The 109,945-nt window shown below is 70.3% G+C and carries 113 protein-coding genes, 1 tRNA gene and 2 riboswitches (2 of these 116 cut by a window edge); of the genes, 58 read left to right on the forward strand and 56 right to left on the reverse strand.

Annotation, left to right across the window (positions count from 1 at the left end; translation table 11 throughout):
* From QE412_RS16405 to QE412_RS16415, 3 genes are all read left to right on the forward strand, one after another.
* On the forward strand, positions 1-259 hold the 3' end of the coding sequence (locus QE412_RS16405; RefSeq protein ID WP_307486403.1) for a DUF805 domain-containing protein. The gene continues 923 nt to the left of window position 1, outside the view; the window shows 259 of its 1,182 coding nt (coding positions 924-1,182); its start codon lies beyond the left edge, outside the window; it ends in the stop codon at positions 257-259.
* A gap of 176 nt (positions 260-435) precedes the next feature.
* On the forward strand, positions 436-1,281 hold the full coding sequence (locus QE412_RS16410) for a MerR family transcriptional regulator (protein WP_307486406.1): 846 nt from the start codon (positions 436-438) through the stop codon (positions 1,279-1,281).
* 74 nt (positions 1,282-1,355) lie between these two features.
* Positions 1,356-1,709, forward strand: coding sequence for a VOC family protein (locus tag QE412_RS16415; protein ID WP_307486409.1), 354 nt, complete (start codon positions 1,356-1,358; stop codon positions 1,707-1,709).
* 191 nt (positions 1,710-1,900) lie between these two features.
* On the opposite strand, the gene cydC is transcribed toward QE412_RS16415, so the two are convergent.
* The 4 genes from cydC to QE412_RS16435 are packed head-to-tail and all read right to left on the reverse strand — an operon-like array spanning position 1,901 to position 7,736.
* Positions 1,901-3,598 carry a thiol reductant ABC exporter subunit CydC gene (gene cydC, locus QE412_RS16420; protein ID WP_307486411.1) on the reverse strand — a complete coding sequence of 566 codons (1,698 nt, stop codon included), beginning with the start codon at positions 3,596-3,598 and terminating at the stop codon, positions 1,901-1,903.
* Positions 3,595-5,250, reverse strand: coding sequence for a thiol reductant ABC exporter subunit CydD (gene cydD, locus QE412_RS16425; protein WP_307486415.1), 1,656 nt, complete (start codon positions 5,248-5,250; stop codon positions 3,595-3,597). Before cydD ends, cydC begins: the two co-directional genes overlap by 4 nt.
* Positions 5,251-5,253: 3 nt before the next feature.
* Positions 5,254-6,279, reverse strand: a complete 1,026-nt coding sequence (gene cydB, locus QE412_RS16430; protein WP_307486418.1) for a cytochrome d ubiquinol oxidase subunit II — start codon at positions 6,277-6,279, stop codon at positions 5,254-5,256.
* Positions 6,280-6,296: 17 nt separating this feature from the next.
* Positions 6,297-7,736, reverse strand: coding sequence for a cytochrome ubiquinol oxidase subunit I (locus tag QE412_RS16435; RefSeq protein WP_307486421.1), 1,440 nt, complete (start codon positions 7,734-7,736; stop codon positions 6,297-6,299).
* A gap of 132 nt (positions 7,737-7,868) precedes the next feature.
* Here QE412_RS16435 and QE412_RS16440 point away from each other — a divergent pair, with 132 nt between their 5' ends.
* Together QE412_RS16440 and QE412_RS16445 are read left to right on the forward strand one after the other, a co-directional pair.
* A complete protein-coding gene (locus QE412_RS16440) occupies positions 7,869-8,420 on the forward strand; it encodes a PadR family transcriptional regulator (protein ID WP_307486423.1) in 552 nt (183 codons plus the stop codon).
* A 98-nt stretch (positions 8,421-8,518) separates the two neighbouring features.
* The gene (locus tag QE412_RS16445) at positions 8,519-8,848 is read left to right on the forward strand and encodes a hypothetical protein (protein WP_307486425.1); all 330 of its coding nucleotides are present in this window, start codon (positions 8,519-8,521) and stop codon (positions 8,846-8,848) included.
* 16 nt (positions 8,849-8,864) lie between these two features.
* On the opposite strand, the gene QE412_RS16450 is transcribed toward QE412_RS16445, so the two are convergent.
* Together QE412_RS16450 and QE412_RS16455 are read right to left on the reverse strand one after the other, a co-directional pair.
* Positions 8,865-9,185 (reverse strand): heavy-metal-associated domain-containing protein, encoded by a 321-nt coding sequence (locus QE412_RS16450; protein ID WP_307486427.1) that lies wholly within the window; start codon positions 9,183-9,185, stop codon positions 8,865-8,867.
* A 53-nt stretch (positions 9,186-9,238) separates the two neighbouring features.
* On the reverse strand, positions 9,239-9,520 hold the full coding sequence (locus tag QE412_RS16455) for a metal-sensitive transcriptional regulator (protein WP_307486431.1): 282 nt from the start codon (positions 9,518-9,520) through the stop codon (positions 9,239-9,241).
* Between the two features lie 231 nt (positions 9,521-9,751).
* Here QE412_RS16455 and QE412_RS16460 point away from each other — a divergent pair, with 231 nt between their 5' ends.
* Positions 9,752-10,111, forward strand: coding sequence for a hypothetical protein (locus QE412_RS16460; protein ID WP_307486434.1), 360 nt, complete (start codon positions 9,752-9,754; stop codon positions 10,109-10,111).
* Here the strand turns inward: QE412_RS16460 and QE412_RS16465 are convergent.
* Both QE412_RS16465 and QE412_RS16470 read right to left on the reverse strand, forming a co-directional pair.
* A complete protein-coding gene (locus tag QE412_RS16465) occupies positions 10,092-10,787 on the reverse strand; it encodes an ABC transporter ATP-binding protein (RefSeq protein ID WP_307486437.1) in 696 nt (231 codons plus the stop codon). The two genes, QE412_RS16460 and QE412_RS16465, sit on opposite strands and share 20 nt — an antisense overlap.
* Positions 10,784-11,836: an ABC transporter permease gene (locus tag QE412_RS16470; RefSeq protein WP_307486438.1), complete on the reverse strand. Its 1,053-nt coding sequence runs from the start codon at positions 11,834-11,836 to the stop codon at positions 10,784-10,786. Before QE412_RS16470 ends, QE412_RS16465 begins: the two co-directional genes overlap by 4 nt.
* Before the next feature lie 145 nt (positions 11,837-11,981).
* Between QE412_RS16470 and QE412_RS16475 the strand changes: the two genes are divergently transcribed.
* The 4 genes from QE412_RS16475 to gnd all read left to right on the forward strand — a co-directional run bounded on the left by QE412_RS16475 (position 11,982) and on the right by gnd (position 15,448).
* The gene (locus QE412_RS16475) at positions 11,982-13,145 is read left to right on the forward strand and encodes a sensor histidine kinase (protein WP_307486442.1); all 1,164 of its coding nucleotides are present in this window, start codon (positions 11,982-11,984) and stop codon (positions 13,143-13,145) included.
* The gene (locus QE412_RS16480) at positions 13,142-13,762 is read left to right on the forward strand and encodes a response regulator (protein ID WP_307486445.1); all 621 of its coding nucleotides are present in this window, start codon (positions 13,142-13,144) and stop codon (positions 13,760-13,762) included. The genes QE412_RS16475 and QE412_RS16480 overlap by 4 nt, the downstream gene beginning before the upstream one ends.
* 38 nt (positions 13,763-13,800) lie before the next feature.
* Complete coding sequence (locus QE412_RS16485; protein WP_307486448.1) at positions 13,801-14,301, forward strand: bifunctional nuclease family protein; 501 nt, start codon at positions 13,801-13,803, stop codon at positions 14,299-14,301.
* Between the two features lie 85 nt (positions 14,302-14,386).
* Positions 14,387-15,448 (forward strand): phosphogluconate dehydrogenase (NAD(+)-dependent, decarboxylating), encoded by a 1,062-nt coding sequence (gnd, locus tag QE412_RS16490; protein ID WP_307486451.1) that lies wholly within the window; start codon positions 14,387-14,389, stop codon positions 15,446-15,448.
* 15 nt (positions 15,449-15,463) lie between these two features.
* Here gnd and QE412_RS16495 read toward each other — a convergent pair whose 3' ends face one another.
* Positions 15,464-15,994 (reverse strand): hypothetical protein, encoded by a 531-nt coding sequence (locus QE412_RS16495; RefSeq protein WP_307486453.1) that lies wholly within the window; start codon positions 15,992-15,994, stop codon positions 15,464-15,466.
* A 189-nt stretch (positions 15,995-16,183) separates the two neighbouring features.
* Between QE412_RS16495 and QE412_RS16500 the strand changes: the two genes are divergently transcribed.
* The 4 genes from QE412_RS16500 to QE412_RS16515 all read left to right on the forward strand — a co-directional run bounded on the left by QE412_RS16500 (position 16,184) and on the right by QE412_RS16515 (position 20,226).
* Positions 16,184-16,750, forward strand: a complete 567-nt coding sequence (locus tag QE412_RS16500) for a ribonuclease H family protein (RefSeq protein WP_307486456.1) — start codon at positions 16,184-16,186, stop codon at positions 16,748-16,750.
* A 103-nt stretch (positions 16,751-16,853) separates the two neighbouring features.
* Positions 16,854-17,651 (forward strand): IclR family transcriptional regulator, encoded by a 798-nt coding sequence (locus QE412_RS16505; protein WP_307486458.1) that lies wholly within the window; start codon positions 16,854-16,856, stop codon positions 17,649-17,651.
* A 221-nt stretch (positions 17,652-17,872) separates the two neighbouring features.
* Positions 17,873-19,150 carry an aromatic ring-hydroxylating oxygenase subunit alpha gene (locus QE412_RS16510; protein ID WP_307486461.1) on the forward strand — a complete coding sequence of 426 codons (1,278 nt, stop codon included), beginning with the start codon at positions 17,873-17,875 and terminating at the stop codon, positions 19,148-19,150.
* On the forward strand, positions 19,147-20,226 hold the full coding sequence (locus QE412_RS16515; RefSeq protein WP_307486464.1) for a hybrid-cluster NAD(P)-dependent oxidoreductase: 1,080 nt from the start codon (positions 19,147-19,149) through the stop codon (positions 20,224-20,226). Before QE412_RS16510 ends, QE412_RS16515 begins: the two co-directional genes overlap by 4 nt.
* 84 nt (positions 20,227-20,310) lie before the next feature.
* On the opposite strand, the gene QE412_RS16520 is transcribed toward QE412_RS16515, so the two are convergent.
* The 8 genes from QE412_RS16520 to betA all read right to left on the reverse strand — a co-directional run bounded on the left by QE412_RS16520 (position 20,311) and on the right by betA (position 32,132).
* Entirely contained in the window at positions 20,311-20,733 is a 423-nt protein-coding gene (locus QE412_RS16520) for a hypothetical protein (protein WP_307486466.1), read from the reverse strand.
* A gap of 195 nt (positions 20,734-20,928) precedes the next feature.
* Complete coding sequence (solA, locus tag QE412_RS16525; RefSeq protein WP_307486469.1) at positions 20,929-22,095, reverse strand: N-methyl-L-tryptophan oxidase; 1,167 nt, start codon at positions 22,093-22,095, stop codon at positions 20,929-20,931.
* Positions 22,096-22,132: 37 nt separating this feature from the next.
* Entirely contained in the window at positions 22,133-24,625 is a 2,493-nt protein-coding gene (locus QE412_RS16530) for a GcvT family protein (RefSeq protein ID WP_307486471.1), read from the reverse strand.
* A gap of 106 nt (positions 24,626-24,731) precedes the next feature.
* Entirely contained in the window at positions 24,732-25,706 is a 975-nt protein-coding gene (locus tag QE412_RS16535) for an ABC transporter substrate-binding protein (RefSeq protein ID WP_307486474.1), read from the reverse strand.
* A 53-nt stretch (positions 25,707-25,759) separates the two neighbouring features.
* Entirely contained in the window at positions 25,760-27,853 is a 2,094-nt protein-coding gene (locus QE412_RS16540) for an ABC transporter permease subunit (RefSeq protein WP_307486477.1), read from the reverse strand.
* The gene (locus tag QE412_RS16545; RefSeq protein ID WP_307486480.1) at positions 27,850-28,923 is read right to left on the reverse strand and encodes a quaternary amine ABC transporter ATP-binding protein; all 1,074 of its coding nucleotides are present in this window, start codon (positions 28,921-28,923) and stop codon (positions 27,850-27,852) included. Before QE412_RS16545 ends, QE412_RS16540 begins: the two co-directional genes overlap by 4 nt.
* Before the next feature lie 30 nt (positions 28,924-28,953).
* Positions 28,954-30,435: an aldehyde dehydrogenase family protein gene (locus QE412_RS16550; protein WP_307486483.1), complete on the reverse strand. Its 1,482-nt coding sequence runs from the start codon at positions 30,433-30,435 to the stop codon at positions 28,954-28,956.
* Positions 30,432-32,132 (reverse strand): choline dehydrogenase, encoded by a 1,701-nt coding sequence (betA, locus tag QE412_RS16555; protein ID WP_307486487.1) that lies wholly within the window; start codon positions 32,130-32,132, stop codon positions 30,432-30,434. The genes QE412_RS16550 and betA overlap by 4 nt, the downstream gene beginning before the upstream one ends.
* Before the next feature lie 232 nt (positions 32,133-32,364).
* A riboswitch (glycine riboswitch) is annotated at positions 32,365-32,462 on the forward strand.
* Position 32,463: 1 nt separating this feature from the next.
* Positions 32,464-32,552: riboswitch (glycine riboswitch) on the forward strand.
* Positions 32,553-32,600: 48 nt separating this feature from the next.
* On the opposite strand from betA, the gene glyA reads away from it, so the two are divergent.
* The 3 genes from glyA (at position 32,601) to yiaA (ending at position 35,866) form a co-directional block, all read left to right on the forward strand.
* A complete protein-coding gene (glyA, locus tag QE412_RS16560; protein ID WP_307486491.1) occupies positions 32,601-33,899 on the forward strand; it encodes a serine hydroxymethyltransferase in 1,299 nt (432 codons plus the stop codon).
* The gene (locus tag QE412_RS16565; protein WP_307486496.1) at positions 33,899-35,269 is read left to right on the forward strand and encodes an L-serine ammonia-lyase; all 1,371 of its coding nucleotides are present in this window, start codon (positions 33,899-33,901) and stop codon (positions 35,267-35,269) included. The genes glyA and QE412_RS16565 overlap by 1 nt, the downstream gene beginning before the upstream one ends.
* A 129-nt stretch (positions 35,270-35,398) precedes the next feature.
* Entirely contained in the window at positions 35,399-35,866 is a 468-nt protein-coding gene (gene yiaA / locus QE412_RS16570; RefSeq protein ID WP_307486499.1) for an inner membrane protein YiaA, read from the forward strand.
* A gap of 78 nt (positions 35,867-35,944) precedes the next feature.
* On the opposite strand, the gene QE412_RS16575 is transcribed toward yiaA, so the two are convergent.
* A complete protein-coding gene (locus QE412_RS16575) occupies positions 35,945-36,274 on the reverse strand; it encodes a GNAT family N-acetyltransferase (RefSeq protein WP_307486502.1) in 330 nt (109 codons plus the stop codon).
* 291 nt (positions 36,275-36,565) lie between these two features.
* On the opposite strand from QE412_RS16575, the gene QE412_RS16580 reads away from it, so the two are divergent.
* The 3 genes from QE412_RS16580 (at position 36,566) to QE412_RS16590 (ending at position 42,423) form a co-directional block, all read left to right on the forward strand.
* A complete protein-coding gene (locus QE412_RS16580; RefSeq protein ID WP_307486505.1) occupies positions 36,566-39,322 on the forward strand; it encodes a discoidin domain-containing protein in 2,757 nt (918 codons plus the stop codon).
* 177 nt (positions 39,323-39,499) lie between these two features.
* Positions 39,500-40,768: an RCC1 domain-containing protein gene (locus QE412_RS16585; RefSeq protein ID WP_307486509.1), complete on the forward strand. Its 1,269-nt coding sequence runs from the start codon at positions 39,500-39,502 to the stop codon at positions 40,766-40,768.
* On the forward strand, positions 40,765-42,423 hold the full coding sequence (locus tag QE412_RS16590; RefSeq protein ID WP_307486513.1) for an RCC1 domain-containing protein: 1,659 nt from the start codon (positions 40,765-40,767) through the stop codon (positions 42,421-42,423). Before QE412_RS16585 ends, QE412_RS16590 begins: the two co-directional genes overlap by 4 nt.
* Before the next feature lie 386 nt (positions 42,424-42,809).
* Here the strand turns inward: QE412_RS16590 and QE412_RS16595 are convergent, their stop codons facing one another.
* From QE412_RS16595 to QE412_RS16615, 5 genes are all read right to left on the reverse strand, one after another.
* Positions 42,810-43,583, reverse strand: a complete 774-nt coding sequence (locus tag QE412_RS16595) for a hypothetical protein (protein WP_307486515.1) — start codon at positions 43,581-43,583, stop codon at positions 42,810-42,812.
* Complete coding sequence (locus QE412_RS16600) at positions 43,580-44,170, reverse strand: RNA polymerase sigma factor (RefSeq protein ID WP_307486518.1); 591 nt, start codon at positions 44,168-44,170, stop codon at positions 43,580-43,582. Before QE412_RS16600 ends, QE412_RS16595 begins: the two co-directional genes overlap by 4 nt.
* A gap of 151 nt (positions 44,171-44,321) precedes the next feature.
* A complete protein-coding gene (locus QE412_RS16605; protein ID WP_307486521.1) occupies positions 44,322-45,380 on the reverse strand; it encodes a GNAT family N-acetyltransferase in 1,059 nt (352 codons plus the stop codon).
* Positions 45,381-45,409: 29 nt separating this feature from the next.
* Positions 45,410-46,663, reverse strand: a complete 1,254-nt coding sequence (locus QE412_RS16610) for a hypothetical protein (RefSeq protein ID WP_307486524.1) — start codon at positions 46,661-46,663, stop codon at positions 45,410-45,412.
* 812 nt (positions 46,664-47,475) lie between these two features.
* On the reverse strand, positions 47,476-48,516 hold the full coding sequence (locus tag QE412_RS16615) for an LLM class flavin-dependent oxidoreductase (protein WP_307486526.1): 1,041 nt from the start codon (positions 48,514-48,516) through the stop codon (positions 47,476-47,478).
* A gap of 89 nt (positions 48,517-48,605) precedes the next feature.
* Between QE412_RS16615 and QE412_RS16620 the strand changes: the two genes are divergently transcribed.
* The 3 genes from QE412_RS16620 (at position 48,606) to QE412_RS16630 (ending at position 52,457) form a co-directional block, all read left to right on the forward strand.
* Positions 48,606-49,382, forward strand: a complete 777-nt coding sequence (locus QE412_RS16620; RefSeq protein ID WP_307486529.1) for a hypothetical protein — start codon at positions 48,606-48,608, stop codon at positions 49,380-49,382.
* A 76-nt stretch (positions 49,383-49,458) separates the two neighbouring features.
* The gene (locus tag QE412_RS16625; RefSeq protein ID WP_307486533.1) at positions 49,459-51,990 is read left to right on the forward strand and encodes a DEAD/DEAH box helicase; all 2,532 of its coding nucleotides are present in this window, start codon (positions 49,459-49,461) and stop codon (positions 51,988-51,990) included.
* A 119-nt stretch (positions 51,991-52,109) separates the two neighbouring features.
* A complete protein-coding gene (locus tag QE412_RS16630; RefSeq protein ID WP_307486536.1) occupies positions 52,110-52,457 on the forward strand; it encodes a response regulator in 348 nt (115 codons plus the stop codon).
* A gap of 77 nt (positions 52,458-52,534) precedes the next feature.
* Here the strand turns inward: QE412_RS16630 and QE412_RS16635 are convergent, their stop codons facing one another.
* Positions 52,535-53,455 carry a hypothetical protein gene (locus QE412_RS16635; protein ID WP_307486540.1) on the reverse strand — a complete coding sequence of 307 codons (921 nt, stop codon included), beginning with the start codon at positions 53,453-53,455 and terminating at the stop codon, positions 52,535-52,537.
* Positions 53,456-53,566: 111 nt separating this feature from the next.
* Positions 53,567-54,127 carry a Dps family protein gene (locus QE412_RS16640; protein WP_307486542.1) on the reverse strand — a complete coding sequence of 187 codons (561 nt, stop codon included), beginning with the start codon at positions 54,125-54,127 and terminating at the stop codon, positions 53,567-53,569.
* 506 nt (positions 54,128-54,633) lie between these two features.
* Between QE412_RS16640 and QE412_RS16645 the strand changes: the two genes are divergently transcribed.
* The 7 genes from QE412_RS16645 (at position 54,634) to QE412_RS16675 (ending at position 62,912) form a co-directional block, all read left to right on the forward strand.
* The gene (locus QE412_RS16645; protein WP_307486544.1) at positions 54,634-55,359 is read left to right on the forward strand and encodes an aspartate/glutamate racemase family protein; all 726 of its coding nucleotides are present in this window, start codon (positions 54,634-54,636) and stop codon (positions 55,357-55,359) included.
* A 12-nt stretch (positions 55,360-55,371) separates the two neighbouring features.
* Complete coding sequence (locus QE412_RS16650; RefSeq protein ID WP_307486546.1) at positions 55,372-56,361, forward strand: isopenicillin N synthase family dioxygenase; 990 nt, start codon at positions 55,372-55,374, stop codon at positions 56,359-56,361.
* 47 nt (positions 56,362-56,408) lie between these two features.
* Entirely contained in the window at positions 56,409-57,392 is a 984-nt protein-coding gene (locus tag QE412_RS16655; RefSeq protein WP_307486548.1) for a sugar ABC transporter substrate-binding protein, read from the forward strand.
* A 27-nt stretch (positions 57,393-57,419) separates the two neighbouring features.
* Positions 57,420-58,925 (forward strand): sugar ABC transporter ATP-binding protein, encoded by a 1,506-nt coding sequence (locus tag QE412_RS16660; protein ID WP_307486550.1) that lies wholly within the window; start codon positions 57,420-57,422, stop codon positions 58,923-58,925.
* A gap of 13 nt (positions 58,926-58,938) precedes the next feature.
* A complete protein-coding gene (locus QE412_RS16665) occupies positions 58,939-60,036 on the forward strand; it encodes an ABC transporter permease (protein WP_307486551.1) in 1,098 nt (365 codons plus the stop codon).
* 118 nt (positions 60,037-60,154) lie between these two features.
* On the forward strand, positions 60,155-61,963 hold the full coding sequence (locus QE412_RS16670) for a glycoside hydrolase family 15 protein (protein WP_307486552.1): 1,809 nt from the start codon (positions 60,155-60,157) through the stop codon (positions 61,961-61,963).
* 55 nt (positions 61,964-62,018) lie between these two features.
* Entirely contained in the window at positions 62,019-62,912 is an 894-nt protein-coding gene (locus QE412_RS16675) for an SDR family oxidoreductase (protein ID WP_307486553.1), read from the forward strand.
* A 154-nt stretch (positions 62,913-63,066) separates the two neighbouring features.
* On the opposite strand, the gene QE412_RS16680 is transcribed toward QE412_RS16675, so the two are convergent.
* Entirely contained in the window at positions 63,067-63,528 is a 462-nt protein-coding gene (locus QE412_RS16680) for a GNAT family N-acetyltransferase (RefSeq protein ID WP_307486554.1), read from the reverse strand.
* A 61-nt stretch (positions 63,529-63,589) separates the two neighbouring features.
* Between QE412_RS16680 and QE412_RS16685 the strand changes: the two genes are divergently transcribed.
* Positions 63,590-64,519: a helix-turn-helix domain-containing protein gene (locus QE412_RS16685; RefSeq protein WP_307486556.1), complete on the forward strand. Its 930-nt coding sequence runs from the start codon at positions 63,590-63,592 to the stop codon at positions 64,517-64,519.
* 4 nt (positions 64,520-64,523) lie between these two features.
* Here QE412_RS16685 and QE412_RS16690 read toward each other — a convergent pair whose 3' ends face one another.
* The gene (locus QE412_RS16690) at positions 64,524-64,784 is read right to left on the reverse strand and encodes a hypothetical protein (RefSeq protein WP_307486558.1); all 261 of its coding nucleotides are present in this window, start codon (positions 64,782-64,784) and stop codon (positions 64,524-64,526) included.
* A gap of 248 nt (positions 64,785-65,032) precedes the next feature.
* Positions 65,033-66,037, reverse strand: coding sequence for an epimerase (locus QE412_RS16695; RefSeq protein ID WP_307486561.1), 1,005 nt, complete (start codon positions 66,035-66,037; stop codon positions 65,033-65,035).
* A 95-nt stretch (positions 66,038-66,132) separates the two neighbouring features.
* Here QE412_RS16695 and QE412_RS16700 point away from each other — a divergent pair, with 95 nt between their 5' ends.
* Positions 66,133-66,738 (forward strand): hypothetical protein, encoded by a 606-nt coding sequence (locus QE412_RS16700; RefSeq protein WP_307486563.1) that lies wholly within the window; start codon positions 66,133-66,135, stop codon positions 66,736-66,738.
* 196 nt (positions 66,739-66,934) lie between these two features.
* Positions 66,935-68,395, forward strand: a complete 1,461-nt coding sequence (locus QE412_RS16705) for a PepSY-associated TM helix domain-containing protein (protein ID WP_307486565.1) — start codon at positions 66,935-66,937, stop codon at positions 68,393-68,395.
* Positions 68,396-68,483: 88 nt separating this feature from the next.
* On the opposite strand, the gene QE412_RS16710 is transcribed toward QE412_RS16705, so the two are convergent.
* The gene (locus QE412_RS16710; RefSeq protein WP_307486568.1) at positions 68,484-68,939 is read right to left on the reverse strand and encodes a hypothetical protein; all 456 of its coding nucleotides are present in this window, start codon (positions 68,937-68,939) and stop codon (positions 68,484-68,486) included.
* Between the two features lie 316 nt (positions 68,940-69,255).
* Between QE412_RS16710 and QE412_RS16715 the strand changes: the two genes are divergently transcribed.
* The gene (locus QE412_RS16715) at positions 69,256-70,248 is read left to right on the forward strand and encodes an aldo/keto reductase (RefSeq protein WP_307486570.1); all 993 of its coding nucleotides are present in this window, start codon (positions 69,256-69,258) and stop codon (positions 70,246-70,248) included.
* 202 nt (positions 70,249-70,450) lie between these two features.
* Here QE412_RS16715 and QE412_RS16720 read toward each other — a convergent pair whose 3' ends face one another.
* The 4 genes from QE412_RS16720 to QE412_RS16735 all read right to left on the reverse strand — a co-directional run bounded on the left by QE412_RS16720 (position 70,451) and on the right by QE412_RS16735 (position 73,160).
* Complete coding sequence (locus tag QE412_RS16720) at positions 70,451-70,903, reverse strand: SRPBCC family protein (RefSeq protein ID WP_307486572.1); 453 nt, start codon at positions 70,901-70,903, stop codon at positions 70,451-70,453.
* Positions 70,904-71,123: 220 nt separating this feature from the next.
* Positions 71,124-72,344, reverse strand: coding sequence for an NAD(P)/FAD-dependent oxidoreductase (locus QE412_RS16725; protein ID WP_307486574.1), 1,221 nt, complete (start codon positions 72,342-72,344; stop codon positions 71,124-71,126).
* Between the two features lie 69 nt (positions 72,345-72,413).
* On the reverse strand, positions 72,414-72,740 hold the full coding sequence (locus QE412_RS16730; RefSeq protein WP_307486575.1) for a DUF7882 family protein: 327 nt from the start codon (positions 72,738-72,740) through the stop codon (positions 72,414-72,416).
* Positions 72,741-72,851: 111 nt separating this feature from the next.
* Positions 72,852-73,160: a helix-turn-helix transcriptional regulator gene (locus tag QE412_RS16735; RefSeq protein WP_307486576.1), complete on the reverse strand. Its 309-nt coding sequence runs from the start codon at positions 73,158-73,160 to the stop codon at positions 72,852-72,854.
* 823 nt (positions 73,161-73,983) lie between these two features.
* Here QE412_RS16735 and QE412_RS16740 point away from each other — a divergent pair.
* Positions 73,984-74,346 (forward strand): sugar ABC transporter ATPase, encoded by a 363-nt coding sequence (locus QE412_RS16740; protein ID WP_307486577.1) that lies wholly within the window; start codon positions 73,984-73,986, stop codon positions 74,344-74,346.
* Between the two features lie 4 nt (positions 74,347-74,350).
* On the opposite strand, the gene QE412_RS16745 is transcribed toward QE412_RS16740, so the two are convergent.
* The 4 genes from QE412_RS16745 to QE412_RS16760 form a co-directional block, all read right to left on the reverse strand.
* Entirely contained in the window at positions 74,351-75,304 is a 954-nt protein-coding gene (locus QE412_RS16745; protein WP_307486578.1) for a glycosyltransferase, read from the reverse strand.
* A gap of 3 nt (positions 75,305-75,307) precedes the next feature.
* Positions 75,308-75,508, reverse strand: a complete 201-nt coding sequence (locus tag QE412_RS16750; protein ID WP_307486579.1) for a CDGSH iron-sulfur domain-containing protein — start codon at positions 75,506-75,508, stop codon at positions 75,308-75,310.
* Positions 75,505-76,563 carry an iron-containing redox enzyme family protein gene (locus tag QE412_RS16755; RefSeq protein WP_373426583.1) on the reverse strand — a complete coding sequence of 353 codons (1,059 nt, stop codon included), beginning with the start codon at positions 76,561-76,563 and terminating at the stop codon, positions 75,505-75,507. Before QE412_RS16755 ends, QE412_RS16750 begins: the two co-directional genes overlap by 4 nt.
* A gap of 117 nt (positions 76,564-76,680) precedes the next feature.
* Positions 76,681-77,136 (reverse strand): Hsp20/alpha crystallin family protein, encoded by a 456-nt coding sequence (locus QE412_RS16760; RefSeq protein ID WP_307486580.1) that lies wholly within the window; start codon positions 77,134-77,136, stop codon positions 76,681-76,683.
* A gap of 254 nt (positions 77,137-77,390) precedes the next feature.
* Between QE412_RS16760 and QE412_RS16765 the strand changes: the two genes are divergently transcribed.
* Positions 77,391-78,272, forward strand: coding sequence for a manganese catalase family protein (locus QE412_RS16765; protein WP_307486581.1), 882 nt, complete (start codon positions 77,391-77,393; stop codon positions 78,270-78,272).
* A gap of 71 nt (positions 78,273-78,343) precedes the next feature.
* Complete coding sequence (locus QE412_RS16770; protein ID WP_307486582.1) at positions 78,344-78,835, forward strand: DUF2231 domain-containing protein; 492 nt, start codon at positions 78,344-78,346, stop codon at positions 78,833-78,835.
* Positions 78,836-78,962: 127 nt separating this feature from the next.
* Here QE412_RS16770 and QE412_RS16775 read toward each other — a convergent pair whose 3' ends face one another.
* Positions 78,963-79,853: an SDR family NAD(P)-dependent oxidoreductase gene (locus QE412_RS16775; protein WP_307486583.1), complete on the reverse strand. Its 891-nt coding sequence runs from the start codon at positions 79,851-79,853 to the stop codon at positions 78,963-78,965.
* 164 nt (positions 79,854-80,017) lie between these two features.
* Between QE412_RS16775 and QE412_RS16780 the strand changes: the two genes are divergently transcribed.
* The 4 genes from QE412_RS16780 to QE412_RS16795 all read left to right on the forward strand — a co-directional run bounded on the left by QE412_RS16780 (position 80,018) and on the right by QE412_RS16795 (position 83,590).
* Positions 80,018-80,794, forward strand: a complete 777-nt coding sequence (locus QE412_RS16780) for an MBL fold metallo-hydrolase (protein WP_307486584.1) — start codon at positions 80,018-80,020, stop codon at positions 80,792-80,794.
* Between the two features lie 42 nt (positions 80,795-80,836).
* Positions 80,837-81,985, forward strand: a complete 1,149-nt coding sequence (locus QE412_RS16785) for a zinc-dependent alcohol dehydrogenase (RefSeq protein WP_307486585.1) — start codon at positions 80,837-80,839, stop codon at positions 81,983-81,985.
* A 13-nt stretch (positions 81,986-81,998) separates the two neighbouring features.
* Positions 81,999-82,559 carry a hypothetical protein gene (locus tag QE412_RS16790; protein ID WP_307486586.1) on the forward strand — a complete coding sequence of 187 codons (561 nt, stop codon included), beginning with the start codon at positions 81,999-82,001 and terminating at the stop codon, positions 82,557-82,559.
* Between the two features lie 203 nt (positions 82,560-82,762).
* Complete coding sequence (locus QE412_RS16795) at positions 82,763-83,590, forward strand: UbiA family prenyltransferase (protein ID WP_307486587.1); 828 nt, start codon at positions 82,763-82,765, stop codon at positions 83,588-83,590.
* A 57-nt stretch (positions 83,591-83,647) separates the two neighbouring features.
* On the opposite strand, the gene QE412_RS16800 is transcribed toward QE412_RS16795, so the two are convergent.
* The 3 genes from QE412_RS16800 to QE412_RS16810 form a co-directional block, all read right to left on the reverse strand.
* The gene (locus tag QE412_RS16800) at positions 83,648-84,766 is read right to left on the reverse strand and encodes an FAD-dependent oxidoreductase (protein WP_307486588.1); all 1,119 of its coding nucleotides are present in this window, start codon (positions 84,764-84,766) and stop codon (positions 83,648-83,650) included.
* Entirely contained in the window at positions 84,759-85,421 is a 663-nt protein-coding gene (locus QE412_RS16805; protein WP_373426584.1) for a methyltransferase domain-containing protein, read from the reverse strand. Before QE412_RS16805 ends, QE412_RS16800 begins: the two co-directional genes overlap by 8 nt.
* Before the next feature lie 68 nt (positions 85,422-85,489).
* Positions 85,490-86,584, reverse strand: a complete 1,095-nt coding sequence (locus QE412_RS16810; RefSeq protein ID WP_307486590.1) for a type III polyketide synthase — start codon at positions 86,582-86,584, stop codon at positions 85,490-85,492.
* Positions 86,585-86,770: 186 nt separating this feature from the next.
* Here QE412_RS16810 and QE412_RS16815 point away from each other — a divergent pair, with 186 nt between their 5' ends.
* Positions 86,771-87,100 (forward strand): hypothetical protein, encoded by a 330-nt coding sequence (locus tag QE412_RS16815; protein WP_307486591.1) that lies wholly within the window; start codon positions 86,771-86,773, stop codon positions 87,098-87,100.
* A gap of 109 nt (positions 87,101-87,209) precedes the next feature.
* Here QE412_RS16815 and QE412_RS16820 read toward each other — a convergent pair whose 3' ends face one another.
* From QE412_RS16820 to QE412_RS16845, 6 genes are all read right to left on the reverse strand, one after another.
* Positions 87,210-88,049, reverse strand: coding sequence for an SDR family oxidoreductase (locus QE412_RS16820; protein ID WP_307486592.1), 840 nt, complete (start codon positions 88,047-88,049; stop codon positions 87,210-87,212).
* An 89-nt stretch (positions 88,050-88,138) separates the two neighbouring features.
* A complete protein-coding gene (locus QE412_RS16825; RefSeq protein WP_307486593.1) occupies positions 88,139-89,335 on the reverse strand; it encodes a glycosyltransferase in 1,197 nt (398 codons plus the stop codon).
* A 171-nt stretch (positions 89,336-89,506) separates the two neighbouring features.
* Entirely contained in the window at positions 89,507-89,707 is a 201-nt protein-coding gene (locus QE412_RS16830; protein ID WP_307486594.1) for a hypothetical protein, read from the reverse strand.
* A 182-nt stretch (positions 89,708-89,889) separates the two neighbouring features.
* The gene (locus tag QE412_RS16835; RefSeq protein WP_307486595.1) at positions 89,890-90,465 is read right to left on the reverse strand and encodes a DUF3618 domain-containing protein; all 576 of its coding nucleotides are present in this window, start codon (positions 90,463-90,465) and stop codon (positions 89,890-89,892) included.
* Entirely contained in the window at positions 90,462-90,875 is a 414-nt protein-coding gene (locus QE412_RS16840) for a phage holin family protein (RefSeq protein ID WP_307486596.1), read from the reverse strand. The genes QE412_RS16835 and QE412_RS16840 overlap by 4 nt, the downstream gene beginning before the upstream one ends.
* Entirely contained in the window at positions 90,853-91,632 is a 780-nt protein-coding gene (locus tag QE412_RS16845) for a hypothetical protein (protein WP_307486597.1), read from the reverse strand. The genes QE412_RS16840 and QE412_RS16845 overlap by 23 nt, the downstream gene beginning before the upstream one ends.
* Before the next feature lie 206 nt (positions 91,633-91,838).
* Here QE412_RS16845 and QE412_RS16850 point away from each other — a divergent pair, with 206 nt between their 5' ends.
* Entirely contained in the window at positions 91,839-92,303 is a 465-nt protein-coding gene (locus QE412_RS16850; RefSeq protein WP_307486599.1) for a MarR family transcriptional regulator, read from the forward strand.
* A gap of 3 nt (positions 92,304-92,306) precedes the next feature.
* Here QE412_RS16850 and QE412_RS16855 read toward each other — a convergent pair whose 3' ends face one another.
* Complete coding sequence (locus tag QE412_RS16855; protein ID WP_307486601.1) at positions 92,307-92,648, reverse strand: hypothetical protein; 342 nt, start codon at positions 92,646-92,648, stop codon at positions 92,307-92,309.
* A 447-nt stretch (positions 92,649-93,095) separates the two neighbouring features.
* Between QE412_RS16855 and QE412_RS16860 the strand changes: the two genes are divergently transcribed.
* The gene (locus QE412_RS16860; protein ID WP_307486603.1) at positions 93,096-94,031 is read left to right on the forward strand and encodes an AraC family transcriptional regulator; all 936 of its coding nucleotides are present in this window, start codon (positions 93,096-93,098) and stop codon (positions 94,029-94,031) included.
* A 5-nt stretch (positions 94,032-94,036) separates the two neighbouring features.
* Here the strand turns inward: QE412_RS16860 and QE412_RS16865 are convergent, their stop codons facing one another.
* Entirely contained in the window at positions 94,037-94,978 is a 942-nt protein-coding gene (locus QE412_RS16865; RefSeq protein WP_307486606.1) for a LysR family transcriptional regulator, read from the reverse strand.
* Between the two features lie 113 nt (positions 94,979-95,091).
* Between QE412_RS16865 and QE412_RS16870 the strand changes: the two genes are divergently transcribed.
* The 8 genes from QE412_RS16870 to QE412_RS16905 all read left to right on the forward strand — a co-directional run bounded on the left by QE412_RS16870 (position 95,092) and on the right by QE412_RS16905 (position 101,694).
* Positions 95,092-95,808: an SDR family NAD(P)-dependent oxidoreductase gene (locus QE412_RS16870; protein ID WP_307486608.1), complete on the forward strand. Its 717-nt coding sequence runs from the start codon at positions 95,092-95,094 to the stop codon at positions 95,806-95,808.
* Positions 95,805-96,524: an SDR family NAD(P)-dependent oxidoreductase gene (locus tag QE412_RS16875; RefSeq protein WP_307486610.1), complete on the forward strand. Its 720-nt coding sequence runs from the start codon at positions 95,805-95,807 to the stop codon at positions 96,522-96,524. The genes QE412_RS16870 and QE412_RS16875 overlap by 4 nt, the downstream gene beginning before the upstream one ends.
* An 86-nt stretch (positions 96,525-96,610) precedes the next feature.
* Entirely contained in the window at positions 96,611-97,483 is an 873-nt protein-coding gene (locus QE412_RS16880; protein WP_307486612.1) for a substrate-binding periplasmic protein, read from the forward strand.
* 52 nt (positions 97,484-97,535) lie between these two features.
* A complete protein-coding gene (locus tag QE412_RS16885) occupies positions 97,536-98,318 on the forward strand; it encodes an amino acid ABC transporter ATP-binding protein (RefSeq protein ID WP_307486614.1) in 783 nt (260 codons plus the stop codon).
* A gap of 1 nt (position 98,319) precedes the next feature.
* Positions 98,320-98,958: an amino acid ABC transporter permease gene (locus tag QE412_RS16890; protein ID WP_307486616.1), complete on the forward strand. Its 639-nt coding sequence runs from the start codon at positions 98,320-98,322 to the stop codon at positions 98,956-98,958.
* Positions 98,958-99,602 (forward strand): amino acid ABC transporter permease, encoded by a 645-nt coding sequence (locus QE412_RS16895; RefSeq protein ID WP_307486618.1) that lies wholly within the window; start codon positions 98,958-98,960, stop codon positions 99,600-99,602. The genes QE412_RS16890 and QE412_RS16895 overlap by 1 nt, the downstream gene beginning before the upstream one ends.
* Positions 99,599-100,402 carry an aspartate/glutamate racemase family protein gene (locus tag QE412_RS16900; RefSeq protein WP_307486620.1) on the forward strand — a complete coding sequence of 268 codons (804 nt, stop codon included), beginning with the start codon at positions 99,599-99,601 and terminating at the stop codon, positions 100,400-100,402. Before QE412_RS16895 ends, QE412_RS16900 begins: the two co-directional genes overlap by 4 nt.
* Positions 100,399-101,694 carry a flavin-containing monooxygenase gene (locus QE412_RS16905; protein WP_307486623.1) on the forward strand — a complete coding sequence of 432 codons (1,296 nt, stop codon included), beginning with the start codon at positions 100,399-100,401 and terminating at the stop codon, positions 101,692-101,694. The genes QE412_RS16900 and QE412_RS16905 overlap by 4 nt, the downstream gene beginning before the upstream one ends.
* A 13-nt stretch (positions 101,695-101,707) precedes the next feature.
* Here the strand turns inward: QE412_RS16905 and QE412_RS16910 are convergent, their stop codons facing one another.
* Complete coding sequence (locus tag QE412_RS16910; protein ID WP_307486625.1) at positions 101,708-103,195, reverse strand: SulP family inorganic anion transporter; 1,488 nt, start codon at positions 103,193-103,195, stop codon at positions 101,708-101,710.
* 102 nt (positions 103,196-103,297) lie between these two features.
* Between QE412_RS16910 and QE412_RS16915 the strand changes: the two genes are divergently transcribed.
* Together QE412_RS16915 and QE412_RS16920 are read left to right on the forward strand one after the other, a co-directional pair.
* Positions 103,298-103,681, forward strand: a complete 384-nt coding sequence (locus tag QE412_RS16915; RefSeq protein WP_307486627.1) for a MerR family transcriptional regulator — start codon at positions 103,298-103,300, stop codon at positions 103,679-103,681.
* Positions 103,678-104,253 carry a GNAT family N-acetyltransferase gene (locus QE412_RS16920; RefSeq protein WP_307486629.1) on the forward strand — a complete coding sequence of 192 codons (576 nt, stop codon included), beginning with the start codon at positions 103,678-103,680 and terminating at the stop codon, positions 104,251-104,253. Before QE412_RS16915 ends, QE412_RS16920 begins: the two co-directional genes overlap by 4 nt.
* A 31-nt stretch (positions 104,254-104,284) precedes the next feature.
* Here the strand turns inward: QE412_RS16920 and QE412_RS16925 are convergent, their stop codons facing one another.
* Positions 104,285-104,875, reverse strand: coding sequence for a YdcF family protein (locus QE412_RS16925; protein ID WP_307486631.1), 591 nt, complete (start codon positions 104,873-104,875; stop codon positions 104,285-104,287).
* Between the two features lie 104 nt (positions 104,876-104,979).
* Between QE412_RS16925 and QE412_RS16930 the strand changes: the two genes are divergently transcribed.
* The 3 genes from QE412_RS16930 to QE412_RS16940 all read left to right on the forward strand — a co-directional run bounded on the left by QE412_RS16930 (position 104,980) and on the right by QE412_RS16940 (position 106,288).
* On the forward strand, positions 104,980-105,447 hold the full coding sequence (locus tag QE412_RS16930) for an NUDIX hydrolase (protein WP_307486633.1): 468 nt from the start codon (positions 104,980-104,982) through the stop codon (positions 105,445-105,447).
* The gene (locus tag QE412_RS16935; protein ID WP_307486636.1) at positions 105,440-106,174 is read left to right on the forward strand and encodes an MgtC/SapB family protein; all 735 of its coding nucleotides are present in this window, start codon (positions 105,440-105,442) and stop codon (positions 106,172-106,174) included. The genes QE412_RS16930 and QE412_RS16935 overlap by 8 nt, the downstream gene beginning before the upstream one ends.
* A gap of 22 nt (positions 106,175-106,196) precedes the next feature.
* Positions 106,197-106,288, forward strand: a tRNA-Ser gene (locus QE412_RS16940).
* Positions 106,289-106,305: 17 nt separating this feature from the next.
* On the opposite strand, the gene QE412_RS16945 is transcribed toward QE412_RS16940, so the two are convergent.
* Positions 106,306-106,920: a Fic/DOC family protein gene (locus QE412_RS16945; protein WP_307486638.1), complete on the reverse strand. Its 615-nt coding sequence runs from the start codon at positions 106,918-106,920 to the stop codon at positions 106,306-106,308.
* Between the two features lie 67 nt (positions 106,921-106,987).
* Positions 106,988-107,161 (reverse strand): antitoxin VbhA family protein, encoded by a 174-nt coding sequence (locus QE412_RS16950; protein WP_307486640.1) that lies wholly within the window; start codon positions 107,159-107,161, stop codon positions 106,988-106,990.
* Between the two features lie 124 nt (positions 107,162-107,285).
* On the opposite strand from QE412_RS16950, the gene QE412_RS16955 reads away from it, so the two are divergent.
* Complete coding sequence (locus tag QE412_RS16955) at positions 107,286-107,651, forward strand: cupin domain-containing protein (RefSeq protein ID WP_307486643.1); 366 nt, start codon at positions 107,286-107,288, stop codon at positions 107,649-107,651.
* On the opposite strand, the gene QE412_RS16960 is transcribed toward QE412_RS16955, so the two are convergent.
* From QE412_RS16960 to QE412_RS16970, 3 genes are all read right to left on the reverse strand, one after another.
* Positions 107,648-108,313, reverse strand: a complete 666-nt coding sequence (locus QE412_RS16960; RefSeq protein WP_307486644.1) for an HAD family hydrolase — start codon at positions 108,311-108,313, stop codon at positions 107,648-107,650. The two genes, QE412_RS16955 and QE412_RS16960, sit on opposite strands and share 4 nt — an antisense overlap.
* Positions 108,314-108,388: 75 nt before the next feature.
* Positions 108,389-109,042: a LysE family translocator gene (locus tag QE412_RS16965; RefSeq protein ID WP_307486646.1), complete on the reverse strand. Its 654-nt coding sequence runs from the start codon at positions 109,040-109,042 to the stop codon at positions 108,389-108,391.
* 101 nt (positions 109,043-109,143) lie between these two features.
* Positions 109,144-109,945, reverse strand: the 3' portion of a protein-coding gene (locus QE412_RS16970) for a transglutaminase TgpA family protein (RefSeq protein ID WP_307486648.1). Its footprint extends 1,214 nt past the window's final position; only the last 802 of its 2,016 coding nucleotides appear in the window; the start codon falls outside the window, past its right edge; its stop codon occupies positions 109,144-109,146.

Consider the following 109,945-nt stretch of genomic DNA (forward strand, 5'->3'; position numbering starts at 1 on the left):
GGGTCGTGACCCGGTGAGCGAGCACGGCGGCATCCTCGTTCCGATCGACGACCCGGCCCGCTCGATGTCGAAGACGCACGCGCGTTTCGACCTCACGGCGGCTGGCATCACGGTCACCGACCTGCACTCCACCAACGGCACCCGCATCGACGGCGGATCCGCCCCGTCGGTGTCGGTCGCCCCGGGAGTCGCCACCGCGGTGCCCGAGGGAGCGACGGTGGTGCTCGGCGAGTACGCCGTGCGTCTGCAGCGCCGCTGATGTCGCCTTCCCGGACGCGGGAGGGGTCCTTCGGCTCGCGACGCGGTGGAGCACAGGGTCGCGTTCGTGCCTGCCGACGGCCCGATTCGGAGCGTGGTAGCGCATCTCTCTTCTCGACGTGGGCGGCGGGATCGCACGGTGACCGCGATGTCGGACCCCTCCGCCACAATCGACATATGAGCGACGCGAGCATCTCCCGAGCGACGGGCTCGCGCCTGCTGAGCATCGGTGAGTTCTCGCGGTACGCCGGCATCAGCGTCCGCATGCTGCGTCATTACGACGAGCGCGGACTGCTGACGCCCGCGTCGGTCGACCCGTTCACCGCATACCGGCGATACACGCCCGATCAGCTGCGCGTGGCGGGGCGCATCCGCACTCTTCGCGACGCGGGCTGCGGCATCGCCCTCATCGCGGAGCTGCTTCCCCTGTTCGCCGCCCCCGAAGCGCTCCGCGAACGGCTGGCCCGGCACGCGGCCTCGCTCGAGGCCGCGGTCGCCGAGCTCGAAGCGCAGAGACGTCTGGCGCTGTCACTCGCCGACGCGCTCGACGCCCCATGGGCAGAGGTCGGCGAGCGCATCTTCCCCGCCGTGCGCACGCTCTGGTTGCGCCGTACGGTGGCCTGCTATCCGGCCGAGGGCGAGCTGTGGGACGACCTCCGCGACCTCCTGGCCCACCCTGACGGCGTCGACCCCGCCCGCTTCGGCGACCTGGTCGGCGCGACGTACTTCGACGAGGAGTTCCGCGACGACGACGTCGAGATGGCGATCTGGCGCGACTACGACGGTCCGTTCACCGCTCGCGACGGGTTCGAGATCGTGGAGCTGCCCGAGCAGCGCGTCGCGTGGACCACCCACCGTGGTGACTTCGACACGATCTCGAATGCGACCGAGACGCTCGGGGCCTGGATCGCCGAGCGGGGTCTCACCCGGACGGGAGCCCCCTTCAACGTCTACGTCGTCGGACCCGGGCGCGAGCACGACCCGGCGAAGTGGATCACCGAGGTCAACGTGCCGATCGCTTGACCCTCTCACGGTGGCAGGTCCCACTCTCGAAACAGAGGGCGGACGGACCGCCCGGGACGAGAAAGGCCAGGCCCATGAGCGACACGAACACGGTGAACTACTTCGAGATCGGCACCACCGACCCCGAGGCGGCTCGTGCCTTCTACGGGGAGGTGTTCGGTTGGGCGTTCGGCGCCGCGAACCCCGGCGGCTACGCCACTGTCAACGAGAACGCGGGCGGGTTGTGGGATAGCTCCGACATCGGCGGCGGGTCGTGGGCCGTGTTCTACGTGGAGGTCGCCGACATCCACGCCACGCTCGCACACGCGACCGCTGCCGGTGCGGATACCGTGCGCCCGCTCGTCGACAACGGCGTGATCCTCTTCGCCCACCTCGCCGATCCGGCGGGCAACCGTTTCGGGGTCTGGCAGCGCAAGGTCGCCGCCTGACACGGCTCGGACGGGCGCCCCACGGCGCCCTCCGGTGAGTGTCCAGAACACCCGGACGTCTCGCGAATCCGTCCGGGTGTTTTGGACACTCGGCGTTCCGGCGTTCCGGCGTTCCGGCGTTCCGGCGTTCCGGCGTGACCCCGCGGCCGACGCCCGGCACGTACGGCCGCCGTCAACGCGCCGCGCCCCGACTACTCGGTCAGCGCGGAACCGGCGACCCGCCCGCCCTCCAGCCGCACCTCGCGGTCGACCAGCCCCTCCGGCACCTCGACGTGCGACACGAGCACCACCGCCTGATCGCGTCCGACCGCACCGAGCAGGTCGGTGAGCAGGGCATCGGATGCCGCGGGGTCGACGCCCGCGGTCGGCTCGTCGAGCACGAGCACCGGGAAACCCCGCAGGAGTGCCCGCGCGAGGGCGAGGCGCTGTGCCTGGCCGCCCGAGACGAGCACGCCCCGGTCGCCGACGGGGGTGTCGAGGCCGCCGCGCTCGGCCACCCACAGGTCGAGACCCACGCGGGCGAGCGCGTTCCAGAGGTCGGCGTCGGTCGCGTCGTCGCGCGCGAAGAGCAGGTTCTGCCGCACCGACTCGTCGAAGAGGTACGGCGACTGCTCGACCAGGCCGACCGTGCGGCGCACATCGTCGCCGGAGAGCTCGCGGGCTTCGGCGCCACCGATCGTGTACGAACCGCGATAGTCCAGAAAGCGCGCGAGCACGTGCGCGAGCGTCGTCTTGCCGGCGCCGCTGGGCCCGGTGACGAGCACCCGCTCGCCCGGGGCGACGCACAATTCGACGTCGTCGAGGCGCCCCGCGTCGCCGTCGGCGTCGCTGCGCGCGGGCCAGTGCGCACCGACGCCGCGCAGCACGAGTCCCGTACCGAGCGCCGGAGCGATGCCGCTCGGTGCGGGCTCGTCGTGCGGAAGGCCGTCGGGCACACGCTCGGGCACGGTCTCGGCGATGCGTTCGGCCGCCGCGCGTACCTGGCGCCACGAGGCCAGGGCGAGCGGCACCGGCCCGAACACCTCGAAGACGGCCATCGGCAGCAGGACGACGACGGCGAGACCTGGACCCGACAGCGCCTCGCCGGTGACCCCGGGCGCGGCGACGACGAGGGCTCCGAGCGAGGCGGCTCCCGCGAGCACCGACACGGCGGCCGAGGTGAGCCCCTGCGCCCCGCCACGGCGGACGACGGCCCGACGCAGCGCCCGATCGGCCTCACGGATGCGCACGGTCGCGGCATCCACTGCGCCGTAGGCGGTCAGCACGTCGAGGTTCGTCAGCAGGTCGTGCATCGCGTCGGCGACGGCGGCGCGCAGCGGGGCGATCGAGCGCTCCGCCCGCGCACCCGCCGCCCACCCGACCGCCACCGCGACGGCGAACGCGACGGCGAGGCATCCCAGCAGCACGAGTGCGGCCGACCACGAGACGAAGGCCGTGAACACGACCGCGGCGAGCGAGGTCACCGCCGCGACCGACAGTGGCAGCACGACCCGCAGCGGCAGGTTCTGCAGCTCTTCGACGTCGTCGACGACGCCCGAGAGCAGCCCACCGCGGCGCGACCGGCCCAAGCCGTCGGGGGCGAGGGGCACGATGTCGCGCACCAGTTCGGCGCGCACGCCGGCGAGCTGATGCAGGGCGGCGTCGTGTCCGCTGAGGCGTTCGAGGTAGCGGAACACCCCGCGCGACAACGCGAACGCCCGCACGCCCACCACGGCGACCGACAGGTACATCACGAGCGGCTGCTCGGCCGCCCGCGCGATGAGCCACGCACTCGCCCCGAGTAGCGCGATCGCGCTCGCCGCGGTGCCGAGGCCCGACAGCACGGCGGGTGCGAACCGACGACGCGACGGCATCGCCGCGCGCAGGATGCCGCGTACCCGGGCGTTCATGCGGTCACCCGCTCGGGGGCCCGCGCGTCGCCGGGAGTCGTCGCCGCCTCGCGCGGGTGCAGCTCGACCACGCGGTCGGCGATCGCACGCGCCGACCGGCGGTGCGAGACCAGCAGCACGCCGCGGCCGGCGTCGGCTTCGCGGCGCAGGGTGGCCCACAGGTGCGCCTCGGTATCGGCATCCAGGGCGCTCGAGGGCTCGTCGAGCACGAGCACCGGCACCCCCGTCACCCGCGCGCGGTACAGCGCCCGCGCGACGGCGACGCGCTGCGCCTGCCCGCCCGAGAGCCCCGAGCCACCGGCGCCGAGCGGGGTCGCCGGGTCGATGTCACCGGCGCCGGCGTCGGCGAGGGCGGTGACGATCCGGGCTGCGTTGGCCTCAGACCCCAGTGAGACGTTCTCGGCGACCGTGCCCGCCACGAGCCCCGGCCGCTGGCCCGCCCATGCCACCGACGTTCGTGCGTCCGCAACGATCGCGTCGTCGATCCGCACTGAACCCTCGTATGAGGCGTACCCGAGCAGTGCGGCGACGAGCGACGACTTGCCCACTCCGCTGGGCCCGGTGATGAGCGCCACCTCGCCCGGCGTGACCGTCAGCGACACCGCCGGCAGGGCGTGCCCCTCGCGGTGCACCCGCACGCCGTCGAGTGTCAGAACCGATCCGAGCACCGGGGAGGCGGCATTCGGAACCTCCGCTGACCGCGCCGCGTCGAGCGCGTCGAAGATCTCGTCCGTCGCCGCCACGCCCTCTGACGCGGCGTGGAACTGCACGCCCACCTGGCGCAGTGGCAGGTACGCCTCGGGTGCGAGCAGCAGCACGAACAGCCCGACGAGCAGCGACAGGTCGCCCGCGAGCAGGCGGAACCCGATCGTCACGGCGACGATCGCGACCGAGATGGAGGCCAGGAACTCCAGCGCGAAGCCCGAGAGGAACGACACGCGCAGCACCGTCATCGTCTCGCGCTTGTAGTCGTGCGTGATCGTCTCGATCGAGTCGGCGGCCCGGTGCTGTCGTCCGAACGCCTTCAGAGTGCCCAGACCCTCGACGGTGTCGGCGAAGCGCGCGGCGAGTCGCCCGAGTGTGGCGTACTGCCTCTGCTGCACGCCGCGGGTGGCGAGACCGATCAGCACCATGAACACGGGGATGAGCGGGATCGTCAGCGCGACGATCAGACCCGACAGCGGGTCGGCGAGGGCGATGGTGCCGATGAGGAGGGGCATCGTGATCGCCGTCGCGACCAGCTGCGGCAGGTACCGGCCGAAGTATGCGTCGAGTGCTTCGAGACCGTGGCCGGCGGTCAGCGCGAGCGCGGCGGTATTGCGGCCGTTCAGCCACCGCGGTCCGAGACGGGTCACCGCCGTCACCAGCGCCGCGCGCAGCTGCAGCGACGCGGCCGCGGCACCCCGTGCCGACACACGCTCCGACGCCGCGATCAGCAGACCGCGCAGCAGAACGAGGGATGCCGCGATGCCGACCGTGCCCCACAGCTCGCCGAGCGGCCGACCCTGGATCGCCCCGACCAGCGCGCTCGTGAGCGCCCACGCGAACCCGACGGTCACGCCGGTCTGCGCCAGCACGATCGCGGCCGTGATCGCGAAGAAGCTCCGCGAGGCGGTGGCGTAGCGGACGAGCCGCGGGTCGACGGGTTTCATGGCTCAGTGCGCGACGAGCGCCGCCTTCTCGATGCGGGCGCGGGTGACGCGCTTGCGGAACACCCAGTACGTCCACCCCTGGTACGCCAGGATCAACGGCAGGAAGATCAGCGCCGCCCAGCTCATGATCGTCAGCGTGTACGGCGTGCTCGACGCGTTCTCGATCGTGAGACTCGACCCCCCGGCGAGGGTCGAGGGCATCACGTTCGGGAACAGCGCGAAGAACAGTGCCGCGACGGCGGCGACGATCGTGATCGCGCCGAGGGTGAAGGCGGTGCCCTCGCGGTCGCGGGCGTTGGCGACCCACGAGCCGATCAGCGCGAGGGCGGCGGCACCCGACAGACCCACCACACCGAGGAACAGCGGTGCGTCAGCGGCATCCATCATCGTCCACACGAGGAACAGCGCGGCCAGCACGATCGTCACGAGCCCCACCCGGCCGGCCAAGCGCCGGGCGTCTGCGCGCACCTGCCCGTCGGTCTTGAGCGCGACGAAGTACAGCCCGTGCACGAAGAACAGCGCGAGCGTCGTGAGCCCGCCCAAGATGCCGTAGGGGTTCAGCAGCGTCAGCACGGAGCCGACGTACTCGTGGTCGGCATCCAGGGGCACCCCCTGCACGATGTTGGCGAAGGCGACGCCCCAGAGGAAGGCGGGGACCGCGGAGCCGAAGAAGATCATGCGGTCGAACGACCGCTTCCACCGGAGAGAGTCGCGCTGGTGCCGGTACTCGAACGACACGCCGCGGGCGATGAGGGCGATGAGGATCGCCAGCAGCGGCAGGTAGAACCCGCTGAACAGCGTCGCGTACCACTCCGGGAACGACGCGAACAGCGCGGCGCCGGCGACGATGACCCACGTCTCGTTGAGGTCCCACACGGGGCCGATGGTGTTGATGATCTGCCGGCGGGCGATGTCGTCCTTGCCGAGGAAGGGGATCGACATGCCGACGCCGAAGTCGAACCCGTCGAGCACGAAGTAGCCGACGAAGAGGAAGGCGACGATCCAGAACCAGAGGTGCGCGAGATCCATTTTGTGTCCCTGTGTGCTCAGTAGACCGTGGTCGGGGTGTTCTCGATGGCGTCGTCGTGGACGGCATCCGGATCAGGCAGCGGGTCGGGACCCTTCTGCGCGAACTTCTTGATGAGTCCGAACTCCACGACGGCGAGGGTGGCGTACACGAGGGTGAAGGCTATGAGCGAGATGAGCACGCTCCAGCCGGGCACGCTGGGGGAGACGCCGTCCTGCGTGAGCATGAGACCGAAGACGATCCAGGGCTGACGGCCCATCTCGGTGAAGACCCAGCCGACCAGGCTCGCGAGCATCGGGAGCGGTGCAGCCCAGATCGCGACGCGCCACATCCAGGGCGCCACCGGACGGGTCGCCTTCTTGCGCGTGACCCACAGGCCCACGACGCTCACCAGCGCCGCGATGCCGCCGAGCGCGATCATCCAGCGGAACGCCCAGTACGTCACCCACAGCACCGGGGCGAAGTTGCCGTCGACCTGGTCGGCGAACTGGGGGAACATCTGCTGGCTGTAGAGGGTGTTCAGGTCGTTGATGCCCTCGACGCAGCCGTCGAGCGAGTGCGTCGACAGGATGCTGAGCAGGAACGGCACGCGGATCGAGAACAGCTCGCTCGTGCCGTCGGGGGTGCCCAGCGTGAAGATCGAGAACGAGGCATCCTGACCGCACACCGTGTTGAAGGTCGCCTCGGCGGCGGCCATCTTCATGGGCTGGGTCGCGACCATGACGAGACTCAACTGGTCGCCGGCGATCGCGACGAGGATGAACGACACCAGCGTGGACCACAGACCGAAGCGGAGCGTCTTGCGCATCATCTCGATGTTGCGGCCCCGCGCCAGGTGCCAGGCCGAGATGGCCACGACGATCATGGCCGCGAACATCCAGCCCGCGAAGATCGTGTGCGGGAAGGCCGCGAGGGCGACCGGGTTGGTCAGCAGCGCCCAGAAGTCGACGAGTTCGGCGCGGTGACCTTCGGCCGACATCTGGTAGCCGACCGGGTTCTGCATGAAGGCGTTCGCCGCGATGATGAAGTACGCCGACAGAGTGGCGCCGATGGATGCCATCCAGATGCTCGCGAGGTGGGCCAGGCGTGGGAGCTTGTCCCAGCCGAAGATCCACAGGCCGATGAAGGTCGCCTCGAGGAAGAAGGCGAGCAGCCCCTCGAAGGCGAGCGGAGCGCCGAACACGTCGCCCACGAAACGCGAGTACGCCGACCAGTTCATGCCGAACTGGAACTCCTGCACGATGCCCGTCACCACGCCCATGGTGAAGTTGATGAGGAAGATCTTCCCGAAGAAGCGCGTGATGTGCAGCCACCGCACGTCGCCCGTGCGATACCAGACCGTCTGGAACACGGCCACGATCAGCGACATGCCGAGGGTGAGGGGCACGAAGAGGAAGTGGTACAGGGTCGTCAACCCGAACTGCCAGCGGGCGAGAGCCAGGGGGTCGAGCCACTCCATCTGGAGCCTCCGATCGAACCGTATTGTGTGGTCAGACCACATGGTACGCGCGCCCCCACGGCGCCGTGCGGCGATGATTCGGCGTCGAACCATATACTGAGGAAGTCATTTTCCCGCCGCCAGGAGGCCGCCATGTCCGTGCGTCAGAGCCTGCTCGCGATCCTCGATCGCGGTGCCTGCTACGGCTCGCAGCTGCGCGCGGAGTACCAGCGGCGCACGGGTGCCTCCGTCAACGTCGGCCAGGTGTACACGACCCTCGAACGCCTCGAGCGCGACGGGCTCGTCGTGGGCCGCGGTGTCGACGATGAGGGGCGCGTGTTGTGGGGCGTCACCGACGCCGGGCGCGCCGAGACGCGAGCCTGGATGACGTCGCCGTTGCTCGCCGAGGGGCGCGACGAGGTGGCGTTGAAGATCGCGCTCGCCGTCACCCTTCCCGGAGCCGACGTGCCCGCCATCCTGGCCGCCCAGCGCGAGGCCGCGCGGCAGGCGTTGGCGGCTCCCGTCGGCGGGGTCGAGGGGGCGGATGCCGTGTCGACGGCCATCGTCGCCGCGGCGCGCCGTGCGCGGCTCGAGGCCGATCTGCGATGGCTCGACGAGGTGGAGCGTGTGGCGCGCGACGCCGTGGCGTTCGGGCTCTCGGCCGAGCGGCCCCGGCGCGGCCGCCCCGCGCGCACCGCCGGTTGAAGCGCGAGTACCGTCGTTCGGGGCTTTCGTCAAGCCTGGAGCGCTTCTTCGGTGCGTGGCGCACTCTGTGATCACCCCGGACGATCAAGGAGTCGCACATGGTCATGGAAGCCCCGCCCGGCAGCTCCGGATCGAAGAAGGCGGCGCGGCGTGCCGACGCGCAGACCACCGCCGCGGCTCCGATCGTTGCCCCCGCCCCCGTCTCGGCCGTTCCGGCGCCTGCCGCCACCTTCACCGAGATCCCGTGGACGCGGATCGACCTCGATCTCTACGAGGTGGCACGCGACGGGTACATCGTCGGGTACGTCGAGGTGGTCGGCGCCGTGTTCGTCGCGCTCGGCGGCACGCGGTACGACCGTTCGGTCGAGCTCTCGCAGCACCTGACCTTCCACGCCGCCGTCGACGCGCTGTTGCGTCGCTCGGTCTGACGTTGCGTCGACTCGCTCAGCGCACGAGCGTGTAGCCCGCTTCGTCGATCGCCGCCGCGAGACGGGCGTCGTCGGCCCCGTCGGTCGTGGCGATCCGCACGATCGATGTGCCGCCCGCGTGGAGCTCGACGTCGACGACATCGACGCCGTCGAGGGCCGACAACTCCTCGGTGACCGCGCGGACGCAGTGCTCGCACGTCATGCCCTCGACGCGGAGCGTGTCGGTGGCGATCGCAGCCGACGCGGGGGTGGATGCCGCGTGCCCGCAGCCGCAGCCCGAGCCGCATCCGCCCGTGCCGGTCGAGGTGAGTCCGAGGTCGATGCGCTGTTCGGTCATGATGTCTCCTTCGTGCGACGCGCTGGTGCGCTGGGATCGAGCGGGGTGTGCGGTCACGAGCGCACCAGGCGGGCGATCGCCTGGTTGGCCTCGCGGAGCTTTTCTTCGGCGACGGGTCCACCCTGCGCCGCGGCCTCGGCGACGCAGTGCGACAGGTGGTCGTCGAGCAAGGACAGGGCGACGTTCTCGAGCGCCTTCGTCACCGCCGACACCTGGGTGAGGATGTCGATGCAGTACTGGTCGTCGTCGACCATGCGCGCGATGCCGCGCACCTGTCCCTCGGCGCGGCGGAGGCGTTTGAGCAACTCGTCTTTGTGTCCCACGTACCCGTGCATACCCATCATGATACCCCCGTGGGGTATGCATAGCACGGGTCGCGCACCTGTCAACCCCCTCGGCTCGTGTGCGGGCATGGCGCATCGTCGAGGAATCAGGAGGTCGACATGTTCTCACGTCGCACCGGTGGTGGTCAGCGATGACCGCCGACCCCTTCCCCACCGGCCCCCATCGTCCCGTGCGTATCCCGCACCTGCCCCCGCTGCGCTCCCAGCGGCGAGAATCGAAGGATGACGCGCACACTGGCGGCACTCCCGGGCGCCGCTCGGAGGCTGTGTCTCAGCCGAAGAAACGGCGAGATCTGCACCCGTGAGACCGGCCATCGCGGCCTGCACCACCGCCGCGGCGGCCGGCTGCTGTGGAGTGACCTGCAGGCCGACCCGCCGCAGTGCCCGGGGGTGGGAGCTCCCGCGCAGCCCGCGGCGACGTTGCCGGACGGCTACCCGGGCGGCCGCGCCCTCTGCCCCGTGTGCTGGGCCTTCGTGATCCCCGTCGACGGGGCCCTGGCGCCGCACGACACGTGGCGCGGTGACGACTCCCGCGCCGAGGCGGACCGTCGGCGCGACTGGTTCAACGCCTTCGGGTGGTGACGACGGCAGTGCGCCCGTCGACCACCTCGACGGTGTCGTCCAGCGCGTCGGCGTGCACGAGGTCGTGCGTGACGAGCAGTGTCGCGGTGCCGCGCTCGCGCGTGAGGCGCGCGATGAGGGCCATGATCTCCGCCCCGCGGGCGGTGTCGAGAGCGCTCGTCGGCTCATCGACGAGCAGCACGCGCGGCGCGTGCACGAGCGCCCGGGCGATCGCCACGCGCTGCCGCTGACCGCCCGACAGCTGAGCGGGGCGGCGATCGCCGTGGGCGCCGAGTCCGACGGCATCCAGGAGCCCCTCCACCCGCTCGCGGATCGCCGCCCGGCGCTCCCGCCGGCCGCGCCCGCCCAGCTCGGCCATCACGCGCAGCTGTTCGCGCGCGGTGAGGGCGGGCAGCAGTTGCGGCTGCTGGAACACGATGCCGATGCGCTCGCGGCGCAGCGCCGTGCACTCGGCCGTACGCAGACCGGTGACGTCCACACCGTCGACGATGACCCGGCCCGAGTCGGGGCGCACGAGGGTCGCGGCGAGGGCGAGCAGACTGGATTTTCCCGAGCCCGAGGGCCCGGTGATGCCCGTCACTCTGCCCCGTCCCGCCTCCAGCGTGACGTGGTCGACCGCGGTGACACGCGCGTCGCCGTCGGGGTAGGTCAGAGTGACGTCGTCGAGAAGGATCATCGTGTGCTCCCGAGTGCGGTGAGGGGGTCGGATGCCGTGACGATGCGCAGCGACACGGCGGCGCCCAGCACGCCCAGCGCGATCATCACGAGGGCGGGCGCGAGGGTGGTGAGCGGGCTCAGCACGAAGGGCAGCGCGCCATCCGCCAGGGCGCCGAGCCCGGCGGTCAGGGCGATGCCCACCCCGACGCCGGCGGCGAGCACGACCAGCGCTTGACCGAGCGCGTCGCGCAGCAGCGCGGGCGTGCTCGCCCCGAGCGCCTTGAGCACGGCGACATCCCCGGCGCGCTGCATCGTCCAGACGGTGAAGAACGCCCCCACCACGAGCGCCGACACCGCGAAGAGCATCGCGATCATCAGCGCCAGCGAGCCGATCTCCGAGCGGAACGTGGGCAGCGCCGTCAGGCTCGACAGGGGAGTGGATGCCGTGGTGCCGGTCTCGGTGGCCACGGCGCTCCAGTCGGCGTCGCCCGACACCGCCAGGACCGTCGGCAGCCCCGCCCCGCCCAGCCGCCGGTCGATCCCGGCCCACGCCGACGCGGTCATCGACACGACGGGCGTGTGGCTGTACCACGCGTCGCCGCCGACGCCCGCGACGCGGTAGCGCGACCCGGCGATCGTCACGTCGTCGCCCGCCGCGGCGCCCAGCGCCGTCGCCGCTCCGGCAGACAGCGTCACCTCGTCGTCGCGCGGTGGAGCGCTCGCCGTGTCCGCCCCGAAGAGCGCGACGCCACCCCCGCTGCCGGGGCCCTCGGCGCGGGTCTGGGCGATGCCGACCGGGGTGACCGCGCGCACGCCGTCGGCGCTGCGCCACGCCGCGACCGTCGCGTCGTCGATGCGCGAGTCGGCGAAGGTCGCCGTCGCGCCGCCCACCGGCTGCAGCACGAGCGTGTCGCCGGGCAGCGCCAACACGGCCGAGACGTTCTGCGCGGCGAGACCGCCGGTGAGACCCGACAGGAATCCCACGAGCAGGGTGATGAGCGCGACGACCGCTCCGATGAGGGCGAACCGCCCGCGGGCGAACCGCAGATCGCGCCATGCGACGTACACGTCGCCTCCTTCCGCCGGCGGACCTCACCGGCATCCCCTACCCTTCCCGGCACCCGGCGGCGGGTCATCGGCGGGGCGGGCGAACTCCTTTTCCACATTTCGGATGATCCGCCGGTCGCCCGGCATCCGTAGCCTGGACCTCGACATGCCGCATCGCACCCTCGCTCCCGTCTTCGCGGGCCTGCGTGCAGGACTCCACGCCCTCTTCGGCGGCCTGCTCGCCCTCGTCGTCGTGCGCGTGCTGCTGACCGGGGGATCGGCGACCGCCCTCGTGCTGGCGGGGTTGCTGGCAGTCGCGTATCTCGCGGGACTCTGGCTCGCCCGCGGCGGGCGCTCGCGCGCGGGCGTCGTGTGGCTGGCGGCGCTGACGCTCGTGTGGGCCCTGCTGATGTGGGCCGTGCCCGAGGCGGCGTACCTCGTGTTCCCGCTGTTCTTCCTGTACCTGCACCTGCTGCCCGGAATCGGCGGCCCGCTCGCCGTCGTGGGCACGACGGCGGTGACCGTCGTCGCCCTCGCCGTGCACGGCGGGCTCACCGTGGGCGGCGTCGTCGGCCCCGTGGTCGGTGCCGGCGTCGCGCTGCTGATCGGTCTGGGGTACTCCGCGCTCGAGCGCCGCGCCGTCGAGCGCGAGGCGCTCATGGCCGAGCTCATCGCGACCCGTGACCGGCTGGCCGCCGCCGAGCGCGAGCAGGGCACGCTCGCCGAACGCGCGCGCCTCGCGCGCGAGCTGCACGACACGGTCGCCCAGGGGCTGTCGAGCATCCAGATGCTGCTGCACGCGGCGGAGCGGGCCGATCCCGAGGGACCCGGTGTCGCGCACGTGCGCCTCGCCCGGCAGACGGCGGCCGACGGCCTCGCCGAGACCCGGCGCTTCATCCGCGAGCTCGCCCCGCCCAGCCTCGACCGCGGGCTCGGCGAGGCGCTCGAGCGCCTCGCCGCCACGTGGAGCGCGAGGGAGGGCATCGGCGTCGACGTGCACGTGGATGCCGCGGTGTCGCTGCCGATGGACGCGCAGACGGCTCTGCTGCGCATCGCCCAGGGGGCTCTCGCCAACGTCGCGCAGCACGCGAGCGCGACCCGCGTCACCGTCCGCCTGAGCGGCGACGGCGATGCCGCGCGTCTCACGATGGTCGACGACGGCGTCGGGTTCGACGCGCGCGCCGCGGCCGCCGTGGCATCGGCCACCGACTCCTTCGGATTGCGCGCGATGCGTGAGCGTGTCGAGCAGCTCGACGGCGACATCGTCGTCGACACCGCCCCCGGCGCCGGCACCGCGATCACCGTCACCCTCACGGGGGAGGCCCCGTGATCCGCGTCGTCATCGCCGACGACCACCCGGTCGTGCGCGCCGGGGTGCGGGCGCTCCTCGATGCCGAGTCCGACATCGACGTGGTGGGCGAGGCCGCGACCCCCGACGAGGCCGTCGCCCTCGCCGAGCAACGGTCTCCCGAGCTCGTGCTCATGGACCTGCAGTTCGGCGAGCGTGCGGCCGGAGCCGCGGCGACGCGGCGCATCCGGGCGCTGGCCGCACCGCCCTACGTGCTCGTGCTCACCAACTACGACACCGACGGCGACATCCTCGGCGCCGTCGAGGCGGGCGCGAGCGGCTACCTCCTCAAAGACGCCCCTCCCCACGAGCTGCTCGCGGGCGTCCGCGCCGCCGCCGCGGGGCAGAGCGCCCTCGCCCCCGCGATCGCGGGACGGCTGCTGGCGCGTCTGCGCGAGCCCCGTGTCACGCTCTCGGGGCGCGAGATCGAGGTCTTGCGTCTCGTCGCGCGCGGCGCGTCGAACGCCGACGTCGCCGCGCGCCTGCACATCACCGACGCCACGGTGAAGTCGCACCTGGCCCACGTCTTCTCCAAGCTCGGCGTCTCGTCGCGCACCGCCGCCGTCTCGGCCGCCCGGGCTCTCGGCATCCTGCGCTGACGGGTCCCGCCGCGTGGAGGGCACGTACGATGGGCGACATGATCCGGGTGCGCGTGGTCGGTGTCGCCCTCGACCCGGCCCAGCAGCACGTCATCCTGTTGAAACCCGTCGACACCTCCGTCAGCGGCGACCTGGTGCTGCCGGTGTGGATCGGCGGGCAGGAGGCGATGTCGATCCTCGTCGCGATCGAGGGCACGGGCAGCCCCCGCCCGCTCGCTCACGACCTGACGACGGCGATGCTGGGCGAACTGTCGGCATCCGTCGAGCGCGTCGAGGTGACGCATCTCGACGCGGGAACGTTCCACGCTCGCGTGCACCTGGACACCCCCGCCGGTCCGCGGATCTTCGACGCCCGCCCCTCCGACGCGATCGCGCTCGCCGCGCGCTCCGGCGGGTCGATCTGGGTGGCCGAGGCCGTTTTCGATGAGGCCGGGGTGCCCGACGAGGCGGTGGAGATCGAGGCTCCCGCCGACGACGACCGGGTCGAGGAGTTCCGCCGCTTCCTCGACGACGTCGATCCCGACGACTTCCTGAGCTGACGCGTCGACTCGACCGCCCCCGGCGCTTCTAGACTCGCGGGGAGGGCCGCCGCAGCGGCCGCGATCCACGATGAACGGGGAACCAATGCAACTCGCCATGGTCGGGCTCGGACGAATGGGCGCCAACATCGTCCGCAGGCTCATGAAAGACGGTCACGACTGCGTCGTCTTCGACGTGAACCAGGATGCTGTCGCCACGCTCGTCGCCGAGGGAGCGACCGGTGCCACGAGCATCGCCGACCTCGCGTCGAAGCTCACCAAGCCCCGCGCGGTCTGGCTGATGATCCCGGCGGGGCTCACCGGCTCGGTTGTCGATCAGGTCGCCGAGGTGTTCGAACCCGGTGACATCATCATCGACGGCGGAAACTCGAACTACCGCGACGATGTCCGTCGCGCGGCGAAACTGAACGACTCCGGCATCCACTACGTCGACGTGGGCACCAGCGGCGGCGTGTTCGGGCTCGAGCGCGGGTACTGCCTCATGGTGGGCGGTCACGACGAGGCCGTCGCGCACCTGGAGCCCGTGCTGCGCACGATCGCCCCGGGGCCCGGCGACGTCGAGCGCACGCCCGGTCGCACGGGCGACTACTCCACCGAAGAGCGCGGCTACCTGCACTGCGGTCCCTCCGGTGCCGGACACTTCGTGAAGATGGTGCACAACGGCATCGAGTACGGCATCATGGCCGCGCTCGCCGAGGGGCTCAACGTCTTGCACAACGCCGACGCGGGGCTGCGCCAGGGCGAGCACTCCGCCGAGGTCGCCCCGCTGGAGGAGCCCGAGTTCTACCAGTTCGACATCGACACGGCTCGCGTGACCGAGCTCTGGCGTCGAGGCTCCGTCATCTCGTCGTGGCTGCTCGACTTGACCGCCGCCGCGCTCGCGCAGAACCCCACGCTCGACGGCCTGGCGGGCCGCGTCTCGGACTCGGGCGAGGGACGCTGGACCGTCAAGGCGGCGGTCGACACCGGCGTTCCGGTCCCCGTGCTGGCCGCGTCGCTGTTCGAGCGTTTCGCGTCGCGCGGCGAAGATCACTTCGCCAACCAGATTCTCTCGGCGATGCGTCTGCAGTTCGGCGGGCACCAGGAGCTGCCGTCCGGTGACGTGCTCGAAGCCGGCCAGAAGAAGGCCGAGAGCGGCGGGGAATGAGCGCTCGCGTGCGGATCAGCGCGTCAGGGTGATCTGACAGATGTGCAGGCCCTCGCCGTCGGTCCAGACATCGATGGCGGGGGCGACGCACGGTGCGCTCTCGGCGGTGAGCAGCTGCACCGCGTGCTCCTCGTACAGCGCGTAGGGGCCGATCGTGCCGCGCACGGCAGCCGAGGTGCCCGCGGGGAGGGCCCCCGTGGTTCCGAGATCGTTCATGAGCGCGGCGCTGTCGGCCTCGGTGTAGTGGTTCGCGCCGTCGATGTCGCGACAGTTGGCGGTGCCGCCGACGCCGATCGGGAATCCGTCGCCCAGGCAGTAGCCGCCCAGCGGGACGTCGGGGAGGGAGCCGTTCTCGGTGCGGTACTTCTCGAAGATCTCCTGCCAGTGCACGAGCCGATCGGTGGCCTCGGCGTTCGGGTCGGACTGCTGGGTCGAGAGGAACCAGGCCAGGAAGGTGAGCGCGCTGATCACGAGCAGCCCGCCGACGGCGAGAGCGATGATCGCCGCGGGGTGCAGACGGGTGCGGGACGACGTGGGGGAAGACATGGCGACGGACTTTCTCGAGGGGCGCTGCGGCGCCGGTCGGCGCCGAAAGAGACACGACGGCCACAGGCTGTCATGCCGCGCGCCGCGCGCCGCGTCCCGCCTGCGCGATCATCCCGGTGCGCGCCACCAGGTTCATTCGGTGCTTCACCCGTGGCGTACTCGAGGGGACGTTCGGGAGAGACTAGAGGGATGAGCAGTACCGGCCCCTCCGCGTCCTCCGATCGCTACGTCGTCGCCACCGACGGCGCCTGCAAGGGCAATCCCGGGCCGGCCGGGTGGGCGTGGGTCGGAGAAGACGGCCACTGGGCCGCAGGATCGATCCCCGAGGGGACGAACAACATCGGTGAGCTCCTGGGGCTCCTGCACGCCATCACCGACCACGCCGACGTGCGAAAGCTCGTCGTGCAGGCCGACTCGAAGTACGCCATCGACACGTACTCGTCGTGGATGGACGGGCATCGTCGCCGCGGGTGGGTGACGAGCGCGAAGAAACCGGTCGCCAATCGCGGCATCCTCGAGGCGCTGATCGCCGCGCGCGATGCGCGACGGGCGGCGGGCCTGCCCGACGTCGTGCTCGAGCACGTGCGCGGGCACAGTGGGCACGTGCTCAATTCGTGGGCCGACGAGCGCGCCGTCCGCGCCTCGCAGCACGCCGCCAAGGGTGAGGAGCTGATCTGGACCTCGTTGCGCGGGCTGGATCGTCTCGAGGTGTCGACCGCGCCCCCTCGGTCGGCGGCGGATCGCAACGGTCGCTGAGGCGGCCGCGCGGGTTTCACAGCCACCCCACGTAGGCGCACCCTCGGTGCGTACTGCGCAACAGTCGCGTACGCTGAGATCATTCGTCACCTGAGGAGGGCGCATGAGCAGTCCGGAGCTCGCCGACGACATCGCCGGTGCCGCGGGAGGAACGGTCCAGTCCGTCGACCGTGCCATCCAGATCCTCGAGATGCTCTCAGACGCCTCCTCTCTCGGGGTGAGTGAGATTTCCCGCCGTCTCGGCGTGCACCGTTCGACGGCGTTCCGGTTGCTCGCGACCCTCGAGGCCCGCAACCTCGTCGAGCAAGAGGAACGCCGCGGCGAGTACCAACTCGGCTTCGGCGTGCTTCGGCTGGCGGGGCACATCACCGCGCGCATGGATATCGTGAAAGACGCGCAGCAGATCTGTGACGAGCTCACTGCCGAGCTGAACGAGACCAGCAATGTCGCGATCCTCGACAACGGCGCGGCCGTGAACGTCACGCAGGCGACCGGCACGCGTCTCGTATCGGTGACCCGGCAATACGTGGGCCAGCGCACGCCTCTGCATGCCACATCGACCGGCAAGGTGCTGCTCGCCTCCGCCGATGCCGACGTCGTGCGCCAGGCGGTGACGCAGTCGCTGGATCGGTGCACCGAGAACACCATCACCTCGCCCGCCGCCCTCGAAGAACACCTCGAGCTCGTGCGTGACCGAGGGTGGGCTGCCGCGGTGGAGGAGTGGGAGTACGACACCAACGCCCTCGCCGTTCCGGTGCGGGGTCAGGACGGATCGGTGGCGGCCGCGCTGAGCATCACGGCGCCGAGCTTCCGGATGCCGGAGTCGTCGTTCCCGGATTTCGTCGAGGTGCTCAAGCGTCACGCGCGGCAACTCGGGGCTCGTCTCGGCGCGGCGGTCTGAGCTCTCCGCGGGCTCACGACGCCGCGATATGTCGCGGATGTTTCCGTCGAGAGAAGAATCGCGGCCGAGGTGTGTGCTGCGTTGACACCGCGACACCGGTGGACCGATGATCATCGTGCTGCGCGTAATGCGCAACATGTCGCGCGATACGCGCGACAGTCCCCTGCACCGATGCATCGCGGTCCCGCGGACCGCGCGCACCTTCGCCGAAGGATCACGAGATGCCCGCAACCATCGTCCGCGCCCAGGACAATGTGACCACTCGTCGCCTGATCGCCGAGCGCAAGCCCGGCCACAGTCTGCCGGCGCCGTTCTACACCAGCGATGAGATCTTCGACCTCGATCTCGACGCGATCTTCGGTCAGCACTGGATCTTCGTCGCCTCCGAGGCCGAGATCCGCGAGCCGGGCGACTACGTGACGGTGGAGTTCGGCAAGACCTCCCTCCTCGTCATCCGTGACGACGACGAGAACGTCCAGGTGCTGCACAACGTGTGCCGCCACCGTGGCGCGCGCATCCTCACCCCGGGCTCCGGCTCCGTCGGCAACCTGGTCTGCGGCTACCACCAGTGGACGTACAAGCCCGACGGCACGCTCATCTGGGCGGCATCCGCGGCCGACGACTTCGACACCAGCTGCCACAACCTGCGCAAGGTGACGTTCCGCTCGATCGCGGGGCTCATCTACGTCAACCTCTCGGACGAGCCGAACGACGACATCGACGAGGTGGCATCCCTCGTCGAGCCGTACTTCGAACAGCACCAGCTGAAGCGTGCCAAGGTCGCCAAGCAGATCGACCTCATCGAGCTCGGCAACTGGAAGCTGACGATGGAGAACAACCGGGAGTGCTACCACTGCGACATGCACCCCGAGCTCGGCTGCACGTACTTCATCACGTGGGGTTACCCGGAGGATGCCATTCCGCCGCACCTGCAGGAGACCCACGAGCGCTACCTGTCGGCCGAGGCCGAGCTCGAGCACAAGTGCGTCGAGCGCGGGCTCGCCTACAAGGGCATCGAGCAGCTGGACACCCGCACGATGGGCTTCCGCGTGCAGCGCGAAGCGCTCGACGGCGAGGGCGAGTCGTACAGCATGACCGGCGCCAAGCTCGTGAACAAGCTCCTCGGCGACTTCGACGACGCCAAGCTCGGGCGCCTCTCGATGCACACGCAGCCGAACTTCTGGTGCCACTTCATGGCCGATCACGCCATCACCTTCGCCGTGCTGCCCATCGCCCCCGGCCGCACGCTCGTGCGAACCACGTGGCTCGTCCACGAGGACGCCGTCGAGGGCGTCGACTACAACGTCGACGACCTGACCTACGTGTGGCGCGAGACCAACGCGCAGGATGCCGCGTTCGTCGAGCTCGCGCAGCGCGGCGTCACCGACCCGGCGTACATCCCCGGGCCGTACGTGCCGAGCGAGTACCAGGTCGACGCCTTCTGCAACTGGTACATCGACAAGCTCAACGTGCACCTGGACGCCGAGGGCGCCGCGTGAGCACGGTCTTCGCGCCGGGCGCGCTGCTGCACGATCACGACCGCTGGGACGACGACCCCTCCCCCCGGATGCTGCGCTGCTCGCGGATCGTCGCGCGCACCCCGCACATCTCGACGTTCGAGTTCGTCTCGGATGACCGGCGGGCGCTGCCCCGCGCGGCCGGCCAGTACGTCACGGTGAGTGCGGACATCGACGGTGAGCGCGTGAGCCGCTGCTACACCGTCAGCTCGCCGCCCACGCGCCCGTACTCGGTGCAGCTGACGGTCAAGCGCGAGGCCGACGGCGTGTTCTCGCGCTGGCTGCACGACACCCTGCAGGTCGGCGACCGCCTCGAGCTGAGCGGTCCGGCGGGGGAGTTCTCCACCGCGTTCCACCCCTCGGAGCGCGTGCTGCTGTTGGCCGCGGGCGTGGGCATCACGCCCATGATCGCGGTGCTCGAGGCCCTGCACGACCTCGGCGACGGCACCGACGCGGTGCTGCTGCACAATTCGCACGACCCTTCCTCCGTCGTCTTCGAGCGTGAGCTCTCGGCGCTTGCTGAGCGCAACGACACGATCCGGGTGGTCCAGGCCGTGTCAGTCGATCCGGCCGGTACGTGGGCGGGCCCGGTCGGGCGCTTGGATGCCGAGATGCTCACGCAGCACGTGCCCGACCTCACCACGCGCGAGGTGTTCGTGTGCGGCCCCGACGCGTACATGCAGCACGCCGTCGCGCTGCTGGAGGAGCTCGGCGTCCCGGTCGAACGCATCCACGTCGAGTCCTTCGTCCTCGCCGAGATCGCCCCGCCCGAGGTCAACGACACCGCGGGGGCGCCCGGCCACACCGTGAGCTTCGCGCGCAGCGGCAAGAGCGTCGTCATCGCCGAGGGCGAGACCGTTCTGCAGGCGGCCAAGCAGGTCGGCATCCGGATCATGACGTCGTGCCAGAACGGGCTGTGCGGCACGTGCAAGATCGTCAAGATCGCGGGCGAGGTCGACATCGCGCACAACGGCGGTATCCGCCAACGCGAGATCGACGCCGGCAAGATCCTCGCGTGCTGCTCGCGGCCGAAGGGGCCGGTGGAGGTCGACGTTTGAGGGACGCCTGCCGCGAGTCGACCGCCTTCTCTGTGGTGGGTGAAGGCTTCACCGTGTAGAGCGCGGCGTTCGGGGGTGACGAGGTCAGAAGGAGACGGTGCCCCACTCGATGTCGCTGACGCAGAGGTGCTCGTCGTCGCCGCTGTAGAAGACGAACGTGGGGTACTCCCCGCCGTTCTGGGCGGTGGAGGGGTCGAGGCCTTCGAGGTTGATCGTCCACGTGGCCCCGGCAGCGTGCTGCTCTTTCCAGGAGTCACCGGTGAGGCGCTCTGGTTCGCCCGCGGACAGCCCCTCCCACCGCAGTGGATCGCCGATATCGAGGGTGGCGCCTGCGCACGCATCGACATCCGCCTCGCCGGCTTGCACACTCCCGATGATGCGGTCGGTGGTGTCGATCACCCGTTCGCCGTCGGGCCCCCAGATCAGGGCGTTCAGGGAGCAGGCGGTGAGGAGGAGCCCCGTTGCAGCGAGGATGCCGAGGGCAGCGAGGGCACGGCTCGAGTTCATCTGGCGAGCCTACGCGCCAGCCGGAACGCGGTGAACGCTGTCTGCGCGTGGCGCGGGCGCGGCGGGACGCGCATAAACGCTCTCTGCACGCATAAACGCGAGCACACCGCGTTTCTGCTCGCAGAGAGCGTTTATGCGTGACATCGGGGCGCCGTGAGCGACGTCCCGGCGCGATGCGATCGCGCAAGACCGCGCTCAGGCCCCCCGCAGCACCGCCCGCTTCGGGTCGAACAGCGTCGGGGGCAGCATGGCCGACCGCCCGTCGAGGGCGAGGTCGGCGAGGATCTCGCCGACCACCGGCACGAACTTGAACCCGTGGCCGCTGAAACCGCACGCGATCTGGATCTGCTCGTGCAGGGGATGCGCGCCGATGACGAAGTGCTCGTCGGGCGTCACCGAGTACAGGCACGTCTTGGCCTGCACGACGGGTCCGGTGAGGTACGGGAACAGCTGCAGGGCGCGCTCGCGCATCTCGGCGATCTCGTGGTCGTAGACGTTGCGGTCGATCGTGTTCGCCGTGGTGGGGGAGCCCTTGCGGAAGAAGCCGAGCTTCAGGCCGCCGGCGGGGCCGTCGGTCATGGGGAAGCCGTAGATCTGCTGGTTGCCGTGGGTCTCTTCGATGTACACGGGATGCTGCTTGTCGCTGTAGCGCTCGTACGGCACCGCGTCGCTGTACTCGGGCGAGAACCAGTAGAAGATCATGCGGTCGATCGACAGCGGAAGGTTGAGCTCGGGCAGCACCTGCGGCGCCCAGGGGCCGGGAGTGATGACGAGACGGTCGGCGCCGTAGGTGCCCTGCGTGGTCACGACCTCGACGCCGCCGTTCGGGGTCGCCTGCCAGTGCGTCACCGGCTCGTGGAAGCGGAGCGTCGCGCCCTTCTTCGCCGCGACCTGGGCGTTGGCGATCGTGGTCTCCTCGGGGCGGACGTACCCCGCGTTCGCCTCGTACACGGCCACGGCGTCGTCGGCCGGGTTCATCGTGGGGAAGCGTCGGCGGATCTCGTCGGCATCCAGGATCTCGTGCGGCAGGTTGTGCAGCTCGGATGCCTCTTTGCTGCCGCGGAAGGTGATGTCATCCGGGTCGCCGATGTAGATGCCGCCGCAGAGCTCCATGATGTCGCGGCCCGACTCGGCTTCGAGCTTGCGCCAGCCCTCGTACGCGCGCTGCAGCAGCGGCACGTACTCGGGGCTCTCGAAGTACGACTGCCGGATGATGCGCGTGCCGCCGTGCGCGGCGCCCTGGTCGTGGCCTGGCGCGAAGGTCTCCAGGCCCAGGACCTTGGCGCCCCGTTCGGCGAGGGTGTTGGCGGCGGCGCCGCCCATCGACCCGAGGCCCAGGACGATGACGTCGTAGTGCTCCATCGTGATGCTTCCTTCTCGTTTCGGTGCGGATGCCGGCTCAGCGGCGGATCGCGGCCATCTCGGGGTCGAACAGGGGCTCGGTGCGCACGGTCGCGGGCAGGCGCTCGGCGAAGTACTCGATCTCCAGTGTCGTGCCGGGGTCGGCGAGCTCGGGCGGCAGCCACGCGTAGGCGATCGACGCCCCGATCGTGTAGCCCTGGTCGGCGCTGGTGACGTAGCCCACGGCATCCGCTGTTCCGGGGACGAACACGGGCTCTGCGCCCAACACCACCCGGGTCGGGTCGTCGAGCGTGAGCGGGACGAGGCGCGTCGTGACGGGACGCTCGGCGAGGGCGGCCTTGCCGAGGAAGTCGTCTTTGGCCATGCGCACCGCGAAGCTCAGACCCGCCTCGGCAGGGGTGTGCTCGCGAGTCATGTCGTGCCCGAAGGCGCGGTAGCCCTTCTCGAGGCGCAGGGCGTTGAACGCGCGGCGGCCGGCGGCGATGATGCCGTGCGCCTGGCCCGCCTCCCACAGCGCGTCCCAGAGGAACACGGCGTTGTCGGCGCTGACGTACAGCTCCCAGCCGAGCTCACCGACGTAGCTGACGCGCAGGGCGAGCACGCTGACGCCCGCGATGTCGATCTGCTTCGCGCGGAAGAAGCCGAAGCCCTCGTGGGAGACGTCGTCGTGGGTGAGCGACTCCAGCACGGCGCGGGCGTTCGGCCCCCACAGCCCGAGGCCACCCTGGCCGGACGAGAGCGAACGCACCCAGACCCCCTCGGGCGCCTGCGTGGTCAGGTGCACGAGGTCGAGGTTGCCGTTGGTGCCGATCATGTACCGCTCGGTGTCGAGGCGGGTGACGGTGACGTCCGACAGGATGCCGCCCTGCTCGTCGAGCATCATGCCGTAGACGACCCGGCCGATGGCGACGTCGACGTTCGTGGTGAGCAGACGCTGCAGCAGCGCGGTGGTGCCCGGGCCGAAGATCTCGACGCGGGGGAGCGCGGTCAGGTCGTACAGCGCGACCGCGGAGCGGGTGGCGTGCGCCTCGGCCGCGGCGATGGGCGACCAGTTCTGCGCGGCCCAGTCGTCGCGCACCGGCACGGTCTCCAGCTCGTCGACCAGGCCGGCGTTCGCCTCGAACCACAGCGGACGCTCCCAGCCTCCGCCCTCGCCGAAGACGGCGCCGAGCTCTTCGTACCGCTGGTGGAAGGGCGTGCGCCGGAGGCCCCGGAGGCGCTGGGTCGGGGTGTGCGGGTGGCGCACGTCGTACACCTCGTCGTACGACTCGGACGAGCGCTCGCGGGTGAAGCGGCGGCTCACCACCGCGGGGTCGAAGCGGTTGAAGTCGAGGCCGTGGGTGTCGATGCCGGGGTCGCCCGAGACGATCCAGTCGGCGACGACCTGCGCGACACCGGCCGACTGCGTGACCCACACGGCCTGCGCGAGCCACAGGCCGTCGGTTCCGGGGACGGGCCCGAGCATGGGGCCGCCGTCGGGGGTGAACGAGAAGATCCCGTTGTAGCCGGACTCGAACTCCACCCCGCGGAGCTCCGGCAGCAGGCGCTGCGCCTCCTCCCACGACGGGGCGAAGTCATCCCACGTCAGGGGGTGCATGGCCGGGTGCACGCCCGTGGCGGCGAAGGTGTCGGCATCCGCGATCTCGGACTGCTCCAGCGGGATGGGCCGGTGGTTGTAGGCGCCGATGCCGATGCGGTCGACGTACTCGCGGAGGTACAGCGAGAAGTCCTGGTGGCGCAGCATGGGGCGCTTCGCCTCGTCCGTGGGGACGTTCGCGCCCGTGAGCGACGGCACCGGCGCGCTGTAGCCGAAGCCGTGCTCCATGGGCTGCATGGGGAGCTCGAAGCCGAGCAGATCGCGCGCGACGCCCGGACCCCACAGACCCGCGCAGGAGATGACGATGTCGGCGGCCACGAAGTCGGGCTCGGCGGAGCCGGCCGGCACGGGAACGACCTTCACGCCGGTCACCCGCCCGCCGGAACGCTCGATGCCGACGACCCGGGTGTTGCCGACGATGCGGGCACCGCGGTCTTGCGCGCGCTCGGCCTGCCACTGCACGGCGACGGCGCTCTTGACGATGCCGTCGGTGGGCGTGAGGTAGCCGCCGAGGACCCCTGAGACGTCGAGGCCCGGCCAGAGTCGCGCGACCTCGTCGGGGTCGATGAGCTCGCCCGGCACACCCCAGGATGCCGCGAGACCGCGTCGGCGCTTGAGGTCGTGGAAACGCTCTTCGGTGGTGGCGATCTCGAGGCCGCCGACGCGCTTGAGCAGCCACTGTCCGTTCAGCGAGATGCCGTCGAGCTTGTCGAGCGTGCGCTGCGCGAGGTGGGTCATCGTGCGGTCGCCGTTGGTCTGGAAGACGAAGCCGGGCGCGTGGGAGGACGATCCGCCGGTGATGTAGAGCGGACCCTGATCGAACACGGTCACATCGGTGAGGCCGCGCGAGGTCAGCTCGTCGGCGAGGGCGGCGCCGACGACGCCGAGGCCGATGATGACGACGCGGGGAGAACGGGCGGGAGACGAGACCATGCGAAACCTCGAGATCGGGTGCATGCGCACGACAAGACGGCGGGCGCGGGGTGGGGCGGGGGTGCCGGAGGGGGCGCTGACGCGCCCCCTCCGGGTGGAGCGGGTGTTACTTGATGCCCTGGAGCAGCGTGGCGACCTTGTCGGGGTTGTCGTCCACCCACTTCTTGGCCGCGTCCTCGGGCGACATGTTGTCCTTCGCGATGTAGGCCGCGACGGTGTTCTGGTCGTCGTTGGTCCACGAGAAGTTCTGCATCAGCTTCACCGCGGGGGTGTCCTTGGCGGCCCACGCCGACGAGACGATCTTGTCCAGGACGTACGGCGGATAGTCGCAGGCGACCTTCGCCGGGTCGGCGTCGCAGCCGTCGGTGTATTCGGGCAGGGTGATGTGGCCGAGCTTCTGCTCCGAGAAGAACCAGTGCGGCTCGTAGAAGTAGGCCAGCAGCGGCGTGTGGTTGGCCTCCGCCGAGCGGAACGCCTCGATCAGCGCCGCCTCGGAGCCGGCGTAGACGACCTTGTAGTTCAGGCCGAGGTTGGTCACGAGCGCCTCGTCGTTCGTGACGTAGCTGGGGTCGCCGTCGAGCAGCTGCCCCTTGCCGTCGGACTCGCTCGTCTTGAACAGGTCCGCGTACTTGTTGAGGTCTTCCCACGTCTTCAGGTCGGGGTAGGCCTCGGTCATCCACTGCGGGATGAACCAGCCGATGACGCCCTCGTTGCCGGTGGGGCCGAGGTCGACGGCGGTCTTGTCGCCGTCGATGTACTTCTCCTTCAGCGACGCGTGTCCCCAGTTCTCGATGATCGCGTCGACCTCTCCCGTGCCGAAGCCCTGCCAGGCGACCTCCTCCGAGATGGGCTTCTGCGCGACGGTGCAGCCCAGTTCGTTCTCGGCGAGGTACGTGTACACGGCGGCATCCGCGGTGTAACCGACCCAGTTGTTCATGGCCAGGTTGGTGGTGCCGCAGGCGGCGGCGCCACCCGCGTCGGACGAGGTGTCGTTCAACGACGATCCGCAGCCCGCGAGAGCGAGGGCGCTGACGGAGAGGACGGCGAGGGTGGACAGGGTGCGTGTGGCGGCGTGGTGCATGGATACTCCCTTGGTGAGATGCGGTGTCTCGGTCGGTCGGGTCGGGACCCGGTTCATGCGGTAGCGGTGCGGGGTGTTCGGGTGAGGGTGGATCTCCGGAGACGCCGTGCGGGCGCCGCGGGAGCGGTGGACGCGCGAGGTGCGCGGTGGGCGAAGGCCTGGGTCGTGCGGTCCAGCAGCATGCCCCAGATCACGATGGCGAGCCCCGCGGCCAGACCCTTGCCGAACAGCTCGACCTGCACGAAGCCGGCGACGACGAGGTAGCCCAGACCGCCACCGCCGACGAGGCCGCCGATGACGACCATGGCCAGCACGTAGATGAGGGCCTGGTTCACGGCGAGCGTGATCGCGTGCCGGATCATGGGCAGCTGCACCTTGGTGACGTCCTGCCAGGGGCTCGAGCCGGTCGACAGGGCCACCTCACCGAGCGTGTCGGGGAGCTGGCGGATCGCGTCGGCGATGATCTTGATCGCGATCGGGGCGGCGTAGATGACCGCGGCCACGATCGCGGTGAAGCGGTTGGGGCCGAAGAGGCCGAGGAACGGCACGAGGTAGACGAACGCGGGCATGGTCTGCGCGGCATCCAGGATCGGTCGGATGGCCGCATCGACCCGGGCCACGCGGCCCATCCAGACGCCGACGACCAGGGCGATGGCGACGGTGAGGGCCGTGGCCACGAGGGTGGAGGCGAGCGTCACCATCGAGGGGCCCCAGACGCCCAGCAGCCACACCACGAGCATCCCGGCGAGGGTGCCGCCCGCCAGTGCCCAGCGACCGGCGGTGAAGGCGATGACCGTGAACGCCGCCATCACCACGACGATCGGCGACTGCTCCAGCAGGGCCTGCAGCGGGTTGATGAGGGCGGTGGTCACGACTTCCTGCAGGGCGGACGTCGCGCCGCCGATGGTGGCGTTGACCCACGCGGATGCCGCGTTCACGGCGCTCTCGATGACGTCGCCGAACTCGATCTGGCGGGGGAAGACCGCGGCCCACAGCTGCGAGCGCGAGAGCACGATGCCGACGATGACGATCACCGCGCCCACCGCGTAGGCGATACGGCGCGGCCACACGGCGGCGGTGCGCCGCGCCGCGACGACAGCGGGGTCGGCGCGCCGGCCGATCGCCGTCGTCACGCGGTCGAGCACGATCGCGAGCAGCACCACGGCGAGACCGGCGTTGAACGCGCGACCGACGTTGAGCGACTGCAGCGCCTGCACGACGACCTGCCCGAGCCCGGGGGCCGCGATGAGGGCGGCGATCGTGACCATCGACAGGGCGGCCATCGTGGTCTGGTTGATGCCGAGCACGATCGAGGTGCGAGCCAGCGGCAGGACGACCGTCCGCAGGCGCTGGCGCGGGGTCGCGCCGAGGGACGCGACGCTCTCGTCGATGGACTCGGGGATGTCGCGGACGCCGTGCGCGGTGAGGCGGATGACGGGAGGGGCCGCGTAGATGAGGGTCGCGATCACCGCGGCGGCGGGGCCGATGAGGAAGATCAGCGCGAGCGGGGCGAGGTAGACGAAGGTGGGCATCGTCTGCATGAAATCGAGCACCGGGGTCAGCACCCGCTCCACGCGACGCGAACGCCCCGTCCAGATCCCGACGGGGATGCCGATCAGCAGCGAGAAGAACACCGCGGCCAGGGTGATGGCGAGGGTCTGCATGGCCTCGAGATACAACCCCTGCACGCCGATGACGACGAGGAAGCCGACGGTGAGGAGGGCGACGCGGACGTTGCCGAACACCCACGCGATCCAGCCGAAGAGCAGGACGCTGCCCAGCCAGCCGATCTCGGGGTAGCCGAGGCCGTAGGGGGTCGCCGCCAGCAGCGCCAGCAGTGCTTGCACGACGGCGTTGACGACCACGCGCACGCCGTCGAGGGCGAGGAGGACGACGTTGGAGGACCGGTTGTCCGCGACCCAGTTCTTCACGGCGTCGAAGAAGCCGTGCACGTCGTTCAGTGCCGCCATGGGGAGCGTGTCCGTGCCCTGGCCGTGGGCGAGGGCGAACGCGAGCAGCCACAACACCCCGACGCCGATGAGGATGGCGGCCCGTGCGGAGATCCGTCGCGGGCGGGGAGCGGCCTGGAGGGCACCGGCCTCGATCTTGGTGATCTCGACCGTGGTGGGGGCGACGGGGGCGCTCATGACGGATGCCGTTCGCCGGCGACGGCACGAAGCACCGCGTCGCGGTCGACCACGCCGATGACCGTGCCCGTGGCATCCGTCACCCGGACCGGGATGGAGCTGCCGAGGACGATCGGGATCGCGTCGGCGATCACGGTGTCGGCGGGCAGGGCCGGAGCGTCGGGGGCGGTGTCGCCGGGGCGGGCGATCCACTTCAGCGTCAGGACGCTCGCGATCGGCACGTCGGAGACGAAGTCGGCGACGTAGTCGTTGGCGGGGGCGCCCACGAGGTCGGCGCCGGTCCCGATCTGCTGCAATTCGCCATGGCGCATGATGAGGATGCGGTCGCCGAGCTTGAGGGCCTCGGAGAGGTCGTGGGTGACGAAGACCATCGTCTTGCCCATGTCGTGATGAAGCCGCACGATCTCCGCCTGCATGTTGCGGCGGATGAGCGGGTCGAGGGCCGAGAACGGCTCGTCGAACAGCAGCACGTCGGGGTCGCCGGCCAGGGCACGGGCGAGGCCCACGCGCTGCTGCATGCCGCCGGACAGCTGCGAGGGGTAGCGCCACTCGTATCCGTCGAGGCCGACGAGCGAGACCATCTCCAGCGCCCGGGCGCGGCGCTCGGCCTTGCCGACGCCGCGGATCTCGAGTCCGTAGGCGATGTTGTCGACGACGGTGCGGAAGGGGAGGAGACCGAAGTGCTGGAACACCATCGCGGCCTTGGTGCGGCGGAACTCCCGCAGCGGTCCGGGTCCGAGCCCCAGCAGGTCGTCGCCGCGCATGGTGATCGAGCCCGCCGTCGGCTCGATGAGACGGGTCAGGCAGCGGATGAGGGTGGACTTGCCCGAGCCGGACAGGCCCATGATGACGAACACCTCACCGCGACCGACCGTGAAGCTCAGGTCGCGGACGGCCACGACGTTGCCGGTGCGCTCGAGGATCTCGGCGGTGCTCAGGTCGGCGAAGTCCGGGTTGTCGATGACTTTTTCGGGGTTGTTTCCGAAGACCTTCCAGAGGCCGTCGACCGCGAAGTCCGCGACGCCGGCTGCGGCGGAGCTGTGAAGGGGTGGTGCCGTGATGGTGCTCATCGGTGGGGCTCCCATTCGTTGAGGAGGGCGTCAGGGCTTCGCCGGGGCGAACCAGTGCTGGGGTTTCGGGTCGAGGTTCTGGTACACGTGCCGGGTCTCGCGGTACTCGTCCAAGCCGGCCAGGCCGAGCTCGCGGCCGTTACCCGACTGGCCGAATCCGCCCCACTCCGCCTGCGGCAGGTAGGGGTGGTAGTCGTTGATCCACACCGTGCCGTGGCGCAGGCTGCTCGCCACGCGCTGGGCGCGGCCGGCATCCTGGGTCCACACCGCGCCGGCGAGTCCGTACGGGGTGTCGTTGGCGATGCGCACGGCCTCGGCCTCGTCGCGGAAGGTCTCGACGGTCAGGACGGGACCGAAGCTCTCCTCGCGCACGACGCTCATCGAGCCGTCGCAGCGGTCGAGGACCGTGGGCAGGTAGTAGAAGCCGTCGGCGAGGGCGTCGTCGGTCGGCGCGTGGCCGCCGCAGCGCAGGACCGCGCCCTCGGCGACACCGGCCTGCACGTAGGCGTCGACCTTGTCGCGGTGGGCGGCCGAGATGAGCGGGCCCGTCTCGGCATCCGCGTCGAAGGGGCCGCCGAGGCGGATGTGCTGCGCGCGCTCGACGAGGGCGTCGACGAAGGCGTCGTGGAGCGACTCCTCGACCACGAGCCGGGCTCCGGCCGAGCACACCTGGCCGCTGTGCAGGAAGATCGCGGTGAGCGCGAAGTCGACCGCGGTGTCGAAATCCGCGTCGGCGAAGACGATGTTGGGGTTCTTGCCGCCGAGCTCGAGCGCGACGCGCTTGATGCTCTGGGCGGCGGCGGCCATGACGCGCCGGCCCGTCGCGAGGCCTCCGGTGAAAGACACGAGGTCGACGTCGGCGTGGGTGGTGAGCACCTCGCCGACGTCGGCGCCCGTGCCCGTGACGAGATTCGCCACGCCCGCCGGTAGCCCCGCCTCGGTGAGCGTGTCCATCAGGAGCATCGCGGTCGAGGGGGTCAACTCGCTGGGCTTGAGGACGAACGTGTTGCCCGCCAGCAGCGCCGGGGCGACCTTCCACGCGGCCTGCAGAAGCGGGTAGTTCCACGGGGTGATGAGGCTGCAGACCCCGACGGGGGCGTACTCGATACGGCTGCGGGTCGATTCGCTCCCGGTGTCGACGAGTCGCCCCGGGTGCGCGCCGGCCTGGCTCGCGTAGTAGCGGAAGCACGCCACGATGTCGGCCATGTCGTAGCGCGCCTCGACGATGCGCTTGCCGGTGTCCCGGGCCTCGGCCTCGGCGTAGATCTCCGCGTCGCGTTCGATGAGGTCGGCGACGCGTTCGAGCAGCCGCCCGCGCTCGCGCTCGGGGGTTTCGCTCCACGCGCCTGATCGCCAGGCCGAGGATGCCGCGGCGACCGCGTCGGCGGCATCCTGCGCATCGCACTCGGTCACGGTGGCGACGAGCGTGCCGTCGGCGGGGCAGCGGATCTCGCGGGTAGCGGGGGAGTGCGGCTCGCGCCAGGCTCCGCCGATGTACAACGAGGAGGTCATGCGGTCACGCCCACCTTCGCCGGGCCGTCTGCCACGTAGTAGGGCAGCTCCTCGGCGGCCAGCGGCTTCACGCCGCGGATGAGGTCGGCCGCCTTCTCGGCGATCATCATGACGGGCGCATAGATGTTGGCGTTCGTCACGAACGGCATGACCGAGGCATCCACGATCCGAAGCCCCGTCGTACCGTGCACGCCCATGGTGAGGGGGTCGGTGACGGCCATCGGGTCGTCGGCGGGCCCCATCTTGGCCGTGCCACAGGGGTGCAGCGCCGTCTCGGCCTCGCGGCCGACCCACTCGAGGATCTCCTCGTCGGTGCTCACCTCGGCACCGGGGGCGATCTCGCCGCCGTTGAAAGGGGCGAGCGCCGGCTGCGACAGGATGTCGCGGGCCACGCGCACGGCCTCGACCCACTCGCGGCGGTCGTTCTCGGTGCTGAGGTAGTTGAAGACGAGCTCGGGGTGCTCGGTCGGGTCGGTGGAGCGGATGCGCAGGCGCCCGATCGTGTCGGCGTACATGGGTCCGACGTGCACCTGGAAGCCGTGCTTCACGTCGGCGATCTGCCCGTCGTAGCGCACCGCCACCGGCAGGAAGTGGAACATCAGGTTCGGCCAGCGCACCTCGTCGTTCGAGCGCACGAACCCGCCGCCCTCGAAGTGGTTGGTCGCCGCGGGGCCCTTGCGCCCGAGCAGCCATTTCAGTCCCGTCAGCGGCATGCTGAGCGGCCGCAGGTAGGGCTGCATCGACACCGGCTGCGTGGCCTCGTGCTGGATGTAGACCTCGAGGTGGTCCTGCAGGTTCTCGCCGACGCCCGGCAGATCGACGATGACCGGGATGCCGAGCGACTCGAGCAGGTCTGCCGGGCCGACGCCCGAGAGCTGCAGCAGCTGCGGGGTGTTGATCGAGCCGCCGGCGAGCACGATCTCGTTGCCGCGTACGGTGTGCGTGCGCCCGTTGCGGCGGTACTCCACGCCGACGGCGCGCGTTCCTTCGAATAGGATGCGGGTGGCCAGCGCCCGGGTCTTCACGGTGAGGTTCTTGCGGCGCCGCCACACGGGGCGGACGTACGCACGGGATGCCGAGAGCCGGCGGCCGTGGCGCACGTTGCGGTCGAAGGGCCCGAAGCCCTCCTGCCGGAAGCCGTTGACGTCGTCGGTGCGGGGGTAGCCCGCCTGCTCCGCGGCGTCGAAGAACGCCTGGAAGAGGGGGTTGGTGGCGGGGCCCTTCTCGAGTTCGAGGGGACCGTCGTGACCGCGGTGGGGGTCGCCGGCGGCGGCAGCCAAGGCGTTCTCCATGCGCTTGAAGTAGGGGAGGCAGTGCGCCCAGTTCCACGTCTCGAGGCCCGGCTGCTCGCCCCAGCGCTCGTAGTCGAGCGGGTTGCCGCGCTGGAAGATCATGCCGTTGATCGACGAGGAACCGCCGAGCACCTTGCCGCGCGCGTGGGCAACGCGGCGCCCGTGCATGTGGGGCTCGGGCTCGGACTCGTACTTCCAGTCGTAGAGGGCGTGGCCGCTCGGGAAGGTGAGGGCGGCGGGCATCTGGATGAAGAGGTCCCACGGGTAGTCGCTGCGTCCCGCCTCGAGCACGAGCACCCGCGACTGCGGGTCGTCGGACAGGCGGCGGGCGAGCACGCTTCCGGCGCTTCCGCCGCCGACGACGATGTAGTCGTAGGTCGTGGAGTTCTCGCGACGAGTGGTCATGGCATCCTCGGGTCCGGTGTTGCGCTGAAAGAAACTGCTGTGCGTTGGACGCAACAGTAAAGGGAGCGACGGGATCGGACGAGGCGTTTCGAGGGGCCGTGACGCACTGTTTACACGGCCGTTACGCTCGGCGGGGATGCGAGTCGATCATGTTGCGTGTTGCTCAATACGCATTGTGTTGCGCACTGCGATGCAATAGCGTCGCGGCCACGACAACTTCACACGCGCCGATCGAACCCCCGCGGGAGAGCCCGCGTCCCACCCGGACGCGGCGCCGAAGGAGCAAGCCCTCCCCGCACAATCTCTCAGGCCCAAGACCGCGGGGGCGAGGCGCACTCTGGAAAGCAGGCTCCGCCTGCGCCCACGGTGAAAGCCGCCACCCGCGGTGAAGCTCTCAGGCCCGATGACAGAGCGGGGAGGTGACCCACCCGATCGCCGCGCCCGCGGCACGACAGGGAGCCTCCCACCATGACCGTTCTGTCCCCGACCACCGCCGCCAGCCTCCTCACCGCTCCGCTCGCCGAGATCGACCCGGCCGTCGCCGCGGCCCTCGACGCCGAGCGCGACCGCCAGCGCGACACCCTCGAGATGATCGCCTCCGAGAACTTCGCCCCGCTCTCCGTCATGCAGGCGCAGGGGTCGGTGGCCACCAACAAGTACGCCGAGGGCTACCCCGGCCGCCGCTACTACGGCGGATGCGAGCACGTCGACGTGATCGAGCGCTTGGCGATCGAGCGCGTGTGCGGTCTGTTCGGTGCCGCGTACGCGAACGTGCAGCCCCACTCCGGCGCTCAGGCCAACGCCGCGGTGCTGTTCGGCCTGCTGCAGCACGGCGACACCATCCTCGGCCTCGACCTCGCCCACGGCGGCCACCTCACGCACGGAATGCGCCTCAGCTACAGCGGCAAAGCCTTTGATGCGGTCGCGTACCACGTGGATGCCACGGGCGCGGTCGACATGGACGAGGTCGCCGCCCTCGCCCGCGAGCGCCGGCCGAAGCTCATCATCGCCGGCTGGTCGGCCTACCCCCGCCAGCTCGACTTCGCCGCCTTCCGGGCCATCGCCGACGAGATCGGCGCGTACCTGTGGGTCGACATGGCGCACTTCGCCGGTCTCGTGGCCGCGGGCGTGCACCCCAACCCCGTGCCGCACGCGCACGTGGTCACCTCCACCACACACAAGACCCTCGGCGGCCCGCGCGGCGGCATCGTGCTGACGAACGATGCCGACATCGCCAAGAAGATCGACCGTGCCGTCTTCCCCGGTCTGCAGGGTGGCCCGCTCGAGCACGTCATCGCGGCCAAGGCCGTGTCGTTCCTCATCGCCGCGGGTGACGAGTTCGCCGACCGCCAGCGCCGCACCCTCCGTGGGGCTCACATCATCGCCGAGCGCCTCACGCAGCCCGACGTCGTGGCCGAGGGCGTGCGCGTGCTCACCGGTGGCACCGACGTGCACCTGCTGCTGGTCGACCTGGTCGAATCGCCCCTCGACGGCAAGCAGGCCGAGGACCGCCTGCATGAGGTGGGCATCACCGTCAACCGCAACTCGGTCCCCAACGACCCGCGCCCGCCGATGGTCACCTCGGGGCTGCGGATCGGGACGCCCGCTTTGGCCACGCGCGGCTTCGACGACGAGGACTTCGCCGCCGTCGCCGACGTCATCGCCGAGGCCCTGCGGGCAGAGATCTCGCCCGAGCGAATCGCCGAGCTTCGCGGTCGCGTGGCCGCCCTGGCATCCGCTCACCCGCTCTACGAGGGCGCCGTCTGATGGTCGTCAGCGCGTTCGACCTCTTCTCGATCGGGGTCGGTCCCTCGAGCTCGCACACGGTCGGGCCGATGCGGGCGGCCCTGACGTTCGCCGAGCGCCTGCGGGATGCCGGGCAGCACGAGCGCGTGGTCCGCGTGCGCATCGACCTGCTCGGCTCGCTCGGCGCCACGGGACGCGGCCACGCCTCCGACCGCGCCGTGCTGATGGGGCTCGAGGGGCACCGGCCCGAGTCGTGCGACCCCGACCTGCTGCGCGATATCGAGGAGCGCGTGCGCGCCGACGGCATGCTCTGGCTGCTCGGCACGCACCCGGTCTCGTTCGACGTGGATGCCGACCTCGTGCTCGACGGCCGGCGCTCGTTGCCGTTCCACCCGAACGCGGTCGTGTTCACGGCATCCGATGCGAGCGGCGCTGTTCTCGCGGAGGAGACCTTCTATTCGGTGGGCGGCGGGTTCGTCGTGACCGAGGCCGAGGCGGGGGGCTCCCGATCCCACGAGGAGGTCTTCGTCGCACACCCCTTCCGCACCGCCGACGACCTGCTCGCGCGCTGCGACGAGACGGGCCTGTCGATCGCCGAGATCGCGTTCGAGAACGAGCTCGCCCACCGCGACGGGGATGCCGTGCGCGCGGGGCTGCGGGCCATCTGGGACGTGATGAGCGGATGCATCGAGCGCGGTGTTTCGACCCCCGGGGTGCTCCCCGGCAGGCTCCGGGTGCCCCGTCGCGCCCACGACCTCGCGCGGCAACTCGCCGACGAGGCCGGCTCGACCGACGGCCTGCGAGGGACCGACTGGCTGACGCTGTTCGCCATGGCGGTCAACGAAGAGAACGCCGCCGGCGGGCGCGTCGTCACCGCCCCCACGAACGGGGCGGCCGGAGTCATCCCCGCCGTCCTGGCCTACTACCGACGGTTCGTACCCGGAGCAGACGACGAGGGGATCATGACGTTCCTCCTCACGGCCGCCGCGATCGGCTCCATCTACAAGGAGACCGCGTCGATCTCGGGAGCGGAGGTGGGATGCCAGGGCGAGGTGGGCTCGGCCTGCTCGATGGCGGCCGCGGGTTTCGCCGCCGTCCTCGGCGGAACGCCCCGCCAGATCGAGAACGCCGCCGAGATCGGCATGGAGCACCACCTCGGCATGACGTGCGACCCGATCGGCGGTCTCGTGCAGATCCCCTGCATCGAGCGCAACGGCGTCGCGGCGGTCAAAGCCGTGACGGCGGCTCGCACAGCTCTTCGCGGGGACGGCACCCACATCGTGTCGCTCGACAACGTCATCCAGACCATGCGGCAGACCGGCGCCGACATGAACGACAAGTACAAGGAGACCTCGCGTGGCGGCCTCGCCGTCAACGTCGTGGAGTGCTGACGCCCTTCAGCGCGCGAGAACCCCGTCTCTTGTCCACAGAATCGCGCGCATGTCCCTACGGGCATGTGGCCTTCGCTAGCTTGTCCGCCACGGAATATGCCCCGCGGGGCGCGAGGAGAGGGCGGAACAATGGCGGAATCACGAAACCAGCCGGTGCTTGGACGACCGACCGGCGCGTTCGTCGGGGCGTCGTGGGTGGCGCTCGGGCTCGGAGCGTCGGTGTACGTCGTGGGCCTCTACAACGCACGGATGCTGCTGTCGGAGAAGGGGTTCTTCCTCGCCGTGTTCCTGCTCGGCCTCTTCGCGGCGCTCTCGGTGCAGAAGGCCGTTCGTGACCGTGCCGAAGATGTGCCGGTCACGGGCGCCTACCTCGGCGTGGCGTGGGCCATGCTGCTCGCGGCTCTCACCCTGATGACCGTCGGGCTGTGGAATGCCGAGCTGCTGCTGTCGGAGAAGGGGTTCTACGGCATCGGTTTCGCGATGAGCCTGTTCGCCGTGGTGGCGGTGCAGAAGAACGTGCGCGATCTCGCCGCGTTCCGTCGTGCGCATCCTGACGCCACACCCGCGAATCGCCCGGTGTTCCCGTCGGCGGCCTGACCGGTTATGCGCGGCACCCGAGGTCGCGGCATTGCTGAGCCGGTCGCGATGCGCGCAGCCACGGCTGCGCGCGGCCTCTCACCGTCGCTCGAGGCACACGAGCCGCGCCCGATCGTCCCATGAGGGCACAGGCTCGAAGCCGAACCGACGGTAGAGCCGGGTGGCGGGCTCGCGCCAGTCCCACACCGACAGGCGCACGGGCGGCACGGCACCGTCGACCGCGGCGGCGACGAGTGTCGCTCCCACGCCGTGCCCGCGGGCGCGCGGCGTCGTCCACAGGCGCGAGATGTCGGTCGCCGTCGGCGATACGGGACGACCACCACGCCCCCTCGAGGCGCTGATCGCCATGCGTGAAGCGCGTCGGTCCGCGACGCGGTGCTCGAGCATGTGCGCGGTCACTCGGGTCACGCGCTGAACTCGTGGGTCGATGACCGTGCCGTGCGCGCCTCGCAGCATGCGGCGAAGAGCGATGAGCTCATCTGGACGTCGCCGCGTGGCCTCGACCGCCTCGATGTGGCCTCGGCGCCGCCGCATTCGGCGGCCGACCGCAACGGGCGGTGAGCCCCGCCCTCACCGGTGTGCGATCTCTCGTCGAGGTTGCGCCGGTGGGTTCACGCCACCTTCGCCCGGCACGTTCACCCGGGTCGGTCACGGATGCCGCGAAGCAGCGGATGATCTCCGACCTGATGGGCTGGCATCATGTCACCTTCGAAACGACGACGGGTGGACTGGCAGCAGGATCGCGATAACGGTCCCTCGGCCTTCCGCCGCCGCACGGTGCTGACAGCGACCGCGTGGTCGATCCCCGTGCTCTCTCTCTCGGCCGCCCTTCCTGCGCATGCCGCAACCTCGGATGCCGTCTTGGTCAGCCTCTCGTTCGACTCGCCGGGGGTGCTTCGCGGGTGCATGGTGCGAGCGATCGCGACCGTCGTCACTTCGTCCGGCGCTCCGGTCGCCGGTGCTTCGGTGGTGTTCACACCCGATTCCGGCGCCACCGTGTTGGGTTCGCGCAGCGCGACCACCGATGGATCCGGCCGGGCCGCGGTGCTGATCGATATCTCGCTCGCCAACGATCCCGGAATGCACGCGGTGACCGCCACCAGCCAGGGGCGATCGAGCAGCGCCACCTACGAGGTCGTGGTGTCCCCGCGCTCGGCCCCCTTCGACTGGCGGGCGCGTGCCATCGCCTACGACGCGTTCGTCTACGACTGGTCGCAGCCAGGGGAGTACCCCACGATCGCCCGCGACACGACGCATCGGAACATGGATGCCGAGACCTACAAGATGCCGTCGTACTACGGTCAGCCGATTCCCGGGGACGGCGGCCAGGAAGCCATCACCCAGCTGCCGTCGGTCGTGGGCGCCACCCTCGTCGGGATCGACAAATCCGACCAGGGCGGACGCGACTACGTCGACATGTGCCGGACCTTCTTCCAACCGCGCATCGGAGTCGGGCTGAACAACCCGGGCTCGGGCGGCGGCGGTCAGGACTCCTTCTGGTACCCGGCGACCGCGAACTTCATGCTCAGCGCCCTGGCGATGTTGTATCCGCGAGCCGCCCACTACGACGACATCTTCCGCTCCATCGCCGACAAGCACGAGGCGATGGTGCGTGCTTTGGGGGGATCTGTCGCCGACTTCACCGGCCAGGGCTTCGACTTCGAGACCATGACGCTCTCGCGCGGCTCTCGAAACGAAGGGGGTGACGCTGCTGCCGCCACGGCGGTCATCCTCATGTGGGCACATTCCCGCTTTGGCGACGCCCGATACCTCGAGGCCGCGCAGTGGGCGCTCGGCTACCTCGATCGCAGTTCGCAGAGCCTGAACTACGAGTGGGCGACCCTGCTCGCTCCGTCGGCCGCCGCTCGCCTGAATGCGACGGCGGCGTCGAGCTTCGACGTGCGCAAGCACCTGATGTTCGTCTTACAGCAGTCGTCGGCCCGTTGGGGGTGGGGCACGATTACGGGCTCCTGGTCGGGTTACGACGTCTGGGGCCTGCAGGGCAGCGTCACCGACGGCAGCGGGTACGCGTTCGCGATGGGCTCGTTCGCGACGGCTTTCCTCGCGCCGACGGTGAAGTACGACGTCCGGTACGTCGATCTCGTCGGGCCCCTTCTGGCGAGCGTGGCCGACGCCGCGCGTTTCTTCTACGCCGATCACATCTCCACGACGAAGCAGATCTACGGCACGCGCTTCTCGGCCTCGCCCGCGAAGGTCATCGCCTATGAAGGTTTCCGCGCGCAAGAGGCGGGCGTGCGTCCGCGGGCGACGGGTGACCCATCGGCGTACGGTCGCCAATGGGGTCTGCCACCGCAGACCACCGACCTCGGGCTCTACGGCTCCGGATGGGTCGGCATCTTCGCCTCGACTGTCGAGATCGTGCGCAGCGGTCTGGTGCGCATCGACGTCGACGCGCTCGACCTCGGAGCCGGCGACGGATTGCGACGATCCGTCTACGTGAACACCGCGACAAGCGGTATCGATGTCGCCGTTCCCGTGCACGGTTCCTGCGCGCTGTACGACGTTCTGACCGACACCGTGCTCACCGATGACGCGAGCGGACAGGCGTCCATACCCCTTCCGCCGGGAGCGGCGCGTCTCGTCGTCGAGTTGCCGCCGCATCCTCGACTCGAGCGGCGTGGCGGACGAACGTTCTTCGGCAACGCCGTCGTGAACTATCGCGCGGCGGTTCCCGATGAGGCGGCGGGCCGACCCGTCACGGCCTCCTCGACCGCACCGGATTCCCGCGTCGACAACGTGGTGGATGACGAGCCCTCCACCTCGTGGACATCTGCTCAGGCATCGGACCAATGGCTCAGTGTGGATCTGCGGGAGGTGCGATTCGTCTCGACGGTGAGCATCGACTGGGTTCGCGCTGCCCGGTCCGTTCGCGTCGATTCGTCGACGGACGGATCGACGTGGTCCCAGGCCGTCACGGTGCAAGCCACGCCAGGGACGCAGTCGATCTCCTTCCCCGCGATCTTCGCGCGTTTCGTCCGCCTGTCGGCGATGACGGCCGTTGACGGGACGGCGGTGTCGATCTCTTCGCTGCGCGTGACCTCGGATGACCTCGCCGCGCGAGCGCTCACCGTCGCGAGTACCTCGGTCAACGCCAATACCGGGCAGATGGTCACGGACGGCGATGCTGGTACGCGGTGGGAGTCGGGCTCCGGCGATACCCAGTGGATTCTCGTCGATCTGGGGCACATACAGACGGTGAACCGCGTCCTGTTGTGGTGGGAGACCGCGTCGGCGAAGTCCTACCGCATCGACTCTTCTCTCGACGCGGTCACCTGGGCGACCTCCTTCTCCACCCGATCGTCGTCGGGTGGTCGCGAGACGGTCGACATCGCCCCCGTGCGCGCGCGGTTCCTCCGTGTTTTCTGCCTCGAGCGCAACACGCAATGGGCGTATTCCATCATCGCTCTGGGGGTCTTCGCAGCCGTCGGCAGCTGACCCGCGAATGGGCGATCGATATCACGCACGTTCGTGCGGCGAACGAAGGAGCGGGTGAACCGCGGCGCCGGGCCACGCAGAATCCCGGCGAGATCGGCGAGGGAGGGAAAACCGGATTGGTTGGCTGGCCGTGGGGGGCTCGCCTGTTTCCCCTCCCTCGCTTAGAAAGCTGTCGCCATGGTTGCTCCCTCCACGCCCGCTTCCTCCACGATCGCGCCGTCATCGGCGGCTGCTCCGTCCCTCTCCCGTCGCACCGTCGTGGCGGCGGGTGTCTGGGGTGCACCGGCGGTGTCCCTGGCCGCCGCCGGCCCGGCATTCGCCTCCGCCTCCGGCCAGTCGCGGGTCACGATGACCGGGCCCACGGGTGGTGTGTCGCCGACCGGAGCTGTTCCCCTGACGGTGACCGTCACCGATGCAAGCGGCACGCCGATGGCCGGAGAGACCGTCACCCTGAGCGGTCCGGCGTCGGCATCCTTCGTCAGCACCTCTGGCGTGACCGACGGAACCGGTCGATTCGCCACGTCGTTCTCGCTCGACAAGCCGTGGATCACCCCCGGAACGACCATCACGATCACGGCGATCGTCGCCGGCACGTCCACACCCCAGGCCTTCACGGTGTTGGGGTCGGATGTGTTGGTGTCGGGGGTGAATGATCGGGGGCAGTTGGGGACGGGGTCTTCTTCTGTGGTGTCGACGCCGGTGCAGTCGTCGACGGTGTTCCCGTCGCCGGTTTCGAGCGTGGTGGGTGGGATTGGTTTCTCGTTCGCGTTGCTGGAGGACGGGTCGGTGTGGGGTGCCGGCTTGAACGGTGATGGACAACTGGGTGTGGGAGACACGGCGGTTCACTCGACGTGGGTGAAGGTGCCGTTGCCGAAGACGGCGACGCAGATTGCGGCGACGGATTCCAGCGGGTACGCGTTGCTCAGCGACGGGACGGTTTACGGGTGGGGTGGGAACGACGGCGGGCGTCTCGGAACCGGCAACACGACGTCGTCGAAAGTCCCGGTGCGGGTGCCGAACGTGTCGGGGATCACGCAGATCGCCGCGGGCGGGGCGTATCTGGCGGTGCTGGATGCGAACAAGTCGGTGTGGATGTGCGGGTGGAACGTGTCGGGTGAGCTCGGGACGGGAGACAAGAACGATCGCTATTCGATGACGAACGTGTCAGGCGTATCGAACGTCGATCAGATCGCCGCGGGCTATCACTTCATGCTGGCCCGGGTGGGTGACAAGGTGTGGTCGTGGGGTGCGAACGACTGCGGTCAGCTCGGTGTGGGGGATCAGAACGGGAGGCTGAGCCCGGTGCAGATACCGGGTCTGTCGGGTGTGGTGTCGGTGGCGGCGTCGGCGGATGCCGGTGTTTCGCGGTGTTGTCGTCGGGTCAGGCGGTGTCGTGGGGGCGTAATGACACGGGGCAGCTCGGTCAGGGCGATGCGAAGGATGTGACGTCGCCGGAGCCGAGCGTGCTCACGCCGAAGAACATGCCGTACACCAACGTGGCGTCGCTGGTCGGTACCAACAACGGTGGTGTCGCGACGCTGACCGATGGGTCGGTGAAGGTGTGGGGTTTGAACACCGCGGGTCAGTGCGGTGATGGGACGACGGATTCGCCGCGTGGGTGGGGTGTGACGCCGAAGTCGACGAACTCGCCGTACTCGGCCGTGGTGAACTCCCCGTACGGCTCATCCACCACCCAAGGCCTCTTCCTGCGCGCCTCCAGTCGTGCGACGGTCGTCGATGTCGCGAATCCGGCTGTGTCGGCGGGTACGACCGAGGCGGTGACGGTGAAGGTCACGGCCGGGACCGAGCCGATCGTCAACACCGCGGTCGCCCTGTCCGCGTCCAGCGGAGCCGTGCTCACACAGTCGTCGGGAACCACCGACGCGAACGGTGCTTTCTCGACGACGGTCACTCCCGGCGCGTGGACGACGCCGGGAACGGTCGTGACGGTCAAGGCGTCGTCGAGCGCCGGAGCCGGCTTCGACTCCTTCGCGGTTCTGGGATCCGACCTCCTGGTGAGTGGTCAGAACGCGCATGGCGAACTCGGCATCGGGTCGACGGCATCCGTTCTGACGCCGAGCCAGTCGTCGCGGGTGTTCCCCGCTCCGGTGAAGAGCGTCGCGGGAGGGAATGGCTTCTCCTTCGCGGTCCTCACCGACGGCTCGGTGTGGGGCGCAGGGCAGAACAACGCCGGTCAGCTCGGCCTGGGTGACACCACCGACCGCGCCACGTGGGCGCGGGTGAGCCTCGCCAAGACCGCGACCGCGGTAGCCGCAACGGACGGCAGCGGGTACGCGTTGCTCTCCGACGGAACCGTCTGGGGCTGGGGAAGCAACAGCTCGGGACGCCTCGGGACTGGCGACCAGAACGGCACGACCTCGCCCATCCAGGTCAAGAACGCCCGCAACATCAAGCAGATCGCAGCCGGGGGCGCTTTCCTCGCCGTCCTCGACGCGAACGGTGATGTGTGGACGTGCGGATGGAACGTCGGAGGCGAGCTCGGAACCGGCGACACGGGCGATCGGTATTCGTTGACGAAGGTCAGCGGCGTCACGAATGTCACGCAGATCGCTGCCGGCTACCACTTCATGATGGTGCGGGTCGGCGCGAACGTGTGGGTTTGGGGCGACAACGGCTACGGCCAATTGGGCGACGGCACGCAGACGCGTCGGCTGTCCCCGGTCCAGGTGCCCGGTCTGTCCAACATCGTCTCCATTTCGGCTGCGGCCGACACGGCGTTCGCGGTGACCTCGAGCGGGCAGGCGCTGTCGTGGGGGCGCAACGACTTTGGACAGCTCGGCCAGGGACCCGCGCAAGACGTGAGCCAGCCGGTTCCTTCGGTGCTGACACCCAAGAACACCCCGTTTACCAACGTCGCGACCCTCGTCGCGATGAACAACGGCGGTGTGGTCAAGCTGACCGATGGTTCCTTCCGCACGTGGGGGAAGAACGACGCGGGCCAGAACGGCGACGGAACGACCGACAGCCCGCACGGCTGGGCGGTACAGCCCAGCGCGGCGAACAGCGCTTTCTCGGCGATTCTCAACTCTCCGTACAGCACCGCCTCGACGTCGGGGCTGTTCCTGCGGGCGCGGCGATGACACGGGAAGTCAGACGGGCTCTGTGAACAGCTGAACCGCGCGACGGAGCGGGTGGGGTCGGGCTGTTCGATTCTCATCCGCTCCGTCACGCGTCGTCGCCGACACGGACGCCGCTGCTGACTCCCGTCAGCTCCCGAGCACCTCGGCCTCGATCCGGTGCACGTCCCGGTCGGCGATTCGAGGCGTCAGCACGCGCCCGCCGCGAGCGAAGCGGACCGGCCGGGAGCCGACGCGGTCGGTGGGTCGCTGGGGCCGACGATGAGGCCGGCGCGGGCGAGCAGAGCGCGGCCACCCGCGCGAGCCGTGGGCGAGGGCTCGGCGTGCGCCTTGGCATCCGCGTACCGGTCGAGGGGCGCGAGGTGCTCACGCAGCGTCGACGGAGCAGGTCAGCCGACGGTGAAGTCGCCGATTCGGGTGATTCCGTCTGTGGCGTAGACGGGAATGGTGTGCGCGATCCCCTCGTTCCGCCTCTGCCACTCGAGGGCATCTTGCGGTGAGCTGAAGGAGCGCTGCGCGGTGGTGCCGTCGGCGTCTTCGAGGTCGCTCCGGCGCACATAGCCCTGCCCGCCGTCGTCGGCAATGACGGCGATGAGGTCCGGGTCTCCGTTCTCATTGATGACGCCGTAGCTCTGCCCCTGCTCGTTGATCGCCCAGTCGGTGGTTGTTGCGGTCGCGTAAGTGGCGGTCATCGACCAGCGCGCATCCGGTGATGCCGTGATCTGAACCCTGCCGTCCATGACGTTTGAGAGAGGGAAGAGCGACGGTGCGATGCCCGGTTCGATTCCTGTTCCGAAGTCGGTCGAGGAGCAGCTGAGGCTCGAGCCGTCAGGGAAGCTGAAGTGGCCCGGGGTGAGGCATCGCAGCGAGATCACGACGCCGTTTGCGTTCTCGGGAGCTGCACCGAGATCGAGCGAACCGCTCCCGGTGAAGGTGCCGGTGGCCGTGGTGCTGATCGTGGTGATCTCCATCGCTCCGGGGAGGGGAAGGAGGCCGGTGGCGGCGGCGGTCGCGGTGCCGGCGAACAAGGCGAGGGCTGTGACTCCTCCGCCGAGCCACCACCGGCGCCGTGTCGATGTGACCCGGGCGGCAGTGTCGATGTGGTCAATGAGAGCGGTTCGGAAGGCGCCGGCGAAGTCGTCGCTCATCTGCGGGACGGTCATGACGGTTCTCCTAGCGTTGCCTGGAGGTACAGGTCGAGGGTGGGATGCCCGAGGTGTTCGCGCAGGGCGGTCCGCGCACGGTGCAGCCTTGTCCGGGTCGTGCCGGCGCTCAACCCGAGCACGGGTGCGGCATCGGTAGGGCTGTAACCCTCGATCATCACGAGCGTGACCAGGTGTAGGTCGGGCGGGGAGAGCCGCGCCAACGCCTCAGCGAGGCGCTGGTCTGCGAGTTCGTCGCTCAGAGCGACGTCCTCCGCTGACCGGTGATGTTCTCCATGAGGAAGAGCGTCGAGCAGGGCGCGGTAGCGGCGGCGGCTTCGGGTGAGGTTCCGTGCGGTGTTGGTCGTGGTGACCAGCAGCCAAGGAAGGACCGACCCCTCGATGAGTCGCACGGACCCGCGTCGACGCCACAGCTCAAGGAACGCGATCGCTGTTGCGTCCTCGGCATCGTGGGTGTCGACCAGGAGACGGTACGCGTGTCTGAAGACGCGGGCGCGATGCCGATCGAAGATCAGCCCGAATGCCGCGCCATCTCCGGAAGAGCCTCGCTCCCACGTCTCTGCGTCACCACTCTCGGTCGCGTCCATACTCAGTAGTGTCCGGGCTGCCTCGCAGCGTTACGGTACGACGGGTCTCGTCTGCTGGCCCGATCGAACGTCTTTGCCCGCGCAGCAAGACAGCGTGTCGAGTGCTGACGCCCCTCAGCGTCCGAGCACCCCGCCCACCCGAGCACCCCGCTCACCGTCGCTCGAGGCACACGAGCCCCGCCCGATCGTCCCATGAGGGCACGGGCTCGAAGCCGAACCGACGGTAGAGCCGGGTGGCGGGCTCGCGCCAGTCCCACACCGACAGGCGCACGGGCGGCACGGCACCGTCGACCGCGGCGGCGACGAGTGTCGCTCCCACGCCGTGCCCGCGGGCGCGCGGCGTCGTCCACAGGCGCGAGATGTCGGTCGCCGTCGGTGATGTGGCGACGACCACCATGCCGCAGTCTTCTGCGCCGACCGAGGCGATCAGCACGCGGCTGTCGCGGAACGCGGTGGCCGGTTCGGCGATCTCGCGCGCGTACCGCTCGGGAAGCGGTGCGTCCGCCGCAGTCAGCCCCCGCTCGACCTTCTCCCTCTCCGTCTGGCGCAGGTACGCCCCGACCAGGGCGGAGACGACGTCCGTGTCGCGCGGGAACACGGCGGTGCGTACCGTCACGGCCGGTGCTGTCACGACGGCTGCCCGTGCGTCGGGGAAATCCCGTGGCGTCCGTGCATCACTCACTCGTGCACGACCCCCCTCGTGGCCCGTCCAGTCTCGGCGCAGCACGCTGTAGGCGACGGATGCCACTGGTTCGGCCCCGTCGACCGGCCACCCGTCGCGGTAATACGCCTCCTGCACCCACCCGCAGCGATCGAAGGTGCGGCGCATCGCATGGTTGTCCTCGCGCGTCTGGCCCTCGAAGCGGATCACGGCGGGCCGCTCGCGGAACACTCGGTCCACGGCCGCGGACAGGGCTCTCGCGCCGAGGCCGTGTCCACGCCACGCCTCAGCGAGACGCAGGTCGACCATCGCGGTCGCGTCGGCGAGATCGTCGAGACGCATCAGGCCCACGCGACCCCGCTCGTCGTCGTCGATCCACAGGCTCTCGGTCGTCTCATCGCCCCACGCTCCGGCGTCGATCGCCTCATGGACCTCCGCCGCTGTCGGCCGGACACGCACATGGAAGGGGAAGGCATTACGGGTGAGGAACGCGACGAGACTCTCGCGGTCTGCTCCGGCGGCGTCGAGGAGTGTCAGGCGCAGACTCATGCCCCCCACCGTAGGCGCAGCTCGGCGGGTCAGAACGTCTTGGACGCGAGCGCGGGCGACTGGGTGATGGCATCCATCAGCACTCTCTCGCCGGGAAAGAGAGTGTCGTGGTACACGTCGCCGAACGCGAACGGGGCGCGCATGTGCCAGATGGATGCGCCCGTGCACCAGCGCGATTGCAGGGGGGCGCGCAGGACCGACGAGTACAGCAGCGCCTGCACCTCGTGGTCGGGATCGCCCGTGGGTGGGCTGCTACCTTCTTGCAGCGCGAGACCGTCGACACGCGGCTGCATCCCCACCTCGGTGATGAGGAATGGGATCTGCAACTGGTCGCAGACCGTCTCGAGCTTGCCGAGATGGTCGTCGGTCAGCCCGCCCGCCCCGCGCCACCCCGCGACGAGCTCGTCGACGGTGATGTTCGGCGCCTCGGGGGTGTAGATCTTGTCGGTCAGGCGGATCCACGAGTTGATGCCGAACACGTCGAGCAGCTGCGCCATGTGCGGCGTCTTCTGCGGGAGCCAGTAGGTGTACAGCAGGAACAGCTCGAGGGTGGTGAAGGCGGCGGTGAGCTTGACCCCGGGCTGCGCGGCGCGCAGCTGCGCCAGCATCGGCACCCATCGTGCGTAGTGCTCCGCCGCCGTCTGGTAGGGCTGCTCGCAGGTGACCGACAGGTACTCCACGTCGTTGTCCGCGCAGAGCTGAGCGAAGTGCGTCAGCTGCGCGCCCCAGTTGACGAAGAAGTCGTCGAGGGAGGACGGCACGTAGTTCGCGCGATAGAACCCGTCGCCGTCCTTCTCTGTGGCGATGTGCGGCTTCACGAGCGTGATCCGTACGCCGCGGCTTTTCGCGAGGGCGAAGACGGCTTCGATGCGCTCGTCGGACACCCGCCTGAAGGTGGTCGAGGTGGGATCGGAGATGTAGCAGAGCACGACGAGCGCCGCGTTCGCGCCGAGGCGCGCGATGCGGTCGAGCTCCCGCGCGGTGACCGTCAGCGGTGTCGTCGCGTCGAGGCTCAGCGAGACGCTGAGGTCACGTTTGATCTCGCCGACCGTACCCGCGAACGATCGGCGTCGACGTTCCTTGCGGTGCCCGACCTCGATGTCGAACGCATAGGGACCGGTCGCCGTGGGGCGTCCCACCAACGCAGACCCCGAGATGGCCAGGCCGGCGGGGAGGACGCCGCCCACCACCTGGAGCGTAACCTCGTCGAAGCGCGACTGGGGGCGGTAGACGGAGTCCCAGACGTGCAGGTCGAGGTCTTCCGCGCTCGCGGTGGGCGTCACCGAGGCCGTGGGCCGGGAGCTGTGTGCGAGGCCGTCGTCACGGGGGCGTGAGGCGCTCCCTGCAGCATCGCGGTGCCGACCGCGGCGCACCCCGCACCGAGGCCCACGACGCCGAGGGCGCCGAGCATGATCGTGCGACGTGAGACGTCCACTCGAGTCCCCTCCCGATGCGATGTCGACGTCGACCGATGAAGGGGTGATGCACCCGGGCGGTTCGGGCCGCGCGGCTCCCCGCACTCAGCGTAGAGGGACCGTGCGCCGGGGGTCATCGAGATCGAGGAGGTCAGTGACGATTCATGCCCGATACTCGGCTGACGTGCGTCGAGGTGCCACGGAAGTCTCTTCGCAAGGGAAAGCGAAATCCCCTTCCGCGAAGTGGTACTCGTAGAAAGTGGCTCCGTCGTGTTCGATGGCTGAGCGCGGGACACTGCTTGCGTCGAGCGCTGTGTGGAACTGTTCTAGCGTCACCGATCCGGACTCCGCTGGGCGATACCGATAGCCAGAATGGCGGTTGCGGTCTTGCGGGGGTTTCTCAGGAGGGTCGCCGCCCGCGAGGATGAAGTAGCTTGTGTGAACGACCAGGAGGTGGCACATGAAACAGTGGATCATTCTGATGGCCGTGGTACTGACCATCCTCGCGGCCCTCTGGATCTCCGTGTCGGTCCTCGGTGCGGGTTCCCCTGTGCCGCCGATTCTCGCAGGGCTGGCAGTTGCCGTCACGGGTGGAGGTTCCATGATCATCCGTCGACGAAATCGAAGGGTGAGTGCTCCAGCCTCCCTCACGTCTTGAAGATCAGGACCGCACCGTACGTCTAGACCATGATTGATGCGTTGTTGGGCACCCAACCCAACGACGGAGCGACGTGCCGCGCGAAGTTCTCGACGAGGCGGAGGTTGAATTCGACACCCATCTGCGACGGGATCGTCAGCATAAGGGTGTCGGCGCTCATCACTGCGGCATCGTTCTGCAGCTGCTCGACGAGCTTGTCGGGGGTGGCTGCATAGGTCTTACCGAACGTCGAGCGCATGCCGTCGATCACGCCGATCTGGTCGCTGCCCGCGGAGCCGCCGAAGTACAGCTCGTCTTCCTCGCTGACGATGGGGAAGATGCTGCGGCTGACCGAGGTGCGGGGCTCGCCCGCGTGCCCGGCCTCGCGCCACGCGGCGCGGAACGCGTCGAGCTGCTGCGCCTGGAGGATGTCGAAGGGAGTGCCGTCGGCTTCGGTGAGCAGCGTCGACGACATGAGGTTGATGCCGAGGCGACCGGCCCACTCGGCGGTCGCGGTCGTGCCGGCGCCCCACCACACGCGCTGTCTCAGACCGGGGGAGTGCGGCTCGATACGCTGCAGCCCCGTGCCGCCGCCGAACGGGCTGTGCGGATCGCGTTCGGCGAGGCCTTCGCCGTCGATGGCGCGCAGGAACAGGTCGAAGTGGTCGCGGGCGATGTCGGCACCCCGCGGGTCCTGCGACCCTGTGTAGCCGAACGCCTCGTAGCCGCGCACGACCGTCTCGGGTGACCCCCGGCTCACGCCGAGCGCGAGCCGGTTGCCGCTGATGAGGTCGACGGATGCCGCCTCCTCGGCGAGCATGAGGGGGTTCTCGTATCGCATGTCGATGACGCCCGTCCCGACTTCGATGCGAGAGGTACGTGCGGCGATGGCGGCGAGCAGCGGCATGGGGGCGGCCTGCTGGCGGGCGAAATGGTGCACGCGGAACGAGATGCCGTTGACTCCCAGGTCGTCCATGCCCTGGGCGAGGTCGATTGCCTGGAGCATCGAGTCGCCGGCGGACAGGTGATGACCACCGCCGAGGGGGCCGTAGTGGCCGAAGGAGAGGGTGCCGAAAGAGCGCATGTCCGATGCAACGCCTCTGCGCGAGATCTATTCCCGTGCATGTACCGATCGACGACCCCGCGGTGTCGGCCATGTGGAACCATTCAGGGATGGACGATGACGTGCGCGAAGAACTGCAGCGTCTGCGCGCGCGGGCGTATGGACCTGGCGGCGATATCGAGAGCGACCCTCGCGCGTGGGCGCGCCTGTGGGATCTCGAGGACCTCGAGAAGCAGGAGCGCGAACGCGCGCAGGGGGCTGCTGTTGCCGACGCCCGCGACGGCGAGGCACCACCGTCGGCGCAGTCCGTGCGCACCGCCGCGCCGACGGACACGATCCCGGATGCTGAAGACCCGACGCCCGCCGCGCATCCCGTTCCCCTGCTGCGTACGCGTCGTCGGATCTGGGTCGCCGCGCTCGCCCTCGCCGCTGTCGCGGCGGTGGCCAGCGCCGCGACCGCCGCGGGCACGTCGTTCACGGCGGTGGACCGCGCGACGGGGACCGCTCAGGTCGATGCCCTGACACCTGCGCCCGACGTGGAGCTGGACGCGGCGGGCTATCTCGGCTTCGACCCGGAGCAGACCATCGGGTACGCCGACTACTACGGATTGACGGCTTTCGCGGGTTCCACGCAGATCGACTCGGAGGGCAGCCGGGCCGATTGCCTGCTGCTCGCCGACACCGTAGCCCTCAAAGATGCCGACAGCACCCGGCGCAGTAGCGGCGTGCGATCGGGCGGGTGCGGCGCGGGCCCGTTCCCGGCGACCGTGGAGTTCGTCGTGACCTCCTCGTTCCCCGCCGAGTTCCGTGCGCGCTTCCCGGTCGGTAGCGCCGTGCAGTTCGTGCGCGACGGCGACGACATCGGCGTCTTCACCGACGCGCGGTGAGGGGTGGGTCCACCCGGCCCCGCGCTTTCACGCCTGTCGGAGGACTCGCCTGCCGCTCGGATGAGAGGGTGGAGCAATGCCCTCCCTCCTCGAGCACGTGCCCGCCGGCAGCGACCCGGATGCCGTGTACCTGGGCTTCGTCGAGTGGGCGGCCTCGCGGGGCCTGACGCTCTACCCGGCGCAGGACGAGGCGATCATCGAGATCGTGTCGGGCGCGAACGTCATCTTGTCGACCCCGACCGGAACGGGCAAGTCGCTCGTCGCCGTGGCCGCGCACGCGGCATCCCTCGCCCGGGGCGGCCGCACCTATTACACGGCGCCGATCAAGGCGCTCGTGAGCGAGAAGTTCTTCGCGCTCGTCGACATCTTCGGCGCCGAGAACGTCGGGATGGTCACGGGGGACTCCTCGGTCAATGCGGACGCGCCGATCGTGTGCTGCACGGCGGAGATCCTCGCGAACCTCGCCCTGCGGCAGGGAGCGGATGCCGAGGTGGCCCAAGTGGTGATGGACGAGTTCCACTACTACGGCGAGGCCGACCGTGGGTGGGCGTGGCAGGTGCCGCTGCTGCTGTTGACGCGGGCGCAGTTCATCCTCATGTCGGCAACCCTCGGCGACGTCACCGACATCGCCGACGACCTGTCGCGCCGCACGGGCCGGCCGACGGCGCGGGTGACCGGCGTCGAGCGTCCCGTTCCCCTGCACTTCGAGTACGCCCGCACCCCCGTGCACGAGACGGTGCAGGAGCTGCTCGACACCCGCCAGGCGCCGATCTACGTCGTGCACTTCTCGCAGGCGGCAGCGATGGAGCGGGCGCAGGCGCTGTCGTCGATCCGCATCATCGGACGCGAGCAGCGCGACGAGATCGCCGAGGCGATCGGCGGCTTCCGCTTCACCACCGGTTTCGGCAAGACGCTGTCGCGCTACGTGCGCGCCGGCATCGGCGTGCACCACGCCGGCATGCTGCCCCGTTACCGCCGGCTCGTCGAGACGCTCGCGCAGCGCGGGCTCCTGCGCGTCATCTGCGGCACCGACACCCTCGGCGTCGGTATCAACGTGCCGATCCGCACCGTTCTCATGACGGCGCTGACGAAGTACGACGGCACGCGCATGCGCCAGCTCACCGCGCGCGAGTTCCACCAGATCGCGGGCCGCGCGGGGCGGGCCGGCTACGACACGGCGGGAACGGTCGTCGTCATGGCGCCGGATCATGAGATCGAGAACGCCGCGCAGATCCTCAAGGCCGGCGACGACCTCAAGAAGCAGAAGAAGATCGTGCGCAAGAAGGCGCCGCAGGGCTTCGTCAACTGGACCGAGCAGAGCTACGACCGTCTCGTCGCCGCCGAGCCCGAGCCTCTGACGCCGCAGATGAAGCTGTCGGCCGCCATGCTCATCAACGTCATCGCACGCGGCGGCGATGTCTTCGGCAACGTCCGCTCGCTCGTGTTCGACAATCACGAGCCCCGCGCGCGCCAGTACGACCTCGCCCGCCGCGCTCTCGCGATCTTCCGCACCCTCGTTCAGGCGGGCGTGGTCGAGGCCGGGCCGGACGGCATCAGGCTCACCGTCGACCTGCAGCCGAACTTCGCGCTCAACCAGCCGCTGTCGCCGTTCGCGCTCGCCGCGATCGAGATGCTCGACCCCGAGGTCGAACTCGGCAGGGGACCGGATGCCACGGCCCCCGGCGGCAGCCTGGGCACCGGGCACTACGCGCTCGACGTCGTCAGCGTCATCGAGGCGACGCTCGACGACCCGCGCCCGATCCTGTCGCAGCAGCAGTTCCGCGCGCGCGGCGAGGCGGTCGCGGCGATGAAGCGCGAGGGGATCGAGTACGACGAGCGCATGGAGCTGCTCGAGGAGATCACCTGGCCGAAGCCGCTCGACGAGCTCCTCGCGCAGGCGTACGAGGTGTTCGCGTCGAGCCAGCCGTGGATCCGCGACTTCGAGCTCTCGCCCAAGTCGGTCGTGCGCGACATGTTCGAGCGGGCGTGCTCGTTCGGCGAGTACGTGTCGCTGTACCAGCTCGCCCGTAGCGAAGGGCTCGTGCTGCGATACCTCAGCGACGCGTACCGCGCGATCCGCCAGACCGTGCCGGTCGACGCGCAGACGCCCGACCTGCTCGACCTCATCGCGTGGCTCGGCGAGCTCGTTCGGCAGGTCGACTCCAGCCTCGTCGACGAGTGGGAGCAGCTCATCAATCCGGCCGACGACCCATCGGCTCCCGTGGTGCCGCCGGCGCCGCCGTCGATCCTCACCAACCGGCGCGCGTTCGTCGTGCTCGTGCGCAACGAGATGTTCCGCCGCGTCCAGCTCGCCGCCCTGCAGAAGGACGACGAGCTCGTCGAGCTGGACCCGGACGTCGACTGGCCCGGCGTGCTCGACAGCTACTTCGACGAACATGACGCGATCGGCACCGGGGGAGCGGCGCGCTCGTCGGCGCTGGTCGAGATCGACGAGTCCGTGGCGTCGGAGGGCGTCTGGCGGGTCGAGCAGACGATCGACGACCCCGAGGGCGACCACGATTGGCGCATCCGCGCCGAGGTCGACCTCGCGGCCTCCGAGGAGGAGGGCACGGCGGTCGTGCGGGTCACCGAGGTGTTGCGGCTCTGAGCGCTCCTCCCCATCCGGCGGATGGGTGAAGTTCTGCACGGGTCATGGACGCGTCCCGGTGAAACCCCACGGAGACGGTTACAGTCGGTCGCATCCCCTGCTCGGAGAAGGAGGCCGACATGGAGTCCCTGCCGCTCATCGCCACAGCCGTCGGGCTTCTCGTGTCGACGTCCGTCACCCTGCTCGGCGGCATGAAGTGGATGCTGGGGCGGGTCGAGCAGCGTACCGACGCCCGATTCGATCGTGTGGACCAGCGCTTCGCGCTCATGGAGGCACGCTTCGACCGCATGGATCGGCGGTTCGACCGCATGGACGAGCGGTTCGACCGTATGGATGAGCGGTTCGACCGCATGGAGGCGAGCACCGACGAGCGGTTCACCGCCGTGGGCACGTCGCTCGCCGAGGTCAAGATCGCGATCGCGCGCCTCGAAGGCCCGCGGCCGCCCTTCCTGATCGCCCGCGGGTGATCCTCGCCGGCACCATCACGGGCGGGGCGGATGCCGAGACGCAGGCCCTGGCATCCGGAGCGCGAGGCGTCGACTGATCAGCCGCGCGGAGAGGCGTCGCGGCGGCGCCTCAAGAAGCGGCGCACGACGAGACCGACGACCGCGACGACGATCGTGACCGCGAGAGATGGCAGGGCGAGATCCGGCATGGAGAGCGCCGCGAAGAAGACGCTCACGCCGTAATCGGCCATGTCGGGGAGGCTGTTGGCGAGCACGCGGCTGCCGGCGGACGAGGCGAGAGCTGTCGTGAGGGGCGGCACGACCCACACGAGGACCAGGCCGATCACCGCGGCGACGACCCGCCCCACCGTGTCGATGCCCGTCCACGCGATGGCCGCACCGACCAGCGCCGGGCCGAGGAAGAACGTCAGCGGCAGGACGGCCGAGAACGGCGAGTCGAAGGTGAAGGGCAGCGTCATCCATGCCCCGATCCAGATGCCCGCGGCCATGGCTCCGATTGAGAGGGCGACTCCCGCACCGGCGCGGGGAGCGGATGACAGCAGAGAGGCCGTGAGGAGCGACACCACCACCACGAGGGCGCACACGGCGACGAGCAGCACGAGGTAGAAGATCGACTCCAGGCGGTGCTGGAGCACGCTCCGTGTGGTGAGCGCGGTCTGAACGATCGCGACGAGCTGGACGACCGCGAGTCCTCCGACCGTCGCCGTTCCCCGCACGAGGCCCGGACGCGACCCCTGCGCACGGGCCACAATCCCGGCCGCCGCGCCGCCCACCACGAGCAGGACGATGATCGTCGTGATCTCGTACTGGCTGAAGGGCAGGAGGACCAAGGGCCCCAACCGCGAGACGTCGTCGGTGTTCTCGAGGTTCTGCAGCGGCAGGAACGGGCCGGTGGTCAGCCAGGGGAGCAGCCCGACGATCGCCCCGACCGCTCCGACGAGCAGGAACCAGGCGACCTCTCGGCGTGCGGGCGCGTCCGGCATCTGGTCGTTCGTCATGGGATCCCGTTCCCCGGCGGGCCGCCGGCGGCTCCGACGCTATCGGGTACCGAGCCGAAACGACGGATGCCGAGGCCCTGAGGCCCCGGCATCCGGTGTGATCGTTCTGGTTCAGGACTTGCGGGCCACGCGGTTCTCCGCGCTGACCATCCACGACAGCTGCTCGAGGCGCTCGAGCACGCCGTGCAGGATGTCGGCGCTGGTGGGGTCCTCGTCGTCGACGTCGTCGTGCACGTCACGGACGGTGCCGACAGTCGCGTCGAGTCGCTCGGTGATGAGGTCGATGACCTCGGCGGTGTCGACCTCGCCCTGAGGGAACTCGGGCAGCGTCGTCGTCTCGGCGACGGTGTCGCTGCGGCCGTCGGGAAGCGCGTGCAGAGCGCGCATGCGCTCGGCGATCTCGTCGCCGAACTCTCGCGCGGCTTCGATGATCTCGTCGAGCTGGAGGTGGGTGTCGCGGAAGTTCTTGCCGACGACGTTCCAGTGGGCCTGCTTGCCCTGGATAGACAGTTCGATGAGGTCGACGAGCACCGCCTGAAGGCTGTCGGTGAGCTTCTCCGACGCCTGGAAGCCCTTCTCGGCGTTCTGCTCGTCGGTGGTCTCGGCGCCGCTCCCGCCGCGGGCGGGGCGGCGGCGGTTCTTGGTCGGGGCGTCCTTGGTGGTCGTGGACATGCACGTTCCTTTCACTCGCGGTCGGCTACGACGTTAGGTGGAGCGCCTCGAACGGAGGCGGGGGTTGCGATGCGCCTGGCGGACGGTTAGCGCGCATCACCAACAGGTGTCTTGAGAATCACCAGCATGATCGAACGCTGTTTACGGACGAGGCTCGATGACGAAACATGGCCGATACATCGCGTCCCTAGAGTTCGAGAAATTTCGCACGCGAAGGGCGGTGAGCAGCATGAATGACGGCGTGAAGATCACATTCACCACGGCCGACTGCCTTCGTGCTGCCGTTCTGCGCCGCCCCCGCATGGCTCTGCTCTCCAAGAAGCTCAGCAGCATCACTCACTCCTGACCTCGTCGATCACCGCTCGCGCTCTCTGCGCGGCGGTGGGTCGGCGCACGAGTCCTGCTTTTTCTTCGCCCGTCGTGGTCCATTCGACGCACCCCGTTTCCTTTCGGGGAATGCGTCTTTTCGGCGACGGCTCGGGCACCTCGAGTGAGGGATCTCCCGCGTGAACATCGTCGTGATGAATTGCAATACGACGGCGAGCATGACCGAGGCCATGGCCTCGACGGCTCGTTCCGTCGCCGCTCCCGGAACCGTGATCATCGGCATGCAGCCGAACTGGGGACCGGATTCCGCCGAAGGGTACTTCGACAGCTACCTGACGGCAGCCGCCGTGCTCGACCGCATGACGCAGCTGCCCGACGACGTCGACGCCGTCGTCATGGCGGGCTTCGGTGAGCACGGACGTGAGGGGGCCCGTGAGCTCCTGACCGTGCCGGTCGTCGACGTGACCGAGGCGGGTGCGCACCTCGCCCTGATGCTCGGGCATCGATACGGCGTCGTGACCACCCTGCGGCGAGCGATCGCGCAGATCTCCGACAGCCTGACGACCGCGAACCTCCTCGGCGGGTGTGCCGCGATCGACGCCGCCGACCTCGGCGTGCTCGAGATCGAGGAAGACGTCGAGGCCACCCGAAAGGCCATGCTCGTCGCGGCGCACCGCGTGATCGAGCGCGGGGCCGAGGTCATCGTGCTCGGGTGCGCCGGCATGGTCGGCCTGCGCGAGTACCTCGAGGAAGAACTCCCCGTTCCCGTCATCGACTCCATCGAGGCGGCGACGAAGCTCGCCGAGTCCCTGGTCGGACTCGGCCTCAGCACCAGCAAGTACCTGACCTATGCGGCTCCGCGGACCAAGAAGCGTCCGGGCTGGCCGATCTCCCCCTCTCAGTAAGGACCACCGATCATGATCAACATCCCCACCATCGACCTGGCCGTCGCCCGCAGCGGTGCCGACGGACGTCGCCAGATCGCTCGTCAGATCGACGAGGCGAACCGCCACGTCGGCTTCCTGCTGCTGGTGAACCACGGCATCCCGATGGAGCTGCTCGACCGCCTGTACAGCGTGACCGAGGCGTTCTTCGACCTCCCCGACGAGGTCAAACGACGCTACGACGTCGGCGGCAAAGCGACCAGCCGCGGGTACACGCCGCCCAAGTCCCGTTCTCTCGCGAATACCCGTGGTCACATGCGCCCGGGCGACCTGGTCGAGCTCTTCGCCATCGGAACCGCCGGCATCGACGGCGACCCGTATTACGCCCCTGAGAACGCCGGCGTCAACTTCCGTCCCAACGTCTGGCCGGCCGAGGTCCCCGGGTTCCGCGAGACGTGGACCGAGTACTACGACGCTATGTGGGAGCTCTCCGGCGATGTCATGAGCCTGTTCGCCGAGGCGCTCGGGCTGAGCGCGAACTACTTCGACAGCAGGATCGACCGCGCCATCAGCAACCTGTTCGCCAACCACTACCCGCCGATCACCGAGATCCCCGAAGACGGTCAGATCCGCGTCGGTGAGCACACCGACTACGGCAGCCTGACCCTGCTCTACCAGCGCGACGAGGTCGGCGGTCTCGAGGTGTTCCTCGACGGACAGTGGATCGCCGTGCCGGCCACCCCGGGAGCGTTCGTCGTGAACATCGGCGACCTCATGGCCCGGTGGACCAACGACGAGTGGATCTCCACCCTCCACCGCGTGCAGAACCCGTCGCCCGACAAGCTGCGGCTGCGCCGCATTTCGTTCCCGTACTTCTGCCAGCCCAACTACGACACGGTCATCGAGGCCCTGCCCACCACGGTGGATGCCGACCGGCCCGCGAAGTATGCCCCCATCACGTCCGGTCAGAACATGACCGCGAAGACGGCTCAGAGCTTCGGCGACAAGATCCCCGACGCCTGACCGACCCCACCCGACGCTCCATCTCGCCTCAGCATCAGGAGAAGACAATGTTCAGCATTCATCGCGGGCGCCGTCACGTGCGCAAAGCCGCCGCAGCCGCCCTCGCCATCGCCGCTCTCGCACTGGGGGGCTGCTCCGCCCCCTCGGACCCGTCGTCGAGCACCGACGCCAGCCACACGATCGCCATCTCGTTCCCCAACTACTCCAAGACCCCTGCGGTCCAGATCGAGATGAAGGCCGCCGAAGAGGAGGCGGCCAAGCAGGGCTACACGCTGGTTCTCGATGACCCGGGCTCCGATCTGGACAAGCAGGTGTCGACGATCAAGACGTGGATCCCGCAGGGGTACGCCGCGATCGTGGCGGTGGCCCTGGATGCCACGGTCATGGAGGGCGTCGCTAAGGACGCCGTCGACGCGGGCGTGAAGTGGATCACGTACGGATCGTCGCTGAAGAGCCAGAGCGGTGAGATCGACATGCAGCAGGAGGCCGGAGGCCGCGTGCTCGGTGAACTCGCCGGGAAGTGGTTCACCGAGAACCTCGGCGGGCAGGGCACCGTGGCGATCCTCGGTTACCAGCAGGCCGAGTGGGCGCGCGGCCGTGTCGACGGCATCAAGGCCGGGCTCGCGGCGACGGCTCCCGCGGTGAAGGTCGTCGACGAGCAGGACGCCCTGTCCGAGACCGAGGGCCTCGATGTGTCGAAGAACCTCCTGCAGGCGTACCCCGACCTCAACGGCATCCTCGCCGTCGAAGACCCCGCGACCGTCGGCGCGTACCAGGCTCTTTCCGAGAAGAACAGCCCGACCATGTTTCTCGGGGGCATGGACGGCACCGAGACAGCGCTGAAGGCGATCGCCGAGGGCGGGGCGTACCGTGCGTCGGCCTCTCTCGATCTGCCCTCGATCGGTCGCGGCATGGTCACCTCCGCCATCGCCGCCGCGACCGGCACGGGAGACAGCGTGTTCAAGGTGACGTACACGCCCGTCACCCCGGGCAGCGCCGAGCTGCAGCAGGCCCTGAAGCAGTGGCAGTGATCGGATGACGAAAGAACGGGTACGCCGATGAGTTCTCCTGACCGGAGCTTCGCCGTGACGGGGCTACGCAAGTCGTACAGCGGCGTGCCCGTTCTGAAGGGGGTGGATCTCTCCGTCGAGGGCGGAGAGATCCACGCCCTCCTGGGCGCCAACGGAGCCGGCAAATCGACCCTGATCAAGTGCATCTCGGGTGGTGAGCAACCCGACGCGGGACGCATTCACCTCGGCGGTGAGGTCTTCACCGGGCTCACCCCCAAGCGTGCGCAGCGTGAGGGCGTCGCCGTCATCCACCAGACCCCGAGCGTCGCGCTGACCTTGGATGCCGCGTCGAACATCCATCTCGGACGCGAGCGCACGTGGGGGCCGGTCCTGAGACGCGGGCACATGCGTCGTGCCGCCCAGCGTGTTCTCGACACGCTCGGTGCGCGGATCGACGCGCGCGCCGACCTGCGCACCCTCGGCAACGCGCAGTTGCAGGTCATCGAGATCGCCAAGGCCCTGGCCAGCGACCCGCGGGTTCTCATCCTCGACGAGCCCACCGCAGCCCTCACCGAGATCGAGGTGCGCGAGCTCGCTCAGCAGATGCGCGTGCTGCGGGAACAGGGTCTGCCCCTGCTTCTCGTCACCCACCGACTCACCGAGGCGCTTGAACTGGCCGACCGCATCAGCGTGCTACGCGGCGGCGAGGTGGTGCTCTCGGCGCGCACCGACGATGTCACTCGCGAAGACGTCGTCGCGGCGATCGTGGGGCGGAGCCTCACCGTCTCGCAGCGGCCGTTACGTGCCGCCTCCGCGGACGAGTCCGTGGTGCGTCTGCGCGAGATCGAAGCCGCCGGTGTGGGACCGATCAGCCTCGACGTCGGGGCGGGCGAGGTGGTGGGCCTATATGGGCTCACCGGCGCGGGCCGCACCGAGCTGCTCGAGACCCTCGCCGGTGCGCGGCGTCTGACCGGGGGAGCGCTGGAGGTGTTCGGTCAGGAGGTCCGTGCGCGCACGCCTCGCCGTGCGCTGTCCGCTCGCGTTGCGCTCGTGCCGTCCGATCGGATGCGCAAGAGCATCTTCCCGACCCTGTCCGCTCAGCAGAACGTCCTGGTCGAGAGATACGACGCCCTCGCCCTCGGCGGCACCCTGCGACGACCGGCGCGCGAACGCACGGCGTTCGACCGCAGCGCCGACCTCCTCGGACTCCGCCCGCACCGCGGCGACCTCGAAGCCCGCCGGTTCTCGGGCGGCAACCAGCAGAAGCTCGTCATCGCGCGGTGGCTCCAGCCCGACGCGGGCGTGCGCTTGCTGCTGCTCGACGAGCCCACCGACGGCGTCGACGTCGGCGCACGGGGCGAGCTCTACGACGCCATCGACCGATTCGTCGCCGACCGACGACGGTGCGTGCTCATCGCCTCGTCCGAGCCCGAGGAACTGCTGCGCGTCGCCGACCGCGTCATCGTCCTCTCGCGTGGACGGGTCGCGGGCGAGCTGCGCCGCGACGACCTGACCGAAGCCAGACTCCTCAGCCTCGCGCACGCGAGCGAGTGAAGGGAACCCCGCCGTGAACCGACGACTGAGCTCGTTCCTGCTCCGTCCCCAGACCATCTCCAACATCGTTCTGCTGGCCGCCCTCGTGGCGCTCGCGGTGTTCTTCGTGTCGCAATCGCGAGCGTTCCTCACCCCGATCAACGTCATGACGCTGATCGAGAACTCCGCGGCGCTCGGCATCGTCGCGGTGCCGTTCGCCCTGCTCACCATCAGCGGCAACGTCGACTTCAGCATCGGCTCCACCGCGGGGCTGTCGGCGACCCTGACCGCCGTGCTGGTCACGCGCGCCGGCGTACCGGAGGCCGCGGCGATGGGTATCGCCCTGCTCGTCGCGGCGGCGGTCGGCACGGTCAACGCTCTCCTCTGCGTCGTGCTGGGGTTCAACCCGATCATCGTGACGCTGGGCATGCTCGGGGTCGTGCGCGGGGGAACCCTGCTGATGCAGCAAGATCAGATTTTCGGCATCGGCGCGCTCACCGAGTGGATCGGGTCGGGAGATGTGCTGGGGGTGCCGGTCACCGTTGTGATCGCCATCGCGGTGTTCGTGGTCGGAGGCCTCACCCTGTCGGCGACGCCGTTCGGCCGTCACGTCGTGGCGATCGGCGTCAACCGCCAGGCGGCCTTCCTCAGCGCCCTCCGGGTGCGCGCGATCCCGTTCGTGCTCTACGTGGTCACGAGCGCCTGCGCGGGCCTGGCCGGCATCGTGCTGATGGCGCGACTGAACGGCGTCTCGCCCGGTGAGACCGGTGTGGGCCTGGAGTTCCAAGCCCTCACCGTCGTGCTGCTCGGCGGTGTCGCCTTCGCGGGCGGCAGCGGGTCGATCGCCGGGGTGCTGCTGGCCTGGCTTTTCCTCGCTTCTCTGCAGAACGGTCTCGTTCTGCTGCACGTCACGCCGTACGTGCAGACCGTGTCCGCGGGCGTCGCACTCGTGCTCGCCGCGGCTCTCGACCGCCTCGGCTCGACCTTCGTCCCCCGGCTGCAGGAGGTCCTGGCGCAGCGCGGCCGAGCGGCCGCCGTCCGGACGGAGGATGCCGCGTCGGCGGCTCCCGTGGCCGGTGACGCCCAGACGAAAGCCGTCGCCGCGGCGGCGCGGGGCAGCGCTCGCGAGTGAGGTGCCGACCGGCGGAGGGCGCACCGGGGCGGCGCGCTCGAAACCTGCCCCTGTAGCCGGTCGGCACCCAAACGACAACCCCGGCCTGACCGTCTCGCGCCGTTCCTAGCGTGAACACGTGCTCATCGAACCCCCGTCGCCGTCTCGGCCGCTCCGCGACTACGCCGCGATCGGTGACGGGCGCACGGTGGCTCTCATCGGGTTGGACGGGTCGGTCGACTGGCTGCCGCTGCCCAACATCCACTCGCGTCCCGTGTTCGCGCGCCTGGTCGACGAGTCGGCGGGCGGCTGCATCCAACTCGCCCCCGTGGGCGCGTACGAGGTCACCCGCCGCTACATCCCGCGCACGAACGTGCTCGAGACCACGTTCACGACGGAGACCGGCGTTGCGACCCTGACCGACGCGATGGTCACGGGGATCGCGGGCCGCCTGCCCTGGGCCGAGCTCGCCCGCCGCGTGGATGGCGTGAAGGGCGAGGTCGAGTTCGCCTGGTGCGTGCAGCCCGGCACGATGCTGCGCTCGGCCGCACCCTGGACCGAGCGCATCGACGGGTTCTCGGTCATGCGCGTCGGACACGTCTCGCTCGCCGTGGTCGGCCACGAACACGGCATCCACGGAGACCCGGATGCCGGGGACGAAAGCATCGACGGCAGCTTCACCACGTCTAAGGGCTCACGGCACCTGCTCGTCCTCGCCGCCACCGAGGGCGAGCCGCTGCGCATCCCGAACGCGCAGAACGTCGACCGGGGGATCGATCGAACCATCGGCGGATGGCAGATGTGGTCGGACGAGTTCTCCTACGAGGGTCCGTGGGCCGAGGACGTACAGCGCAGCGCGCTCGCGCTGAAACTGCTGCTGTTCAGCCCGACGGGGGCGATCGCGGCCGCGGCGACGACGTCGTTGCCCGAGAATCCCCGCGGCGGAAAGAACTGGGACTACCGGTACGCCTGGGTGCGCGATCTCGCCTACACCGCGCACGCCTGGGTGGGTTTCGGACTGCGCGAGGAGACGCACGCGGCGATCTCGTGGCTGCTGCGGACCATCCGCAAGAACGGGCCCGAGGTGCAGGTCATGTACACCCTCGACGGCGACGCCGAGATCGGTCTCGAAAAGCATGAGGTGCCGGGGTGGAACGGCAACCAGCCCGTCGTCACCGGCAACCCCGCCCAGGGGCAGTTGCAGCTCGGCGTCTACGGCGACCTCATCGCGCTGTGCCGCACCTACGTCGAGGCCGGCAACCGCCTCGACACGCAGACCGGGCGGCTCTTGGCCGATGTCGCCGACCGCACGTGCGACCTCTGGCGCCGCGCGGACTCGGGCATGTGGGAGCTCCCCGAGCTCCGTCACTACACCTCGTCGAAGATGGGCTGCTGGAAGGCCCTCGACGACGCGCAGTGGCTCGCCGAGGGCGGGCACATCCCCGACAACGGCGACCGCTGGCGCGCCGAGCGCGATCGCATCCACACCTGGGTCGAGGAGCACTGCTGGTCGGAGAAGCTCGAGGCCTACACGATCCACCCCGACAGCGAGGATCTCGACGCGTCGGTGCTGCTGCACGCCCCCACGGGATTCGACCGCGGTGAGCGCATGTCCAAGACCCTGGATGCCATCACCGAACGCCTCGGCACCGAGAACCACCTCGTGTACCGCTACACCGGTATGGACCAGGAGGAGCACACCTTCGTCGCGTGCGCCTTCTGGCGGGCGACGGCGCTCGCGTGCGTCGGACGCCACGCCGAGGCGATCGAGGCGATGGACGCCCTCGTCGCCCTGGGCAACGACGTGGGCATGTACGCCGAGATGATCGCCGAAGACGACGACGCGTTCTGGGGCAACCTCCCGCAGGCGCTCAGCCACCTGGCTCTCATCAACGCCGCCCTCGTCATCCGCGACGTCGTGGATGACGACGAGCTCGGCGATCGCTGACCCCTCCGCCGGGGCGCACCGTCCCGGCATCCATCCCCCTACGAAAGGACTCGCCATGAGCACGCAGTACACCTTCACCGATCCGGCGAAGCTCTACGCCGACATCGACCCGAAGTCGCAGGACCAGAAAGAGCCCGGCCTCGACGCCGAGCTGACGCCGAAGGCCGCCCTCGGCGAAGACACCTACGTCGGCAGCGGACGCCTCGAGGGGCGCAAGGCCCTCATCACCGGCGCCGACTCGGGTATCGGCGCAGCGACCGCCATCGCGTTCGCCCGCGAGGGCGCCTCGGTCGCGATGTCGTACCTGCCGGAGGAGAAGGTGGATGCCGACCGCATCGCCGGGATCCTCCGCGACGCGGGGGCGACCGTCGTGCAGATCCCCGGCGACCTGCGCGAGCGCGAGTACGCCACGACCCTGGTCAAAGAAGCGGTGGAGGGGCTCGGCGGCCTCGACATCGTGGTGAACAACGGCGGCAAGCAGATCTTCAATGAAGACGTCACGACGCTGACCGACGAGCAGTTCGACGACACCTTCAAGACCAACGTCTACGCCATGTTCTGGATCTGCAAAGAGGCGGTGCCGCACCTGCAGCCCGGCTCGACCATCATCAACACCACATCGATCCAGGCGTACTCCCCGGCGCCGATCCTGGTCGACTACGCCTCGACGAAGGCGACCATCAACACCTTCACCAAGGCGCTCGGTCAACAGCTCGCGCCCAAGGGCATTCGCGTGAACGCGGTCGCGCCCGGCCCGATCTGGACGCCGCTGCAGGTCACCGACGGCCAGCCCGACGAGAAGGTCGACGAGTTCGGTGAGGAGACGCCTCTGGGACGCATGGGCCAGCCGGCCGAGCTCGCCCCGGCGTACGTGTACCTCGCCTCGGCGGAGTCGAGCTACGTCATCGGCGAGACGCTGAACGTCAACGGCGGAATGCCCACGCCGTAAGTGTCGTGCCAGGAGGGGCCGTCGCCCGGGTGCGGGCGGCGGCCCCTTGGCATCCATATGCCGTGAGAACAGGGGATACGGTGAGAACAGGTCGCTCGCCCGCCTGAACAGCCTGTTCTGGAACGATCCCCTGTTGTGGGATGGGCCGCGCCGGTCAGGCGAGCGCCTTGCGGTAGAAGATCTCGCCGTCGGCCGTGGTCTCGGTACGGCGGTAGCCCTCGCGTTCGTACAGGCGCTGGTTGGCCTCGCTCAGACCGCCGGTGAACAGCTCCGCCTCGGTCGCGCCGGCCTCGCGACCCCGCTCCTCCACAGCGCCCAGCAGCAGGGTTCCGAGCCCCTCGCCCTGCTGATCCGGGGCGATGGCGAGTCGCCCGATGAGCAGCAGGTCGCCGTCACGCCGCGCCCGCACCGCCCCCACGACGCGGTGGCCCACCACAGCCACGCAGCCGAGGTTGTCGACGAGTTCGGCCGCGAGCTCCTCCAGTGTCTGCGTCAACGGCGGCATGTCGGGATCGCCGTAGATGAGTGCCTCGCTCACGAACGCCGCGCGTTGGATCGTCAGCACCTCGCCGGCGTCGTCGGGGTGGATCGGGCGGACGGTGGGTGAATGCGTCATCGGACTCCTCACTATCATGGGCACGGGTGCCCCGGTCTTTCGTCGATCGACGCTCATCGATATGAACGACTTCTTCGACTCGCGCGTCCGCACCGACGATGTGGACGACACGCAAGCCTGGCTGCAAGCGCAGTACGGGCAGGTCGACGTGCTCGCCGATCGCGCCTCGATCGCGGAGCACGCGGTCGGTGACACGGCCTTCGCACTGCGGCACCTGATATGGGAGTGCCGGGCGGAGATCGTCTACGAGGCGGATCGATTCTTCTTCGCTACCTCGACGACCGGATACTCCTGGAGCATCGGGGCGACATCGGGCGACTACAGCGTGGAGCCCGGGATCGTGGAGCCCGGCCACGAACTGATCGGCCGGCCGGATCGCGCTGACGTGCAGTTGCTGGCGTTCGACGCATCGTGGCTGACCGAGACCGCGCGCACCATCTACGGCGACGACGATCTCATCGTCCGCTTCGAGGGGATGGGACCGGTCTCGCGCCACATGCGCGACTACTGGCTCGCGACCCTGCGTTGGTCGCTCACCCAGACGCCCCTTCTCGCGGAGCCGCTCGTACGGGCCCATGTGCGGCGTGCTCTCGCTTCGGCCACCCTCGAGGCGTTCCCGCTGGTCGGCGACCCGCGGGAACGACGCGCGTCGGCGATCGAGCAGGCCGCCATCTACCGCGCCGCGACCTCGTGGATCGACGATCACGCGTCGCTCCCGGTGACCGTCGACGATGCGGCGCACGCCGTCGGAGCCTCGACGCGGGGACTGCGGCGGGCTTTCCTCGCCAACGGTCACCTCGCCTCCTCTCCGGAGGACTACCTCTCCGCGGCACGTCTCAGCGCCGCGCACGCCGATCTCCTCGACGCCGATGCGGAAGGCATCTCGGTCGACGAGGTGGCCGTGCGATGGGGCTTCGTCGATCCCGAAGCGTTCGCCTCGGCGTATCTGCACGCCTATCGTGTCTCGCCGCAGCGGACGCTGGAGCGTTGATCGTTCACCGATCGCGGTCGGTGTACTCGCCGGGTTCCTGCAGATCCTCTCGCGATTCGTCGCCCGCGGGCAGCTCCACGTCGGTGTAGGCACCGGCCTCATCGGCGCGGGGCCGCGACTCGCTGCCGTCGGCGTTCTCGCGGTCGACGTATTCGCCCGGCAGGTCGGGGGAACCGCGGTCGTCGTCGCCGTCGGGCAGCTGCACGTCGGTGTACTCGCCCTCGTCGGGTCCGGTGCCGTGCCCCTGCACGTCGCGCTCGATCATGTCCGCCTCCTCGGGGGTGATGTGCTCCGACGCTAACGCCGGAGAGCGGTTCACGCAGCGGTCTTGACACGCGTTCTGTCGCGCCGTCGCCGCCCCGTCAAGGGCGATGGAACGACCGCATCGGCGGGGCGGAGAGGATGCCATTCCCGCTCTCGCCATCATCCTCGTCATCGTCGGTCTCGCGCTGCTGCTCCTCGGCTTCGTCGAGGCGGCGAAGTTCCTGTCGTGGAGCCCCGCAATCGTGCCGCTCAGCCCGCGAAGAGATCGCGCGCGCGTGGCGGGTGCGCCCCGGCCACATCGGCGAGGGCCGGCCCGAGCTCGGGATACGCGAAGACGAAGCCCGACGTCGTCAGCACCCGGGGGACGGCCCAACGGCTCTTCAGCACGAGCTCGGGCTCGTTGCGCAGCAGTGCCATCGCCGGGTCGAGCATCCACCGAAACGACGGCAGGCCGAACGGCGCGCGCACGATCCGGCGGAGCTCGTGCATGAGGCTGCGGTTGTCGCTCACGCCCGGCGCCGAAAGGTTGACCGGTCCGGAGACGTCGTCGCGGTCGCGCAGGAACCGCACGGATGCCACGACGTCGTCGATGTGGATCCAGCTGAAACGCTGGCGGCCCGAGGTACGGTGCCAGTCCGACCACGGCGCACCCGTGGGGCGGGCGCCGATACCGCGGTAGCGACGGTGCGGGAACCACCAGCTGTCGATCTGCGGGCCGCCCGCACCCAGGCGGGCGAGCGCGAACAGCATGCGGGTGGCGGGACCATCGCCCAGCACGATCGCCATGCGCAGCGCCACGCGACGCGTCGACGGCAGCTCACCCGCGAAGAACGCCCGCTCCCAGCTGGTGGCGACGTCGACCGAGAATCCCTCGCCGATGATCCCGTCGATCTCGTCGTTGCCTCGCTCGGTCTCGTGTCGGTAGATCGTCGCCGTCGAGGCGTTCATCCAGACGCGTGGGGGAGTCACGGCCTTCTCGACCGCCGCGTGCAGAGCGCGGGTCGTGTCGATGCGGGAACGCAGGATCTCGTCGCGGTTGGCATCGGTGTACCGGCACGACACGATCTTGCCGGCCAGGTTGATCAGCACATCGGCGCCGTCGACGAGCCGCACCACGGCGGCGGGATCGGCCCAGGTCGCGGTACCCGTGCGGCCGACGGTGACGACGTCGTAGCCGTCGTCGTCGAACGCGGCGACCAGAGCCCCTCCGACGAAACCGCTCGCTCCGGCGATGACGACGCGGGGTCGGGTCACGGCATCCTCCTGCGCTCGGTGTGCCCAGCCTAGGTGCTGCTCGTGGACCGGGTGGGCGGTCAGCGCGAACGGTGCGCGCTGCCACAATGGATCCCATGCGACGACTCGACCGGGGCACACGCGTGGCGCGCGGTGCCGTCGCGGCATCCGTCGCCACGTTCGTCGCCCTGCTCTCGCACGTCAGCGGCGGGGCCGAGGTTCCGGGCCTCATCGGCGTCGTCGTCCCCCTCGCCCTGTCGTTCGTCGTGTGCACGGTGCTGGCCGGTCGCCGCCTCTCGGTCTGGCGCCTGACGATGGCCGTCGCCCTGAGCCAGCTGCTGTTCCACACGCTGTTCGTGCTCGGCAGCTACGACCTCGCCGTCGCCGGCCACGTGCATGGCGCCCTCGCGCCCACGCTCGCGTCGGGCCCCGCGGCGCTGCGGGTCGTGACCCCGGATGCCGCGATGTGGGTGGGTCACGCGCTCGCGGCCGTCGTGACCACCGCGGCCCTGCACCGCGGGGAGCGCACGCTCGCCGCGATCCTCGTCGGGGCGGCACGATGCGTGGCCTGGTTCCGCTCCCGGCTCCGTCTGATCATCGGCGTCCTGACGCCCGTTGCGGTGCGTCGCGTCGTTCCCGACGTCGTCGCGATCGTACGACCCGCGTGGGCGCTGCCGATCTCATCGGCTCGCCGGCGCGGGCCCCCGCTCTCGGCATCCTGAGCCCCGCTCCGCCCGTCTCCTCGTGACGGCGGAGCGCTCGATCGCCGCGCCTGGTCCGCTCGTGACATCGCGGCGGTCGTCGATGCGTCCTCGACGCCTTCCCGCACGCACGCGCCCGCGCGGGCGCGGCCCCCGCTCGCCGGTCCCTCGGGCACCGTGGCGGCTGCCGCGTCGCGCTCGCTGAGAGAGAACCCTCATGTCACACATTTCCGCCGGTCCCGTTCCGGCTCCAACCCCCGACCGATCCCCGTCCGCCCCGACGAATCCGCCCGGCACCGCCACGCGCAAGGGCTGGTTCACGGCCCTCCTGCGACGCCTTCACTTCTTCGCCGGGCTCTTCGTCGGTCCCTTCATCCTCGTCGCGGCGGTCAGTGGCGCCCTGTACGCCATCAGCCCGTCGCTCGAAAAGGTCTTGTACCCGCACGAGTTGACCGCGACGTCGACGCTGGCCAGCCTGCCGCTGGCTCCGCAGATCGCCGCGGCCGAGGCGTATGTCCGAGACGGGGCGACACCCGTGGCCGTGCGGCCCGCCCCCGAGGCGGGGGCGACGACGCGCGTGATGTTCGCTGACCCGTCGCTGCCGCAGAGCACCACGCGCGCCGTGTTCGTCGACCCCGCCACGGCCGCGATCCGCGGCGATCTGCCCGCCTACGGCACGAGCGGAGCTCTGCCGCTTCGGCACTGGATCAGCGACCTGCATCGCTCGCTGCACCTCGGCGACGTCGGACGGTGGTATAGCGAGCTCGCGGCATCCTGGCTCGGCATCGTCGCTCTCGCGGGGCTCGGGCTGTGGATCGGCCGTTTCGTCGCCAGCCGTCGCGGCCGCCGCGACCTGCTGCGGCCGAATCGCAGCCACCGGGGCTACCGGCGGCTGTCGAGCTGGCACTCCGCCGTGGGCATCTGGGTCGTCGTCGGGGCGGTCTTCCTCTCGGCGACAGGGATCACGTGGTCGACGTTCGCCGGTGCGCACGTCGCCGATCTGCGTTCGGCGATCGGCGAGGGCACCCCGTCGCTGACCACCTCTCTCGACGGCGCGCCCGCGGCGGCAGGCGGCCATGCCGGGCATGGGGGTGCCGCGTCGGGCGAGTCTGCGGCGGACGCCGACCCGGCCACCTTCGACGCGGTGCTGGCGGTCGCCCGGGGCGTCAACGCCGACAGCGGCGCCGTCGAGATCCGTCCTCCGGCCGCGGCAGGAAAGGCCTGGGTGGTGCAGGAGATCCACCGCAGTTTCCCGACCCAGGTGGATGCCGTGGCGATCGACGGATCGACGATGCAGGTGACCGACCGGGTCGATTTCGCCGACTACCCGGTGCTCGCGAAGCTCTCGCGCTGGGGTATTGATCTGCACTCGGGAACGCTGTTCGGGCTCGCGAACCAGCTCGTGCTCCTGGCGCTCGCCCTGGGCATCGCCGCACTGGTCGTGCTCGGGTACGCGATGTGGTGGACGCGCCGACCCACGCGGGGCCTTGCGGCGGCCCCCGCGCGCGGTGCGCTGCGGGGCGCGCCCTGGTGGGGCGTCGCCGCTGTGCTGGCCGTCGCGGTCGGCATCGGCCTGTTCCTCCCGCTCGTCGGTTACACGCTCGCCGCGTTCGTGGTCGTCGACGTGCTCGTGGGGTGGCGCGCGCGGCGCGCACGACTCCGGCAGAGCGAGAACTGACGGCGGTGGGCGGGGGAGTCGGCGCCGGAGATGCAGGAGGTGTGCGGCGACGGCGCCGATTCCCCCGCGATCCGCGGCGAGGGTGGCGTCAGGCGTCGTCGGGGTCGGGCAGATTCTGCGCGATACGGCTCGACGCGGCCGAGTCGCGACCCACGCCGGGCTGGAAAGCCGCGATGGGGTCGTTGCCGTCGACGTGCGGCTCGGCGTCGACACGGGTGGCGGAGGCCTCGTGAGCGGCTTCGCGGTCGGTGTCGGCGCCACCCGCGTCTTCGGTGTGGCGTGAGGTCGAGCCGCCTTCGCCGCGAGCGTCGTCGGTGCCGCGCTCGGTGAGACCGTCGGCGGCTCGCGTACCGACGCCGGGCAGGTCGTTCTGGCTCGAGATGTTCTGCAGGCGGGCCTCGTCGTCGGCGTCGATCTCAGCGGCGTCGACGGCACCGGTGTCGGCCCCGGCGGCCCCGGCGGGCACGTCGGCCGAGAGTCCCTCGGAGTCGGGCACGATGTTCTCTGCGTCGGCTCGGGGGAGGCGATCGGCGGGAGTGTTCATGGTCGTCCTTCCGTGGGGTGTGCCGCCACGTTAGGTGGGCGATCGAGCTGACGAGACGGGCTTGACTCCCACCGCCTCGGCGAGCAGGGCGAGGCGTTCCGCGCGCCGACCTCTTCGGGGCCGCCGTCGAGCTCGTGCAGACACCGGCCGACTCGCGCGCCGAGCCGACCGCGATGGACACCGTGCCCGCGTCGCGATCGGCTTCGTCGGGGAAGGGTCCGCGATCGATGCCGGTCGTCGCGGCGGCGCGGAGGACGACGGCCCCGGGTGTCGGAGGGGGTGGATAGGCTCGGAGCAGCTTCGAAAGGAACCCGCAATGCAGCAGCGTCCCCTCTCCCGCACCGGCCGCGAGGTCTCGGCGATCGGCCTCGGCACGTGGCAGCTCGGCCCCGACTGGGGCGGTGTCAGCGAGAACGACGCGCTCGCCGTGCTGGCGGCCTCGGTCGACGCCGGCGTCACGCTCTTCGACACCGCCGACGTCTACGGCGACGGTCGGTCGGAAGAGATCATCGGAAGGTTCCTGAAGGGCACGGATGCCACGGGCATCACCGTGGCGACCAAGATGGGCCGTCGCGCAGAGCAGGTGTCCGAGAACTACACGATCGAGAACTTCCGCGGCTGGCTCGACCGCTCGCGACGCCTCCTGGGCACCGACACCCTCGATCTCGTGCAGCTGCACTGTCCGCCCTCGGCCGTCATCGATGACGACGCGACGTGGGAGGCTCTCGACCAGCTGGTCGCCGAGGGAGTGATCGCGGCCTATGGCGCCTCGGTCGAGACCATGGACCAGGCTCTGTCGGCCCTTCGTCGCCCCCACCTGACCAACCTGCAGATCATCTTCAACCCGTTCCGGCTCAAGCCCCTCGACGAGGTGTTGCCGCTCGCGGCCGAGAAGAACGTCGCGGTGCTCGCGCGTGTGCCCTTGGCCAGTGGTCTGCTGTCGGGAAAGTACACGCGCGACACGACGTTCGACAAAGACGACCACCGTACCTACAACCGCAACGGCGAAGCCTTCGACAAGGGCGAGACGTTCTCGGGTGTGCCGTTCGACCAGGGCGTGGCCGCGGCCGACGAGCTGAAGGCGTCGCTTCCCGAGGGCGTGACCCTGCCCGCGGCGACGCTGGCGTGGATCGCGTCGCGCGACGGCGTGACCTCGGTCATCCCCGGCGCCCGGTCGGTGCAGCAGGCCGAGGCGAACGCGGCTGCGTTCGACCTCGTCGACCGCGGTTTCGACGTCGAGGCCTTCGACGCGCTGGTGCGCGACGTATACGACCGGCGCCTGCGGGCCCAGATCCACCCGCAGTGGTGATCTCGCGTCCGTTCGCACGCTCGCCCCTCGCCCTTTCGGCCGGACGACGCGCGACGCCGTGACGCGAGAACCCGTCGAGCGGGGGCGGTGAGGGCCATGACCCGCCCGCGTGCGTGCGGCATCGGCGGCGGGCTCCGGCATCCATGACGACGAAGCCGGGCCCGCACCGAAAGGCGGACCCGGCTTCGCGCATCGGGGGACGTCAGCTGACGTCGCCGCGCCAGGCGCCGGACTCGGCACCGCGCGACTCGATGTACTCCTTGAAGTTTTCGAGGTCCTTCTTGACCGAATGGTCGTCGGCGCCGAAGACCGCACCCAGCTTCTCGAGGACGCCCGTCGGCTCCCAGTCGATCTGCACGGTGACGCGCGTCTCGTCGTCGGACAAGCGGTGGAACGTCACGACACCGGCGTGGTTCTCGTCGCCGCCGATGCTGTTCCACGCGACGCGCTCGTCGGGGTGCTGCTCGGTGATCTCGGCGTCGAATTCGCGCTCGGCACCGGCGATCTTGACCTTCCAGTGCGTGAGCGTGCCGCTCTTCTGCGTGATCGACTCCACGAAGCTCATGAAGTGGGGGAATTCCTCGAACTGCGTCCACTGGTTGTACGCGACGCGGACGGGAACGTCGACGTCGATGGTTTCGATGACCTGTGCCATGGTGTCCTCTTTTCGTGTGGCTTCCGGGTTGCCCCCAGTCTTGGCGCGATGTCGGGCGTGCACCCCCGGGGTTGAGGGATCGGCTCTCGTGCCCTATAGGCGCGGATCCCGCCGCATAAACGCGATTCGCTCGCATAAACGCGGGGAGAGCGCGTTTCCGTGCGCGAATCGCGTTTATGCGTGAGGTGGGCGCCGGAGGTCGCGCCGGCGACGGCACGTGTCAGGCGCGACCGCGCAGGATCAGGTGCCAGTACACCCAGGGCAGGACGCGCCGGTCGGCGATCCACGACAGTCGCCGCTCGCGATACAGCGACCGCCAGAACGGGACCGTCGGCTGCAAGTGGCCCCGCCGATCGAACTCGGCGAACACCACCGTGCCGCGCGACACCGTGAACGGTACGACGCTGTACCCGTCGTACCGGGCGGACGGCAGGCGGCCGGCACGCACCGCGGCCATGTTCTTCACCAGGGCCTTCGCCTGCTGCCGGATCGCCCCGCCCGAGCGGCGCGTGGCGACGGCCGCCGCATCGCCCACCGCCCAGATCTCGGGGTGCCGCACGTGCTGGAAGGTCTCGGGATCGACGTCGACGAAGCCCTGCGGGTCATCGGATGCTGCGAGCCCGCTGTCCGCGATCCACTCGGGCGCCCGCTGGGGCGGCACCGCGTGCAACACGTCGTACGACAGCGTCTCGTGCGCGTCGCCGTGACCGATGACGATCGTCTGGTTCTCGGCATCCACCGAGCGCAGCTCGCGGCTGTAGCGCACCTCGATCCCGTATTCGTCGAGTTTGCGGCGCAGCTCGCTGTCGATGGCGGGGATGCCGAAGGGCACGGGGTCGGGGCAGACGAAGACGACGCGGATGTCGTCGCGCACGCCGATCGCGCGCCACCAATCGCACGCGAGGTACATCGGCTTCTGCGCCGCCGCGCCGCACGAGGCGGGCTCGGGTGGCTGCGTGAACACGACCGTGCCCGCGCGCAGGTCGCGCAGCACCGGCGATGCCTTGGCGGCGAGGTCGTAGTCGTAGTTCGACACCCCCGCAGGAGTGGACATCGCCTCGGTGAGTCCCGGCACCTGCTCCCAGGCCATGCGTATGCCGGCGCAGACGACGAGCTGGTCGTAGTCCACACGACCGCCTGATACGAGGTGCACGCGGTGGGTCTCGGCATCCACCGCGAAGACCTCGTCACACAGCCACCGCACGCCGGGAGGGATGACGCCGGCTTGGGGGCGCGCCGCCTCGGACGCGCGAGCCGCCCCGCCCGCGATGTGCGATTGGAGGGGTGCGAACACGTGCAGTGTCCGTGGTTCGATCACGGTGATCTCGCCCGCGCGGGCGCGGTGCAGGCGCCCGGCCACCGAGAGACCCGCGTTGCCGCCGCCGATGACGACGATGCGCGGGCTGTCAGCGGACACGGCGGTGCCGCTCGAGTCGTTCATGGGGGATCCTCTCGTTCCCCTCACGTTCGTCGCCCGGGCGGGGTGATGCCACCCTCTTGACAGTCCCGCTCAGGCGAACGACTCGGGCGGTACGACCTCATCGGCGGGTTCGGGGACGACGTACAGGCCCGACGGCGAGTTCGCGGTCGACATGAGCGCTTCGAGCCACGCGCGATTCAGGGCGGGAGGACGCCCGCCGTTGTACTTGAACACGATGTTCGCGCGGGGATGCACCCACACCGAGGTACGTCCGCCGCCGGTGCTGATGTCGTCCTTCCACGCGAAGTAGAAGGGTTCGCCGCGCCGCAGCTTGTTGCCGACGACGACCTGCAGGTGCGCGAGCAAGCGGTCTTCGAAATCCGTGCGCACGCTGCTCTCGTAAATGAACTTGCCCACGTGTTCCTCCTGGTGACCTCGGTGCTCGTCCCTGCCACTGTGCGGGTCGTGCGGCGCCGGTCTCGGCGTCTGGGACGCCCCACGCCACCCCGGCACCGAAGGCGAAGGCCCTCAGAACATGCGGGCGGTCTGCGCGGGGTTGCGGCCATAGCTCTCGCGGTAGTACCGCGCGAAGCGCGACGCACTCGAAAATCCCCACCGCCGCGCTACCTCGGTCACCGACATCGGCGCCACCGATCGCAGCTCCGCGTGCGCCCCGTCGAGCCGGACGCGGCGCAGGTACTCGCTGGGCGTCATGTCGAGTGCACGACGGAAGGCGTGCTGAAGGCCGCGCGTGGAGATCCCGGCTGCTGCGGCGATGTCGTCGAGGGTGAGCGGCTCGCGGGCGTGAGCTTCGATGTGCGCGATCGCACGACGCACGGTGCGCGGGGCCGCCGAGCGCTGAATGGGCGCGTTGGACGGCGTCGAGATACGAGGTGTCGAAGGTCGTCAGCGTCGTCATGAGGGCGTGACGTTTGAGCTCGGCGGCGATGATCGGTTCGTCGTGCGAGACGGCCAGCGACGCCGAGACATAGGCGAAGCAGCGATCCCAGCGTGCGGCTGCCTCACGGTCTCGAGCGTTCGGGTCGAGACGGCGCAGCACGAGGCGGTCGTCGCCCGCGGCGATGCGGGCGACGCGCTCGGCGTCGGTGCGGTCGAAGATGAGGGCGCGCGTTCTCGTCGTGCCCGTCCAGTCGGCGGTGATCGGCGCGTCGAGACCGATCCACGGACGCTGGCCGTCGATCTGCGCGCTTCCGCTTCGCGTGCGCAGGTCGTCGCCGATCATGCGGCACGCCATGAGCTGGTCGTCCATGTGGATCGAGGCCGTGGTCGACGCCGTCAACTCCCAGGCGACGGCGGACAGGCCCGCCATCTCGACGGAGTTCCACGCGAAGGCGACCGTGCGAGGATCGAGCCGGTCGATCCGCGCGCTGGGAACGAAGCGCTGCCACACCTGCTCGACCTCGTCGACACCGCGGGTCCGCACCGTCAGAACGTGCCCCATCGTGCTCCTTCCCCGCGGCGACGCCGCCGCATCCTCCTCATTTTTCTGGCCGCGCCCGCGGTGCACGGTTCGCCGCACCGGTACCTGCGCGCAGAGGCCGCGTTCGTGCGCGAGCGGGGCCGGTCGCCCTGTCAAGGGGCGGGGCGCGCGCGCGAGCGCCGCGTTGGATGGGGGGACCGTTCGACGAAAGGACCCCCCATGAGCGACGCCTCGATCGATCCGTCCCCCGCCGATTCCGCCACGCCGGCCGCCGACACCGGCATCGCGGGGGTGCAGCCGCTGCGCGACGGCGACACCTCGATCGAGCCCGATCCCGCGCTCGATCCCGCGCAAGCGGAGTGGGATGCCACGATCGCGCTCGACGACGGCGCCGACCCGGAGGACATCAACCCGGCGACGGCGACGGGAGCGGATCCCGCGGAGATCCCCGCCGACGACAGCGACATCCCCCTCGAGGACATCCACCCTGAATCCACCGGGACGGACTCGCAGGGCGAGGACCCCGGCGTCGTCGAGCTCGGCGAGGAGGGCCAGGGAGACCTCGCGCCCGAAGACCTCTGACGCATCACCCGCGGTCGGCCGCTCGTCGTCGCAGCACGCGCATCGGTGTGGCTGCGACGACGAGCCGGGCGTCGGCGTACGCTACGCCGCCGCGTGCGCGCAGGGCCAGGGCGATCCAACTGGCGACCCCGCGTTCCAGCACCCATGCCGGCGCCCACCATGCCGCGGAGCGCTCGAACACGTGACGGCCGCCGTTTCGGCGGCGGCCCCTCTCGGCGAGCCCCGTCACGGCCAGCGCGAGCAGGACCAGGATGCCTCGCCGCCGCCGCAGCGCGAGGACCAGCGGCACCACGGCCAGCTCCACGCACAGACGCGCGGGCTGCGCCGTGCTGTCATACGCCTGGCGCACCCGCTGAGCCCAGAAATGACGGGCCGAGGGTGGTCGCCGCTCGACGAAGAGGTCGGGGCACGAGAGTACGCGTCCGCCCGCGGCACGCACCGTGCGTTCCATCTCGAGGTTCTCGAACAGCGCGTCGGGGTCGTACCCCCGAGCCAGGGCGGCTCGACGTACCGCGTAGGTGCCGGGGTAGTCGGCCGCGACGGCGCGGTTGATCAGCGTGCGGGCGGTATCCCAGCGGGCGTGCCAGGGCAGCGGCCGGAACACGTTCTGCGGCTTGACCAGGTCGGCATCCCGAAGCGCCGCGACCAACGCCGCCAGCGTGGCCCGATCATGGCGCACGTCGTCGTCGGCGATGACGACGTGCTCGTGCCGCGCGAGCGCGAGACCCGTCAGCACGCCGCGGACCTTGCCGTTGGCCCCGTGCGAGAGCATCGGAGCGACGTGCCGCACGCTGCCGGACCACGCCCGTGCGTGCGCGCGGAACAGATCCGGTGACGACCCGTCGACGACCGTGACGTCGATGTCGCTCGATAACCGTTCGAGGTATGCGGTGAGTTCGTCGATCGCGTCGTCGTGTGTCCAGCGCACGGGCAGCACGTACTCGGCATCCAGGCGCATCGCTCAGTCGTCGGTGCGGAAACCGGATGCCTTGTGCGTGCCGTCGCAGTAGGGCTTGATCGTCGACAGCCCGCATCGGCACAGCGCCACGGTGCGACGCGTGCGGGCGACCTCGCGGCCGTCGCTCGTGCGCAGGTCGACGTCGCCGCGCACGAGGAGCGGCCCGTCGGGGTAGGCGGTGATCGTGACGCGGTCGTCGGTCATCGCGCGTCCTCCCCGCGCAGCGACGACACCCGGCGTGCCCACGCATCGAGCATGTGCCGCCCCACCCGGTCGTCGACCTCGAGGCAGACCGCGGCGCCGAAGACGATGTCGGGGAGCAGGTCGGGGTGGTCCTCGGCGAGCGCGCCGGCCAGATCGCGAGCGGCGATCTGTTCGTGCACCGCGTCGGCTTCGACGTGTTCGTCGAAGTACTCGCACACGTCGTCGCCGAAGCCGAGTCGTCGCAGCCCCTCGGCATAGAGGCGGTTGGGGATCGACGAGGTCATCTCGAACGCCGCGAGGTGACCGACGATGGCCCCGATGAGACGGCGGTTGAGCCCGAACATCGACATGGCGTTGTGCGAGGCGAGGGTGACCACGGGCACGTCGTCGACGTACGCGCCGTACGTGTCACTGAGTCCCGCGCCGCGCACCGCCCGCGCGAACAGGGCGGCGTGCACGCGGTCGGGTCGTCCGCCGCCGTATTCGTCGGACTGGATCTCGACCAGCGCGGCTTTGGGGCGTCCCGTCAGGCGGGGGATCGCCCAGGAGTGCGGGTCGGCTTCGCGCAACGTGTACACGGTGCGGTGCACGAGGAATTCGTGCGCCTGCTCGAGAGTCGCCTTGCGGGCGAGATGGCGCGACAGGCTCGGACCGCCCTCGGCACCGGTCAGAGCGAACAGGGCACGGGCGACGGCGTCCGCGGTGGGGGCGGGGAGCTCCGGCACCGCGACGGAACGACGCAAGGACGCCTCGAACGCCGTCTCGATCACCCGGCGGGTCGCAATGAGGGTGGGGTCCCATTCGAGGTCGGGCCGCAGCGCAGGAAACGCGCCGTACGCCGAGGCGTACAGGACGAACAGGGCGAGCTGGAGGTCGTCGTCGCGTTCGATGTCGGCGGATGCCGTGACCGCCGCGTCGGCGAGAACGGTGTGCGCCGTCGCGATGCCGTCCACGAGGTGGTGCAGGACGGCGGCGCTGACCGGTCCGCGCGGACGGAAGGGCACGGTGGCGCCGGCGGTGTCGTCAGGGTGTGCGGGGGAGAGGGGGGAGGACAAAGTGGTGGACACCACCGCACCCTGCGTCGGATCGGGTCCGCTCGCCGAGCCCCTTGACATCCCACGCGCACGAGACGAGGGGGCCGGCCTGCCGGCCGACCCCCTCGGTGCGCCGTCTTACTGCTCGATGAGCTGCGGCGTGCTCTCGTGCGCCTCGATGACGCCGTCGCTGTCGTCGGTCGACACGGCGATGCGGCGGGGCTTCGCCTTCTCGCTGACGGGGATCGTGACGCTCAGCACACCGTTGCGGTAGGAGGCGCTGATGCGCTCGGTGTCGATGCCCTGACCGAGGTTGAGCTGACGGACGAAGGATGCCGTCTCGCGCTCGCGCGTGATCCACTTCACGCCCTCGCCCGAGCCGAGCGTGCGTTCGGCGCGGATGGTGAGCAGCTGACCGTCGACGTCGATATCGACCGAGCCGGGGTCGACGCCGGGGAGGTCGGCCGCGAGCACGTAGTGGTCGCCGTCGCGGTAGAGGTCCATCGGCATCCGGCGCGGTCCGCCGCCGCGGCGCGCGTCGAGAAGGGTCGACGCGAGGCGGTCGAGGTCGCGGAAGGGGTCGTAGGTGGCCATGTCGATTCTCCTTTTCGATCGGTCCGGATCTCGGCATCCGGAGGGTCTTGTGAAGTTGAGTCTTGTTCGCTCAACTAACCTCAGATTAGCACTCTCGGTATCCGAGTGCCAAGAGTCGGGCGCGCGATTGTCGCGCCGGCGGACGTGCGTCGCAACCCCCGTGCCGAACCCCCCGAACGGGCCGTTTCGTAGCCCGCACGCGCCGCCCCGGTCGCTCGACCGACATTCCCCCGAGCGGCGCGGGAGGAGAGACGATGTACTTCCATCGGCAAGAACTGCAGCACACCGCCACCCCCGAGAAGCCGGACGCCGTCTACGCGCGCAAGCTCCAAGAGGTGCTCGGCGGTCAGTACGGCGAGATCACCGTCGCGCTGCAGTACCAGTTCCAGGCCTGGAACATGCACATCCCCGGCAAGTACCGCGATCTCGTCTTCGGGATCGGGGCGGAGGAGATGGGGCACGTCGAGATGCTCGCGATCATGATCGCCCAGCTGCTCGAGAAGGCACCCCTCGGCATCACGACCGATGCCGTGCAGGACGACCCCACCGTCGCCGCGGTCATCGGCGGCACCGACATCCAACAGGGCATCGTCGCCGGAGCCGGTGCGCGCCCGGTCGACTCGATGGGCAACCCCTGGCAGGGCAGCTACGTCACGGCCAGCGGCAACCTGCTCGCCGACTTCACGGCCAACGCGAACGCCGAGATGCAGGGGCGCGTGCAGGTCGCGCGGCTGTACCACCAGACCGACGATCACGGCGTGAAGGACCTGTTGGCCTTCCTCCTCGCGCGCGACACCATGCACCAGAACCAGTGGATGGCGGCCGCCGCCGAACTGCGCGCCGAGGGCCTGGAGGACCTGCCCGTGCCGAGCAACTTCCCGCTCGAGAAGGAGGACCGCGACGTGTCGTACCAGTACATCAACTTCTCCAACGGCGCGAAAGCCCGCGAGGGCTCGTGGGCGTCGGGCCCCACTCCCGACGGCAAGGACGAGTTCACATACGTGCCCGAGCCGCCCGCCGGCGTGCCGATGCCCCCGCCCACGCACCCCGACGCCCGCTTCTACGGCACGACCGAGCTGCCCAACAGCGTCGAGAAGCTCGCCGGGCGCGCCCAGGACGCGCTGCACAAGGAATGAGCGGGGTCGATGCCGCGGTGCCGGGGCCGTCGACGGTCTCGGCGCCGCGGAGCGGAGCGAGTTTCCCCGCGATGCGCGCCGCAAAAGTCCCGCGCTCGGTGATGGCGGGCCCGTACGGGCACCCGTTCCATCCCGTCGCGGTGACGATCCCGATCGGGGCGTGGTCGTCGAGCCTCGTGTTCGACCTCCTCGGTCTCGCCGCCGACGATCCGCGGGCGTTCGCGACCGGGTCGCGGTGGCTCATCGCGATCGGCCTGGGCGGAGCAGCCGGTGCGTCGGTCCTCGGGCTCCTGGACCTGTCGCGCATCCCACCCGGCACGCCCGCCCGGCGTACCGCGCTCGCGCACCTGTGCCTGAACGTCACGGCGATGCTGCTCTTCTCGGCGAGCCTGGTGTTGCGGGTACTCGAACTCGGCCGTGTGCCGGGGGTCGCGTTTGTGCTCAGCGTCGTGGCATCGGCGGGCCTGAGCGTCTCGGGTTGGCTCGGCGGCAAGCTCGCCTACCGCTGGGGCGTGCGCGTCGCCGACGAGAACACCCAGCGTGAGGGCTTCGAGACGGCCTGACGTGTCGCTCTTCGGGGCCGGATGCCACGGCATCCGCCCCCCCGTTGAGTGTCCAGGAAACGCCGTGACTCCGTCGCGTTACACGGCGTTTCCTGGACACTCAACAGGGGGGGCGAGGGGGCGCCGGTCACCGTGGGCGGCGCAGGGGCACGCGACCCCACCCTCCGCTCACGGCGCCGGGGTCGTGCTGCGCCGCCAGCACGGCGCCGGTCGTCGCGGGAGCCGCGCGGCGGCGCAGGCCCAGGGACCGCTGGAGGGCACGGATGCCGCGGTCGTACGCGCGCGGGAAGACGAACCGCAGGGGCCGCGCGACGAACTGCGCGGCCCCGACGGCGATCTCGTCGCGATGGCCCCGCGCGGCCCGCACGATCGCGCGCGCCACCCGATCGGCGGACACCACGGGCGGAAGGGGGAAGGGCGTCCGGCCGGTGACGTTCGCGGCGCGCTGATAGATCGGGGTGTCGATGCTCGCCGGGAGCACGACCTTGATCCGGATGCCACGATGCCCGCGCATCTCTTGGCGCAGCGACCGCGCGAAGCCGAGCAGCCCGTGCTTGGCCGCGACGTACGAAGAGACGTACGGGCCCGCCACCTGCGAGTACAGCGAGCCGACGAACACGATCGTCCCGCCCCCGCGCGCACGGAAGTGGGGTAGCACGGCCCGCGCCGCGCGCATGTGGCCGACGAGGTTCGTCTCGATCACGCGGTCGCGCACGGCGTCGGGGGTGTCCTCGACGCTGCCGTAGGCGAAGACCGACGCCGAGGCCACCCAGACGTCGATCCGGCCGAAGCGCGCGATCACGGTATCCGTCGCCCTTTCCGGACCGCCGGGGGTGGCGAGATCGATCGAAAGGGTGAGCACCTCTGCGCCCCGGCGGCGGCACTGAACGGCCGCGGACGAGAGGGCGACCGCGTCGCGCGCGACGAGCGCGATGCGCGCCCCTCGCCGGGCGAAACGTACCGCGGTGGCGCGCCCGATCCCGCGTGAGCCTCCGGTGACGACGACGACCTGACCCATGTGCCCCCCTCGAGGATGTCGGGACACCGTAGGGTCGCCGTGTTCACCTTGCCGACGGGGTTGACGGCCCGTCTCCCGCGGATTTCCGCGAGGCGGATAACAGCCCGCCGCCGCGTCCGCAACCCCGTGTGTGATCGCTTCCGCACGCGCCCAGGGTGGCCCGCATGTCAGGGACACGGACGAGCAGGCTCGGGCGCATCGACGACGGCGTGCGGGAGGTCGCCGACGGGGTGCTCATGATCACGCGCGCCGCCACCAACAGCTACCTCGTCGACACCGACGACGGCCTGATCCTCATCGACGCCGGCCTGCCGCGCAGCTGGTCGTACCTGATCGCGGCACTCTCGGCCCACCGTTGCGCGCCCGACGATCTGGTGTCGGTCGTGTTGACGCACGGGCACTTCGACCACGTCGGCACGGCCGAGCGGCTGCAGCGGGATCACCACGTCCCGATCCACGTGCACGAAGCGGACCGGCCGCTCGTGCGGCATCCCTACCGCTACGACCGCGAGGCCTCGCGGGCCCTGTATCCGCTGCGGCACCCCGGCGGCATCCCCGCGCTGGCGCGCATGGCCCGCTCCGGCGCTCTCGCCGTGCGCGGGACCGAAGCCCTGGGCGACGTCGTCGCGGGTGTCCCCCTGCTGGGCGGGCTCGTTCCGATCGCGACGCCGGGGCACACCTCCGGCCACATGGCTTTCCACCTTCCCGACCGCGACGTGCTCTTCACGGGCGACGCACTCGTCACCTTCGACCCGTACACCGGGCGAGCGATGCCGCAGATCGTGGCCCGCGCGGCGACTGCCGACAGTGCGGCGGCGCTCGCGGTGCTCCCGGTGCTCGCGACGACGCGCGCCGCAACCCTGCTCCCGGGCCATGGCGACGCGTGGACCGACGGGGTCGAGAACGCTGTCGTCCTGGCCCGCGCGACCGGGGCCCACTGACGCATCCACGACCAGAGCCCCCGACGAACGAGGAGAGAACGCATGAGAGCGATGACCTACCGCGGACCGTACAAGGTGCGCGTCGAGGACAAGGCCGACCCGGGCATCGAGCATCCGAACGACGCGATCGTCCGCGTCGAGAGGGCGGCGATCTGCGGCTCCGATCTGCACCTGTACCACGGCATGATCCCCGACACCCGCATCGGGCACACGTTCGGCCACGAGTTCATCGGTCGTATCGAGCAGGTCGGCTCCTCTGTGCAGAACCTCTCGGTGGGCGACCGGGTCATGGTGCCCTTCAACATCGCGTGCGGCACATGCTTCTTCTGTGCGCGGGGCCTGCTGAGCAACTGTCACAACGTCAACGCCAACGCCACCGCCGTGGGCGGCATCTACGGCTACTCGCACACCGCGGGCGGGTACGACGGCGGCCAGGCCGAGCTCGTGCGCGTGCCGTTCGCCGACGTCGGGCCGCGCGTCATCCCGGAGTGGATGGACGACGAGGACGCCCTGCTGCTCACCGACGCGTTCTCGACCGGATACTTCGGCGCGCAGCTCGGCGACATCGTCGAGGGCGACACCGTCGTGGTGTTCGGGGCGGGGCCCGTGGGGCTGGCGGCGGCGCGCTCGTCGTGGCTCATGGGGGCCGGGCGCGTCATCGTCGTCGATCAGATCGACGCGCGGCTGGAGAAGGCCCGCTCCTTCGCCTTCGCCGAGACGCTCGACTACCGCGAGCACCGTGACATCGTCGTGGAACTGAAGAGGCAGACCGACTGGCTGGGCGCCGACGTCGTGATCGACGCGGTCGGCGCCGAGGCCGACGGCCACTTCTTGCAGCACCTCACCGGCGCGAAGCTCAAGCTGCAGGCGGGGTCGCCGGTGGCGCTGAATTGGGCGATCGACTCCGTCCGCAAGGGCGGCACCGTTTCGGTCATGGGCGCCTACGGACCGCTGTTCAGCGCCGTGAAGTTCGGCGATGCGATGAACAAGGGCCTGACGATCCACACGAACCAGGCGCCCGTCGCCCGTCAGTGGCCGCGCCTGTTCGAGCACATCCGCGAGGGCCGCATCTCGCCGCGCGAGCTCATCACGCACCGCATCCCCCTCGAGCACATCGCCGAGGGGTACCACATGGTCTCCGCGAAGATCGACGGGCTCGTCAAGGCCGTCATCCTTCCCCCGACCGCCTGAGAGGAGCACCCCCATGGCCTACACCGCCGACAAGCCCACACCGCCCCCGAGCGCCGAGGAATTGCGCGCGCGCATCCCCGGTTGGGGCGCCGACCTCGACCCGGCCGACCGGCCGGCCTTCCCCAAGGAGCAGTCGCTCGACCTCAACGCCCACTGGGACTTCCCTGACGAGCAGCCCGAGCCTCCCGGCGGGCGGGAGCGTTCGATCGAGCACGGGCGGCTCACTCCCGTGTTCGGCACGGCCCAGCCCCTGCACGGCGTCTCGGGCGCCATCCGCCGCTACGCCTACGATCGCTTCAGCGAGGCGCGCGCCGCGCACTGGCTTCTGCTCATCGCGGGCGACCGGGTGGACGCCGGCGGCGCCCACCTGCGTTCGCTGTTCTCGCGGCATCCCGACAACCCCATCACCGAGACCGGTGTGCTCGCCGAACGCCGGTGGTCGCCCATCGGCGACCGGCTCGGGCGGGCCGATGTGCGACACCAGTGGATCGATCCCTTCCTCATCGCCGGGCCGTGGATATTGGGGGCCGCGGGCGTTGTCGTCGTGGCGCGCCGGCTGCTGCGCCGCCGCTGACGGGTGGGGCGGCGTGGGGCCGTGGTGCGGAGTTCGTGGCGACATGCCGGGGTGGTGGCATCCGGGATCGGTGTGTCGGGGCGGGACTCCGCAGGACGGCGGCGCTCTGCCGCCCGGGCTCGCCGCCCGACCGCCCCGCCGCCCCGCCGCCCGACCGCCCGACCGCCCGGCCGCCCGGCCGCCGCGCGCGGTAGCGTCGACGGATGACGGATGCCACGGCGAAGCCGCCCGTGTGGAGTGCCCTGTGGGGCGCCACCCACCCCGGCCCCACGCTCGTGGTCACCGTGCTCGCTCTCGCGCTCGGGGGCGCAGCCGGCGTCGAGCCCGCCCGCCTGGCTCTGCTCGTGGTCGCCGTGTTCGCCGGTCAGGTGTCGGTGGGGTTGTCCAACGACGCGATCGACGGCGCCCGCGACGCCACCGTGGGCCGCACCGACAAACCCATCGCCGCGGGAACGATCACGCCGGAGCGCGCGCTCGCGGTGGCCGTCGCAGCCGTGGTGCTGGCCTTGGCGCTGTCGGTTCCACTCGGGCCGGGATTGCTCGCGGCGCACGCGATCGCTCTCGCCTCGGCTTGGGCGTACAACGCGGGGCTGAAATCGACGCCCCTCTCGATCGCACCGTTTCTGCTGAGCTTCGGGCTGTTCCCGTCGTTCGCGACGCTGTCGCTGACCCCGCCCGCACCGGCGGCGCCGTGGGCGTCGCTCGCCGGGGCGGCGCTGGGGGCGGCCGTGCACCTGACCAACGTCGTCCGCGATCTCGACGATGACCGGCGTACGGGGGTCCGTGGTCTGCCGCACCGCTTGGGTGCGCGCGCGTCGGTGGTGCTCGCGGCGGTCGGGATCATCGCGGGGGCTCTCGCGGTGCTGTTCGGAACGGATGCCACGCTGCCCGGCACCCTCTTCTTCGGCGCGGTCGTCGTGGTCGCTGCGGTGGCCGTCGTCATCACTGTCGTACGCGCGCCCGGACGGGCGGTGTTCCAGCTGACGATGCTGGCGGCGCTGCTGCTCGCCGCGCAGCTCGTCGTCACCTGAACATCCCTCCGCGAGATCTCCTCGGGCAAACGGTCACGGGCGGTCGTGGCAGGGCGCTCACTCGAGTGCCCCGCGGTCGAAACGCATCGCGTAGGCACGGGTGAACAGGGCGCCGCCGGGGCCGCGCAGCGCCGTGCGCAACGCGGCCGTTCGCGCGATGTGCGCTGCGGGGGCGGCTGCTCGACCGAGCATGGTGTTCACCCGAGCGAGCCGGGCCGCGTGTCGCGCCGAGGCGAGACGGTCGGCTTCCCAGCGGCCGAGCCCGTCGGTCTCGCCGGAGCGGAGCCACCCGGGAAGGAGCGGGGCGAGCGTCAGCGCGTCCAGCAGCCCCAGGTTCATGCCCTGTCCGCCGATCGGGCTCACCTCGTGCGCCGCGTCGCCGACGACTACGATCCGCCCGCGACGGAGGGCTGGAGCCACCGCGCGGCGTACGCGGAACGACGAGGCGGTCGAGGTGTCGACGTGCACACCGATGCGTGCGATGAGCGCTCGCCGCAGCGTGTCGGCGGCATCCGTGATCTGTGTCGTACCGGCCCAGGCGACGAGACGTCGGCGGCCGCCTGGCAGAGGGAACGACTCGAGCACCCCCTCGCGCTCGAGGTGCACGCGCGCGACGGCGTCTCCGGGAGTCTCGACGTCGGCCATGACGTACCGGTCGGGGTAGTGGTGCGTGCGGACGACCCCAGGGCGGTACACCAGCTCGCGCCCGGCCCACCCGGAGGCCACGACCACGAGGGCGGCTCTGATCTCCTCTCGCCCACCGGGACCGCGGGCGACGATGCGTACGTCGTGGCGGCCGGCGTGCACCGCCGTCACCTCCACGCCGTGGCGGACGGGCGGGGCGAGGGCGGTGAGCACATCGACGGTGTCGGCCTGGGGGAGTGCCGCGACGTACGGATGTCGAACGCGGAGCCGGTCGAACCGGATCGCAGCGAGAAGGCGGCCGTCTGCGCGCGCCTCGCCGCGGCCGATGCGCACGGCGCGCGCGAGCAGGGCGTCGGCGGCGCCGGAACCTTCCAGGAGAGCGAGCGCGGGGGAATGGATGCCGATGGCCCGCGTGCCCGACGCGGCGGCGGGACGCTTGTCGACGATCCCGACGTCGAGCCCGCGCGCGCGAAGGTCGGCGGCGAGGGCGAGCCCGACCGGCCCCGCGCCCACGATGAGCACGTCAGGCACGGGGCGCCCGCCCGTCGGCGACCGCGAGCAGACGGAAGGGCGCCGGCTGCTCCACGTGCCACGGCGCGCCCAGCGCCGCGGCGAGCTCGTCGGCGCGGTAGCTGCGGCGGATCGAGCGCAGACCGTCGACGCGCAGGAACGTTCCCGCCGACAGCGGTGCGATCCCCGCCGCGTACAGGGCGTACGCCACGCGTCCGCGCGCGATGTCTGCGTGCAGCACCGGGCCGCGCGAGAGCGCGAAGGAGTCGTCGGCGAACCGTCGCAGCGACGACGGGTCGAGGTGGTGCAGGACGTGGTTCGACACGACGAGGTCGTAGCGCTCGCCCGCGGTCAGGAGGTCTCGGGAGTCGCGAGCGACGAATCGCACGTGGGGTCGTGCGCGCCGTCGCGCGGCGGCGATCGCACGGGTGTCGGGGTCGGCGCCGGTCCAGACGACGTCGAACCCGTCGCGCGCGGCGAGATCGGCCAGACGCGCGACGACGTCACCGCCCCCGCACCCCAGGTCGAGTACCCGGGCGGGCCGCTCGAGAGCCCGCAGTTCGGGGCGGATGCGGGTGCGGTAGACGTGGCCCCACGCTGAGACCAGACGGTTCACCAGGCCGAACCGGCGGTAGGTCGCGGCCAGTGCCCGCGGGTCGCAGGAGGGGTCGTCCATCAGCTCGGTGAGCGCCGTGTCACGGTGCGCGAGGCCTCCCCACCCACCGCGGCGAGCGCGTGCGCCGTTCACGTCGGTGGCCGCCGCAGCGTCAGGCGCGCCGCCTCCACGGTGAGGCCGGGGCCGAACGCCAAGGCCGCGACACGGTCGCCGTCGCGGCGTGCGCCGTCGGCGAGCAGGTCGCGCAGGATGAACAGCAGCGTGGCGCTCGACATGTTGCCGTGTGCGCGCAGCACCGCGCGTGAGGGAGCGAGAGCGTCGGCGTCGAGCCCGAGCGCGTTCTCGACGCGGTCCAGGATGCTGCGCCCGCCGGGGTGGACGGCCCACGCGTCGATCTCGTCGAGGTCGCCGATCACGTCGGTGGCGATGCCCGCGATCTCACGCCCGACGATGCGCGGCACTTCGGGCGTGAGGGTCATCTCGAAACCGGAGTCGCCGACCGTCCAGGCCATGTCTTTCTCGCCCTCGTGGGTGATGTGGGTGGCGAAGCCCTCGAGGTCGAAGCCGGCGTGCGAGGGCTCGCCGGATGCCACGACCGCGGCCGCCGCGCCGTCGGCGAACACCGAGGCGGCGACGATCTGATCGGGGTGCGACGACGTCTGCCAGTGCAGCGAGCACAACTCGGCACAGGCCACGAGCACGCGCGCGTCGGGGTCGGCGGTGACGATGCGCGCCGCGAGCCGGAGCGCGGGGATCGCCGCCGCGCAGCCGATGAAGCCGAGATGGTATCTCTCCGCCGAGGTCGGCAGGTCGAGGTCGCGCACGAGGCGGTAGTCGGGGCCGGGGGCGAACATCCCGGTGCACGAGACGGTCACGACGTGGGTGATGGCATCCGGGGTCAGCCCCGCATCGGAGATCGCCGCGCGCGAGGCCTCGGCGAACAACGCCGGGGCGCTTCGTCGATACTCGTCGTTGCGCGCGCCCGTGGGCGGCATGAGCAGCGTGTCACCCTCGCGTACGTCCAGGCCGTCTCCCGCCGCACCGGCCAACTGCGGCAGGACGACATGGCGGGTATCGATGGCTGCGGCGTCGAAGGCCGCGCCCACCAGCCGCTGGCTCTTGCGGTCGAAGCCCGGCTGCGCGGCGAACAGGTCGCGCAACGCCGATTGCGCCATGCGCGTCTCGGGCAGGGCCGTGCCGATCGAGAGGAGGCGCGCGGTCATGCCTCACTCTAGACACGCCCGGAACGTCGAGGCGCGGGGATGGCGTCGCGTCGGGCCGCCGTCTAGGGTGCCTCGCGCGCCCGCGGGCCGAGACGTTCCGGGCGGGCCGGATCGCTCCTGTCAACCCGCTCGGCCCGCGCCGGGGGCGGCCGTACCGTGGCGCCTCCCCACGGAAAGGATGCCGCCATGACCGGCCCCCGCCACGCCGACCCCACCCGGGTGACGAACCAGAAAGCCGTGCAGGACCCCAATCGCAAGCTCTGGCTGCTGGCATCCGGGCTCCTCGCCCTCATCTCGATCGTGCTGTTCGCCTTCTCGATCCCGATCGTCGCCGCGTGGGCGTGGATCGGCATCGCGTTCCAGGTCGCGATCTTCGCGGCGCTGCTCGTGAACGCTCTGACGGGTCGCCGCGGCTCGTACCAGGGCTACATCTTCGCCGTGCTGATGTGCGTGCAGGCCGCTGTCGCGCTGCTGGTGATGGTGATCATCGCGATCGCGGCGTGGGCGCCGGCCTGAGCTCCGTTCCTCCGCCGGGAACGCCGATCGCGTGTCCGCTACACCCCGACGCCGCGCGAAACCCTCCGGGTGTTGCGCACACTCAGACGCGGGAGCGCCGCCGTCGGCGTCACAGGATGGGCTTGCCGCCGGTCACCGCCACCCGCGCGCCCGAGACGTAGCTGGCTTCGTCGGAGGCGAGCAGCACGTACACCGGTGCGAGCTCCGCGGGCTGACCGGGGCGGCCCATCGGCACCTGCTGGCCGAAACTCTCGACTTTCTGCTCGGGCATGGTCGCGGGAATGAGGGGCGTCCACACCGGGCCGGGCGCGACGCTGTTGGCCCGGATGCCGCGATCGGCGAGCAACTGCGCGAGCGAGGCCGTCATGTTGGCGATCGCCGCCTTGGTCGCGGCGTACGGCAGCAGTTGCGGCGACGGCATGTCGGAGTTCACCGAGCTGGACGCGATGATCGAGGCGCCCTCCTTCAGGTGCGGCAGGGCCGCCTTGACGAGGTGGAAGTACGCGCTGACGTTCGTCGCCCACGTGTAGTCCCACTCGCCGTCCTCGATCTCTTCGAGGGTGTCGTGGCTCATCTGGAACGCCGCGTTGCTGACGAGCACGTCGAGCCGGCCGAGATGCCTGACCGTCTGCGCGACGAGGTCACGGCAGTGCGCGGGGTCGGAGATGTCGCCGGGCAGCAGGATCGCGCGCCGGCCCGCGTCTTCCACGAACCGGCGAGCCTCCTCGGCATCCTCGTGCTCGTTCAGGTACGCGATCGCGACGTCGGCACCCTCGCGCGCGTAGGCGAGCGCGACGGCCTTGCCGATCCCGCTGTCGCCGCCCGTGATGAGGGCGACCTTGCCCTCGAGCCGGCCGCTTCCGCGGTAGCTGTCGGCGCCGTAGTCGGGCTTCGGATCCATCACGCGGTCGGAACCGGGAACCTCTTGCTGCTGAGCGGGCTGTGACATCTCTGCCTCCTCGGGGGTGGGATTGTCCACCCCATCCGCTCGGGCGCGATCGCGCACGAGGGTTGACAGCCCGTCGGACCTCGCCGAGCTCAGGCGGCGAGCGCGCGCGGAAGCAGCAGGCTCGAGACGGCGCCGCGGTAGTCGTCGATCATGCGACGGCGGTCCAGACGCGCTCGCGCGGTCAGGGCCGCCGAGCGCAGCGTCGGTCTGTGGGCGAGGGCGTGGTCCCACGCGTCGGCGATGCCGGTGTCGTCGCGCGGGGTGACCACCCCGAAGCCCTGCACGATGCGCGCCGCGTCGCCCACGTCGGTGGTCACGGGGATGGCCCCGGATGCCGCGCCCTCGACCAGGCACAGGGGCGAGGCCTCGCCGAAAGCGCTCGTGAGAGCGACGATGTCGGCCGCGCGGTACAGCTGGGGCATGTCCTCCCGCAGTCCGAGGGCGTGCAGGGCGACGTCGTCGCCGACACCGCTGTCGGCCATCAGTGCCGTGAAGCGGGGGTTGCCGGTGCTCATCCCCGAGCCGCACATCACGTAGTGGGTGCCGGGGGCGCGCCGGGCGTGCCGTGCGACGGCGGCGAGGAAGAGTCCCGGATCCTTCATCGCATCGAAGCGGGCCGCCAGCAGCACGACGGGCGCCGTCTCCGGGATGCCGAGACCCTCGCGAATCCGACGGCGCTCCGCGCGTGTGCCGGGGCGGAACCGCCGGGTGTCGATGCCGTTGTCGATCACCCACGCCCGATCGGTCATCACGCCGGCGCGTTCGTAGGCGTCGGACGTCGAGGAGGCGCAGGCGATGGTCGCCGACACCGCGCCCGAGGCCCCGGCATCCCGCAACCACCCCAGCGCGGCGCCGGAGTGCGTGGGGTCGGAGCGGTGCAGGCACGCGGCGACCGGCAGCGACGGCAGCAGTCCGGCGCGCTCGAGCGCGACGATCAGGCTCAGGGGCTGCTCCTTCAACGAGAGCACGACGTCCACCTCGGCGACGATGGCCGCGGCCCGATCGAGCTCGGCGCTCGAGAATTCCTCGGGGGCGACGGGGCGATCTCCGGCGATGCGGTCGAAGGCGTCGATGCGGACCCCGGCTCGGCGCAGACGACGGTAGCGGGTGTCATCGCGGGCGAACTGCAGCGACGCATCGCGGCGGGCGGCGGAGGTCAGCGACAGCACCCGATGCTCCTGGCCGCCATCGGCGACGAGGCCCGCGACGACATCGGAGTGCAGGATGCGCGCTCCACCGGCGAAGAAGCCTTCGTACAGCGACAGCACACGCAGGGGTCGGGTCATCGATGGGCCTTCCGGGGGACTTCACCGCTCGGTGGATACGGTCGTCCCATGCTGAGGGCTCGACCCCGGATGGCGGGTTACACCGCGAAGACCATCTCGTGAACGCCCGGACACGAGCCGACGCGCCGACTCCCGGGGGAAGGAGCCGACGCGCCGGGTGAAGGGGCGGGGTCAGGTGCGGGGGGTGACCGCCATCGCCTCGCCGGTTCTGCGCATGCGCGACCAGGACCACGACGACGCGAGCCGTTTCGGCGGCTGCTCCTCGGCCGCTCGCGGCACGATGCCGTTGCCCATGGCGGTCGACATCGCGATGCTCCACACCGAGCCCGCACGCTCGCCGTTGTCCGGTGCGCCCTGCTGTCCGTAGATCACGGTGGCCTCCTCGCTCCCGTCTGCGACGGGGCTCTGCTCGCTCCGTCTTCAACCGCGGTCGCCGTTCGGTGACCGGCCTTGACAGAGAGACCGACGTGCGCGTTCACCGGGAGGTAGATGCCGAACCGGGGGACGGAGCGAGCCCGGTGCTCCGTCCCCCGGTGTGTCTTCTGGCGGTCGACTCAGGCCTCGCGGACCGTGTGCCCGGCGTCTTCCGCACGATCGCGCACGGCCGCGGCCGCCTCGGCGGAATCGTCCTTCACGTGCTGAACGGCTTCGGCCGCGCGGTCCTTCACCGCCGCCGCGGCGTCGGCGGCGGGCTCCTTCAGATGCGCTGCCACCTCCTGCGCGACGTCCTTGGCCTGATCGACCAGGGGCTGCGCCTTCTCTCTCGCCTGGGCGGCGGCGTCGCGCTCGGCACGGCTCGGAGGGATGAGGGAGGCCAGCACGAGTCCCGCGCCGAAGGCGACGAGTCCCACGGCGAGCGGGTTTCCCTTCGCTTTCGACACGGTGTCGTGGGCGACCCCGTGCACGGCGTCGGCCGCGCCGTGCGCGAGATCCGATCCGGCCGACGTCGAGTCGTCGACGGCGCCCATGACCTTCTCGCGCAGCCCGCGCAGCGCGCCGTGCACCTTGCCCTTCTGTCGGTCGATGATCTTCGACGGCGTCACTTTGTCGGCGAGGGCGTCGACGTCGGAGCCCAGCTCCGCACGGGTGCGCTCGATGTCGGCGCGAATGGCTTCCGGTGAATCGGTCATCGGTTCTCCTCATTCCTGGTGAATGCGTCGGGGATCTCCTGCAGAGTGGCGGCGGTCTGGGGCGCCCCCTGCACCTTCTTCAGCTGGGCGCGACCGACCGCGAAGAGGATCCCCGCGATCACCGCCCAGATCACGGCCACCACCACGGCCGACCACGCCTCGCCGATCGCGAGGGCGAGGGCCGCCCACAGAGCGAGGGAAAGGAACAGCACGACCATGCCCGCCGCGTAGCCGGCGCCGCCGAGCAGCCCGGCACCCTTCGCCGACGTACTCGCCGACTGCTTCACCTCCGCCTTGGCGAGGGCGAGCTCCTGACGCATGAGCGTCGACATGTCGCGGGTGACTTCGCCGACGAGTTCGCCCAGTGACGTGGTCGCTGCCCGCTGCTCAGAGGGAGTCGGGTCGCTCATGCGCGTCTCCTTCCCGCGTACCCGCGTCGCGGGGTCCGCCGAGGCGGGCGGCCGACTCGGTGTACAACGGCGGGTCGCCGCCGTCGACGCCCGCGACCAGCCCGGTGTCGTCGACACCCGGTTCGGTCGAGACGTTCGTGGCGACGAGGCCGTCCGGTGCCGGCGGCACCTCCGGCAGGGCGGGGGGCTGCGCTGCGGACCCCGCGAAGCTCTGCCGGCCCGGGGTGTCGGATCCCGACGCCCCGGAGTCCGACGCCGCCCCGGCCGCGATGGCGCGGCTGAGCCGTCCGACGACGACGCCGGCGATGGCAGCGGCCGCGATGAAGACGCCGGGTCGACGTCGTGCGAACGAACTGACCTCGTGCAGGAGTTGCTGCGGGTCGCGGTCGCCGAGCCACGAGCCGACGGTCGACACGTGTCCGGCGGCGCGGCGAACCAGATCTCCTGCGATCCCGCCGTTCTCGTCGGCGTCGGCCATGCGCGAGAGGTCGTCGCCGACCGAGCCCAGGCCCGCGGCCAGACGCTTCTGCTGCCCGGCCGCCTGGTCGGAGAGCTCGCGGCCGGTCTGCGACACGAGATCGCCGAACCGGGCCTTGGTCTCGCTCGCGACTGCCGCGGCCTCGTGCGCGCTGGTCTCGACGACCTCGCGGGCGGCGCCGCCGGCCGTCTGCGTCACGGCGGACGCCTCGTGCGCGGCTGTCTGGGCTTTGGCGGAAACGCCGTGGTCTTCGTCGTTCGACGCGGTGAACTGCGACATGTTCGCTCCTTCCGTCTTGATGAGGTGTCCGGTTTAGAGCCGTTCTGCTCCTTCTTCCGCGGGCCTTGCGTGGCGCAGAGCCGCGTGCAATGCGCGCGACGGCCGGAGCGACGACGTGTTGCGGCCAGGTCGTCCGCCCAGGAATTTCGCCTTCGTTGACGGCAAGGGGGCGGCGAAACCGCCGACAGTCGCTACGATCGTGGGTCGTGCACACGTCTCTCGATTCAGCGACGGCCCTCGGTGTGGGCTCCGAGCTCGGACGCGCGCTGCTCGCCTACGGCGAGGCCCGGCGCGTCGCCGCGGCCGAAGCCCGTCGCGCACTCGGGTTGAACGACCTGGACGCTCGAGCGTTGCTGTTCGTGGCCGCGAACCCGGGCGCTCGACCCTCGCACGTGCGAGAGCATCTCGGGATCACTTCGGCGGGTGTGACGACGCTGATCGACCGGCTCGTCCAACGCGGTGCGGTGCGGCGCGATCTCGACGACGAGGATCGACGGGTGAACCACATCACCGCGACGGTCGATCTCGACGCGGCACCGTGGAACGTGCTGCGCGCTTTCGACGGCGGGGTGGAGGCGGCGATCGCGGCCATCGATCCCCAGCGGGCGCGCGAGGTCGCGGCCTTGATCGAGCGAGTGACGGAGGCGGCGACCCGCGTCGCGGCCGAGTGACGGTCAGCCGCGTTCGAGAAACGCCTCGGACCGCGCCTGCAAGAAAGAGCACAGCGCGGCGAGAGTGGCCAGTTCTCCGGCCAGGGCCATGACACGTCCCGCGGGGAGAGGCGCGGCGTTCTCGCGGGGCTCGAACGTGACGGCCCAATCGGTGGAATCGGCTTCGTCTCCCGGGGCGACATAGAACGTCGTCGACACACTGCGCAGCTTCGCCGCGATCAGGCCGGCGTCGGTTCCGTCTTCTTCGTCCTGCGGGATGACGCGGAGGATCTCCGCATCGTCGTACCCCAGGGCCTGGAACTCGTCGACCCACGCCTGCAGCGTGCTCACAGTGCGGAAAGGCATCGGCGGCGTCCCATCGACTCGGGGCTCGCTCCAGTCGGCGAACCCGTCAATTATGACGGCATCGGGGAAGGAGGGCTCCGCCGTCTCGGCGCGGGGTCACGAGCGCCACGCCGAGACGGTCCGACCGCCGCGCCGGGGAACGGTGGCGCCGGATGCGGGGCCTTGTGAGGCACCGCACTTCGTATCGTGACGATCTCGCCCGGCGTCGTCAACGCGCGAGGAGCGGTGTTGCGTGCCCCGGCCGGAGTCGCACGCCACACGGCCGGAGGGGCAGGGGCGTGGCGCATACGCACCGAAGCCCTCCGCGCGGATAGGCTTTTCATAGGGTTCGTGGACGCGATGAGCGATCGGCGCGTGCGCACGGATCGTGAGAGCGTTCCCATACTTGTTTTTCTTGCGCAGCGCAATGGTCTTGCCGCAACGTCGCGGACGATTTAGGAAGACCCCGTGGATCATACGAACATCGAGACCCGCGACGCCGAGAAGGTCGAGCAGTTGTGGCGGACGGTCGTGCCCGGCGCCCGCATCTCCCGTACGGACGTCATCCAGCCTGCGCTCTCCTGGCATGCGGTGTCGGAACCCGGCTTCGGCTTCTTCGACTACACGATCGGCGGGACCATGCTCGTGGAGTCGGACCCCCTCGATCAGGTGGTCGTGGGCCGCATCGCCGGACCGCGTGTCTCGGGGACCTATCGCCGCGAACGCATCGACACCGCGGTGCCGTTCATGGTCGTCGACCGACCGCTGGAGCTGGCTTTCACCGGGCGCATCGCCGGCGCGGGGGCATCGTTCGCCCGGTCGGAGTTCGATGAGGCGGCGCGCCGGCTCTCGGGCGACGACACGCTGCGGGTGCGCCCGACCGGCTACGCCCCGATCAGCGAGCAACGGATGCGGTACTGGTCGCGCACGTGGGAGTACACGCGCGACGTGCTGCTGCGCTCGCAGGAGCACTCGACGCTGATCGAGCAGCAGGCGCGCACGCTGATTCTGGAAGCATCGCTGCTGACGTTCCCGACGACATTGACCGAGGCGCTCGCTGCCGGGCGCCCGGCACGGCCCCTGCCGGCCCCGGTGCGCCGGGCGAAGTCGTACGTCGAAGCGCATGCCGCGGAGCCCGTCGTTCTTGCCGACATCGCCGCCGCCGCGCGCCTGTCGCCGCGCGGCCTGCAGTACGCCTTCCGCGCCGCGACCGGCCGGACGCCCATGCAGTACCTGCGTCGGGTGCGCCTCGACGCCGCACGCGCAGAGTTGCGCAGTGCCGACCCGTCGGTCGACACCGTGGCCGCGATCGCGGCGCGGTGGGGCTTTTCCAACCTCGGTCGCTTCGCCGCGATGTATCGCGGGGAGTTCGGCGAGACTCCGTCGACCACGCTGCGTTCCTGAGTCGTTCACGACACCGGCGAGGGCAGCACCGGGCTGTTCGCCGTGAGGCGGGCGAGCACGCGATGCGCGAGCTTCATGAACTCGGTCGTGGCGGGTGAGACGGCCCCGCCACGCCGGGTGATGAAGGCGTAGTGCTCGTTGAAGGCCGGCGTCAGCGTGGTCCAGTGCAGTCCCCGCTCTGCGATCACCGATCGCCCCACGTGGTACGACACGAGCGAGTCGCCCACGCCCTGGGCTGCGAGTTCGAGAGCGTGCGTCTGGAACTCGACCTCGATGATGGGATGCAGGGTCCGTCCCGCTGCCTGCGCGCGCTGGAGGATCGACACACGCAAAGGATCATCCTGTGACCAACGCGCCTCGGAAAGGATGAGGGGGCGGGATGCGAGCGTCTCGATCGCGACCGGTTGTGCGGTGTGCGCGGGGGTGCGCGAGACGTAGACCACCTGGTCGACGAACACGCTCTGCGAGACGACGAGGTCGCGGTCGTCGACCGGCAGCTGCACGAGGCCCGCCTCGAGCTCGCCCGAGCGCACGGCATCGGCGACCTCGGCCGAGTTCAGGCCGGTCACACGGATGCGCACGCCCGGATGCTGCTGGTGGAACTCGCGGATGAGATCGGTCAGCAGATAAAGGTGCGCGCTGTTGAAGGTGCCGAACGACACGGTGCCCTCTTCGATGCTCTTCACGCGTCGGCCGAAGTCGGCCAGCTCGATCACGTCGTTCACCGCGCGTTCGGCCAGGGGGAGCAGTTGTCTGCCGGCCTCGGTCAGGGTGAGTCGACGCCCCGTGCGGCTGAACAGGCGCAGGCCCAGGTTCTGCTCCAGTACCGCGATCTGCTCCGACAGGCTCGGCTGAGCGATGCGGTGCTCGGCCGAGGCTGCGGCGAACGTGCCGACGCGGGCGGCCGTGACGAAGTATTCCAGCTGTCGAACGGTGGGTAAGGGCATGCACTGACTCCAAGGTTTTTCCTGTGACGACCATAGCGAAACAAGTCTGGTTCTTGTGTCCTTTCGCTGATGCACTGATCTCAGGTCATCACCGACACGAACGGAGACAGGGAATGCACGGAACGGCGGGTGTCGCCCTCATCACGGGCGCCGCGAGCGGGATGGGCGCGAGCGCCGTGGCCCTCTTCCTCGAGCGGGGGTACCGCGTTCTGGGAATCGATGTGAGCTCGACCTCGGCGCCGCGCGGCTTCGACGCGTCGTACGTCTCGGTCGTCGCCGACGTCCGATCGCGGCCCGCCCTCGAAGCGGCCATCGACGACGCGCTCGAGCTCGAAGACTCCATCGACGTGGTCGCCAACATCGCGGGCGTCTACCCGCCGACGACGCTCGAGACGTACGACGAAGAGACCTTCCACCGCATCTTCGACATCAACGTGCTCGGCATCCTCAACGTCATCGCCGCGGCCCGCCCGCGGCTGGCACGCGCAGCCTCGATCGTCAACTTCGCCTCCGTCGACGCGTTCGAGGTCTCGCGCGGTCAACTGCTGTACGGCGCGTCGAAGGCGGCGGTGGTCATGCTCACCAAGTCGCTCGCCCTCGAGCTCGCCGGCGACGGCATCCGCGTCAACGGCATCGCCCCCGGGTGGGTCGCCACCCCCGGCAACGCCGCAACGGGACGAATGGATGCCGCCGCGGCATCCATTCCGCTCGGACGGGTGGCCCAGCCCGAGGAGATCGCCGCGTGGGTGTGGCTGGTCTCGCAGCCGGACTACGGCGCGTTCCTGACGGGGGAGACCATCGTGCTCTCCGGCGGGGACGTGCTGCGATGACGGCACCGCTGGTCGTGATCACCGGCGCCGCCCGGGGGCAGGGGGCGGCTCATGCCGAGCTGCTCGCGGGCCAGGGGTACGCGGTCCTCGTCGCCGACGTCCGCGACGAAGAGGGCGAGGCCACCGCGCGACGGCTCCGCGACACGGGAGCCGATGCGACGTACCGACACCTCGACGTCACGGCCGAGGCGGACTGGTCTGCGCTCGCCGCCGACATCGGCGCCGGCGAGGCGCCGCTGCGTGGCCTGGTGAACAACGCCGGCGTCCTGCGCCATCACGCCATCGCCGAGACGTCTCTCGACGAGTGGGAGCTGCAGTTCGCGGTCAACGCGCGCAGCGCTTTCCTCGGCATCCGGGCCCTGGCGCCCCTGCTGGGCGAGGGAGGCTCGATCGTCAACGTCGCATCGACCGCCGCCCTCGTCGGCGCCCCGGGCTACGCGGCCTATTCCGCGTCGAAGGCCGCGCTGATCGGCCTCACCCGCGCCGCCGCCGTCGAACTGGCGCCGCGGGTGCGGGTCAACGTCATCTGTCCCGGCGGCGTCGCCACCGCGATGAACGACGACGAGCCCGCCGGCGGATCGAGCGCGACCGCTCCGCTCGGCCGGCGCGCCCGGGTCGATGAGATCTCGCCCCTCGTGGCCTACCTCATCGGCGACGACGCGGCTTTCATGACTGGCTCCTCCCTCACCATCGACGGCGGCTTGACCGCCGCGTGAGACCCGCACCACCCGCACCACGCACCCGCATCACGCACCCGACTGCTCCACCCGAATCGCTCCACCCGACCCGAAGGAACAGCCCCATGAACCGCTCCCTGCCCCGTCGCTCCGTCCCCGTCCTCGCCCTGCTCACCGTCTCCGGTCTCGCCTTCGCCGGTTGCGCGTCTCCCGCGCCCGCCTCCACCGTCGCGGCCGACTGCACCCCCGCCGACGCGGGCCTGACGACCTTCACCACCGGAACCCTCACGGTCGGTGTTCCCGAGAACCCGCCGTACACCCAGACCGACGGCTCCGGTGGCGCCTCCGGCATCGAGATCGACATCATCGAGAAGCTCGCCGCCGCCGAGTGCCTCGCCCTCAGCTACGTGCCCATCACCTACGCCAACGGCATCCCGATGATCACCGAGCAGAAGAAGACCGACATCATCACCGGCGGCTGGTACGTCACGCCCAAGCGCGCCGAGCAGGTCGGCTTCACCACGCCGACGATGTACGACACCATGGGCGTCGTCTCCAAGGACGGCATCGACACCGTCGACCAGCTCGAGACGGTGGGTACGGTCGGTACGGGCACGGGCTTCTCGTGGAACGAGGAGCTGGCGCCCCTGCTCGGCAGCAAGCTGCAGCAGTACCCCGGCACCGTCGAGATCAAGCAGGACCTGGTCGCCGGTCGCATCCAGGCCGCTCTCGACGGCTATGCCGTCGCGGTGGCCGCCTATGCCGACACCGACTACAAGGTCGAGCCCATCCAGGCCGACTCGCGCGTCTCGATCACGCAGTCGAAGCCGCTGATCGCCTTCCCCGTGTCGAAGGACAACGCCGCGCTGTCCGACGCTCTCAGCGCGCTCATCGACCAGTACCGCACCGACGGAACCCTCGCCGACCTGCTGGCGGCGTACAACCTGCCGGCCGACCTGCTGGTGCCCGCCGACGTCGCAGCGACCTCCATTCGATGACCCGCCGGGGCGCCCGCCGCGCGCGGGCGCCCCTCTCTCCGAGAGGCACCCCATGCCCCAGCTGATCACCGAGGCCAACGAGCTCGCCACCGCGGGCGTCACGATCTCGCACCTGTCGAAGAGCTTCGGCAGCAACCTCGTGCTCGACGACATCTCCATGACCGTCGCACCCGGCAGCGTCACGGCGCTCATCGGGCCGTCGGGGTCGGGCAAGAGCACGCTCCTGCGGTGCGTGAACCTGCTCGAGCAGCCCGACCGGGGCACGGTCACCGTCGGCTCGACGACCATCGAGGCCGGCGCGAAGGTCACCGACCGCGCGCTGCTCGCGCTGCGCCGTCAGGTGGGCATGGTGTTCCAGTCCTTCAACCTGTTCCCGCACATGACGGTGCTGCGCAACGTCGCCTACCCGCAGGAGAAGATCCTCGGCCGCTCGCGTGCCGAGGCCGAGGAGCGCGCCCTCACCCTGCTGGAGCGGGTCGGCCTGCGCGACAAGGCGCAGCAGCACCCCGGCCGCTGCTCCGGCGGGCAGCAGCAGCGCATCGCCATCGTGCGGGCGCTCGCCCTGAACCCCCGCGCGATGCTGTTCGACGAGCCCACGAGCGCACTCGACCCGGAGGTCGGCGTCGAGGTCCTCGCGGTGATGCGCGAGCTCGCCGACAGCGGCATGACGATGATCGTCGTCACCCACGAGATGCAGTTCGCGCGGGACGTGTCCGACCACCTCGTGGTGATGGCCGACGGTCACATCATCGAGGAGGGCGACCCTCGCGCGATCATGGCCGCGCCGAGCCAGGAGCGCACGCGCCGCTTCCTCTCGGCCGTCCTGGAGCGCTGAGGTGGAGGCCGTCGTCGCGGTCCTGCTCGGACTGCCCATGACTCTCCTCGTGACCGCCGCCGCTTTCGCGATCGGTCTGGTCGGGGGCATCCCGTTGATGCTCGGCCTGCGCTCGCGCCACCGCGTCGTGCGCCTGTCCGTGCGCTTCGTCGTCGACCTCATCCGCGGCATCCCGCCGATCGTGTGGCTGTTCGTGCTGTTCTTCGGGGTCTCGATCGGTGCGTTGCGGTTCAACGCCCTCGCGGCCGCGATCGTCGGTCTCGGGATCATCTCGGCGGCCTACCTCGCCGAGATCTACCGCGGAGGCTTCGCGACGCTCCCCGCCGGCCAGACCGAGGCGGCCCGCGCCCTGGGTCTCGGACGCCGCTCGACCTTCGTGCGGGTGCTGGCGCCGCAGGCGGCCCGCACGGCCCTGCCCTCGGTCACGACCTTCCTGCTCGCGCTGCTGAAGGACTCCTCGATCGCGTCCACGATCGGCGTCACCGACATGGTCTTCGCCGCCAACACGTTCGTGCGCCAGAACCCCATGACGGCCGGCCTCACCCCGTTCTTCGTCGCCGCCGCCGTGTACGTGGCGATCAGTATCCCGCTGGCCATCGTCGCCCGCCGGCTCGATGCGCGCATGAGAAGGAGCGCCTGATGGACCTCTCGCTGTACCTGCCGCGCCTGCTCGACGGACTCGGCGTCAGCCTGCAGCTCACCGCTCTCTCGGTCGTCTTCGGGTACGCCCTCGGACTCGTCTTCGCGCTCGGGGTGTCTTCCATCCACCGGGGCCTGCGCTGGCCCGCGCTCGTCGTGGTCGAGGTCGGGCGCGGCATCCCGGCTCTCGTGGTGCTGTACATCGTCTACTACGGCCTGCCCGCGGTGGGGGTGCTGTTCACCAACTTCTGGGCCGCGGCGGCCGGTCTGACCTTCACCGTCGCCGCCTATTCGTCCGAGATGATCCGCGCCGGCATCCAGTCCGTGCCGCGTGGTCAGGGGGAGGCGGCGGCAGCGCTCGGGCTCTCGCGGCTGCCGACCTTCGCCCGGGTGATCCTCCCGCAGGGCCTGCGTTCGTCGATCCCGGCCCTCATGGGCCTGGCGATCCAGTCGTTCCAGGGGACGTCGCTGGCGTATTCGATCTCGGTCAACGAGCTGATGAGCCAGGCGTACCAGGTGAGCTCGCTCACGTTCGCGTACCTCACCGTCTACGTCGTGACCGGTGTCATCTACGCCGTGATCGCGGTTCCCGCCACGTGGGCGTCGGTGTGGGTCGAGCACCGTCTTGCGAGAGGTCACGCATGATGCGCCTGACCTGGATCGAGGCGACGGTGGGCGACCCCGCCCACGCGCCCCTGTGGGAGCTGCTCGCGGCCCACGTCGAGCGACTGGCCGCGGGGCGCGCGCAGGTGCGGCTCCGTCACGTCGACACCGACGCCGGCGGCATCCGCACCCCGGCCAACCGACTCCTCAGCGACGCGGCCGTGCTCGCGACGGCTCTCGACGCGCACGGCGCCAGTGACGCCATCGTCGTCGGCTGCTGGGGAGCGCCGACCGCGGCCGTCCGCGACGCGGTGTCGGTCCCGGTGTCGACCCTGACGGATGCCGTGGCACGCACGGCCGGCTCTCTCGCCCGGCGCGCGGCCGTCATCACCGTCGCCCCCGTCCTCGCGCCCTTGTTCGCCGACGACCTCGCGGCCCACGGCGCACCCGGCCTGCCCGTCACGGCCTACGCGCCCGAGTCGACCCTCGCCGACGTCACGCGCGCGGTCACCGACCCCGGTGACCTCATCGCGCGGTTCGACACCGCGGCGCGCTCCGCCGTGGAGGAGGGAGCGGATGCCGTCATCGCGGGCTGCGCCTACCTGGGCGCCCTCTTCGCGGCGCACGGCTACACCGCCGTCGGCGGCGCCCCCGACGTGCCGGTGTGGGATCCGAACGCGCTCGCGATGGAGCACGTGCTCTCGCTCGCACGACTCGCGGAGGCCGGTATCCGCCCGACCGACCGCGGCTACCCCCGACCCCACGGCGACCGGGCGAGAGCGCTCGCCGCCGCAGCCCGACGCCTCGACGGAACCCCGTCACCCGAAAGGACACCCGCATGACCCGTTACTGCGTGATCGGAGCCGGCGCGGCCGGCATCTCGACCCTCCAGCGCCTGCGCGCGGCCGGCTACGACGCCGACTGCTTCGAGAAGACCGACCGGGTCGGCGGTCACTGGCACACCGACTACGACGCGCTGCACCTCATCACCTCGCGCGACATGACCGGCTTCGAGGGCTTCCCCATGCCGAAGGAGTACCCGCACTTCCCGCGCCGCGACCAGGTGCGCGCCTACCTCGAGTCGTACGCGCGCGAGCACGGCCTGTACGACGTCATCCGCTTCGAGACCGCGGTGGTCTCGGTCGTGCCGCGCCCGAGCGACGGGCCCACCGGCTCGGCCGGGTGGACGGTCACGCTCGACACCGGCGAGAGCATCGACTACGACGGCGTCTTCGTCGCGAACGGCCACCTCTGGGATCAGAAGGTCCCCGCCATCGCGGCGGACTTCACGGGGACGCAGGTGCACTCCGGCTCGTACCGCAACACCGGCGACATCGAGGGCACGCGTGTGCTCGTGGTGGGGGCGGGCAACTCCGGATGCGACCTGGCCGCCGACGCCGCGCAGCACCGGCTGGAGGTCGACATCGTCATCCGCGAGGGTGTGTACTTCCAGCCGAAGAGCTACTTCGGGGTGCCTCGGCAGGAGATCCCCTGGATGGGGCAGTTCGCGCCCGATGAGCAGGACCTCATCGCCCGCCTGCTCGCCCGCGTGTCGATCGGCGAGGCGAAGGACTACCCGGGCCTGCCGGAGCCGGCGTACCGCACGCTCGCCGAGGGCCGCACGGTCGTGAACGAGCTGCTGCTGTACTGGGTGCAGCACGGCCGCATCGGCGTGCGCCCGGGTATCGAGCGCATCGAGGGGCGCACCGTGCACTTCGCCGACGGCGAGGCGCGCGAATACGACACGATCCTGTGGGCGACCGGCTTCCACGCCTCGCTGCCGTTCCTCGACGACGCGCTCGTGCCGCGGCGCAACGGCGTTCCGCTGCGCTTGGCGGCCGGGATCGTCCCCGTCGGGCTCGACAAGCTGTACTACATCGGCCTCTCCGCGCCGCGCGGCCCGCAGATCCCCGTTTACGGGGTGCAGGCCGCACTCGCGCTGCGCATGCTCGCGCTGCACGAAGCCGCGCCCGGTGGATACGTGCCGCTCGCGGCATACCTCGCGGGCCTGCAGGACGACGATGATCGCATCGACATCGTGCGGGCGGTCTGGAACGACCAGCTCGCCGACACCGAGCGGCTGCTCGACGCGTTCGTGCTCGCCCAGGCGGAGCCCGCGGTCAGCCCGGTGTGACGCGGCGCCGGGCTCAGTGCCCGGCGCCGAGACCGCCGGTCAAGCGTCTATGGAAGGCTGCGGCATCCGCGTTCATGCCCTCGAGCTCCACCGTCGTGCCGAGGTGCGCGTACTTCGTCTGCACGGCATCCAGGGCCGCGACCGTCGAGGCGTCCCACACGTGCGAACGCGAGAGGTCGATGACGACGCGCGCCGGGTCGCGGTGGTACGCGAACTTGGTGGTCAGGTCGTTGCTCGACGCGAAGAACAGCTCGCCCTCGACGACGTAGCGGGCGGTCTCGCCGTCAACGGTACGGGTGACGCTCGTCAGCGAAGCCACACGTCGCGCGAACAGCACGGCGGCGGCGACCACGCCCACACCGACGCCGATCGCGAGGTTGTGCGTCCACACCGTGACCGCGACGGTCAGCACCATCACGACGGTCTCGCTGACCGGCATCCGGCGGAGGGTGGAGGGGCGGATGCTGTGCCAGTCGAAGGTCGCGACCGACACGACGATCATCACGGCCACGAGCACGGCCATCGGGATGATGGCCACGACGTCGCCGAACACGAGCACGAGGATCAGCAGGAACACGCCCGCGAGGAACGTCGAGATGCGGGTGCGGGCACCCGAGGCCTTGACGTTGATCATCGTCTGGCCGATCATCGCGCAGCCGCCCATGCCGCCGAACAGGCCCGACAGCACGTTCGCGGCGCCCTGACCGAGCGACTCCCGCGTCTTGGACGACGGGGTGTCGGTGATGTCGTCGACGAGCGCGGCGGTCATGAGCGACTCGAGCAGTCCCACGATCGCCATCGCGATGGCGAACGGGAAGATGATCGCGAGCGTGTCCAGGGTCAGCGGCACGTTCGGCAGGAGCAGGGCGGGCAGGCTCTCGGGCAGCGCGCCCTGGTCACCGACCGTCGGCACGGAGATGCCGAAGACGACCGCGGCGCCGGTCAGCAGCACGATCGCCACGAGCGGCGCGGGCACGGCCGTGGTGAGCCGCGGCATGAGGTACATGATCGCGAGCCCCGCCGCGGCGATCGGGTAGACCGCCCACGGCACACCGATCAGCTGCGGCACCTGCGCGGTGAAGATGAGGATGGCCAGCGCGTTCACGAACCCGACCATGACGCTGCGCGGGATGAACCGCATGAGCTTGGCGACGCCGAGGAGGCCCAGGACGGCCTGCAGGATGCCACCGAGGATCACCGTCGCGAGCAGGTAGTCGACGCCGTGCTCACGGGCGACGGGCGCGATGACGAGCGCGATCGCCCCGGTCGCCGCCGAGATCATGGCGGGGCGACCGCCGAGGAAGGCGATCGCGACCGCCATGACGAACGACGAGAACAGCCCGAGCCGCGGGTCGACCCCCGCGATGATCGAGAACGCGATCGCCTCGGGAATGAGGGCGATGGCCACGACGAGCCCGGCGAGCACCTCGCGGGTGAGCAGGCGGGGCGAGCGGAGGGCCTGAATCACGGTCGGTTCGGGGCGTGCGGCGACGTCGGTCATGGGGGGCTCCCGGGAAGGATGGAACCCGCGCGCGGGCGGGGAAGAATAGAGGGGTCGCGCTCGCGACCGAGAGAGACTCTACCGTAACGAGAGGGTTGCGGGATGGGGGATGCCATGACCGCCGCGCGCCCGATGCAGATCGGTGAGCTCGCCGAGCGTACGGGGCTGTCGATCCGCACGCTCCGCCACTACGACGAGATCGGCCTGCTGCGCCCCTCGGCGCGCACCGACGGCGGCTTCCGCCTCTACACCGCCGACGACGAATCGCGCCTGCTGCTCATCCGGCGCATGAAGCCGCTGGGGTACTCGCTCGAGCAGATGGGGGAGCTGCTGGCCGTCGTCGACGGCCTGGATACCGACCCCGCCGACGCCACGCTCGCCGCACGGCTCGACGGCATCCGCGACGAGGCGCAGCGACGCCGCGAAGACCTGCGCCGCAAGCTCGCCGCCGCCGAGGAGTTCGTCGCCCAGCTGGAGGCGCGATGACCGCCCACGACCTCACGCTCGAGGGCCACGGCATCCGTCTGACCCCCGCGCACCCCGACGATGCCGCCGAGGCATGGGCGTTGACGGATGCCGCGATGTGGGCCGGCATGACGACCCCGTGGCCCGCGTCGGCCGAGGCCTTCGCCGCGCACGTCGAGCGGCAGCGAGAGACGCCCGGGATGCTGGCGTTCACGGTGCGGGATGCCAAGACCTCTGGCATCCGCGGGTCGACGACGTTCTACGACTACGTGCCCGCGCAGAGGCGGGTCGAGATCGGCACGACCTGGTACGGCCGCGCCTTCCAGGGCGGGCGGACGAATCCGGCGGCGAAGCTGCTGCTGTTGGAGCACGCGTTCGACGTGTGGGGCCTCAACCGAGTCGCGCTGCGGTGCCACAGCCGGAACGACCGCAGCGCGCGCGCCATTCAGCGACTCGGCGCGGTGCCGGAGGGGCGCCTGCGCCGTCACCGGGTGAACGGCGACGGCAGCGTCGGCGACACCCTGTACTTCTCGATCCTGCGCGAGGAGTGGCCCGCGGTCCGTGCCGGCCTCGAGGAGCGTCTGCGCGACTGAGCCGACGCCGTCATCGCCTGAACCCGGGCGATCACTGTGGCGGGAGCCGTGCGAGATCCCTGAGCCCGACGAGTGCGGCGACGGGTTTGAGCAAGACGATCTCACCGAAACGGTGGTCGGCCCCGCGGCGCAGCCGTTCGGCGAGGTCAGGCCGAAGCCGCCACAAGTAGGCGCGCCCCTTCTCCGCGTGAAGGGAGTTGGAGACGATCTTGACGGACTCGGCACGCTCGATCAGCGGGACAGCGTTCTGGATGTTCTCCCACGTCGTTCGGCTCTGGGTATCGAGCAGGATGGTCCCGGTGAATCCGCGTCGGTGCGCGTACTCGCTCAGCACCTCTGCCTCCGAAACCGGGCCCGCGACACCGCCTCCGCACAAGACCAGCATTCGTTCGCCCGCGTCAGGATGGAACGATCGCAACCCCGCTCGCAACCGATAGCGGTTGACGTGATTCGCTCGACTCCCGCGGTTGCGGTACCCGAGGACCACGACGGCCTCCGAGGCGGGCGGGCGCTCCGAACGACAGCCGAGCCTGCGACCCGACGCCCGAGCGTGTGCGAGGTCCGCGGACACCACGACAGCGAGCACGACCCCCACGACAAGCACTACAGCGCGACGCACCATGCCCAGAGGTTACCCAGACCCGCAGTCGGCGATGACGACCGACGACTTCGTCGGACATGCCCTCTGCCGCGGCGGCGCGACGCCTGCTCTGACAGAATCCTCCCGTGACCGACGAGACCACCCCGAGAACTCGACACACCGCCCGCGTCCTCGTGTTCGACGAGAACGGTGCCCTGCTGCTGATGAAGCAGCACTGGGGCCGGCGCGTGCGTCCCGCGCGCTGGCTCACGGTCGGCGGCGGGATCGATCCGGGGGAGGATGCCGCGACCGCGGCCGTACGCGAACTGTACGAGGAGACGGGACTCACGGCGGATGCCGTCGGCGAGCCGGTCGCGTACCGCGAGATCGTGCTGCCCCCGGCCGAGGAGTACGAGCGTCGCACCGCGGTGTACTTCGTGCTGCGCACCCCGCGGTTCGAGATCGCCCGAGACGCGTGGACCGAGAGCGAGAAGGACGACATCGTCGACGTGCGCTGGTTCACGCCGGCCGAGCTCGCCGCTTCCGACGACGACTTCGACCCCGAGGACGTCCGCGCAATCGTGGCCGAGATCGGGGGAGCGCCCCGTGGCTGACCTCGACTTCGTGCTGCGTCTGCTGCTGGCCGCCGGATGCGGCGCCGTCATCGGCCTCGAGCGGCAGTACCGCTCCCGCACCGCCGGCCTGCGCACGCAGGCGCTCGTGGCGATGGGGGCGGCCGCGTTCGTGCTGTTCGGCAGCGAGCTGGGCGTCGGTCAGGGGTCGCTGCAGATCGTGGCGTACGTCGTGTCGGGCGTCGGGTTCCTGGGCGGTGGTGTGATCCTGCGTCAGGGGCTGTCGGTGCAGGGTCTGAACACGGCCGCCACGCTCTGGTGCTCCGCGGCCGTCGGGTGCCTCGCCGCCGGGGGACTGGTGGTGCCGGCGCTGGCGATGACCGTGCTCGTGCTCGTCGTGCACCTGCTGCTGCGCCCCCTGGGTCGTCTGGTCGACCGCGCGCCCGATGCCCATGCCGAGACGATCGGCGCGTTCGTGCTGACCGTGCGTGCGCTCGACGAGCGCGAGCAAGAGGTTCGAGAGCTGCTGTCCGACGCCCTGGAGTCGCCCGACATCCTCGTGCACGCCATGTCGAGCCACCCCGATGGGCCTGCGGAGAAGGGCGTGGTCGTCCTCGAGGCCGAGCTGCTCGTCGAGGGCGACGCCGCCGAACTGCTCGACGCGGTGCTGACACGGATGTCGCGAGACACGGGCGTGCGCGAGATGTCGTGGCGGGCCGACGACACCCCGCTCGAGGTGCGCAGCCGCCCCCGACTCGGGCGGGCCTGACCGCCGTGTAAGATCGTCTGTTGGAAGTGTGTCCGAGCGGCCTAAGGAGCATGGCTGGAATCCATGTAGGCGGGGTAACTCGCCTCGCAGGTTCAAATCCTGTCACTTCCGCCACGAGATGAGCCCCGCCCTCACGGGTGGGGCTCATCTGCATTCTGCGGGCCGACCATGGAGAGCTTCAGTGCAGCGATCTCGCCGGCTGACCAGCCCTCGCGCGTCTCTGCCTCCGGCGCCGTAACGACCTTGTCGAACATGCGGATCAACGGTCCGAGGTCCTGTTGATCGGACCCCGCGCGTGCCGCGAGATGGTTCTCCTCGCCGTGGACGGGGCGCCAGTCGAGTTGCCACCCAGCTGCCAACGCGACGCGATTCCAGTAGATGCGCTGCACCCGCCCATTTCCCTCTCGGAAGGGGTGGACGTCCTTGATCTTCTCGTAGTGGTAGGCGAGTTGCTCGACGAACTCTTCGCGGCGTAGGCCGACAAGGTGGGCGTCCTCAGCCAGCTCGCCGAAACAGATGCTCGCCGCTCGCTCGATATATCCGACGGGGAGGAAGAACTCGGCACCCGGCACGTTCTTCCGAACGTCGATCGTCCTCACCTGCCCCGCCCGATCGTAGACATCCTGGAACAGGTGAAGGTGGATCCGCATCAGCTCCTGCAGATCGTTCGTCGCCGGAACTGGCTCGTCGAGCAGTTGAAGTGCTCGCACGAAGGAGAGATCAGCTTCGGCGGCGCTGAGATCCACGGGGGAGGTCAGCCCGAGACGATTCCGCAGGACGTTCGTTCCCGGGATGAGATACGGGTCGACAATCTCAGGAGAGGCCATATCGGGTGCGCACCCGATCGACGAGCTCGGTCGAGTCGATCGTCCCGGCAACGTACGCGTCTGCGTCGGTGAGGGTCGCATTGCTGATGCGCAGCCCTTCGATCTCGGCGCTGTGGATTGCCGCCTCGACGTTCTTCGCCCGCGCTGCGGTGGTCTTCATCTCCACTCCCGTCCGTTCCATCCCAGTCTACGAGCCAGGGCGGACTCTCAGCGGAGCCCCGGCGCATACCGCGTGATCATCGGCGCGATGCAGCGCAGTCGCGCCCGCGAATACGCTCGCCTGTGTGAGTGACGACGTCAGAAACGTGTACGAGGCTTTGTCGACGATCAGCGAGCACTGGCAGCCTCACCGATTGACGAGCATCAACGACTACGACGTGAAGGTCGTGAAGCTCCAGGGAGAGTTCGTCTGGCACACCCACCCCGACACCGATGAACTCTTCCTCGTGGTGAGCGGAGAGCTGACGATCCAGCTCCGCGATCGTGACGTCGTGCTCGGACCGGGCGATGTCTTCGTCGTGCCGCAAGACGTCGAGCACTGTCCCAAAGCCGCTGACGAGGTGCACGCGATCCTCTTCGAGCCCAAGGGCACCGTCAACACGGGAGACGCGGGCGGCGACATGACGGCTGAGCTGCGGGAGTTCGTCTAAAACCTTGCTCGGCGGACCGCCGCGAGAACCTCCGACGGAGTCGTTTCGGTGATGTCGGGGGTCCACGTGGGCGACCACGGTCTCGAATGACTCACCCACGCTGTCGAGATGCCCGCCGCGCGTGCGCCGGACATGTCGGCAATCGGGTGATCTCCGACCATCCACGGCACCGCTGTTCCCGACCCGTACCGCAGCGCCGACTCGAAGATCAGTCGATCGGGTTTTTTGGCGCCGACTTCTTCGGAGATGAGGGCGGCATCGATCAATGTGTCCAAGCCTGAGGCGGTGATCTTCCGCTTCTGCTGAACGGTATTGCCGTTGGTCACGATCACCAGTGCGGCCCCGGCGTTCTTGAGCAGCCGCAGCTCGGACAGCACATTGCCATAGCAGCGTGTGTGCGTCACGACCCCGTCACGCATGGCACTGACCAGGCTCTCGGGCGACTGCGTGCACCCGAAGCGGTCGATGATGTCCACCGCCAATTCGGCGCGAGCGCGATAGCCGCCCATATCCTGCGCGACCAGCCAGTCGACGTCGTCGCGGTCGCCGCCCATCGACGACACGAACTCCTCCGCCCACCGAGTGAATGCACCGTCACGATCGACCAGGGTGTTGTCGAGGTCGAGCAGAAGTCGCACGCCGCCAGAGTAGCCGCGGTGCATGTCGTGAGCGCCGTCCGTTGCGTCAGAGTTTCGCCCAGGCTGCCGACGGGGAGCGTTCGACCCTGTCCCGGCGTGTCACGACTTCGCCGCCCGGGGCACCTCGACGGCCAAGACGACCGCGACCAGGCCGAGCATGCTTCCCGTGACGCGGCGCTGCCAGCGCAGCCAGGCGGGGCGGGAGGCGATGAAGCCCGCGATCGACCCGGCCGCGAGCACGATGGTCGCGTTGACGATCAGACTCCCGACGATCTGGATGCCACCCAGGGCGAAGCCCTGGGCGACGGTGTCGCCGGCGTGCGTGTCGACGAACTGGGGGATGAGTGCGAGGTACATCACCGCGGCCTTGGGATTGAGCAGGTTGGTGACGAGCCCCATCCGGAACGGCTTGCCCGGGGAGTCGGGGGCGAGCGGACGGGTCTCGAACACGCCGATCCCGCCCGGGCGCAGTGTCTTCCACGCCAGGAAGGCCAGGTACAGCACGCCGGCTGCCTTCAGTCCGATGTAGAGCCACGGAACGACGACGAACACGACCGCCAGCCCGAGGTTCGCCATCGTCATGTAGACGACGAACCCGACGCCGGTGCCGGCGAGGGAGATCAGGCCGGCTGTACGTCCCTGTGCGATGCTGCGAGAGACGAGGGAGATCATGTTCGGGCCCGGCGTGAGCACCATGACGAGAGCGGCCGGGGCGATGCCGCCCGCAGCGCTCCACGAGACAGCATCGAACATCTTCTCCCCGCAATCGGCTCTCGACACGTCGACGTCGCCCACGGTGCTGTAACGCCCTAATGCAGCACAACCCTTACCTCGGCGTGCTCGTTCGACAGCGTCTAGCGACCGACCGGCTCCGACGCCGCGGTCGCCTCGCCCGAGCGGACGAAGAGCGAGCGCGGCAGCAGGCGCGCGACGATCCGGCGGGCCACAGGGGCCCCGGCTGTCAGCCGCTCGCGCACGCTCTCGACGGCGGCCGCCAACCTCGCGCCGGTCGACGGATCGATCGCGTCCTCGGCGTAGCTGACCCGTTCCAGCGCCTCGCGCAGCGTGTCGACGTCATCGGTGTCGGCACCGTGCTCGTGAGAAAGACGCGCAGCGAAGGCACGGGGCGACTCGGCGCCGGGGGCGGGGATGCCGAGGTCCACGGCATCCTCTCGCATCGCCGTCCAGGCGGCGATGGGGTCGCCGGCGCGCGCGGCGCGCAGACGCCCGCGTCGGCGCACCGACCGCAGCACCGCCGGGGCCGCAGCCAGGAGCACGAGGAGCACACCGCCGAGAGTCGCGGGAATCCACGACGCCCCCGCGCCGGAGGCGGCACCGGTGCCGACACCGTTCTGCTCGCCCACGTCGAGGGCACCGCCCTGCGTGGGCGCCGTCGAGGGCTGGCTGTTCGGGGTCGCGGCATCCTGCTGCGGAGTCGACGGGGCGCTCGAGGCGCCGTTCGGCGACGAGGGAGTGAAGCTCGTCGGCACGCCGAGGCTGTTGGTCGGCTCGAACGGCACCCAGCCGATGCCGTCGAAGTACACCTCGGGCCACGCGTGCAGCTGGCTGGAGCTGACGGTGAAGGTCATCTGCCCCTGCGTCTGAGGACCGGTCGCCGTGCCGGGGAGGTATCCCACCACGATGCGGGAGGGCATG

Source organism: Microbacterium trichothecenolyticum (genome assembly GCF_030818955.1).
GTDB lineage: Bacteria > Actinomycetota > Actinomycetes > Actinomycetales > Microbacteriaceae > Microbacterium > Microbacterium trichothecenolyticum_B.

What these genes read in the sequence shown, in the direction of transcription:
- QE412_RS16495 (WP_307486453.1), bottom strand. Translation starts at nt 15,994, where the DNA reads ATGTCTTCCCCCACGTCGTCCCGCACCCGTCTGCACCCCGCGGCGATC.
- yiaA (WP_307486499.1), top strand. Translation starts at nt 35,399, where the DNA reads ATGGCGGAATCACGAAACCAGCCGGTGCTTGGACGACCGACCGGCGCG.
- QE412_RS16440 (WP_307486423.1), top strand. Translation starts at nt 7,869, where the DNA reads ATGTCCGTGCGTCAGAGCCTGCTCGCGATCCTCGATCGCGGTGCCTGC.
- QE412_RS16840 (WP_307486596.1), bottom strand. Translation starts at nt 90,875, where the DNA reads ATGAGCGACCCGACTCCCTCTGAGCAGCGGGCAGCGACCACGTCACTG.
- QE412_RS16710 (WP_307486568.1), bottom strand. Translation starts at nt 68,939, where the DNA reads ATGAACACTCCCGCCGATCGCCTCCCCCGAGCCGACGCAGAGAACATC.
- QE412_RS16705 (WP_307486565.1), top strand. Translation starts at nt 66,935, where the DNA reads ATGTCACACATTTCCGCCGGTCCCGTTCCGGCTCCAACCCCCGACCGA.
- QE412_RS16720 (WP_307486572.1), bottom strand. Translation starts at nt 70,903, where the DNA reads ATGGCACAGGTCATCGAAACCATCGACGTCGACGTTCCCGTCCGCGTC.
- QE412_RS16785 (WP_307486585.1), top strand. Translation starts at nt 80,837, where the DNA reads ATGAGAGCGATGACCTACCGCGGACCGTACAAGGTGCGCGTCGAGGAC.
- QE412_RS16820 (WP_307486592.1), bottom strand. Translation starts at nt 88,049, where the DNA reads ATGTCACAGCCCGCTCAGCAGCAAGAGGTTCCCGGTTCCGACCGCGTG.
- QE412_RS16960 (WP_307486644.1), bottom strand. Translation starts at nt 108,313, where the DNA reads ATGCACCGCGGCTACTCTGGCGGCGTGCGACTTCTGCTCGACCTCGAC.
- QE412_RS16445 (WP_307486425.1), top strand. Translation starts at nt 8,519, where the DNA reads ATGGTCATGGAAGCCCCGCCCGGCAGCTCCGGATCGAAGAAGGCGGCG.
- gnd (WP_307486451.1), top strand. Translation starts at nt 14,387, where the DNA reads ATGCAACTCGCCATGGTCGGGCTCGGACGAATGGGCGCCAACATCGTC.
- QE412_RS16725 (WP_307486574.1), bottom strand. Translation starts at nt 72,344, where the DNA reads ATGAACGACTCGAGCGGCACCGCCGTGTCCGCTGACAGCCCGCGCATC.
- QE412_RS16660 (WP_307486550.1), top strand. Translation starts at nt 57,420, where the DNA reads ATGAGTTCTCCTGACCGGAGCTTCGCCGTGACGGGGCTACGCAAGTCG.
- QE412_RS16585 (WP_307486509.1), top strand. Translation starts at nt 39,500, where the DNA reads ATGGTTGCTCCCTCCACGCCCGCTTCCTCCACGATCGCGCCGTCATCG.
- cydD (WP_307486415.1), bottom strand. Translation starts at nt 5,250, where the DNA reads ATGAAACCCGTCGACCCGCGGCTCGTCCGCTACGCCACCGCCTCGCGG.
- QE412_RS16545 (WP_307486480.1), bottom strand. Translation starts at nt 28,923, where the DNA reads ATGAGCACCATCACGGCACCACCCCTTCACAGCTCCGCCGCAGCCGGC.
- QE412_RS16635 (WP_307486540.1), bottom strand. Translation starts at nt 53,455, where the DNA reads ATGACGAACGACCAGATGCCGGACGCGCCCGCACGCCGAGAGGTCGCC.
- QE412_RS16765 (WP_307486581.1), top strand. Translation starts at nt 77,391, where the DNA reads ATGTACTTCCATCGGCAAGAACTGCAGCACACCGCCACCCCCGAGAAG.
- solA (WP_307486469.1), bottom strand. Translation starts at nt 22,095, where the DNA reads ATGGAGCACTACGACGTCATCGTCCTGGGCCTCGGGTCGATGGGCGGC.
- QE412_RS16460 (WP_307486434.1), top strand. Translation starts at nt 9,752, where the DNA reads ATGACGCGCACACTGGCGGCACTCCCGGGCGCCGCTCGGAGGCTGTGT.
- QE412_RS16505 (WP_307486458.1), top strand. Translation starts at nt 16,854, where the DNA reads ATGAGCAGTCCGGAGCTCGCCGACGACATCGCCGGTGCCGCGGGAGGA.
- QE412_RS16825 (WP_307486593.1), bottom strand. Translation starts at nt 89,335, where the DNA reads ATGACCCGACCCCTGCGTGTGCTGTCGCTGTACGAAGGCTTCTTCGCC.
- QE412_RS16775 (WP_307486583.1), bottom strand. Translation starts at nt 79,853, where the DNA reads ATGGGTCAGGTCGTCGTCGTCACCGGAGGCTCACGCGGGATCGGGCGC.
- QE412_RS16895 (WP_307486618.1), top strand. Translation starts at nt 98,958, where the DNA reads ATGGACCTCTCGCTGTACCTGCCGCGCCTGCTCGACGGACTCGGCGTC.
- QE412_RS16810 (WP_307486590.1), bottom strand. Translation starts at nt 86,584, where the DNA reads ATGACCGCGCGCCTCCTCTCGATCGGCACGGCCCTGCCCGAGACGCGC.
- QE412_RS16485 (WP_307486448.1), top strand. Translation starts at nt 13,801, where the DNA reads ATGATCCGGGTGCGCGTGGTCGGTGTCGCCCTCGACCCGGCCCAGCAG.
- QE412_RS16650 (WP_307486546.1), top strand. Translation starts at nt 55,372, where the DNA reads ATGATCAACATCCCCACCATCGACCTGGCCGTCGCCCGCAGCGGTGCC.
- QE412_RS16600 (WP_307486518.1), bottom strand. Translation starts at nt 44,170, where the DNA reads ATGGACGCGACCGAGAGTGGTGACGCAGAGACGTGGGAGCGAGGCTCT.
- QE412_RS16435 (WP_307486421.1), bottom strand. Translation starts at nt 7,736, where the DNA reads ATGGAGTGGCTCGACCCCCTGGCTCTCGCCCGCTGGCAGTTCGGGTTG.
- QE412_RS16790 (WP_307486586.1), top strand. Translation starts at nt 81,999, where the DNA reads ATGGCCTACACCGCCGACAAGCCCACACCGCCCCCGAGCGCCGAGGAA.
- QE412_RS16535 (WP_307486474.1), bottom strand. Translation starts at nt 25,706, where the DNA reads ATGCACCACGCCGCCACACGCACCCTGTCCACCCTCGCCGTCCTCTCC.
- QE412_RS16745 (WP_307486578.1), bottom strand. Translation starts at nt 75,304, where the DNA reads ATGCGCCTGGATGCCGAGTACGTGCTGCCCGTGCGCTGGACACACGAC.
- QE412_RS16905 (WP_307486623.1), top strand. Translation starts at nt 100,399, where the DNA reads ATGACCCGTTACTGCGTGATCGGAGCCGGCGCGGCCGGCATCTCGACC.
- QE412_RS16625 (WP_307486533.1), top strand. Translation starts at nt 49,459, where the DNA reads ATGCCCTCCCTCCTCGAGCACGTGCCCGCCGGCAGCGACCCGGATGCC.
- QE412_RS16685 (WP_307486556.1), top strand. Translation starts at nt 63,590, where the DNA reads ATGAACGACTTCTTCGACTCGCGCGTCCGCACCGACGATGTGGACGAC.
- QE412_RS16690 (WP_307486558.1), bottom strand. Translation starts at nt 64,784, where the DNA reads ATGATCGAGCGCGACGTGCAGGGGCACGGCACCGGACCCGACGAGGGC.
- QE412_RS16550 (WP_307486483.1), bottom strand. Translation starts at nt 30,435, where the DNA reads ATGACCTCCTCGTTGTACATCGGCGGAGCCTGGCGCGAGCCGCACTCC.
- QE412_RS16750 (WP_307486579.1), bottom strand. Translation starts at nt 75,508, where the DNA reads ATGACCGACGACCGCGTCACGATCACCGCCTACCCCGACGGGCCGCTC.
- QE412_RS16715 (WP_307486570.1), top strand. Translation starts at nt 69,256, where the DNA reads ATGCAGCAGCGTCCCCTCTCCCGCACCGGCCGCGAGGTCTCGGCGATC.
- QE412_RS16450 (WP_307486427.1), bottom strand. Translation starts at nt 9,185, where the DNA reads ATGACCGAACAGCGCATCGACCTCGGACTCACCTCGACCGGCACGGGC.
- QE412_RS16410 (WP_307486406.1), top strand. Translation starts at nt 436, where the DNA reads ATGAGCGACGCGAGCATCTCCCGAGCGACGGGCTCGCGCCTGCTGAGC.
- QE412_RS16500 (WP_307486456.1), top strand. Translation starts at nt 16,184, where the DNA reads ATGAGCAGTACCGGCCCCTCCGCGTCCTCCGATCGCTACGTCGTCGCC.
- QE412_RS16615 (WP_307486526.1), bottom strand. Translation starts at nt 48,516, where the DNA reads ATGCGCTCTTTCGGCACCCTCTCCTTCGGCCACTACGGCCCCCTCGGC.
- QE412_RS16920 (WP_307486629.1), top strand. Translation starts at nt 103,678, where the DNA reads ATGACCGCCCACGACCTCACGCTCGAGGGCCACGGCATCCGTCTGACC.
- QE412_RS16565 (WP_307486496.1), top strand. Translation starts at nt 33,899, where the DNA reads ATGGTCGTCAGCGCGTTCGACCTCTTCTCGATCGGGGTCGGTCCCTCG.
- QE412_RS16700 (WP_307486563.1), top strand. Translation starts at nt 66,133, where the DNA reads ATGCGACGACTCGACCGGGGCACACGCGTGGCGCGCGGTGCCGTCGCG.
- QE412_RS16740 (WP_307486577.1), top strand. Translation starts at nt 73,984, where the DNA reads ATGAGCGACGCCTCGATCGATCCGTCCCCCGCCGATTCCGCCACGCCG.
- QE412_RS16875 (WP_307486610.1), top strand. Translation starts at nt 95,805, where the DNA reads ATGACGGCACCGCTGGTCGTGATCACCGGCGCCGCCCGGGGGCAGGGG.
- glyA (WP_307486491.1), top strand. Translation starts at nt 32,601, where the DNA reads ATGACCGTTCTGTCCCCGACCACCGCCGCCAGCCTCCTCACCGCTCCG.
- QE412_RS16510 (WP_307486461.1), top strand. Translation starts at nt 17,873, where the DNA reads ATGCCCGCAACCATCGTCCGCGCCCAGGACAATGTGACCACTCGTCGC.
- QE412_RS16630 (WP_307486536.1), top strand. Translation starts at nt 52,110, where the DNA reads ATGGAGTCCCTGCCGCTCATCGCCACAGCCGTCGGGCTTCTCGTGTCG.
- QE412_RS16780 (WP_307486584.1), top strand. Translation starts at nt 80,018, where the DNA reads ATGTCAGGGACACGGACGAGCAGGCTCGGGCGCATCGACGACGGCGTG.
- QE412_RS16865 (WP_307486606.1), bottom strand. Translation starts at nt 94,978, where the DNA reads ATGCCCTTACCCACCGTTCGACAGCTGGAATACTTCGTCACGGCCGCC.
- QE412_RS16520 (WP_307486466.1), bottom strand. Translation starts at nt 20,733, where the DNA reads ATGAACTCGAGCCGTGCCCTCGCTGCCCTCGGCATCCTCGCTGCAACG.
- QE412_RS16540 (WP_307486477.1), bottom strand. Translation starts at nt 27,853, where the DNA reads ATGAGCGCCCCCGTCGCCCCCACCACGGTCGAGATCACCAAGATCGAG.
- QE412_RS16475 (WP_307486442.1), top strand. Translation starts at nt 11,982, where the DNA reads ATGCCGCATCGCACCCTCGCTCCCGTCTTCGCGGGCCTGCGTGCAGGA.
- QE412_RS16805 (WP_373426584.1), bottom strand. Translation starts at nt 85,421, where the DNA reads ATGGACGACCCCTCCTGCGACCCGCGGGCACTGGCCGCGACCTACCGC.
- cydC (WP_307486411.1), bottom strand. Translation starts at nt 3,598, where the DNA reads ATGAACGCCCGGGTACGCGGCATCCTGCGCGCGGCGATGCCGTCGCGT.
- QE412_RS16455 (WP_307486431.1), bottom strand. Translation starts at nt 9,520, where the DNA reads ATGCACGGGTACGTGGGACACAAAGACGAGTTGCTCAAACGCCTCCGC.
- QE412_RS16835 (WP_307486595.1), bottom strand. Translation starts at nt 90,465, where the DNA reads ATGACCGATTCACCGGAAGCCATTCGCGCCGACATCGAGCGCACCCGT.
- QE412_RS16950 (WP_307486640.1), bottom strand. Translation starts at nt 107,161, where the DNA reads ATGAAGACCACCGCAGCGCGGGCGAAGAACGTCGAGGCGGCAATCCAC.
- QE412_RS16925 (WP_307486631.1), bottom strand. Translation starts at nt 104,875, where the DNA reads ATGGTGCGTCGCGCTGTAGTGCTTGTCGTGGGGGTCGTGCTCGCTGTC.
- QE412_RS16675 (WP_307486553.1), top strand. Translation starts at nt 62,019, where the DNA reads ATGAGCACGCAGTACACCTTCACCGATCCGGCGAAGCTCTACGCCGAC.
- QE412_RS16640 (WP_307486542.1), bottom strand. Translation starts at nt 54,127, where the DNA reads ATGTCCACGACCACCAAGGACGCCCCGACCAAGAACCGCCGCCGCCCC.
- QE412_RS16885 (WP_307486614.1), top strand. Translation starts at nt 97,536, where the DNA reads ATGCCCCAGCTGATCACCGAGGCCAACGAGCTCGCCACCGCGGGCGTC.
- QE412_RS16595 (WP_307486515.1), bottom strand. Translation starts at nt 43,583, where the DNA reads ATGACCGTCCCGCAGATGAGCGACGACTTCGCCGGCGCCTTCCGAACC.
- QE412_RS16870 (WP_307486608.1), top strand. Translation starts at nt 95,092, where the DNA reads ATGCACGGAACGGCGGGTGTCGCCCTCATCACGGGCGCCGCGAGCGGG.
- QE412_RS16880 (WP_307486612.1), top strand. Translation starts at nt 96,611, where the DNA reads ATGAACCGCTCCCTGCCCCGTCGCTCCGTCCCCGTCCTCGCCCTGCTC.
- QE412_RS16605 (WP_307486521.1), bottom strand. Translation starts at nt 45,380, where the DNA reads ATGAGTCTGCGCCTGACACTCCTCGACGCCGCCGGAGCAGACCGCGAG.
- QE412_RS16965 (WP_307486646.1), bottom strand. Translation starts at nt 109,042, where the DNA reads ATGTTCGATGCTGTCTCGTGGAGCGCTGCGGGCGGCATCGCCCCGGCC.
- QE412_RS16900 (WP_307486620.1), top strand. Translation starts at nt 99,599, where the DNA reads ATGATGCGCCTGACCTGGATCGAGGCGACGGTGGGCGACCCCGCCCAC.
- QE412_RS16530 (WP_307486471.1), bottom strand. Translation starts at nt 24,625, where the DNA reads ATGGTCTCGTCTCCCGCCCGTTCTCCCCGCGTCGTCATCATCGGCCTC.
- QE412_RS16680 (WP_307486554.1), bottom strand. Translation starts at nt 63,528, where the DNA reads ATGACGCATTCACCCACCGTCCGCCCGATCCACCCCGACGACGCCGGC.
- QE412_RS16620 (WP_307486529.1), top strand. Translation starts at nt 48,606, where the DNA reads ATGGACGATGACGTGCGCGAAGAACTGCAGCGTCTGCGCGCGCGGGCG.
- QE412_RS16915 (WP_307486627.1), top strand. Translation starts at nt 103,298, where the DNA reads ATGGGGGATGCCATGACCGCCGCGCGCCCGATGCAGATCGGTGAGCTC.
- QE412_RS16855 (WP_307486601.1), bottom strand. Translation starts at nt 92,648, where the DNA reads ATGCCTTTCCGCACTGTGAGCACGCTGCAGGCGTGGGTCGACGAGTTC.
- QE412_RS16770 (WP_307486582.1), top strand. Translation starts at nt 78,344, where the DNA reads ATGCGCGCCGCAAAAGTCCCGCGCTCGGTGATGGCGGGCCCGTACGGG.
- QE412_RS16580 (WP_307486505.1), top strand. Translation starts at nt 36,566, where the DNA reads ATGTCACCTTCGAAACGACGACGGGTGGACTGGCAGCAGGATCGCGAT.
- QE412_RS16655 (WP_307486548.1), top strand. Translation starts at nt 56,409, where the DNA reads ATGTTCAGCATTCATCGCGGGCGCCGTCACGTGCGCAAAGCCGCCGCA.
- QE412_RS16910 (WP_307486625.1), bottom strand. Translation starts at nt 103,195, where the DNA reads ATGACCGACGTCGCCGCACGCCCCGAACCGACCGTGATTCAGGCCCTC.
- QE412_RS16795 (WP_307486587.1), top strand. Translation starts at nt 82,763, where the DNA reads ATGACGGATGCCACGGCGAAGCCGCCCGTGTGGAGTGCCCTGTGGGGC.
- QE412_RS16815 (WP_307486591.1), top strand. Translation starts at nt 86,771, where the DNA reads ATGACCGGCCCCCGCCACGCCGACCCCACCCGGGTGACGAACCAGAAA.
- cydB (WP_307486418.1), bottom strand. Translation starts at nt 6,279, where the DNA reads ATGGATCTCGCGCACCTCTGGTTCTGGATCGTCGCCTTCCTCTTCGTC.
- betA (WP_307486487.1), bottom strand. Translation starts at nt 32,132, where the DNA reads ATGACCACTCGTCGCGAGAACTCCACGACCTACGACTACATCGTCGTC.
- QE412_RS16465 (WP_307486437.1), bottom strand. Translation starts at nt 10,787, where the DNA reads ATGATCCTTCTCGACGACGTCACTCTGACCTACCCCGACGGCGACGCG.
- QE412_RS16415 (WP_307486409.1), top strand. Translation starts at nt 1,356, where the DNA reads ATGAGCGACACGAACACGGTGAACTACTTCGAGATCGGCACCACCGAC.
- QE412_RS16760 (WP_307486580.1), bottom strand. Translation starts at nt 77,136, where the DNA reads ATGGCCACCTACGACCCCTTCCGCGACCTCGACCGCCTCGCGTCGACC.
- QE412_RS16845 (WP_307486597.1), bottom strand. Translation starts at nt 91,632, where the DNA reads ATGTCGCAGTTCACCGCGTCGAACGACGAAGACCACGGCGTTTCCGCC.